This window comes from Cryptosporangium phraense (assembly GCF_006912135.1).
GTDB classification, from domain to species: domain Bacteria; phylum Actinomycetota; class Actinomycetes; order Mycobacteriales; family Cryptosporangiaceae; genus Cryptosporangium; species Cryptosporangium phraense.
The window spans coordinates 1-110846 of the sequence record NZ_VIRS01000021.1; the positions used below are offsets into that span (position 1 = coordinate 1).

The 110846-nt window shown below is 72.6% G+C and carries 115 protein-coding genes (1 of these 115 running past the window's edge); 60 read left to right on the forward strand and 55 right to left on the reverse strand.

Annotated features, from left to right (window positions below; all coding sequences use genetic code 11):
- Positions 1–46: 46 nt before the first annotated feature.
- Positions 47–517: a PPOX class F420-dependent oxidoreductase gene (locus tag FL583_RS26655; protein WP_142707582.1), complete on the forward strand. Its 471-nt coding sequence runs from the start codon at positions 47–49 to the stop codon at positions 515–517.
- Here FL583_RS26655 and FL583_RS26660 read toward each other — a convergent pair whose 3' ends face one another.
- Positions 518–1651 carry a glutathione-independent formaldehyde dehydrogenase gene (locus FL583_RS26660; protein WP_142707583.1) on the reverse strand — a complete coding sequence of 378 codons (1134 nt, stop codon included), beginning with the start codon at positions 1649–1651 and terminating at the stop codon, positions 518–520.
- 102 nt (positions 1652–1753) lie between these two features.
- On the opposite strand from FL583_RS26660, the gene FL583_RS26665 reads away from it, so the two are divergent.
- The 3 genes from FL583_RS26665 to FL583_RS42530 are packed head-to-tail and all read left to right on the forward strand — an operon-like array spanning position 1754 to position 2716.
- The gene (locus FL583_RS26665) at positions 1754–2230 is read left to right on the forward strand and encodes a hypothetical protein (protein WP_142707584.1); all 477 of its coding nucleotides are present in this window, start codon (positions 1754–1756) and stop codon (positions 2228–2230) included.
- A 31-nt stretch (positions 2231–2261) separates the two neighbouring features.
- Complete coding sequence (locus FL583_RS26670) at positions 2262–2597, forward strand: MarR family winged helix-turn-helix transcriptional regulator (RefSeq protein ID WP_142707585.1); 336 nt, start codon at positions 2262–2264, stop codon at positions 2595–2597.
- Complete coding sequence (locus FL583_RS42530) at positions 2594–2716, forward strand: hypothetical protein (RefSeq protein WP_276611641.1); 123 nt, start codon at positions 2594–2596, stop codon at positions 2714–2716. The genes FL583_RS26670 and FL583_RS42530 overlap by 4 nt, the downstream gene beginning before the upstream one ends.
- Here FL583_RS42530 and FL583_RS26675 read toward each other — a convergent pair.
- The 3 genes from FL583_RS26675 to FL583_RS26685 are packed head-to-tail and all read right to left on the reverse strand — an operon-like array spanning position 2706 to position 5173.
- Positions 2706–3473 (reverse strand): protein phosphatase 2C domain-containing protein, encoded by a 768-nt coding sequence (locus FL583_RS26675; RefSeq protein WP_142707586.1) that lies wholly within the window; start codon positions 3471–3473, stop codon positions 2706–2708. The genes FL583_RS42530 and FL583_RS26675 overlap by 11 nt on opposite strands.
- Positions 3474–4751: an MFS transporter gene (locus FL583_RS26680; protein WP_170323881.1), complete on the reverse strand. Its 1278-nt coding sequence runs from the start codon at positions 4749–4751 to the stop codon at positions 3474–3476. It abuts the gene before it with no gap.
- Positions 4748–5173, reverse strand: a complete 426-nt coding sequence (locus tag FL583_RS26685; RefSeq protein WP_170323882.1) for a MarR family winged helix-turn-helix transcriptional regulator — start codon at positions 5171–5173, stop codon at positions 4748–4750. The genes FL583_RS26680 and FL583_RS26685 overlap by 4 nt, the downstream gene beginning before the upstream one ends.
- A gap of 58 nt (positions 5174–5231) precedes the next feature.
- Here FL583_RS26685 and FL583_RS26690 point away from each other — a divergent pair, with 58 nt between their 5' ends.
- Positions 5232–5444: a hypothetical protein gene (locus FL583_RS26690; RefSeq protein ID WP_142707589.1), complete on the forward strand. Its 213-nt coding sequence runs from the start codon at positions 5232–5234 to the stop codon at positions 5442–5444.
- A 41-nt stretch (positions 5445–5485) separates the two neighbouring features.
- Here FL583_RS26690 and FL583_RS26695 read toward each other — a convergent pair whose 3' ends face one another.
- The gene (locus tag FL583_RS26695) at positions 5486–6034 is read right to left on the reverse strand and encodes a DUF4142 domain-containing protein (RefSeq protein ID WP_142707590.1); all 549 of its coding nucleotides are present in this window, start codon (positions 6032–6034) and stop codon (positions 5486–5488) included.
- Positions 6035–6201: 167 nt separating this feature from the next.
- The gene (locus FL583_RS26700; RefSeq protein WP_142707716.1) at positions 6202–7236 is read right to left on the reverse strand and encodes a glycerophosphodiester phosphodiesterase family protein; all 1035 of its coding nucleotides are present in this window, start codon (positions 7234–7236) and stop codon (positions 6202–6204) included.
- Positions 7237–7411: 175 nt separating this feature from the next.
- On the opposite strand from FL583_RS26700, the gene FL583_RS26705 reads away from it, so the two are divergent.
- On the forward strand, positions 7412–7723 hold the full coding sequence (locus tag FL583_RS26705) for a hypothetical protein (RefSeq protein ID WP_142707591.1): 312 nt from the start codon (positions 7412–7414) through the stop codon (positions 7721–7723).
- A gap of 19 nt (positions 7724–7742) precedes the next feature.
- Here the strand turns inward: FL583_RS26705 and FL583_RS26710 are convergent, their stop codons facing one another.
- Positions 7743–9173: an alkaline phosphatase PhoX gene (locus FL583_RS26710; protein WP_170323883.1), complete on the reverse strand. Its 1431-nt coding sequence runs from the start codon at positions 9171–9173 to the stop codon at positions 7743–7745.
- A gap of 131 nt (positions 9174–9304) precedes the next feature.
- On the opposite strand from FL583_RS26710, the gene FL583_RS26715 reads away from it, so the two are divergent.
- Positions 9305–10243: a lysophospholipid acyltransferase family protein gene (locus FL583_RS26715; protein ID WP_142707592.1), complete on the forward strand. Its 939-nt coding sequence runs from the start codon at positions 9305–9307 to the stop codon at positions 10241–10243.
- Positions 10244–10251: 8 nt separating this feature from the next.
- On the opposite strand, the gene FL583_RS26720 is transcribed toward FL583_RS26715, so the two are convergent.
- Positions 10252–10971 carry a PHP-associated domain-containing protein gene (locus FL583_RS26720; RefSeq protein ID WP_142707593.1) on the reverse strand — a complete coding sequence of 240 codons (720 nt, stop codon included), beginning with the start codon at positions 10969–10971 and terminating at the stop codon, positions 10252–10254.
- Positions 10972–11087: 116 nt separating this feature from the next.
- Here FL583_RS26720 and FL583_RS26725 point away from each other — a divergent pair, with 116 nt between their 5' ends.
- The 6 genes from FL583_RS26725 to FL583_RS26750 all read left to right on the forward strand — a co-directional run bounded on the left by FL583_RS26725 (position 11088) and on the right by FL583_RS26750 (position 17696).
- Positions 11088–12005, forward strand: coding sequence for an ABC transporter ATP-binding protein (locus FL583_RS26725; RefSeq protein ID WP_142707594.1), 918 nt, complete (start codon positions 11088–11090; stop codon positions 12003–12005).
- On the forward strand, positions 12002–12751 hold the full coding sequence (locus FL583_RS26730; protein WP_142707595.1) for an ABC transporter permease: 750 nt from the start codon (positions 12002–12004) through the stop codon (positions 12749–12751). Before FL583_RS26725 ends, FL583_RS26730 begins: the two co-directional genes overlap by 4 nt.
- An 8-nt stretch (positions 12752–12759) precedes the next feature.
- Positions 12760–13926 carry a sensor histidine kinase gene (locus tag FL583_RS42535; RefSeq protein ID WP_142707596.1) on the forward strand — a complete coding sequence of 389 codons (1167 nt, stop codon included), beginning with the start codon at positions 12760–12762 and terminating at the stop codon, positions 13924–13926.
- Complete coding sequence (locus tag FL583_RS26740; protein WP_142707597.1) at positions 13923–14528, forward strand: response regulator transcription factor; 606 nt, start codon at positions 13923–13925, stop codon at positions 14526–14528. The genes FL583_RS42535 and FL583_RS26740 overlap by 4 nt, the downstream gene beginning before the upstream one ends.
- 79 nt (positions 14529–14607) lie before the next feature.
- Positions 14608–15285: a hypothetical protein gene (locus FL583_RS26745; protein ID WP_142707598.1), complete on the forward strand. Its 678-nt coding sequence runs from the start codon at positions 14608–14610 to the stop codon at positions 15283–15285.
- On the forward strand, positions 15282–17696 hold the full coding sequence (locus FL583_RS26750; RefSeq protein ID WP_142707599.1) for an AAA family ATPase: 2415 nt from the start codon (positions 15282–15284) through the stop codon (positions 17694–17696). The genes FL583_RS26745 and FL583_RS26750 overlap by 4 nt, the downstream gene beginning before the upstream one ends.
- Before the next feature lie 225 nt (positions 17697–17921).
- On the opposite strand, the gene FL583_RS26755 is transcribed toward FL583_RS26750, so the two are convergent.
- The 3 genes from FL583_RS26755 to FL583_RS26765 all read right to left on the reverse strand — a co-directional run bounded on the left by FL583_RS26755 (position 17922) and on the right by FL583_RS26765 (position 19926).
- Entirely contained in the window at positions 17922–19109 is a 1188-nt protein-coding gene (locus tag FL583_RS26755) for an alpha/beta hydrolase family protein (protein WP_205752481.1), read from the reverse strand.
- A 71-nt stretch (positions 19110–19180) separates the two neighbouring features.
- Positions 19181–19486 (reverse strand): transcriptional regulator, encoded by a 306-nt coding sequence (locus FL583_RS26760; RefSeq protein ID WP_142707600.1) that lies wholly within the window; start codon positions 19484–19486, stop codon positions 19181–19183.
- A complete protein-coding gene (locus FL583_RS26765) occupies positions 19483–19926 on the reverse strand; it encodes a hypothetical protein (protein WP_142707601.1) in 444 nt (147 codons plus the stop codon). The genes FL583_RS26760 and FL583_RS26765 overlap by 4 nt, the downstream gene beginning before the upstream one ends.
- A 106-nt stretch (positions 19927–20032) precedes the next feature.
- On the opposite strand from FL583_RS26765, the gene FL583_RS26770 reads away from it, so the two are divergent.
- A complete protein-coding gene (locus FL583_RS26770) occupies positions 20033–20242 on the forward strand; it encodes a hypothetical protein (protein ID WP_142707602.1) in 210 nt (69 codons plus the stop codon).
- Positions 20243–20339: 97 nt separating this feature from the next.
- Positions 20340–21323 (forward strand): hypothetical protein, encoded by a 984-nt coding sequence (locus FL583_RS26775; protein ID WP_142707603.1) that lies wholly within the window; start codon positions 20340–20342, stop codon positions 21321–21323.
- Here FL583_RS26775 and FL583_RS26780 read toward each other — a convergent pair.
- From FL583_RS26780 to FL583_RS26790, 3 genes are read right to left on the reverse strand one after another with little or no spacing between them, the layout of a single operon-like run.
- On the reverse strand, positions 21302–22876 hold the full coding sequence (locus FL583_RS26780; RefSeq protein ID WP_142707604.1) for a class I adenylate-forming enzyme family protein: 1575 nt from the start codon (positions 22874–22876) through the stop codon (positions 21302–21304). The two genes, FL583_RS26775 and FL583_RS26780, sit on opposite strands and share 22 nt — an antisense overlap.
- Positions 22876–23679, reverse strand: a complete 804-nt coding sequence (locus FL583_RS26785) for a crotonase/enoyl-CoA hydratase family protein (protein WP_142707605.1) — start codon at positions 23677–23679, stop codon at positions 22876–22878. The genes FL583_RS26780 and FL583_RS26785 overlap by 1 nt, the downstream gene beginning before the upstream one ends.
- On the reverse strand, positions 23676–24449 hold the full coding sequence (locus tag FL583_RS26790; protein WP_142707606.1) for an enoyl-CoA hydratase/isomerase family protein: 774 nt from the start codon (positions 24447–24449) through the stop codon (positions 23676–23678). Before FL583_RS26790 ends, FL583_RS26785 begins: the two co-directional genes overlap by 4 nt.
- Positions 24450–24545: 96 nt before the next feature.
- Here FL583_RS26790 and FL583_RS26795 point away from each other — a divergent pair, with 96 nt between their 5' ends.
- From FL583_RS26795 to FL583_RS26810, 4 genes are read left to right on the forward strand one after another with little or no spacing between them, the layout of a single operon-like run.
- Positions 24546–25502 carry a Zn-ribbon domain-containing OB-fold protein gene (locus tag FL583_RS26795; RefSeq protein WP_205752482.1) on the forward strand — a complete coding sequence of 319 codons (957 nt, stop codon included), beginning with the start codon at positions 24546–24548 and terminating at the stop codon, positions 25500–25502.
- A complete protein-coding gene (locus FL583_RS26800) occupies positions 25502–26554 on the forward strand; it encodes a lipid-transfer protein (protein ID WP_142707607.1) in 1053 nt (350 codons plus the stop codon). The genes FL583_RS26795 and FL583_RS26800 overlap by 1 nt, the downstream gene beginning before the upstream one ends.
- On the forward strand, positions 26551–27717 hold the full coding sequence (locus tag FL583_RS26805; protein ID WP_142707608.1) for a thiolase domain-containing protein: 1167 nt from the start codon (positions 26551–26553) through the stop codon (positions 27715–27717). The genes FL583_RS26800 and FL583_RS26805 overlap by 4 nt, the downstream gene beginning before the upstream one ends.
- 8 nt (positions 27718–27725) lie before the next feature.
- Positions 27726–28301, forward strand: a complete 576-nt coding sequence (locus FL583_RS26810; protein WP_142707609.1) for a TetR/AcrR family transcriptional regulator — start codon at positions 27726–27728, stop codon at positions 28299–28301.
- 1 nt (position 28302) lies between these two features.
- Here the strand turns inward: FL583_RS26810 and FL583_RS26815 are convergent, their stop codons facing one another.
- The 3 genes from FL583_RS26815 to FL583_RS26825 form a co-directional block, all read right to left on the reverse strand.
- Positions 28303–29274 (reverse strand): hypothetical protein, encoded by a 972-nt coding sequence (locus FL583_RS26815; RefSeq protein ID WP_142707610.1) that lies wholly within the window; start codon positions 29272–29274, stop codon positions 28303–28305.
- A 259-nt stretch (positions 29275–29533) separates the two neighbouring features.
- Entirely contained in the window at positions 29534–30508 is a 975-nt protein-coding gene (locus tag FL583_RS26820; protein WP_142707611.1) for a lysylphosphatidylglycerol synthase transmembrane domain-containing protein, read from the reverse strand.
- A 108-nt stretch (positions 30509–30616) separates the two neighbouring features.
- Positions 30617–31849 carry a peroxidase family protein gene (locus FL583_RS26825; RefSeq protein ID WP_142707612.1) on the reverse strand — a complete coding sequence of 411 codons (1233 nt, stop codon included), beginning with the start codon at positions 31847–31849 and terminating at the stop codon, positions 30617–30619.
- 168 nt (positions 31850–32017) lie between these two features.
- Here FL583_RS26825 and FL583_RS26830 point away from each other — a divergent pair, with 168 nt between their 5' ends.
- Positions 32018–32392 carry a phytanoyl-CoA dioxygenase family protein gene (locus FL583_RS26830; RefSeq protein WP_142707613.1) on the forward strand — a complete coding sequence of 125 codons (375 nt, stop codon included), beginning with the start codon at positions 32018–32020 and terminating at the stop codon, positions 32390–32392.
- On the opposite strand, the gene FL583_RS26835 is transcribed toward FL583_RS26830, so the two are convergent.
- The 8 genes from FL583_RS26835 to FL583_RS26870 are packed head-to-tail and all read right to left on the reverse strand — an operon-like array spanning position 32389 to position 41017.
- Positions 32389–33180, reverse strand: a complete 792-nt coding sequence (locus tag FL583_RS26835) for an SAM-dependent methyltransferase (RefSeq protein WP_142707614.1) — start codon at positions 33178–33180, stop codon at positions 32389–32391. The two genes, FL583_RS26830 and FL583_RS26835, sit on opposite strands and share 4 nt — an antisense overlap.
- Before the next feature lie 35 nt (positions 33181–33215).
- Positions 33216–33971, reverse strand: coding sequence for an SDR family oxidoreductase (locus FL583_RS26840; RefSeq protein WP_142707615.1), 756 nt, complete (start codon positions 33969–33971; stop codon positions 33216–33218).
- Between the two features lie 9 nt (positions 33972–33980).
- On the reverse strand, positions 33981–34703 hold the full coding sequence (locus FL583_RS26845; protein ID WP_142707616.1) for an SDR family oxidoreductase: 723 nt from the start codon (positions 34701–34703) through the stop codon (positions 33981–33983).
- Complete coding sequence (locus tag FL583_RS26850) at positions 34700–36319, reverse strand: DHA2 family efflux MFS transporter permease subunit (RefSeq protein ID WP_142707617.1); 1620 nt, start codon at positions 36317–36319, stop codon at positions 34700–34702. The genes FL583_RS26845 and FL583_RS26850 overlap by 4 nt, the downstream gene beginning before the upstream one ends.
- Positions 36316–37641 (reverse strand): dihydrolipoyl dehydrogenase family protein, encoded by a 1326-nt coding sequence (locus FL583_RS26855; protein ID WP_142707618.1) that lies wholly within the window; start codon positions 37639–37641, stop codon positions 36316–36318. The genes FL583_RS26850 and FL583_RS26855 overlap by 4 nt, the downstream gene beginning before the upstream one ends.
- Positions 37638–37826, reverse strand: coding sequence for a bleomycin resistance protein (locus tag FL583_RS26860; RefSeq protein WP_142707619.1), 189 nt, complete (start codon positions 37824–37826; stop codon positions 37638–37640). Before FL583_RS26860 ends, FL583_RS26855 begins: the two co-directional genes overlap by 4 nt.
- Positions 37827–37831: 5 nt before the next feature.
- On the reverse strand, positions 37832–38269 hold the full coding sequence (locus FL583_RS26865) for a VOC family protein (RefSeq protein WP_142707620.1): 438 nt from the start codon (positions 38267–38269) through the stop codon (positions 37832–37834).
- Positions 38270–38329: 60 nt separating this feature from the next.
- The gene (locus FL583_RS26870) at positions 38330–41017 is read right to left on the reverse strand and encodes an ATP-binding protein (RefSeq protein WP_142707621.1); all 2688 of its coding nucleotides are present in this window, start codon (positions 41015–41017) and stop codon (positions 38330–38332) included.
- An 89-nt stretch (positions 41018–41106) separates the two neighbouring features.
- Between FL583_RS26870 and FL583_RS26875 the strand changes: the two genes are divergently transcribed.
- Genes FL583_RS26875 through FL583_RS26890 form a run of 4 tightly spaced genes read left to right on the forward strand, consistent with a single transcriptional unit; the run spans position 41107 to position 42972 of the window.
- The gene (locus FL583_RS26875) at positions 41107–41328 is read left to right on the forward strand and encodes a hypothetical protein (RefSeq protein ID WP_142707622.1); all 222 of its coding nucleotides are present in this window, start codon (positions 41107–41109) and stop codon (positions 41326–41328) included.
- A 2-nt stretch (positions 41329–41330) separates the two neighbouring features.
- Positions 41331–41891 carry a hypothetical protein gene (locus tag FL583_RS26880; RefSeq protein ID WP_142707623.1) on the forward strand — a complete coding sequence of 187 codons (561 nt, stop codon included), beginning with the start codon at positions 41331–41333 and terminating at the stop codon, positions 41889–41891.
- Positions 41888–42556 carry a nucleotidyltransferase domain-containing protein gene (locus FL583_RS26885; RefSeq protein ID WP_142707624.1) on the forward strand — a complete coding sequence of 223 codons (669 nt, stop codon included), beginning with the start codon at positions 41888–41890 and terminating at the stop codon, positions 42554–42556. Before FL583_RS26880 ends, FL583_RS26885 begins: the two co-directional genes overlap by 4 nt.
- Entirely contained in the window at positions 42553–42972 is a 420-nt protein-coding gene (locus FL583_RS26890) for a phosphatase domain-containing protein (RefSeq protein ID WP_205752484.1), read from the forward strand. The genes FL583_RS26885 and FL583_RS26890 overlap by 4 nt, the downstream gene beginning before the upstream one ends.
- Positions 42973–42982: 10 nt before the next feature.
- On the opposite strand, the gene FL583_RS26895 is transcribed toward FL583_RS26890, so the two are convergent.
- The 3 genes from FL583_RS26895 to garR are packed head-to-tail and all read right to left on the reverse strand — an operon-like array spanning position 42983 to position 46087.
- On the reverse strand, positions 42983–43930 hold the full coding sequence (locus FL583_RS26895; RefSeq protein WP_142707626.1) for a 2-hydroxyacid dehydrogenase: 948 nt from the start codon (positions 43928–43930) through the stop codon (positions 42983–42985).
- Positions 43891–45144 (reverse strand): enolase C-terminal domain-like protein, encoded by a 1254-nt coding sequence (locus tag FL583_RS26900; protein WP_142707719.1) that lies wholly within the window; start codon positions 45142–45144, stop codon positions 43891–43893. The genes FL583_RS26895 and FL583_RS26900 overlap by 40 nt, the downstream gene beginning before the upstream one ends.
- 55 nt (positions 45145–45199) lie before the next feature.
- Positions 45200–46087, reverse strand: a complete 888-nt coding sequence (gene garR / locus FL583_RS26905) for a 2-hydroxy-3-oxopropionate reductase (protein ID WP_142707627.1) — start codon at positions 46085–46087, stop codon at positions 45200–45202.
- 70 nt (positions 46088–46157) lie between these two features.
- On the opposite strand from garR, the gene FL583_RS26910 reads away from it, so the two are divergent.
- The 3 genes from FL583_RS26910 (at position 46158) to FL583_RS26920 (ending at position 52459) form a co-directional block, all read left to right on the forward strand.
- Positions 46158–47480, forward strand: coding sequence for an LLM class flavin-dependent oxidoreductase (locus FL583_RS26910; RefSeq protein WP_205752485.1), 1323 nt, complete (start codon positions 46158–46160; stop codon positions 47478–47480).
- A gap of 46 nt (positions 47481–47526) precedes the next feature.
- A complete protein-coding gene (locus FL583_RS26915; RefSeq protein ID WP_142707628.1) occupies positions 47527–50562 on the forward strand; it encodes an AfsR/SARP family transcriptional regulator in 3036 nt (1011 codons plus the stop codon).
- 187 nt (positions 50563–50749) lie between these two features.
- Entirely contained in the window at positions 50750–52459 is a 1710-nt protein-coding gene (locus FL583_RS26920) for a cholesterol oxidase substrate-binding domain-containing protein (RefSeq protein WP_142707629.1), read from the forward strand.
- On the opposite strand, the gene FL583_RS26925 is transcribed toward FL583_RS26920, so the two are convergent.
- The gene (locus FL583_RS26925) at positions 52425–53108 is read right to left on the reverse strand and encodes an MOSC domain-containing protein (protein WP_142707630.1); all 684 of its coding nucleotides are present in this window, start codon (positions 53106–53108) and stop codon (positions 52425–52427) included. The genes FL583_RS26920 and FL583_RS26925 overlap by 35 nt on opposite strands.
- Before the next feature lie 126 nt (positions 53109–53234).
- Between FL583_RS26925 and FL583_RS26930 the strand changes: the two genes are divergently transcribed.
- A complete protein-coding gene (locus FL583_RS26930) occupies positions 53235–54227 on the forward strand; it encodes a molybdopterin-dependent oxidoreductase (protein WP_142707631.1) in 993 nt (330 codons plus the stop codon).
- On the opposite strand, the gene FL583_RS26935 is transcribed toward FL583_RS26930, so the two are convergent.
- The 9 genes from FL583_RS26935 to FL583_RS26975 all read right to left on the reverse strand — a co-directional run bounded on the left by FL583_RS26935 (position 54166) and on the right by FL583_RS26975 (position 63490).
- On the reverse strand, positions 54166–55125 hold the full coding sequence (locus tag FL583_RS26935; protein ID WP_142707632.1) for an NAD(P)H-dependent flavin oxidoreductase: 960 nt from the start codon (positions 55123–55125) through the stop codon (positions 54166–54168). The two genes, FL583_RS26930 and FL583_RS26935, sit on opposite strands and share 62 nt — an antisense overlap.
- Positions 55115–56647 carry a class I adenylate-forming enzyme family protein gene (locus FL583_RS26940; protein ID WP_142707633.1) on the reverse strand — a complete coding sequence of 511 codons (1533 nt, stop codon included), beginning with the start codon at positions 56645–56647 and terminating at the stop codon, positions 55115–55117. Before FL583_RS26940 ends, FL583_RS26935 begins: the two co-directional genes overlap by 11 nt.
- On the reverse strand, positions 56631–57017 hold the full coding sequence (locus FL583_RS26945) for a nuclear transport factor 2 family protein (protein ID WP_142707634.1): 387 nt from the start codon (positions 57015–57017) through the stop codon (positions 56631–56633). The genes FL583_RS26940 and FL583_RS26945 overlap by 17 nt, the downstream gene beginning before the upstream one ends.
- Complete coding sequence (locus tag FL583_RS26950) at positions 57014–58708, reverse strand: class I adenylate-forming enzyme family protein (protein ID WP_142707635.1); 1695 nt, start codon at positions 58706–58708, stop codon at positions 57014–57016. Before FL583_RS26950 ends, FL583_RS26945 begins: the two co-directional genes overlap by 4 nt.
- Positions 58709–58732: 24 nt before the next feature.
- Positions 58733–60016: an ABC transporter substrate-binding protein gene (locus FL583_RS26955; RefSeq protein WP_142707636.1), complete on the reverse strand. Its 1284-nt coding sequence runs from the start codon at positions 60014–60016 to the stop codon at positions 58733–58735.
- A 77-nt stretch (positions 60017–60093) separates the two neighbouring features.
- Positions 60094–61164 carry a branched-chain amino acid ABC transporter permease gene (locus tag FL583_RS26960; RefSeq protein WP_142707637.1) on the reverse strand — a complete coding sequence of 357 codons (1071 nt, stop codon included), beginning with the start codon at positions 61162–61164 and terminating at the stop codon, positions 60094–60096.
- Positions 61161–62057 carry a branched-chain amino acid ABC transporter permease gene (locus FL583_RS26965; RefSeq protein WP_142707638.1) on the reverse strand — a complete coding sequence of 299 codons (897 nt, stop codon included), beginning with the start codon at positions 62055–62057 and terminating at the stop codon, positions 61161–61163. Before FL583_RS26965 ends, FL583_RS26960 begins: the two co-directional genes overlap by 4 nt.
- Positions 62058–62066: 9 nt before the next feature.
- A complete protein-coding gene (locus FL583_RS26970) occupies positions 62067–62765 on the reverse strand; it encodes an ABC transporter ATP-binding protein (protein WP_142707639.1) in 699 nt (232 codons plus the stop codon).
- Positions 62762–63490 carry an ABC transporter ATP-binding protein gene (locus FL583_RS26975; RefSeq protein ID WP_142707640.1) on the reverse strand — a complete coding sequence of 243 codons (729 nt, stop codon included), beginning with the start codon at positions 63488–63490 and terminating at the stop codon, positions 62762–62764. The genes FL583_RS26970 and FL583_RS26975 overlap by 4 nt, the downstream gene beginning before the upstream one ends.
- 94 nt (positions 63491–63584) lie before the next feature.
- Between FL583_RS26975 and FL583_RS26980 the strand changes: the two genes are divergently transcribed.
- From FL583_RS26980 to FL583_RS27000, 5 genes are read left to right on the forward strand one after another with little or no spacing between them, the layout of a single operon-like run.
- The gene (locus tag FL583_RS26980; protein ID WP_142707641.1) at positions 63585–64115 is read left to right on the forward strand and encodes a nuclear transport factor 2 family protein; all 531 of its coding nucleotides are present in this window, start codon (positions 63585–63587) and stop codon (positions 64113–64115) included.
- A complete protein-coding gene (locus tag FL583_RS26985) occupies positions 64112–64873 on the forward strand; it encodes an SDR family oxidoreductase (RefSeq protein ID WP_142707642.1) in 762 nt (253 codons plus the stop codon). Before FL583_RS26980 ends, FL583_RS26985 begins: the two co-directional genes overlap by 4 nt.
- A complete protein-coding gene (locus tag FL583_RS26990) occupies positions 64870–65985 on the forward strand; it encodes an NAD(P)H-dependent amine dehydrogenase family protein (protein WP_205752486.1) in 1116 nt (371 codons plus the stop codon). The genes FL583_RS26985 and FL583_RS26990 overlap by 4 nt, the downstream gene beginning before the upstream one ends.
- Positions 65982–67565: a long-chain-fatty-acid--CoA ligase gene (locus tag FL583_RS26995; protein WP_142707643.1), complete on the forward strand. Its 1584-nt coding sequence runs from the start codon at positions 65982–65984 to the stop codon at positions 67563–67565. The genes FL583_RS26990 and FL583_RS26995 overlap by 4 nt, the downstream gene beginning before the upstream one ends.
- A 20-nt stretch (positions 67566–67585) precedes the next feature.
- The gene (locus FL583_RS27000; RefSeq protein ID WP_142707644.1) at positions 67586–68197 is read left to right on the forward strand and encodes a carboxymuconolactone decarboxylase family protein; all 612 of its coding nucleotides are present in this window, start codon (positions 67586–67588) and stop codon (positions 68195–68197) included.
- 46 nt (positions 68198–68243) lie between these two features.
- Here FL583_RS27000 and FL583_RS41915 read toward each other — a convergent pair whose 3' ends face one another.
- Entirely contained in the window at positions 68244–68594 is a 351-nt protein-coding gene (locus FL583_RS41915; protein WP_142707645.1) for an SRPBCC family protein, read from the reverse strand.
- A 3-nt stretch (positions 68595–68597) separates the two neighbouring features.
- On the opposite strand from FL583_RS41915, the gene FL583_RS27010 reads away from it, so the two are divergent.
- Positions 68598–69059, forward strand: a complete 462-nt coding sequence (locus FL583_RS27010; RefSeq protein ID WP_142707646.1) for a TetR/AcrR family transcriptional regulator — start codon at positions 68598–68600, stop codon at positions 69057–69059.
- Positions 69060–69081: 22 nt separating this feature from the next.
- Positions 69082–69627 (forward strand): dihydrofolate reductase family protein, encoded by a 546-nt coding sequence (locus tag FL583_RS27015; protein ID WP_142707647.1) that lies wholly within the window; start codon positions 69082–69084, stop codon positions 69625–69627.
- Here the strand turns inward: FL583_RS27015 and FL583_RS27020 are convergent.
- The 5 genes from FL583_RS27020 to FL583_RS27040 are packed head-to-tail and all read right to left on the reverse strand — an operon-like array spanning position 69614 to position 75564.
- Positions 69614–70297: a VOC family protein gene (locus FL583_RS27020; protein WP_142707648.1), complete on the reverse strand. Its 684-nt coding sequence runs from the start codon at positions 70295–70297 to the stop codon at positions 69614–69616. The genes FL583_RS27015 and FL583_RS27020 overlap by 14 nt on opposite strands.
- A complete protein-coding gene (locus FL583_RS27025) occupies positions 70294–71862 on the reverse strand; it encodes a long-chain-fatty-acid--CoA ligase (RefSeq protein ID WP_142707649.1) in 1569 nt (522 codons plus the stop codon). The genes FL583_RS27020 and FL583_RS27025 overlap by 4 nt, the downstream gene beginning before the upstream one ends.
- 17 nt (positions 71863–71879) lie before the next feature.
- A complete protein-coding gene (locus FL583_RS27030; protein ID WP_142707650.1) occupies positions 71880–72815 on the reverse strand; it encodes a winged helix-turn-helix transcriptional regulator in 936 nt (311 codons plus the stop codon).
- A 20-nt stretch (positions 72816–72835) separates the two neighbouring features.
- Positions 72836–74347 (reverse strand): carotenoid oxygenase family protein, encoded by a 1512-nt coding sequence (locus tag FL583_RS27035; RefSeq protein ID WP_142707651.1) that lies wholly within the window; start codon positions 74345–74347, stop codon positions 72836–72838.
- Positions 74344–75564 carry an acetyl-CoA acetyltransferase gene (locus FL583_RS27040; protein ID WP_142707652.1) on the reverse strand — a complete coding sequence of 407 codons (1221 nt, stop codon included), beginning with the start codon at positions 75562–75564 and terminating at the stop codon, positions 74344–74346. Before FL583_RS27040 ends, FL583_RS27035 begins: the two co-directional genes overlap by 4 nt.
- 111 nt (positions 75565–75675) lie before the next feature.
- On the opposite strand from FL583_RS27040, the gene FL583_RS27045 reads away from it, so the two are divergent.
- The 4 genes from FL583_RS27045 to FL583_RS27060 are packed head-to-tail and all read left to right on the forward strand — an operon-like array spanning position 75676 to position 79380.
- A complete protein-coding gene (locus FL583_RS27045; RefSeq protein ID WP_142707653.1) occupies positions 75676–76890 on the forward strand; it encodes an acetyl-CoA C-acyltransferase in 1215 nt (404 codons plus the stop codon).
- Positions 76887–77768: an SDR family NAD(P)-dependent oxidoreductase gene (locus FL583_RS27050; protein WP_142707654.1), complete on the forward strand. Its 882-nt coding sequence runs from the start codon at positions 76887–76889 to the stop codon at positions 77766–77768. Before FL583_RS27045 ends, FL583_RS27050 begins: the two co-directional genes overlap by 4 nt.
- A complete protein-coding gene (locus FL583_RS27055) occupies positions 77765–78568 on the forward strand; it encodes a DUF1295 domain-containing protein (protein WP_205752487.1) in 804 nt (267 codons plus the stop codon). The genes FL583_RS27050 and FL583_RS27055 overlap by 4 nt, the downstream gene beginning before the upstream one ends.
- Entirely contained in the window at positions 78565–79380 is an 816-nt protein-coding gene (locus tag FL583_RS27060; RefSeq protein ID WP_142707655.1) for an acyl-CoA thioesterase, read from the forward strand. Before FL583_RS27055 ends, FL583_RS27060 begins: the two co-directional genes overlap by 4 nt.
- A 67-nt stretch (positions 79381–79447) precedes the next feature.
- Here FL583_RS27060 and FL583_RS27065 read toward each other — a convergent pair whose 3' ends face one another.
- A complete protein-coding gene (locus FL583_RS27065) occupies positions 79448–80617 on the reverse strand; it encodes an MFS transporter (RefSeq protein WP_142707656.1) in 1170 nt (389 codons plus the stop codon).
- Between the two features lie 77 nt (positions 80618–80694).
- Between FL583_RS27065 and FL583_RS27070 the strand changes: the two genes are divergently transcribed.
- From FL583_RS27070 to FL583_RS27080, 3 genes are all read left to right on the forward strand, one after another.
- Positions 80695–81240, forward strand: coding sequence for a glutathione peroxidase (locus FL583_RS27070; protein WP_142707657.1), 546 nt, complete (start codon positions 80695–80697; stop codon positions 81238–81240).
- A gap of 452 nt (positions 81241–81692) precedes the next feature.
- Complete coding sequence (locus FL583_RS27075; RefSeq protein ID WP_142707658.1) at positions 81693–82547, forward strand: DUF72 domain-containing protein; 855 nt, start codon at positions 81693–81695, stop codon at positions 82545–82547.
- A 189-nt stretch (positions 82548–82736) separates the two neighbouring features.
- Positions 82737–83147, forward strand: coding sequence for an STAS domain-containing protein (locus FL583_RS27080; protein WP_142707659.1), 411 nt, complete (start codon positions 82737–82739; stop codon positions 83145–83147).
- 9 nt (positions 83148–83156) lie between these two features.
- Here the strand turns inward: FL583_RS27080 and FL583_RS27085 are convergent, their stop codons facing one another.
- Positions 83157–83888 (reverse strand): ATP-binding protein, encoded by a 732-nt coding sequence (locus FL583_RS27085; RefSeq protein WP_142707660.1) that lies wholly within the window; start codon positions 83886–83888, stop codon positions 83157–83159.
- Between the two features lie 143 nt (positions 83889–84031).
- On the opposite strand from FL583_RS27085, the gene FL583_RS27090 reads away from it, so the two are divergent.
- Both FL583_RS27090 and FL583_RS40350 read left to right on the forward strand, forming a co-directional pair.
- The gene (locus tag FL583_RS27090) at positions 84032–84535 is read left to right on the forward strand and encodes a hypothetical protein (RefSeq protein WP_142707661.1); all 504 of its coding nucleotides are present in this window, start codon (positions 84032–84034) and stop codon (positions 84533–84535) included.
- Positions 84536–84578: 43 nt separating this feature from the next.
- The gene (locus tag FL583_RS40350) at positions 84579–84743 is read left to right on the forward strand and encodes a hypothetical protein (RefSeq protein WP_170323885.1); all 165 of its coding nucleotides are present in this window, start codon (positions 84579–84581) and stop codon (positions 84741–84743) included.
- A gap of 47 nt (positions 84744–84790) precedes the next feature.
- On the opposite strand, the gene katG is transcribed toward FL583_RS40350, so the two are convergent.
- Positions 84791–87058, reverse strand: a complete 2268-nt coding sequence (gene katG, locus FL583_RS27095) for a catalase/peroxidase HPI (RefSeq protein ID WP_142707662.1) — start codon at positions 87056–87058, stop codon at positions 84791–84793.
- Positions 87055–87501 carry a Fur family transcriptional regulator gene (locus tag FL583_RS27100; protein ID WP_142707663.1) on the reverse strand — a complete coding sequence of 149 codons (447 nt, stop codon included), beginning with the start codon at positions 87499–87501 and terminating at the stop codon, positions 87055–87057. Before FL583_RS27100 ends, katG begins: the two co-directional genes overlap by 4 nt.
- A gap of 115 nt (positions 87502–87616) precedes the next feature.
- Here FL583_RS27100 and FL583_RS27105 point away from each other — a divergent pair, with 115 nt between their 5' ends.
- Both FL583_RS27105 and FL583_RS27110 read left to right on the forward strand, forming a co-directional pair.
- A complete protein-coding gene (locus tag FL583_RS27105) occupies positions 87617–88723 on the forward strand; it encodes an SMP-30/gluconolactonase/LRE family protein (protein WP_142707664.1) in 1107 nt (368 codons plus the stop codon).
- 39 nt (positions 88724–88762) lie between these two features.
- Positions 88763–89620, forward strand: coding sequence for a helix-turn-helix domain-containing protein (locus FL583_RS27110; RefSeq protein WP_142707665.1), 858 nt, complete (start codon positions 88763–88765; stop codon positions 89618–89620).
- Between the two features lie 37 nt (positions 89621–89657).
- Here FL583_RS27110 and FL583_RS27115 read toward each other — a convergent pair whose 3' ends face one another.
- The 3 genes from FL583_RS27115 to FL583_RS27125 form a co-directional block, all read right to left on the reverse strand.
- Entirely contained in the window at positions 89658–90824 is a 1167-nt protein-coding gene (locus tag FL583_RS27115) for an MFS transporter (RefSeq protein ID WP_205752488.1), read from the reverse strand.
- A 62-nt stretch (positions 90825–90886) separates the two neighbouring features.
- Positions 90887–91684 carry a hypothetical protein gene (locus FL583_RS27120; RefSeq protein ID WP_142707667.1) on the reverse strand — a complete coding sequence of 266 codons (798 nt, stop codon included), beginning with the start codon at positions 91682–91684 and terminating at the stop codon, positions 90887–90889.
- Positions 91685–91941: 257 nt separating this feature from the next.
- Positions 91942–93213, reverse strand: coding sequence for an alpha/beta hydrolase (locus FL583_RS27125; RefSeq protein WP_142707668.1), 1272 nt, complete (start codon positions 93211–93213; stop codon positions 91942–91944).
- An 80-nt stretch (positions 93214–93293) separates the two neighbouring features.
- Here FL583_RS27125 and glgX point away from each other — a divergent pair, with 80 nt between their 5' ends.
- Positions 93294–95411 (forward strand): glycogen debranching protein GlgX, encoded by a 2118-nt coding sequence (gene glgX / locus FL583_RS27130; protein ID WP_142707669.1) that lies wholly within the window; start codon positions 93294–93296, stop codon positions 95409–95411.
- Between the two features lie 260 nt (positions 95412–95671).
- Here the strand turns inward: glgX and FL583_RS27135 are convergent, their stop codons facing one another.
- Positions 95672–96184, reverse strand: coding sequence for a hypothetical protein (locus FL583_RS27135; protein WP_142707670.1), 513 nt, complete (start codon positions 96182–96184; stop codon positions 95672–95674).
- A gap of 302 nt (positions 96185–96486) precedes the next feature.
- Here FL583_RS27135 and FL583_RS27140 point away from each other — a divergent pair, with 302 nt between their 5' ends.
- A complete protein-coding gene (locus tag FL583_RS27140) occupies positions 96487–96873 on the forward strand; it encodes a peptidoglycan-binding domain-containing protein (RefSeq protein WP_142707671.1) in 387 nt (128 codons plus the stop codon).
- A gap of 7 nt (positions 96874–96880) precedes the next feature.
- Here the strand turns inward: FL583_RS27140 and FL583_RS27145 are convergent, their stop codons facing one another.
- Positions 96881–97183, reverse strand: a complete 303-nt coding sequence (locus FL583_RS27145; protein ID WP_142707672.1) for a DUF1905 domain-containing protein — start codon at positions 97181–97183, stop codon at positions 96881–96883.
- Positions 97177–98025: a helix-turn-helix transcriptional regulator gene (locus FL583_RS27150; protein ID WP_142707673.1), complete on the reverse strand. Its 849-nt coding sequence runs from the start codon at positions 98023–98025 to the stop codon at positions 97177–97179. Before FL583_RS27150 ends, FL583_RS27145 begins: the two co-directional genes overlap by 7 nt.
- A 147-nt stretch (positions 98026–98172) precedes the next feature.
- Here FL583_RS27150 and FL583_RS27155 point away from each other — a divergent pair, with 147 nt between their 5' ends.
- Both FL583_RS27155 and FL583_RS27160 read left to right on the forward strand, forming a co-directional pair.
- A complete protein-coding gene (locus FL583_RS27155; protein WP_142707674.1) occupies positions 98173–99183 on the forward strand; it encodes an alcohol dehydrogenase catalytic domain-containing protein in 1011 nt (336 codons plus the stop codon).
- 4 nt (positions 99184–99187) lie between these two features.
- The gene (locus FL583_RS27160) at positions 99188–99568 is read left to right on the forward strand and encodes an ester cyclase (RefSeq protein ID WP_142707675.1); all 381 of its coding nucleotides are present in this window, start codon (positions 99188–99190) and stop codon (positions 99566–99568) included.
- Here FL583_RS27160 and FL583_RS27165 read toward each other — a convergent pair.
- Complete coding sequence (locus FL583_RS27165; RefSeq protein ID WP_142707676.1) at positions 99554–100711, reverse strand: FAD-dependent monooxygenase; 1158 nt, start codon at positions 100709–100711, stop codon at positions 99554–99556. The genes FL583_RS27160 and FL583_RS27165 overlap by 15 nt on opposite strands.
- 58 nt (positions 100712–100769) lie before the next feature.
- Between FL583_RS27165 and FL583_RS27170 the strand changes: the two genes are divergently transcribed.
- The 10 genes from FL583_RS27170 to FL583_RS27215 form a co-directional block, all read left to right on the forward strand.
- On the forward strand, positions 100770–101330 hold the full coding sequence (locus tag FL583_RS27170; protein WP_142707677.1) for a TetR/AcrR family transcriptional regulator: 561 nt from the start codon (positions 100770–100772) through the stop codon (positions 101328–101330).
- 249 nt (positions 101331–101579) lie between these two features.
- Positions 101580–103997, forward strand: a complete 2418-nt coding sequence (locus FL583_RS27175; RefSeq protein WP_142707678.1) for a sensor histidine kinase — start codon at positions 101580–101582, stop codon at positions 103995–103997.
- Positions 103994–104419 carry a roadblock/LC7 domain-containing protein gene (locus tag FL583_RS27180; protein ID WP_142707679.1) on the forward strand — a complete coding sequence of 142 codons (426 nt, stop codon included), beginning with the start codon at positions 103994–103996 and terminating at the stop codon, positions 104417–104419. Before FL583_RS27175 ends, FL583_RS27180 begins: the two co-directional genes overlap by 4 nt.
- Positions 104416–104760, forward strand: a complete 345-nt coding sequence (locus FL583_RS27185) for a DUF742 domain-containing protein (protein WP_142707680.1) — start codon at positions 104416–104418, stop codon at positions 104758–104760. Before FL583_RS27180 ends, FL583_RS27185 begins: the two co-directional genes overlap by 4 nt.
- Positions 104744–105343: a GTP-binding protein gene (locus tag FL583_RS27190; protein ID WP_142707681.1), complete on the forward strand. Its 600-nt coding sequence runs from the start codon at positions 104744–104746 to the stop codon at positions 105341–105343. Before FL583_RS27185 ends, FL583_RS27190 begins: the two co-directional genes overlap by 17 nt.
- The gene (locus FL583_RS27195; RefSeq protein WP_420843200.1) at positions 105340–106278 is read left to right on the forward strand and encodes an ABC transporter substrate-binding protein; all 939 of its coding nucleotides are present in this window, start codon (positions 105340–105342) and stop codon (positions 106276–106278) included. The genes FL583_RS27190 and FL583_RS27195 overlap by 4 nt, the downstream gene beginning before the upstream one ends.
- Positions 106279–106716: 438 nt before the next feature.
- Entirely contained in the window at positions 106717–108444 is a 1728-nt protein-coding gene (locus FL583_RS27200; protein WP_142707682.1) for a fibronectin type III domain-containing protein, read from the forward strand.
- Positions 108441–109481 (forward strand): AAA family ATPase, encoded by a 1041-nt coding sequence (locus FL583_RS27205; RefSeq protein ID WP_142707683.1) that lies wholly within the window; start codon positions 108441–108443, stop codon positions 109479–109481. Before FL583_RS27200 ends, FL583_RS27205 begins: the two co-directional genes overlap by 4 nt.
- Positions 109478–110635 (forward strand): DUF58 domain-containing protein, encoded by a 1158-nt coding sequence (locus FL583_RS27210; RefSeq protein ID WP_142707684.1) that lies wholly within the window; start codon positions 109478–109480, stop codon positions 110633–110635. Before FL583_RS27205 ends, FL583_RS27210 begins: the two co-directional genes overlap by 4 nt.
- Positions 110632–110846, forward strand: partial view of a transglutaminase TgpA family protein gene (locus tag FL583_RS27215; RefSeq protein WP_142707685.1) — the 5' portion only. The gene runs 1945 nt beyond the window's last position; only the first 215 of its 2160 coding nucleotides appear in the window; it begins with the start codon at positions 110632–110634; the stop codon falls past the right edge of the window. The genes FL583_RS27210 and FL583_RS27215 overlap by 4 nt, the downstream gene beginning before the upstream one ends.

Here is a 110846-nt window from a genome sequence, read left to right on the forward strand (position 1 = left end):
GGGGGATTACCGTGGCGGGGAGTACCGAGATCGGAGAACAGAAAAGATGAGCCCTCGCACCATCGCCACCAGCAAACGCGTCGGCCAGGAGGAACTGCTCGATTTCATCCGGACCCGCCACCAGGCGATCCTGCTGACCCACCGCGCCGACGGCTCCCCCCAGATGTCCCCGGTCACCGCCGGCGTCGACGACGCCGGCCGGATCGTGATCTCGACCTACCCCGAGCGCGCCAAGGCGACGAACGTCCGGCGCAACCCCGACGTCAGCGTGCTGTTCCTGTCCGACGGGTTCTCCGACCCGTGGGTGCAGGTCGACGGCGACGGCGAGGTGCTCGACCTGCCCGAGGCCCTGGAGGCGTTCGTCGAGTACTTCCGGAACATCTCCGGCGAGCACCCGGACTGGGACGAGTACAAGGAAGCGATGGTGGCCCAGGGCAAGTGCCTGATCCGCATCACGCCGAGGCGGTCCGGGCCGGTCGCGACCGGTGGCTTCCCGGCCCGCCTCGCGGAGCAGTGATCACGGCTTGAGCAGCACCTTCGTCCAGCCGTCGGCGCGCTTGTCGAAGTTGTCGTACGCGTAGGCGGCCTCGTCGAGCTTGAGCTCGTGGGAGACGATCACCGACGGGGTCGCGCGGCCGTGGATGATCAGGTCGCGCAGCTCCCGGTTGTACTTCTTGACCGGGCACTGACCGGACGCGATCGAGATCCCCTTGAAGAACGCCTCGCCGTAGTTGAACGCGATGCGGCCCTCCTTGGCGCTCTCGGTCGCGGCGTCCGGGTCGGACGGGTTGTAGACGCCGACGACGCCGATGTGGCCGGTCGCGCGGACGGCCTTGACCAGGTTGTCGAGCACCATCTCGGGGTGCTCCTCGCCGGCCGCGTCGTGCGCCTGGTAGCCGACGGCCTCCACGCCGCAGTCGACGCCGAATCCGTCGGTGGCGTCGAGGATCGCGTCGGCCGGGTCGACGTCGGCGAGGTTGATCGGGGTCGCGCCGAGCTGCTCGGCCAGCGTCAGCCGGTCGGTCTGCTTGTCGACGACGAACACCTGGTAGGCGCCCCGCAGCAACGCGCTGTAGGCGGCCATCAGGCCGACCGGACCGGCGCCGAAGACCGCGACCGACGTCCCCGGCCGGACCTGGGCCAGCTCGGTGCCGTGGTAGCCGGTGGGGAAGATGTCGGACAGCATCGTGAAGTCGTTCTCGAAGTCGCTGCCGGCCGGGAGCTCGAGCAGGTTGAAGTCCGCCCACGGCACGCGCAGGAGCTCGGCCTGGCCGCCCCAGTAGCCGCCCATGTTCGGGTAGCCGTAGCCCGCGCCCGGATCCCCGGACGGGTTCGCGCGCAGGCAGGCCGAGGTGAAGCCGTCGTTGCAGTTGCGGCAGGTGCCGCAGGCCAGGTTGAACGGCACCGAGACGCGGTCGCCGACCTTGATCCGGTTCACGCCGGGGCCGACCTCCTCGACGACGCCCATGTTCTCGTGGCCGAGGACCATGCCCGCCTCGAGCGGGGCGCGCCCTTCGTACGGGTGCAGGTCGGAGCCGCAGATGTTCGCGGTCGTGATCCGGACGATCGCGTCGAGCGGCGCCTCGATCGTCGGGTCGGGCACGTTCTCGACCGCGACGTCGTAGGGGCCTTTGAAGACGACGGCTTTCATGGACGTTCCTCTCGTCGGGTCCGGGGGCAGTACCCGGGCTGCCGCGCTCCACGCCGTGATCGAGGCCGCGGTTAGCGGGACCCTCGCCGGGTAGATGGAGGCATGCTGACTGCGCTCCTGCGCGGGGCGGCCGCGGGTGCGGCCGGTACCACCGCGCTGAATGCCGCCACCTACCTCGACATGTCCTGGCGGGGGCGGCCGTCGAGCAGCGCGCCCGAGGACACGGTCGAGAAGATCGCCGGCGACCTCGGCCACCCGGTGCCCGGCGACCCCGACACCCGAGGCAACCGGCTGACCGGCCTCGGTGCGCTCTCCGGGATCCTGACCGGCGTCGGGATCGGCGCGGTGGCCGGCGTGCTGCACCGGGCCGGGCTCCGGCGCCTGCCGGCCGCGCTCGGCGCGGTCGTGGTCGGTGGCGCGGCGATGGCGTCGACCGACGCGTCGATGGCCCGCCTGGGGATCAGCGACCCGCGGACCTGGTCGACCGCCGACTGGCTCAGCGACGCCCTCCCGCACCTCGCCTACGGCGCGGTGACCTGGGCCGTCCTCGACGCGCTCACCGAGGCCCATCGGGATTGACGATCGATCGGCCCGGCCGGATCGTGGTCGCGTGCAGATCGAAGCCGTCGAGTTCGAGGAGCTCTTCCAGGCCGTTTACCTGGCGTTCCACCGTCGGGACGGGAAGCGTTCGGAGATGTCCGGGGCGTCGCGGGCGGTCCTGACCCACCTCGCGATGAGTGGGCCGCTGACCGTCGGCGAGGCCGCGCTCCACCTCGACCGGGCCCAGTCGGTCGTCAGCGACATCGTCACCCAGCTGGAGGCCAAAGGCCTCCTGGAACGCGAACGCGACCCGTCCGATCGACGCCGGACGCTGGTCTGGCTGACGGGCACTGCACCGACGCGGACGGCGCCCTGCAGTCGTTCGACGAGCGGTTCGCCCGCATGACGGCCTGGCAGGAACGCCGTAACCCGGAGGCGCCGCGCGCGCAGATCGAGGCCGAGACGCTCGCGTACCTGGCGACGATGCCGGCCTGGCGCGACCACCCGCGAGTCGCTAGGGGATGACGACGGCGGCGGTGGCGTCGTCGTGGCCCTTGCGGCGGCGGCCGGACCGCTCGCGGGACTCGGGCGGGAGCTGCTCGCGCTCGGCCGTCCGCACGGCCCGGATCAGGCTGCCCGGTCCGTCGGTGCGCAGGTGCGCGAGCAGGTCACCCCAGGTGCCGAGGCCGAGCACGTCGGTGTAGCGGCTGGCCCCGTCGGTCAGCACGGCCGCGGACCGTACGTCGGGGCGGGGGACCGACCCGGTCAGCGCGTGCGCGGCCGCCTCCGGCACGGTCGAGGCGACCCAGAACCCGCCGTCGTGGTTCCGCGCTTTCCGCACGGTCGCGTTCGAGTAGTCCGGCAGGAACGCGCTGCGCTCGTCGTTGATCACGACCGGTTCCACCTCGCCGACGTCGACGAGCACCGGACTGTCGGCGAGGACGAGGTAGTCGTACGACGCTGCGCCGGCTCGCAGGATCGCCACGGTCGACGACGGGGAGTCCGGGCTGTCCAGGTCACACGCGTCGCCGTGCTCGTCTCGCGTCCGCAGGATGGCGTCGGCCAGAACGTCGGAGAGCCCGGCCTCGGGCCGGAGGACGAGCGCGCCGGAGAGCGCGGCGGCGAGCCGCCGGACCAGCCAGGGCACGCCGTGGGTGCACCCGGAGTCGACGCCCGCGGCCGGCGTGGCGCCGTCGAGCATCACGACCCAGTCGGGTCCGACGACGACGAAGTCCTCGTTGAGGTGACCGGGGGCGGGGTCGCTGGCGACGGTGATCTGCACTCACCCAGGTTGACGGGTTTCCGGGGCTTCCCGCGGACGGGAGACCCCGGGATCGCGTGAATTCGCGGCGACGCGGTCGATCGCGCGGAGCGCGGGGAGCGCGGCCAGGCCGATCAGGATCGTCGGGACGCCGCCGGCGATCAGCGACCAGCGGGCGCCGAACGTCTCGCCGATCCAGCCGACGATCGGCCCGCCGATCGGGGTGCTGCCGCCCCAGGCCAGGGTCCACAGCGCCATCACCCGGCCGCGCATCTCCGGTGCGGCCGCGAGCTGGAGCGCGGTCTTGGCGATCGCGTTGAACGAGATGCTGCCGTAGCCGACGAACAGCATCGCGACCAGCGCCAGCGGCAGGGTCGGCGCGACCGCGGCCGCGGTGATCGCGACGCCCCAGCCGATGGCCGCGGTGCTCAGCGTGCGGGCCCGGCCGGGGTTGCCGCGGTAGGCGGTGATCAGCCCGCCGACGACCGCCCCGACGCCCATCATCGACGCCATCCAGCCGTAGGTGCGGGCGTCGCCGCCGAACGTCTCGCGGGCGATCAGCGGGAGCGTGACCTGGAACTCCCAGGCCAGCGTGCCGATGACCGTGATCAGCACCAGCGGGACCAGCAGCTCCGGGGTGCCGGCCGCGTACCGGAGCCCGGCCCGGACCTGGCCGGGTTCCTTCCGGGCCGGCGGAGCGGGGTTCAGCCGGCTCGTCCGCATCAGCGCGAGCGTCAGCACGACCGCGGCGAACGAGGCCGCGTTGAGCGCGAAGCAGGTCGCGAACCCGAGCGCGGCGACGATCGCGCCGCCGGCGGCCGCGCCGAGCACGCGCGAAAAGTTGATCGAGACCGAGTTGAGCGTGACCGCGTTGGCCAGTTCCTCGCGCGGCACGACCTCGGGGATGAAGCTCTGCCGGGTCGGGTTGTCGAACGCGGTCAGGCAGCCCAGGGCCAGCGAGAGCAGGTAGACGCTCCACAGGCGGATCAGGCCGGTGGCGATCAGCAGCGCGAAGAGGCCGGCCAGCGCGCCCAGCAGGGTCTGGGTGAGGAAGATGAGGCGCCGCTTGTCGACCCGGTCGGCGACGACCCCGCCGAGCGGGCTGAGCAGCAGAACCGGCAGGAAGCGGATCGCGGTGGCCAGGCCGAGCTGGGTGCCGCTGCCGGTGAGGTGGAGGACCAGGAACGCGAGGGCGACGGCCTGCATCCAGGTGCCGGCCATCGAGATCAGCTGGCCGGTGAAGTAGAGGCGGTAGTTGCCGACGTGCAGTGAGCTGAAGATTCGGCTGGTGGGGGTCACGGGCGGTCGGCCAGGCGTTGGAGCAGGATGCCGGCGTGCTGGAGTTCGCGTTGTTCGTCGGGGGTGAGGGTGGCGTTGATCGCGTCGGCGAGCCAGGCGTCCTTGCCGCGGCGGTGTTCTTCGACGGCGTCTGCGCCGGTCGGGGTGGTGCGGAGGAGGATGCGGCGGCCGTCGCCGGTGTCGCGGTCGCGGGTGATGTAGTGGGCGGCGTCGAGTTCGCGGAGGGACGCGGCGACGTTGGAGCTGGTCATCTGGAGTTCGGTGGTGAGTTCGCCGGGGGTGATCGGGGCGTTGGCGCGGTGGATCGCGAAGAGTACCTGGCGGGCGGTGCGGGAGATGGGGCCGCCGCTGGTTTCGCGTCGCAACCGCCGCTGCAGCGCATTGACCTGCTGCCGCAATACGCGCACGTCGTCGTCGTTCACGCTCGCTATGCTACATAGCTATTTCGCATAGCGAATGACGCCGTCCGATCGTCTGAGGGTGAGCCCCGATCGGGTCGACTTGCCTCACCCTCAGCTGCAGGTCTACAAGGATTCGACGCCGGTGACGATCAGCATCACCTACGAGGTGACCGGCTCGGGCCGGGGTGACGGGGGGACGATCAGCTGCCGGATTCTTGCCGACGGCGTCGAGGTCGTGAAGAACACGGCCTCCGGGCCGTACTCGATCGTCACCTGTCAGGACCGGAACTGACGCCGGGCGGAACCGGCCGGGACCGGTTCCGCCCGGGGCCATCAGTGGCCGCCGAGGTGCTGGGCAGCCCGGTCCAGGAGCTCGCCGTGTTCGGCGATCACCGGGGCCGACGCCCGGGCCAGGGCCCTGACCGGCGCGGCCGAACCGCGCTCGAGCTCGGACTTTCCGAGCGCCATGGCCTTGTGGTGCGCGGTCATCTGGGTCGAGATCCACAGCCGGTCGAACGCCGGGCCGCAGGTCGCCCGGTAACGGGCGGCGAGCGCCCGCTGCTCGGCGTTCGGCCGGTCCGGCAAGGCGACGCCGAGGCGGCGCGCGACCGGGCGGAGCGAGGCGTCGAGGCGACTGTGGTCGCGGATCCAGCGGACGGCGAGCCGCTTCGTGACCGGCTGGGTCGCCTTCCGCAGCGCGATCCGGGCCGCGGTGATCTCGGCCAGGTTGGCCTGGTGCGCGCCCACCAGGAACGCCCGGTCCTGCGCGTTCACCGACGTGCCGGTCTGGGCGGCGGTGGCCGGGGCGCTGAAGCCGATCAGCGCGGCGACGAACGCCACCAGCAGTACCGCTAGCCGTCGACGTGCGGGTCGAGGGTGCATTGAGGACTCCTTGTGGTCGGGCTATGACCGCCCGCGATTGCCCGGCCATTGCGGTGCCACGCCCCGCTGCGTCGGTTGTGTTCGACCGCCGCACGGACGGCCCAGTCTTTGGCTGCTCGCCCGGCGACGGGCACGGACCTACGGGCGGTGGTTCGCCGGGCGGCGTGTCAATGACGGCGGTAGGGCCTCGGGAGGGGGAGGCCCCGGTCGGCGAGGACCGACCGGAGGCGGTCGGGGTAGTCGGTGATGAGGCCGTCGACGCCGGCGTCGATGAGCGCGTTCATCGTGGCCTCGTCGTCGACGGTCCACGGGATCACCTTCAGGCCGGCCGCGTGCGCGCGCCGGACCAGGTCGGGCGTCGTGTACGGCTGGTAGCCGGGGTCGGTGACCTTCCCGTTCTGGGGGTTGCCGTGCACCGGGGAGATCGCGGACGCGCCGAACGACCGGGCCGCGGCGACGAGGTCGCCGCCGAAGTCGTCGATGTCGAGGCCGCCGAGCCAGGGCGACGCGCCCGGCTGACCGACCTGCAGGAAGTCGCCGTTGGTGAGCGCGACCAGCGGGAGCCGGGGCTCGACCTGGCGCATCCGCATCAGCGAGCCCCAGTCGAAGCTCCGGATCGTGACCTGGCGCAGCATCCCCCAGGCCCGGACCTGCCGGGCGACGACCTGCACGAACTGCTCCCGGGGAGCCGTCTCGGACGGGGCGCCGGCCTCGACCTTCGTCTCGACGTTCAGCTTCACGCCGTGCGCATGGTACCGCTTGACCAGCGCGAAGACCTCGGTCAGCAGCGGCATCCGGGCGCCCGGCGAGGCCTGCTGACCGGGGAAATCGGGCAGGGTCTTCGACCCGCAGTCGACGGTCCGGACCTGCGCCAGGATCAGCGTGTTCACGTACTTGCCGACGTACGGGTACTCCGGGTCGCCCGGCTTCGCCGGTCCGGTGTCCGCGCACTTCGCCGCGCTGATCTGCCGGTCGTGGGTGACGACCGCGGCTCCGTCCTGGGTGATCTGGACGTCCAGCTCGAGCGTCGTGACGCCGAGCTCGAGGGCCCGGGTGAACGACGCGATCGTGCTCTCGACGGTGAGTCCGATGCCGCCCCGGTGGGCCTGCAGATCGAACGCCCGGGGCTTGGCCTCGGCGGGGGTACCAGCGGCGGCGACGACGGCCAGCACGGTGGCTACGAGAAGGATGCGGCGCACGATGTGGAGGGTTCCGTCGGGGATGGACGGTCCTCTGACGATTGGCCCAAGAATCGACAAAAATGCCGTGAATTAATCTTGCGCAACCTCGAATTTGTGATTCACAAATTCGAGCGGAGCATCCATACTCTGAAAAGCAAGTGAACGTGCCACCCCCCTTGCGTCGGGAGGACGGATCATGCCCCTTCGCTCGCTCTCCAACTTCGCGGACGTGACTGTCCCGAGTGTCCGGTTGCAGCAGGTCCTGCGGACGTACTGCCGCAACCTCGACCCGTCCGGCATCGCCGACCTGCGGCTGAGCCTGGCCGACGGACGCTACCGGTGGCTGCACGACGAGCTGGCGACGGCGCTGGCCAGCTCGGTGTCGGCGACGTCCTGGTGGCAGGAGTCCGTTTCGGACCCGACGGCCGAGGTCCGGTCGGTGCTCGACGAGCAGCGGTACCTGTGGCGGTCGCTGTTCCCGGGAGAGGCCGTCCCGCGCCGGGCCTGACCCGGCGCGGTGAACGGCCTCAGTGCCAGGGGCCGGTGATGATGCAGGTCACGCCCGGGTACTGGACGTTGATGAACAGGTGGCGGCCGTCCCGGGTGAAGGCCGCGCCGGCGAGTTCGCTGGCTCCGACCGGGCCGGGCTTCGGGAAGTCCTCGGGGTTCCAGTAGTGCAGGTCCAGGGGCGCGATGACCTTGGCCAGGTCGGCGATCGTCCCGGACGGCGTCAGCACGCGGAGCCAGTTGTCGCCGCCGGCCTCGTCCTCGCCGTCGCCGTCCTCGGCCAGCAGCACCGAGCCGTCGGGCGCGACCGTGATCGTGTCCGGCTGGTTGAGCGTCTCCGGGTCCTTCGACTCGTAGAGGAGCCTCAGCCGGCCGGTGTCGTGGCCGGTCGGCTCGTAGCGCCAGACCTGGCCCTGCTCGGCGTCGCCGGCCTCGCTGGCGACGAACGTGACGCCGCCGTGGGCCCAGGCCGACCCCTCCAGGCCGAGGAACCGGGCCCCGCCCTTCGCCCGGCCCTGGGCGTAGACCGCGCCCGGGCCGTCCTCGGCGTCCGACGGGTCGGGCTCGTCGATGTCGACCCAGTGGGTGGTGAGCACCTCGCCGACGCGTTGCTCGGTCGCCGTGTCGTAGGCGGGCTCGCCGGTGATCGCGAGCATCTGCAGCCGGCCGCCCGCGGCCAGGTGGCCGGGCTTGCGCGGGACGAAGCGGTAGAAGCCGTCGCCCGGGTCGCCGTTGTCCTCGGTCATGTACGCGATGCCGGTGCGCGGGTCGATCGGTGCGGTCTCGTGCTCGAACCGGCCCATCGCCTTGAGCGGAACCGGTTCGACCGGGCCTCTGGCGTGCGCAGGGACCTCGAAGACGTAGCCGTGCGGCTTCTCGTAGCCGGCCTTGACCCCGTCGGTGGTCTCCTCGCAGGACAGCCAGGAGCCCCACGGCGTCGCCGCGCCGCTGCAGTTCGACAGCGTCCCGTTGAGGACGAGGAAGCTCTCGCGGACGTGGCCGGTCTCGACGTCGACCAGCGACGACGTGCAGCCGGCCGGGGCCGCCCGGTCGTAGGCCCGCGCCGGGCCGAGAGCCTTCTTGGTGACGCCGGGGATGTCGAGGTCGAGCTCGTGATTGCGGATGACGCGGACGGATCCGTGGCCGGCCGGGAACAGTGCCTGGCCGTCGTGGGCGCGCGGGGTGGGGAGCCCGTCGCTCATCCGGGTGCCGGCGACGCCGAACTTCACGTAGGAGAACCCGCGGGGGAGCGCGAGCTCGGGCCCGGCGGCGCGGAGCGGACCGTAGCCCCCCGCCCCGGCCGGGGCGCCACCGGCTGGGGCGCCGCCGGCCGGAACACCCGCGCTGGCCGCGGCGTCGGCCGCGGCCGACGCGGTGAACGCGCCGCCCAGGGTTCCACCCACCAATCCCAGCCCGGACAGCGCCAGCATCGTGCGTCTGTCGATCGTCATGGCTAACCTCCCAGTCTCAGCCCTGAACGACACGCTCGTCCGTTCGAGCCGCCCCGGCGAGGGCGGATACCGAGGTTTCAGACGGCGTTCGCCCTTGATCTCCTTTGCTATCCGGACGTACCTGTTCAGATATGTCGGTGTCCTCGGCATACTGGGTCGTCCGGTCGGGCGTTGCTGTGGCCGGTAGAACGCCGCCTCGAGTGCGGCACGGTCTCGCGTCGGCGGTGACGTCGGCGAGTTACGCGGGATGGCGCTCCAAGCGCCGATTCACTCAAGAGAACATGGCGACGGTCCTGGGCCTGCCGCCCGACCATCCCCGGGTCCGGCGCACCGCGCTGCGCTCCTGGAGCAACTACGGACGCACGGCGGCCGGGCTGATCTGCCTGCCCTACGTCGACATGGCCGACGTCGATGCGCGCACCCACGACCTGACCGACGACCGGACCTGGCGGGAGAACCTGCAGGACGCGATGGCGCCCGGCCGTGGCGCGCTGATCGCGACCGGCCACTTCGGAAGCTGGGACCTGGCCGGGGCGATCGCCGCCCGGCACGTGCCGCTGTCCGCTATCGCCGACACGTTCTCCGACCCCGGGATCAACCGGCTGCTGCAGAGCCACCGGCGGGACAAGCAGGTCGAGATCATCCCGGTCGAGGGCGCAGTGCGGAAGGTGCTCCGTGAACTGAAGGAGGCGCGGGCGGTCGCGATCGTGATCGACCGGCCGGTCACCCGGGAGCGGGGCGTCGAGGTCACGTTCTTCGGGCGGCGGACGTACGTGCCGGCCGGGGCGGCCGCGATGGCGGTGAAGTCCGGGGCGGCGATCATGCCGGGGTACGTCTGGTACGCGGCGCGCGGCCATTACAACATCCGGGCGTTCCCGCCGATCTTCCCGCGTCCGGTGCACGGGGCCGAGGAGCGGGCCCAGGAGATCCAGCGGCTGACCCAGTACCTGTTCGACTGCCAGGAGGCGGTCGTGCGTCAGTGCCCGACGCAGTGGTTCATGTTCCGTCGCTTCTGGCCCGCCGGTTCGGACGCGTCCGCCGAGGGCGGCGCGGAGGTCCGAGCGGCCTGAGGCGGACGTCAGCCCGTCGCGCGTTCGGCGCGGCGGCGGCGGGCGATCCTCCGTGGGGGGTCGACGAACCAGCTCCAGGCGCACTGGGCCACGTACGCGCCCGGATTCAGCCGCTGCGGCGGACGCTCCTGGCCGCCGGCGGTGACCGTCCGCCCGAGGACGGCCGCCCGTAGGTCCTCGGGCGACGACCCGGCGAACGTCGTGTACCCGGCCCCGATGTGCTGCCAGAAGTGCGCGTCGCTCGACCCGATCTCGGCCAGCCCCCACTCCGCGTTCGCGGTCCGCACCACCGCCCGCTGGGCCGCGTTGGCCGGCGACGGGTTGTACAGCTCGAGCCCGTCGATCACGTAACCGGACGACAGCAGCGCCTCGATCTTCCGGCGCGACAGGCTCGGCACCAGCCGCCCGAGCGGGTGCGGCACGACCACCAGCCCGCCCTGGGCCTTGATCTCGTCGATGCTCTCCTCGACCGGGCGCATCGGCTTCGGCGCCCGCTCGACGAACAGCCCGATCAGGTGCCCGCTGCGCGTCGACACCTCGACGCCGGTGATCAGCGCCGGACCCCCGGGTTCGAGCAGCTCGGCGACCCGCTTCGCGCCTTCGAGGTGGTCGTGATCGGTCACCGCGATCACCGACAGCTCGCGCCGGATCGCCTCCCGGACCAGCCGGGCCGGGCTCGTCCACCCGTCGCCGAGGTTCGTGTGCAGGTGCAGGTCCGCGCGGCTCACCGCGGCAGCGTACGAGGTGCCCCGTGAGGTTCGTCATGGGTGTTCTGTGAACGACTCCCGAATCCTCGTGCGTTCACGCACGGGCGCGGGGCCCGGCCGGCCGAGAGCCTGGAGTCATGAACGCCATCGACGTGCGCGACCTGACGCGCACCTACAAATCCGGCGCGGAAGCGGTCCGGGGGATCAGCTTCTCGGTGCCGCCCGGGCAGGTATTCGGGCTGCTGGGCACCAACGGGGCGGGCAAGACCTCGACGATGGACGTGATCGCCGGGCTCGCCGCGCCGACCAGCGGCTCGGTCCGCGTGCTCGGTCACGACCCGATCCGCGAGCGCCGGGCGGTGCGGCACCGCACCGGCGTCGTCCTGCAGTCGGGCGGCTTACCCGGCGAGCTCACGGTCGCCGAGGCCGTCCGGATGTGGGCGGGCACGATGCGCCGGCCCCGGCCGGCGTCCGAATCGATCGACGCGGTGGACCTGACGGCCAAGGCCGGCGTCCCGATCAAGAGTCTGTCCGGCGGGGAGCGCCGGCGTCTGGACCTCGCCGTCGCCCTCCTGGGCCGGCCGGAACTCCTGATGCTCGACGAGCCCACCACCGGGCTGGACGCGGAGAGCAGGCGGTCGGTCTGGACGCTGGTCCGCGGCCTGGTCGACGGCGGGACCGCGGTGCTGCTCACCACCCACCACCTGGAGGAGGCTGAGGAGCTCTCGGACTCGCTGGCGATCCTGCACCGCGGCCGGATCGTCGCCGAGGGCACCCTCGACGAGGTCGTCGCGACCTACCGGGCCGAGATCCGCTTCGGCGCGTCGGCCGGCCGGCCGCCGGCCGGGGTCCTCGCCGACGGCGAGGCCGTCGAGATCGAGGGCCGCCACGTCGTCATCCGCACCGGCAGCCTGCAGCGGACGCTCGGCCGCGTCCTGTACTGGGCGGACGGCGCCGGGCTGGCCCTGCCCGAGCTGCGCGCGACGCCCGCCTCGCTGGAAACCGCGTTCCTGGCCCTGGCCCGGGGCACCGAGACTCTGGAGGCTGCATCATGACCGCTTTATCGAGGACCTGGTCGCTCGGGCGGGCGGAAGTGCTGCTGCTGCGCCGCAACAAGACGCTGCTGTTCACCGCGCTGCTGGTGCCGCTCGGGCTGATCGGGCTGCTGGCCGGCGTTCAGGACGGCGACCTGGACGACGAGGCGGCCCGGGGCATGGCGAGCATGTTCACCGGCACCGTGCTGCTGTTCGTCGTCTTCTACACGATCCTGAGCAGCTCGGTCGCCCGCCGGGAGGAGGGCGTGCTGCAACGCCTGCGGACCGGCGAGGCCGCCGACGCCGAGATCCTGACCTCGATGGCGCTGCCCGGGGTGGCCGTCGCACTCGTCCAGATCGTGCTGTTCGGCGTCGTCGGCGCCGCCGTGCTCGGCCTGCCGGTGCCGTCGAGCCCGGTCGTCGTGCTGGTCGCGGTGCTGCTCGGTGCGGTCGTGCTGGCGATGCTCGGGCTGCTCACCGCGATCATCTCCCGGACCGTGGAGTCCGTGCAGATCACCAGCCTGCCCGTGCTCGCGGTCTGCCTGGCCGGCGCCGGTCTGGTGGTGCCGCTGGACGCGATGCCCGACGCGCTCGAGCGGATCTGCGGGTTCACGCCGCTGGCCCCGGTGCTGACGCTGGTGCGGGACGGCTGGGTCGGGCCGCTGGACTGGGCCGGCGCGGCCGGTCAGGCCGGGATCCTGGTGGCCTGGGCCGTGGTCGGCGCGGTGGCGATCCGAGCATCGTTCCGCTGGTCACCAAGGGCATGATCGTCACCATGAACCCGATGCGGTGGTGGCGCAGCAGCGACGACCTCACCCGGGTCGTCGTGTACACCCGGACGTCGATGCTGCCGCTGGTCGCCGTCGGCCCGTTCATCCTGGTGGCGGCGGCCGGGACGCAGGTCGGCGAGATCTCGCCCGGGCCGCTGGTCGCGCTGGTCGCGGTCGTCGTCGCGGTGTCGCTGATCGTGCTCTACGTGCTCGACGGCCAGATCATGGGCCGGCCGCTGAGCCGGCGGGACGTCGGGCTCTGGGTCGGCTCGGTGGTGGTCGCGACCGTGGCGATCGTGGTGCTGCCGGCCGGCGACGTGCGCGGGCCCGGGCTGGTGATGATCGGGGCTTTCGCGATCGCACCGCTGGGCGGGTTCGGGGCCCGGTGGTACGTCCCGGCCGGGCTCGTCGTCGCGCTGGCGATCGCGCTGCAGTCGGACGTCCGGGACCAGCCGTCCCGGGTCGCGTCGCTGACGTTCCAGATGCTGTGGATCTTCCTCGCCGTCGCGTGGGCCGTGCAGGCGTCGCTCTGGCTGGTGAAGGTCGTCCGGCGGCTGGCCGACGCCGACCGGACGCGGGCCGAGCTGGCGGTCGCCGAGGAGCGGCTGCGATTCGCCCGGGACCTGCACGACATCGTCGGCCGAGACCTGTCGGCGATCGCGGTCACCAGCGACCTGGTCGCCGAGCTGGCCCGGCGCGGCCGGCCGGAGGCGGCCGAGCGGGCCGAGGAGGTCCGGACGATCGCCCAGGAATCGCTCCGGCAGGTGCGGGCCGCGGTGCGCGGGTACCGGGCGATCGACCTGCGGGTCGAGCTCGAGGGGTCGGCCGCGCTGCTGCGGTCGGCCGGGGTGACGAGCCGGGTCACCGCGCAGATCGGGGAGCTCCCGGACGACGTCCGGACCGCGGCCGCGTGGGTGGTCCGCGAGGGCGTGACGAACGTGGTGCGGCACTCGGCCGCGACCGTGTGCCGGATCGAGGTGCGGGAGGACGACGGCGTGGTGCGGGTCCGGATGGAGAACGACGGGGCCCGGGGGCCGATCGGCACCGGCTCGGGCCTGACCGGCCTCACCGAGCGCCTGCGGCCGCTCGGCGGCGCGCTGTCGTTCTCGCAGGCCGACGGCGTGTTCGTGCTCGAGGCCTCGGTGCCGGTGACGGTCGGGGTGCCGGCGTGATCCGGGTGCTGCTGGCCGACGACGAGAACCTGGTGCGGAGCGCGATCGCCGGGCTGCTGGAGCTGCAGGACGGGCTGGTGGTGGTGGCCCAGGCGGCGTCGGGCACCGAGGCGATCGCGATGGCAGCCAAGGAGCTCCCCGACGTCGCGGTCCTCGACCTGCAGATGCCCGGGGCCGACGGGCTGGCCGCCGCGGCCCGGATCCACGCCGACGTCCCGGGCTGCGCGACGATGGTGCTCACCAGCCACGGCCGCCCGGGCTACCTCAAACGGGCGCTCGAGATCGGGGTCCGCGGCTTCCTGCCCAAGACGTCGTCGGGCGCGGTCCTCGCGGCCGCGATCCGGACCGTCGCCGGCGGCGGCCGGTACGTCGACCCGGAGCTCGCCGCGGACGCGATCGCGGCCGGCGAGAGCCCGCTGACGCCCCGCGAGGCCGACGTGCTGGAGCTCGCCGCCGACGGCGCGACGATCGAGGAGATCGCGGTGCGGATCTCGCTCTCACCCGGGACCGTCCGGAATCACCTGTCGTCCGCGACCGGCAAATTGGGTGCGCAGAATCGGCACGAAGCGGTCGCTACCGCTCGGCGTTCCGGCTGGATCTAAGAGAAAGGCCACGATCACGTAACAATGTCGGTCCATACTGCGAGGACCGGACGGGGCGGCTTCAGGCGGTGGGTGCAGCATGCTGAATCGAGCAATCCACGTCGGAGCGGCGGTGATCGCGGCGTTAGCCCTGGTCCTCACCGGCGCCTGTGCCGAGCCGGAGTTCACCTACGTGAAGAACTCCGGCCAGAAGACCTACTTCAAGGTCCCGCACAACTGGCACGCGACCGCCACCAAGACGCTCGACGACGCGCTCAGCGGAACGAACACCGACTCGGCGGCGGCCGCGATGCGGCAGCAGTCCTGGTGGTCGGTCGCGTACGACGCGTCCGAGGACCCGGCCGCCGATCATCTGGTCACGCTGGGCCTCACCGACGAGCCGGTCGTCTACGCCCGGGTCGCGCCGCTGTCCGAGGAACAGCAGAGCAAGGTCTCGCTCGACCTGCTGCGCAACGCGTTCCTCCCGGTCACCGCCGACGCCCGCGAGGAAGCCGCGCAGACCCTCCCGCTCACCGGCTTCGAGCTGGTCCGCAACGAGGTGCTCACCCCGTCCGACGGGCTGCACGGCGTCCGCGTGGTCTTCGACTACGAGCTGGCCAACGGCGTCCTGCACACGTTCGACCAGACCGCGCTGGTCAACAACGCGGGAACCATGCTCTACCTGCTGATCATCCGGTGCTCGACCAGTTGCTATCGCGAGCGGTCGAGCGAGCTGGACACGATCGCGACGTCTTTCACGGTCAGGAGTAGCTCATGACGGACACCGTCGAAGGACTGCGGCCGCCGGAGGCGGGCCCCGGCGAGCGCGAGCGGATCACCCGCAAGCGGCTGCCGTTCTGGGACCGGATCAAGTTCCTGCTGCTGTTCGCGGTGGCGTGGTTCGCGCTGGTCTGGGCGGCGATGGCCGACAACCCGATCCTCCCGTTCCGCGACGCGCTCCTCGACGAGCTGCGCAGCGGGTTCGGGATCGCGCTCATGGTCCTGTTCGGGCTCGAGTTGCTGCGTCAGCTCCACTTCCTGGTCAGCGAGCACTGGTCGGGCTACCACCGGCTCTGGACCCGGGGGATCTTCGGCGGCACCGAGCGGCTGTCGCACCGGATGTTCTCGGACTGGACCCGGTTCCGGCTGATCCGGGTGTTCAAGTGGCTGCTGTTCATCGCGGTCGTCGCGGTGGTGCTCGCGTCGGTGCTCGACACCTCGCCGTTGATGGCGCTGTTCGCCATCCCGGCGATCCTGTGGCAAGCCGCGCCGATGTTCATCCAGGTCTTGTTCATCCTGTTCATCGCCGTCGGGCAGTTCGCGGCGATCTTCTGGTTCCTGTCCCGCGGTGGCGTCGAGGTCTATTACCCGGACGACGTCAAGACGCGCTTCGCCGACGTCTGGGGCCAGGACCACGTGCTCGAGCGGGTCAAGGAGAACATCGTCTACCTGGAGACCCCGGAGGCGATCGAGTCCAAGGGCGGCTACGTGCCCGGCGGCATCCTGCTGTGGGGGCCGCCCGGCACCGGCAAGACGCTGATGGCCGAGGCGGTCGCGGGCGAGACCGGCAAGCCGTACGTGTTCGTCGACCCGGGCGCGTTCATCAACATGTTCTTCGGCGTCGGGGTCCTGAAGGTGAAGGGGCTCTTCCGCAAGCTGCGCAAGCTCGCGCTCCGCTACGGCGGCGTCATCGTGTTCTTCGACGAGGCCGACTCGCTGGGCAACCGCGGTGCGCTGGCGCAGGGCGGCGGGTCGTTCCCGCGCGGCGGGATGACGCCTCCGGCGCCGTTCGCGGCGACCGGCTGTCACGGCTTCTCCTACTTGTCGGACGAGTCCCAGCTGCTGCTGACGCGTCAGGCGATGGCGGGTGGCCGACAGGACAAAGTGGTCATGGGCGGCGGCATGGGTGGCGGGGGCGGTGGCATGGGGACGCTCGAGGCGCTGCTCACCGAGCTGTCCGGGCTGAAGAAGCCGCGCGGATTCGTCAACCGGGTGGTCCGGCGGGCGCTGGGGATGCGGCCGAAGCCGCCGCCCAAGTACCGGATCCTGGTCATGATGGCGACGAACCTGCCCGAGGCGCTGGACGAGGCGCTGCTCCGGCCGGGCCGGATCGACCGGATCTACAAGGTCGGCTACCCGAGCAAGGCCGGCCGCGTGCGCACGTACATGGGCTATCTCGACAAGGTGAAGCACGAGCTGACCGAGGAGCAGGTCGACAAGCTCGCGACGATCACCCCGTACGCGACCGGCGCCACGATCAAGGACATGGTGAACGAGGCGCTGATCACTGCGGTCCGCGACGACCGCGACACGATCACCTGGCGGGACATCATCCGGGCCAAGCAGCTCAAGGAACTCGGGCCGGCCGAGAACGTCGAGTACATCGAGCGCGAGCGGCACGCCGTCGCGGTGCACGAGGCCTGTCACGCGGTGGTCGCGTACCGGACCCGGCACCACATGGAGATCGACATCGCGACGATCGAGAAGGGGTCTGGGTACCTGGGCATGGTCGCCTCGATCCCGCCCGAGGACCAGTTCACGACCTGGCGCAGCCACTACGAGTCCGACATCTACGTGTCGCTGGCGTCGCTGGCCGGCGAGCGGATGTTCTTCGACGGCGACAGCTCGTCGGGTGTCTCCGGCGACCTGGAGTCGGCGACCGCGGTGGCGACCAACATGGAGGGTGTCTGGGGGATGGGCACGACCGTGTCGTCCTACGGGTACTCCAGCCAGGTCGGCATCGGTTCGCCGGGCGGGCCGGGGAAGTCGGAGGACCTGAACGCGCGGAAGGCGCTGGCCGACCGGATCGAGGACAACCTCGCGCTCATGCTGGTGCGCACGGCCGAGATCCTGGAGGAGAACCGGCGCCAGGTGCTGTCGCTGGCGCACGCGCTGGAGACCCACAAGACGCTCACCGGCGAGGACGTCATCGCGGTGCTGGAGGGCCGGCCCGGGCCGCTGGTGGACGGATCGATCTACGGCAACACCGAGTTCACCGATCAGCTGGAGACGTACCACCGGGCGGCGCTCGACGCGCATCGCGGCCACGGCAAGCTCGCGGCGAGGATGCCGGACGCGTCGGGGCGGGAGCCGGTGAGCGTGGGGGCGGGAGACCAGGCGGCGGCGTCGGATTCGAGCATCTGGCGCCGACCGCCGTCGGCGAACGGCTCGGAGCCGGCGAAGGAGTAACCCGGCTCTTGTATCGGCGCCCCGCCGCCGGCCGGGCACTGCTGCGGACGGCGGTGCCGGGGTGGCGTCGACGCTGTTCCGGGCCGAGTTGAGGGAGGCCCTGAGGACCGGCCTCGCGCTCGAGCCTCGATTGCTGGTCGCGCGGGAGGCGCACGACGCGACGGCGTCGTGCGCCTCCCGGTCAGCGGGGCGAGATGAATCCGGCGCCCGATGCCCCGGCCGACGTCAGCGGGACTCGCTGAACCAGCGGACTATCCGGGCGGTGGCGCGGGCGTCGGACGTGATGTGGTCGGTCGGCCCCACCTCCACGATCGGGGCGTCCACCCCGCTCCTCGCCAGGTCCGCACGGCAACCCACCGTGTTCCCGTACGCTGCCTGCTCGTCGGTCGTCGTGGCGTACAGACGGATCGGGGCGCGGGGCGTCCAGTCGGCGCACGTCCCGTCGGCTACCCGCAGCGCGGCGGCGAAGCGGGCCGTCGGGTGCTCCAGCAGACGCACACCGCGGGGTGTCAGTAGCGCCCGGGGTGAGGCCGGCAGCGCGGGCAGGAGTTCCGGCCCCGGATGAGAATTGTCGAACAGCGGCGGCAGCGTCCGATCGTACGGAGCGCGGAACACCTCGGACGGCGACCCGTACAGGCCGTGCAGCCGGTTCCAGGAGATCAGCAGATACGACACATAGGCGGCGCTCCACTGCGGATGCAGCGTCCCCGCCAGCATGGCCGGGATCTCGGCGTCCCGCAGGTGATAGGCGCCGCTGATCGGGGCCACCGCGGCGAGCCGGAAGCCGGACCCCGGCGCCTGCAACTGCCGGGCCAGCCCCATCGCCGCCGACGCGCCCTGCGAGAAGCCGGTCACGTACACGTCCCGGGTCAGCGTGCGGCCGACCGTCGGGGCGAACCGCTCAGCCGCACGGAGCAGGTCCAGTGAGGCGGTGGTTTCTGACGGGACGTCCAAATAAGGGTGAAGGCCGGGGCCGACGCCGAGGCCCAGGTAATCCGGGGCGACGGCGGCGAAGCCGGCGGACGCGTAGGAGACCGGAGCGGCCGTGCCCCAGGGATCGTCGGTCACCGACGGAGCGTCGCCGCGGTAGACCTCGGTGCCGTGGGCGTAGGAGACGACCTTCAGGGCCCGCCGGGAGTCGGGGAGCACCACCAGGCCGCTGGCGGTCGTGCGCCGGCCGTTGGCGCCGACCGTGCGGTAGACCAGCCGGTAGAGCGTGACGCCGTGGCGCGTCTCGGCCGCGTCGAAACCGGCCGAGGTGAGCTCGGCCCTGGCTTGGGTCGCGGTGAGGGTGCGGAGTCTGGTCGCGGAGACGACGTCCCCGCGGTGCGCGGTAGGGGGACTCGCCGACGCCGGGGCGGCGACGAGTCCGAAGGAGACAACGGCGGCGAGGCAGAGCGTGCGGAGTGTCATGACCCGACGGTAGAAATTCCGGCGGTTCCGGTCGTCACCCTGCGGAGTCGCCCGCCGCTAGCTCGGGGGTACTAGCTGTGCCGCTCGGGTACCGGGTTCTCGAACAGCGCCCGGAGCGCGGTCACGTGCCGGCCGTAGGCCGCCTTGCCGGCCGGCGTGAGGCTGACCCAGGTCTTGACCCGGCCGCGCCCGGTGGGCTTCGCGATGTCGACGTAGCCGGCGTCCTGGAGCACCTTCAGGTGCTTGCTCAGGACGGAGTCGGCCACGCCGAGCAGGTCGCGCAGCACGCCGAACTCGGTGCTGCTGGTCGCGTCGAGGAACGCGCAGATACGCAGCCGGTTGGGGGCGTGGATCGTCTCGTCGAACGGCTCGGTCACCCGGCCGCCCGGAGCTGGGCCCGCAGCGCCGCGTCGAAGCGCCGGCCGAGGACGATCGTGGCCACGACGTCGACCGCGGCGATGAGCCAGGCCACCCAGCGCAGGTCGGTGTAGGACCCGAGGACCCAGGACGCGGCCAGGCTGACGCCGACCAGCGCGCCGAGCGCGCCCGCCCACCGGCCGGCCCGGCCGGCCTCGAAGCCGGAGACCCAGACGCCGGTCATCCGGCGGTAGGCGTTGGCCAGAACGACGCAGAGCGCGAGAAAGACGACGCACCCCACGCACATCAGCACGATGTTCCCGAAGCTCATCATGACGACGTCGAAGGCGACGAGCGCGCCGAGGGCCGGGTGGTACCACCAGGGGGTGACGAGCCGGTCGGCGACCGCGGCCCGGGCGTCGGCGATGGCGGTGAGCTGCTCCGCTGCGTTGCTTTCCATGCCGGAAAGTCAATCATTTTCCAGAACGGAAAGTCAAGAGGGGTTTCCCTTCCCGAGCGTCGCGGGTACCGCCCTGTCACCCGACACTCTCCACCCAGGAGGAACCATGGCCGACGACACCACGCACGCCCGCAGCGCCGTCACCGGCGAGTTCGTCACCGACGACACCGCCGCGAAGCACCCCGACACCACCGTCGTCGAGGGCTCGTCCCAGGACGGCGACTCCAAGCGCAATCGCAGCGCGGTCACCGGCGAGTTCGTCTCCGACGACACCGTCGACAAGCACCCCGACACCACGGTCGTCGAGAAGGGCTGAACCTTCTCCGGCGGGCTCGCGTGCACCTCGCTGAGCCCGCTGGACGACCGCCGCGTCCGGCTCTCCGCCGATCGAATCATCGACCCGAGGAGAAGTCGTGACCGTGCAAACCTCCCTCAAACCCACCCTCGCCCTCCTGGCCCTCGGCACCGCCTTCGTCGCCGGGGGAGTGCTGCTCCTGCACGCCGGCGCCCAGTACGCCTGGGACGGCTCCGCCCCGACCTGCGCCGGCGACGTCATGTCACCCGGCGACCAGTGCCTCTCCTGGGGCCGCCGCGGCAGCTACGACTACGACCAGGGCATCGTCGACGCGGTCGACAGCGGCCGCTTCCTGCGCGGGATCGGCGGCATCCTGGTCGGCGGCCTCGGCGCGACGCTCCTGTACGCCGCCGGGAGCTTCGCCCGGCGTCCGGCCGGTCGCATCTGCGCCGCGTCCGGCCTGCTCACGCTGTTCCTGGCGGCCCTCGGTCTGCTGACCGTCGGCTCCGGGTTCGCGCTCGTCGCGGCCGTCGGCGCGGCCGCCGCCGGCGTCGTGCTCAGCGTCGCGATCGGAGTGCCGGTCGGGCGGGTGGTGTACTACGCCGCCGGCGTCGGCCTGCTCGCCGGTGCGGCCGCGCTCGTCGCCTCCGGCTCCGCGTATGCCTTCGGTGGACGCCTGTCCGGCGCCGGCCCGTCCGATTCGCTGACGCTGTTCCTGGCCGACGCGTTCCGCGCGCACGGCGCCGAGTTGCGGTACGTGGGCGCGGTGGTGGCACTCGCCGTCGCCTGCCGGCTACTGCGCACCGCTCTGGACGGTCTCCCGCGCGAGTCGGTCGGGCCGGACTCCGCCACCGACCTCTCGGACGCCGAGCTCGAAGCGCGCCACCACCTGATCCTCACGCCGGTCACCCCGACGAGCCTGCGCGCCGGGCTGTGGTGCGCGGCCGGCGCGGTGGCCTGGGCGGGCGCCGCCTACCTGGCCACCCGGGCCACCGCGGCCGGGTCGGTCGGCGCGGTCGTGCTGGTGCTGCTCGGCCTGGCCGCGGCCGGACGTCTCGCCCCGCGCCGCCGCCCGGTCGCTCACCTGTCGGAGATCTCGTAGCTCCGGGCCAGGTCGCGGAGGACGTTCTTCGCGACCTTGTCGAGGGTGGCGCGGGGGAACTCGTCCACGAAGTAGACCGCGCGGGGGACCTTGAAGTCGGACAGCGTCTCCCGGCAGCGGTCGATCACGGTCGTTCCGAGCAGCACCTCGTCGGCGTCCGGGGCCTTGATGACGAACGCGACCGGGACCTCGTCCAACATCGGGTGCGCGGCGCCGACGACCGCGACGTCGGCGACGCCGGCGACGGTCCGGCAGACGTCCTCGACCTCGCGGGCCGAGACGTTCTCGCCGCCGACCTTGAGCAGGTCGGAGTCGCGCTCGCAGTAGACGAGGGCACCGTCCTCGCCGAGGCGGACGATGTCGCCGGTGCGGAACCAGCCGTCGTCGGTGAACGACTTCGCCATCGCGCCGGGGTCGTCGAGGTACTCGGCGAACAGCTGGATACCGCGGGTGCCGCGGATCCACAGTTCGCCGGGCCGGCCGTCGGCGCAGACCTCACCGGTGGCCGCGTCGACGACGAGGGCCTCGTAGCCGGGGGTGGGGGTGCCCATCGCCCGCGGTGGCGGGGAGAAGCCCGGGCCGGCCGTGATCGCCGGGGTGACGGTCTCGGTCATGCCGAACGCGGGCAGGATCGCGAAGCCGAGCGCGGCCTCGAGCTCGGGCACGACCGCGCCGAAGACCCCGGCCTTCAGCCGGTGCTCCGGGGCCGGGTGGCTGAGGATCGCCCTGATGACGAACGGGATCAGCGAGATGTGCGTGACCCGGTGCCGGGCGACGACGTCCCAGAACCGGGACGCCGAGAACCGGGGCTGGAGCACGACCGTGCCGCCCGCCCCGAGCGTCGTCCAGATCGACCAGCTCTGCGCGTTGACGTGGAAGAACGGCAGGTAGACGAGGTAGACGTCGTCGGCGGTCATGCGCAGGGTCGTCGGGGCGACGCGGGCGGCCCAGAGCGCGTTGGCGTGGGTGTGCACGACCGCCTTGGGCCGGGACGTCGTCCCGGACGTGAACAGGATCCCGGCCGGCGCCAGCGGCTCGGCCGCGCGCGGGGCGAGCGAGGCCGGGTCCCCGAACAACGCGTCGAACGCGAGGCCGCCGGTTCTGGGCCCGCCGTCGGCGCCGGCGGCGCCGTCGGTGACCGCGACCCACCGCAGACCGGGCGCGGCCTCGGCGATCAGCGCGGCGAACGCCGGTTGCGTCACCGCGGCGACGCAACCCGCCTTCTCCACGAAGTACGCGACCTCGGCGGCCGAGCTCCGCGTGTTCGTCGTGACCGTCACCGCGCCCAGCGTCGCGCAGGCGTACCAGGTCAGCACGCCCTCCGGGCAGTTCTCGGCGTGCAGCAGCACGGTGTCACCGGGTCCGATGCCCCGCCCGGCCAGGCCGGCCGCGACCCGGCGCACGTCGGTCCAGAACTCGGCGTACGTCCAGGTCCGGGGCTCGGCGTCGAACGGGGCCCAGATCAGGAACGGCTTGTCCGGCTGCCGGGCCGCCCACGACGCCAGCAGCCACGGGATGTCCTGCCCGGCGAACTGGAACTCGGCTGCGCTCATCACGCCCCCACGAAGTTCGGCGGGCGCTTCTCCAGGAACGCGGTCGGCCCCTCCACGGCGTCCTTCGAGGCCATCACCTCCCGGCCCAGCGCCTCCTCGATCCCGAACGCCTCGGCTTCCGGCAGGCACTCGGTCTCGCGCAGCGTCGCCAGGATCGCCCGCACTGCCAGCGGCCCGTTGGCCGCGATCCGATCGGCGATCTCGCGGGCCTTGGCCAGCGCGGACCCGTCCGGCACCACGTAGTTGATCAGCCCGAGCTCGCGGGCCCGCTGGGCCGGGATGTCGGCCCCGGTCAGCAGCATCTCGGCCGCCACCGCGTACCCCATCTGGCGACGCAGCCGCACCGCCGACCCGGCCATCGGGAACAGCCCGCGCTGCACCTCGGTGACCCCGAACACGGCCGACTCGCCGGCCACCCGGATGTCGGTGCCCTGCAGGATCTCGGTGCCGCCGGCCCGGGCCACGCCCTCCGCGGCCAGGATGATCGGCTTGGTCGGCCGGTAGGTCTTGAGGTAGGCCGCGAGCGAGATCCCGGGCTCGTCCTGGAGCCGGACGATCCACTCGTTGTCCTGGACCCCGGCCCGCAGGCGTCCGATCTCGGCCAGGTCCATGCCCGCGCAGAACACCGGGCCGCGTCCGGTGAGGATCGCGACCCGTAGCGTGTCGTCGGCGTCCAGGCGTTTCCAGGCGTCGAGCAGCCGGCAGAGGATCTCGGCGTTCGTCGCGTTGCGCTTCTCCGGCCGGTTGAGGGTCACGGTCAGCACCGGCCCGTCGGCCTCGACGAGTACGAGCGGCTCGGTCATCGGGTCCCTTTCTCGGCGGCGAGGTGGTGGCGGATCGCGTCGCCCATCGCCGGGCTCCGCAGGATGTCGGCGAAGGCCGCGCCCTCCCTCCGGCGGGCCTCGGCCACGGCCTCGCGACGGGACGCGGTGATCAGGGCCTTCGTCGCCCGGACGGACGCGTCGGGGTGGGCCGCGATCCTCGCGGCCAGGCCGATCGCGGCCGACAGCAGGTCGGCGGGGGCGTAGGCCCGGAGGGCCAGGCCGGAGTCGACCGCCTCGGCCGCCGAGATCCAGTCCGACGTGAGGAGAGCCTCGGTCGCCCGCTGGACGCCCATCCGGCGGGGGAGCAGGTAGCTGCCGGCGGCTTCGGGAACCACGCCCAGCTGGGTGAACGGCGCTTTCAGACGGGCGTTCTCGGAGACGAGCACCAGGTCGCAGTGCGCCAGCAGGGTCAGCCCGAGCCCGACGCCGGCGCCGTTCACCGCGGCCAGCAACGGTTTCCCGAACCCGACGACGGCGTCGAGAAAAGCGTCGAACGGGTGGCCCTCGTCGGCCGCACCGCCCTCCGCGGTGTCGGCCATTTCGGCCAGATCCGTGCCCGCGGTGAACGTCCGCCCGGCCCCGGTCAGCACCACGACGCCGACGGCGTCGTCCGTATCGGCCTCGGTGAGGGCGGCCGCCGCACGGCGGTACAGCGCCCGGTCGAAGGCGTTGGCCCGGGACGGGCGGTCGAACGTGAGCACGCGGACCCGACCGTGGTCCTCGGTCCGGACCCGACCTTCCTCAGCCAAACCGGCCTCCGGAGAACGTTGCGATAACAGCGGAATCACACTGTAATCTAGAACGCGTTCTTGCTTGGACGGAACTGCCCGAACGGAGGGCCGGATGTGACAACGTTCGTCGAGTCGACGGTGAGATTCCCCTACAAGCGCTCGTTAGGGTCGGTCATCGGGTACTTCATGACCGCGCTCACCGACCGGCGCATCGTCGGGATCCGCAACGGCGATCGAGTACTCGTTCCACCGCTGGAGTGGGACCCCGCGACGGCCGAGCAGCTCAATCCCGACTTCGTCGACGTCGGACCGGCGGGCACGGTCCGGTCCTGGACCTGGGTCGCCGCGCCGAGCGGACAGCACCCGCTCGACCACCCGTTCGCGTTCGCGCTGATCGAGCTCGACGGGGCCAGCACGACGCTGCTGCACGCGGTCGACGCCGGTGACATCTCGGCCATGGAGACCGGCCTGCGGGTCGCCCCGCGCTGGCGGGCCCAGCGGGTCGGGCACCTCACCGACATCGAGGCGTTCGTCCCGGGCGAGGAGCCCGTCACGCCGGAGGACGACGCCGGGCCGGCGGCCGAGCCGGTCACGATGATGAACTACGACGCCTCGATCTCCTACACGACGCCGGTCCCGGAGACCCAGCTGGTGTTCGGCAAGGCGTTCGCCGAGGGACGCCTGGTCGGGCTGGAGTGCCCGAACTGCCACCGCGTCTACACCGGGCTCCAGCAGGCCTGCCCGGTCTGCGCGATCCCGCTGAACGGCACGCACGAGGTCGAGTTGCCGCAGACCGGCACGCTCACCACGTTCACGATCATCACCCCGGTGCAGTACCCGGGCCAGACCGAGACCGAGCCGTTCGCCCGCGTGCACGTGCTGACCGACGACATCGACGCGGTGCTCGCCTACCAGCCGGTCGTGGACTTCCCGAACGCCGACGTGCACCCGGGCGTCCGCGTGAAGGCGGTCTGGACGACCGACGCGGACGGGAAGCAGGAGCTCGCGGGCTGGACCCCGACCGGGGAACCCGACGTCGATGACCCTTCGATCGTGAATCGGATCTTCTGATGGAGCCTGTGGCGATTGTGGGGTGGGCGCTCACCCCGATGGTCCGGCGGACCGACAAGTCCGAGGCCCGGCTGCTGTTCGACGTCGTGACCGGCGCGACCGAGGACGCCGGCATCACCCGCGCCGACGTCGACTTCTCCTGCGCCGGGTCGTGCGACTACGTGGCCGGGCAGGCGTTCTCGTTCGTCCAGAACATCGACGCGGTCGGCGCCTGGCCACCCAAGCGCGACTCGCACGTCGAGATGGACGGCGCCTGGGCGTTGTACGAGGCCTGGGTGCGGCTGCAGCTCGGCGACCTCGACGTTGCGATCGCGATGGGCTCCGGGCGGTCGTCGACCGCCGACCCGGCGACGATCTACCCGATGGAGATGGACCCCTACTACCTCGCTCCGCTCGGTGCCGACGCGGTCTCGCTGGCTGCGCTCCAGGCCCGCGTCCTGCTGGACGCCGGGCTGGTCACCGAACGGGACATGGCCGGCGTGGCCGCGCGGACTCGGGCCGACGCGGTCGGCAACCCGTACGCGCAGGTCTCCGGCGAGTACGACGTCGACGCGCTGCTCAAGGAGGACTACGTGCGGGCGCCGCTGCGCAAGCACGACCTCTCGCCGATCACCGACGGGGCGGCCGCGGTGATCATCGCCCGCGGCGACAAGGCCCGGGAGCTGAGCGACAACCCGGTCTGGATCACCGGCTTCGCGCACTCGGCCGAGCCGCACCAGCCGGGCGTCCGGGACCTGCGGGCGTCGACGTCGACGGCACGAGCGGCGAAGGCCGCCGGCGCCGACGGGCACTTCGACGTCGCCGAGCTGCAGGCCGCGTTCACTCACGAGGAACCGCTGCTCACCGCCGCACTCGGCCTCGGGCCCGACGTCGCCGTCAACCCGTCGGGCGGACCGCTGGCGGCCAACCCGGTGATGGCGACCGGGCTCGTCCGCGTCATTGAAGCGGCGCGCCAGATCCGGGACCGCGGGAAGCAGCGCACGCTGGCGCACGCGACGTCCGGCCCGTGCCTGCAGCAGAACCTCGTCTGCGTGCTGGAAGGAACGAAATGAGCAGCAACCCGTGCGCGATCGTCGGGATCGGGCAGACGAACCACAAGACCCGGCGGTGGGACGTGTCGCTGGGCGGGCTGGTCCGCGAAGCGGCCACCCGCGCGCTCGAGGACGCGCACATGACCTGGGCCGACATCGACGCGGTCGTGCTCGGCAAGGCGCCTGACCTGTTCGAGGGCGTCATGAAGCCGGAGCTGTACCTGACCGACGCGCTCGGCGCGGCCGGGAAGCCGATGTTCCGGGTGCACACAGCGGGCAGCGTCGGCGGGACGACCGGGATCGTCGGCTCGCACCTGGTCGAGGCCGGGATCCACCGCACGGTGCTGTCGCTGGCGTACCAGAAGCAGTCCGAGGGCAACGCGCAGTTCGCGCTCGGGTCCGGGCGGGGGGCGTCGCTCGGCGCGGGCGGGGCGTTCGCGCCGTACATGCGCTCGTACATCACCCAGACCGGCGCCCCGGCCGACGTCGGCCCGATGGTCGCGGTCAAGGACCGGCTGAACGCGCTGAAGAACCCGTACGCGCACCTGAAGTTGAAGGACATCACGGTCGAGAAGGTCAAAGAGTCGCCGATGATGTGGGAGCCGATCCGGTACCTGGAGTCGTGCCCGTCGTCCGACGGGGCCTGCGCGGTGATCTTCACCTCACTCGAAGGGGGGCAGGCCGCGGCGGCGGACGGGCGCCCTCCGGCCTGGGTGCTGGCCTCGTCGTACCGGTCGGAGCCGTCGTCGTTCCCCGGGCGGGACCCGGTCTGGTCGGCCGGGGCGGCCGACTGCGCGGCCGAGATCTACAAGTCGGCCGGGATCACCCGGCCGCGCGAGCAGATCGACTGCGCCGAGCTGTACGTGCCGTTCAGCTGGTACGAGCCGATGTGGCTGGAGGCACACGACCTGGCCGACCGGGGCGACGGCTGGAAGATGGTCGAGCGGGGCGACACCGCGCTCGACGGGTCGTTCCCGGTGAACATGTCCGGCGGCGTGCTGTCGTCGAACCCGATCGGCGCGTCCGGGCTGCTCCGCTTCGCCGAGGCCGCGATGCAGGTCCGCGGCACCGCGGGGGAGCACCAGGTCGACGGCGCGAAGGTGGCGCTGGCCCAGGCCTACGGGGCGTCGGCGCAGTACTTCAGCATGTGGCTGGTCGGCAGCTCGCTCGACGCGGTGGGCTGAGCCCGGCCATGGCGGGCGGGGCGGCGTTCGAGCTCAGCGCGGACGAGATCGTCCGCGCGGCCGTCGAGATCCTCTACGAGCAGGGTCTGGACGCCGTGAGCATGCGCACGGTCGCCGCCCGCCTCGGTGTTTCGCCGGTGCCCCTGTACAGCCGGGTCGGCAACAAGGAAGCGCTGCTCGACGCGGTGGCGGACACCGTGCTGGTGGACGTGGCCCCGGATCGTGCTCTCGGCGAGCGCTGGCCGGAGTACACCGCCCGGTGGGCATCGACGTTGCGGGACCGGCTGGTGACGATCCCCGACATCCGGCGGCTGCTGTCGCTGCGCCGCTCGCCGTTCGTCCCGGCCGCCACCGTGCTCGTCGCGATCCTGCGCGACGAGGGCGGGTTCGGCGGCCGGGCCGCGGTCGAGGCCGTGCAGTTGCTGTCGTGGGCGGTGATCGGGTACGCGGTGCTGGAGTCGGGCGCGGAACCCCGGCCGCGCCGGACGGCTCCGGATCCGACGTCGGTCAGCCGGGCCCAGGCGGACCATCTGTTCGAGCTGCACGTGCGGTATCTGGTGGAGGGCCTGGAACGGGATCGCTGAGTCACCGCGGAAGGCGCCGCAGCAGATATCCGCGGGCCGCGTCGACGTCGGCCCGGACGGACTGCTCGTCGGCGGAGTCCTCCGGCGACCGCCAGTCGAAGACGCGCCAGTCGCGGGTCGCCCGCGCGTCGACCGGATGCACGGGGCGGTGCTCCCCGGTCTCGAGCTGCCCGGCCAAGCTCTCGGCCAGAGCGGCGTGGACGTGGGTCGCGGCGATCAGCAGCCGCCAGAGGACCCGGTTCCGCGCGGGATGGAAGCCTTCGAACATCCGGACCGCATAGTCGAGCACGGTCTCCCGGCTGAGGACGTCGTCGCGGAACGCGCCCAGACCGACCAACGCCGGGTCGGCCGCACCGCCCCCGGTGAGCGCGGCGCTGATCTCCTCCAGAGTTCCGGACAGGAGGTACTGGCGCTCGTCCCAGGACTCGTCCCGGTGGGCCAGCACCGGAGGGCACGCGGCGAGATCGGGGCCGGCCGTCCAGACGTTCTGTACTTCCTTGACCAGGCGGTACTGCCAGCGCAGGCCCGGATCGACGGTCAGGTCGAGCCCGGTGAGTCGTTGCCGCTCGATCCGGATCACGCCGAGCGGCGCGAGCAGCTCCCACAGCGTGGTGACCAGGTGGAGAGGGTCGTCCTCCCAGCCCGGGCCGAGCCGGCCCCCGGTGCCGAGCCGGCCCCCGGTGCCGAGCCGGCCGTCCCGGGCACCGTCGACGAGATCGTGCAGCACCCGGCGCTGGGCCAGTTCCGACCGCTCGGCCAGGTCGAAGACGAGCGGTTGGAGCTCGGTGTAGAGCCGCTTGCGGGCTTCGTACTGGTAGTCGCGGAGGGCGTCGCGCTCCCGGCGGTCCCGGTCCTGCCGGTCCTGGAGGGCGGCGATCCGCTGCTGGCTACGGACCGTGCTGACGTACGACAGCAGCGCCGTCAGCGCGCTGAGAGCCAGCGACGCGAGGGCCGCGATCAGGGCCGTCGGCATGACGGGCCTCCCGGTCGTCTGACGTGGACCGAACGGAGCGAGCGTTCCGCGGGGGACGGTAGGAACCGCGGATCGACCGGAGCCTAGGGGTAACGCCGGGAGGCTGTCCCGGCGACGCCACGGGAGGATCCGCAGTGAAGCCGTACGACCATCCGCACTACTACCACCTGGAGACCGAAGCGCACCGGCGCGTCCGGCACCGGCATCCCCGGCCCGAGCGGGAGCCTCGCCGGGTCTCGTTCGGATTCGTGAAGGCGGTCTACCGAGGGGTTCGGCGGCGGGTGGTGGCCCACCAGGCGATCGTCAGGCCGCCGGCCGGGACCTCGGCGAGCAGCACGAACGCCCGGTAGAGGAGCAGGCCGGCGAGCGCGCCGGTCGGGTCCACCCGCAGAGCCACCAGCACGGTGATCGTCCCCGCCTCCACGAAGCCGACGCCGGCCGGGGTGATCGCCAGCAGCGCGAGCAACCGCAGGGCGACCAGCGTGGCGAACGTCGTCGGGAGCGGGAGGTGCAGGCCGACGGCGGTGAAGCAGAGCCAGAGCAGGACGCCCTGCAGCGCGAGGTATCCGCCCAGGCCGACGACCAACGCCACCCACCGCCGCCGGACGAGCCCCGCCGTCCGCTCCGCCACCCCCACCGCCCACGACCCGCCCACCCTCGGCGGAACGGCGCGAAGGACGCGCGAGGCGCGGCCGAGCAGCGCCAGCACCACGACCACCCCCACCGCCGCACCGGCCCCGGCCACCGCCAGCAACACCCACCCACCCCGCGCCGGCGACAGACCCCCCACCGCCAGCAGGCCCCCCACCGCCGGCAGCGGCAGCATCAGCTTCGCGACGAAGTCGCACGACTTCGACACCACCGCGAACCGTACGTAGTCCGCGCTCGAGTGCCCCCAGCCACGCACCATCCCGTAGTTCACCGCGGTCCCGGCCGCCCCGCCGAGCGGCAGCACGTTGGCCACCGCGTTCCCCGCCACGTTCAGGATCAGCGCGCGCCGCCGGGTCAGCCCGGGCAGAGCGGCCGTGAGCAGCACCGTGTGCACGGCCAGCCCGGCCACCCAGACCGCACCGAACACCGGCGGCCACCACCAGCTCAGCCCGCGCACCGCGGCCAGCGCCTCCGACCAGGACGCGCCGAACCGACCGGCCTGCGACAGCGCGAGGACGGCCAGGCCGGCCGCGCCCAGCGCGACGAGGACGCGGGCCCGCGACGGCGCCAGGGCGGTGGTCATTCATCGAGCGTGAGGGAACCCGGCAGCCACCGGGTGAACGCCGCTGCTGCGCAAAGCGATCGGCGCGCGTACTCGAGCGGGAGCTGCCGGTCGAGGCGGCCGGGCGACTCACGCGGTGAGCCCGAGCAGTTCCACCAGCCCACCGGCGAGGCCGGGCGTCCACTCCGGATCGGCGCTCAGGTAGCTCTGGCGGTCGGCCCGCAGCAGGCCGATCAGCACCTCGGCGACGATCCGGCCGCCGACCGGGCCGAGCCGGTCGCCGCCCGCGCGGTACTCGGCCTCCTTGAGCACGTAGTACCAGAGCGGCGTGCCGTGCGGCCAGTCCCGGTCGGCGTCGAGCGGGGCCTGGCCGAGCAGCGTCGCGACGTCCTCGCCGCTGGGCAGCTGGGTGCTCTCGCCCCGGAGCAGGTCCCGGACGGCCAGCGAGCGGTAGGCGGCGTCGTCGACCGCGCCGGTGACCTGCTCGGGCAGCCCGATCAGGCTCGCGGCCAGCCGCCCGTCGAGCCGCTTGGCCCGCTGCGCGGCCGGACGTCCGGGCACGTCGAAGATCTGGGCCAGGTCGAGGCGCCGGAGCGGAGAGCCGAACCCGACCAGGTCCGGGAAGAGCGGCACCGCCGGGCCACCCTCGACCAGCCGGTAGCTGTGCCGGATCTGGCCGTGCCCGTACCGGTAGGCCGCGTCGGCGAACTCGAGCGGGATGAACGCCTCGCCCGGCTTCGGGGCGAACCACCGCCCGCCCTCCCCGAGCACCTCCTCGACCAGGGCGCGCCCGACCAGCCGGGGCAGGAAGTCGTTGACCACGATCCACTGGTAGTGCCAGGTCAGCGCGGTCTGGGCCCGGGTGAAGACGTCGGCCCCGTCGTCCTCCGCCCGGAGCAGGTCGACGATCCGGTTGTGGGCGTGCAGCAGCGCGACGTGCAGCGTCAGTGAGAACAGGTGGACGTCGTTGCGCGGGTCGCCGATCAGCGCGACGCCCTGCCGGTTGCGCGGTACGTCGTGCCCGTCGTCGCTGAGTAGGAACTTCGCGGGATCGTCGACGTCGAACAGGAACGGGGAGCCGACCGGACCGTCGCCGTACACCGTCTCGAGGTTCAGGCGCGGGGCGCGCGCGTTGCGCAGCGTCGCGGTGTCGACGTCGGCACCGGTGAGCGCGGACCGGTCGGCGGTGATGTCGTGCGCGACGAGCTGACCGAAGAACGGCCAGCCGGCCGCCTCGGCGGCGTCGTCGCCGTCCGGGGCGAGCCGGTCGAGAACGGCGGCCGCGTCGCAGACGCCGCCGTCGCTCCCGGCCCGCATCAGCAGGTGCGGGTCGGTGCCCAGCGGGGACAGGGCCGGGAACATGCGGCCGTAGCGGGCCGCGCCGGTGGGCCGGTCGACGGCCCGGGCCGGGCTCAGACAGTGCGTGTTCAGAACGACCTCCTGGTGTCGGAGAGAATGACAGCTGCGCTGGCGAGTTCGTGACGATCGAACTCGGATGACGTGCCCGGCCGGAGTCCCGACACTGGAGGCGTGGACGAGATCGCGCGCTTCGAGCGGGACGGGTACCTCGTCGTGCGTTCCGCGTTCCCGGCCGACACGGCCGAGGCCTGCCGGAACGCGCTCTGGAACGCGCTCGGCGGGCACGGGGTGACCCGGGATCCGGCGACCTGGACCCGGCCGGTCGTCTCGGTGCCGTGCCCGGACGGCGAGCCGTTCGCGGCCGCCGGGTCGTCGCCCGCGCTGGCCGAGGCGTACGACGCGCTGATCGGCGCCGGGCGCTGGACCCCGCGCGGGGGAGTCGGCGGGATGGTGCCGGTGCGGTTCCCGTCCGGGTTCGCGGTCGACGGCACCGACCCGTCCCCGGTGGGCCGCTCGATCGCCGCCGCCCTGGCCACCGAGTCCTAGCGCTTCCAGCCGACCGCGCCGTAGTTGCCGCACCAGGCCGCGTCGCCCTCGACGTCGTCGGGCCAGTCCGGGCGCCAGCGGATCACCCAGGTCAGTCCCGGGTCCACCAGGTCCCAGCCGGCCAGCAGGCGCTCGAGCCGGTCCTTGGTCCGGAACGTCGTCGGGTTCGCGCTCCTGGCGTAGATCTCGGTCAGCCGGTCCATCTCGTCCGGCCGCCCGTCGAACGTCACGTGGGCCATCGACACCGCGCTGCCCACCGGCAGCGCGTCCCGGAACGTCCGCAGGATCCCGTCCGGGTCGTCGGACTCGGCGACGAAGTGCAGCACGGCCACCGTCAGCAGCCCGATCGGCCGGTCGAAGTCGAGCAGCCGCCGGGTGATCGGCGAGCTCAGCACCTCCTCGGGCCGCCGGACGTCCGCGTGCACGATCGCCGCCCGCTCGGTGCCGGCCAGGATCGCCTCGCTGTACGCGACCGCGACCGGATCCAGGTCGACGTACACGACGCTCGCCTCGGGCGCGGCCTCGTGCACGTTCCCGACCGTCGGGATGCCCGACCCGAGGTCGATGAACTGACGGATGCCCGCGTCGACGAGGTACCGCACGCTGCGGTGCAGGAACGCGCGGTTGGCCTGAGCCATCAGCGGTACGTCCGGCATCACCTCCAGCACCTTCGCGGCGGCCTCCCGGTCGGCGGCGAAGTTGTGCGACCCGCCCAGGTAGTAGTCGTACATACGGGCCGCGGCCGGCCTGCTGGTGTCGATGTCGGCCGCCTGATCCGGAGAATCCACGCGCGCGCTCCCGCCGGTCTCGATAGCTCGGGCCGTCACCAGGTCTGGTCGCCCGCCCGGACCAGCATCTCGTTGACCGCCACCCGCCGCTCCCTGGTCACGATGTACGCGATCGCGTCGGCGACGTCCTCCGGGCGCATCGCCTCGATCGACGACGTCTGCCGCTGCGCGGCCTCCCGGATCCCGTCGCCGAGGTGGTCGGTCAGCTCGGTGTCGACGGTGCCCGGCTCGACGACGCTGACCCGCACCCGCTGCCCGATCAATTCCTGCCGGACCGCGTCCGAGAACGCGACCAGGCCGGTCTTGGTCAGGTTGTAGACGCTGCTGCCCGGCCGGGCCACCCGGCCCGCCGTCGAGCTGATGTTGACCAGGTCGGCGACGCCTCGCGGCGAGTCCGCGGCCGCGCGCACCAGGTGCGGCAGCGCCGCCCGGGTGACGTAGAGCAGCCCCTGGACGTTGAGCGCGACCATCCGGTCCCAGTCGTCGAGCGACGCGTCGAGCGCCGGGCCGAGCAGCATGATCCCGGCGTTGTTGACGACCGTGTCGAGCCGTCCGAACCGCTCGATCGTGCGGTCGACCGCGCCGACCGCCTGGTCCCGGGCCGTAACGTCGGCCTGAACGACCAGCGCGGAGTCGCCGATCGTCGCGGCGAGCTCGTCGAGCCGGTCGCCGCGCCGGGCGACCAGCGCGACCGCCGCGCCCTCGGCGGCCAGCCGCCGGGCGGTGGCCGCGCCGATCCCGCTGCTCGCGCCGGTGACCAGCGCGACCGTGTTCTTCAGGGTTGCGTCCATGCCTCCCATTCAAGCGCGGACGAACTGCTGACCGCCGTCGACGTCGTACGTGGCGCCGGTGAGCGCGGTGTTCGTCATCAGGTGGACGGCCAGCGCGGCGACGTCCTCGGGGCCGACGACCCGGCCGATCGGCAGCGTGCGGCGGAGCTGGTCCCGGCGTTCGTCGAGGTCGTCGCCGAGGAGGCGGGCCGAGAGCGGGGTGTCGACGAACCCGGCCGCGATCACGTTGACCCGGACCGGGGCGAGCTCGATCGCCAGCCCGGCGGCCATGGCCGGGAGCGCGGCGGTCATCGCGGCGGCCAGGATGAGGCCGGGCGCCGGGCGGCGGGCTCCGGTGCCGCCGACGTACAGGATCGTTCCCGACGGGCGGATCCGGGGCGCGGCCGCCTTGGCCAGGTGCAGCTGGGCCCAGAGGTGCTCGTCGACGTTGCGCCTGGCCTCGGCGAAGTCCAGGTCGGCCAGCGGGGCGTAGTAGGCGCCTCCGGCGGTGGTGAGCACGTGGTCGATCGGGTCGGGCAGGTCGTCGAAGAAGCGGTGGAGGCCGTCCGGGTCGGCCGCGTCGAACGTCGCGGTGCGGGTCGCGCCGACGTCGGCCGCGGCCGCGGCCAGGCGCTCGGCCGACCGTCCGACGAGCACGACGTCGGCGCCTTCGGCGCGCGCCGCCCGGGCGGTCTCGAGCCCGATCCCCGAGCTTCCTCCGATGAGGACGACGGTCTGGCCGGTGAGCTTCACGAAGAACTCCCTTCGGACGCCGGCGCGACGGCCGGATCGGTGGCGGGCGGGTTGCCGTCGCGCGGGGCCTCCGCGGGGGCGTCCGCGGACGGGGCTTCCGCGGGGGCTTCCGCGGACGGGGCTCCCGCCGGCGCCGCGGCGGCGGCCGTGGCCGTGGCCGTGGCCGTCGGAGGGGCGCAGCCGTGGTGGGGGCCGGGTGGCACGACGGCCGGCACCGGCGACGCCGGCCGGGCGTCGCTGACGAACAGCGCGGTCACCAGCGCAGCGGCCACCGCCACCCCGGCCAGCACGAGCATCGCCGGCCGGTAGCCGGAGCCGAGCGCGGTGGCCAGCCCGTCGCCGCCGGTGGCCCCGGCCAGGATCGGCACCGCGGCGACCGCGAACAACCCGCCGAGCCGCGACGCGGCGTCGTTGACCGCCGACGCCTCGCCGAGGTCGGCGTCGGGCACGGCCGCGAGCACCGCCGCGGTCAGCGGAGCCACCGCCAGCCCGATCCCCAGCCCCCACAGCAACGCCGACGGCAGGATCACCGCCCCGTACGACGACCCCGGCTGCGCGAACGAGAGCCACCCGAACGACACCGCGGCGACCAGGATCCCGGCCACCATCAACCAGCGCGGCCCGAGCCGGGCCACGAGCACCCCGCTCCACGGCGACACGGCCAGGAACACCACCGACGAGGGGATCAGCGCCGCCCCGGCCGCGGCCGCCGAGTACCCCAGCCGCAGCTCGCACTGGAGCACCAGCAGATACCCGGCCGCGGCCAGCGCCCCGTAGAACAGCACGGTCGCCACGTTGATCGCGTCGAACTGACGCGAGCCGAACAGCGAGAGGCGCAGCATCGGCGCCCGGATCCGCCGCTCGGCCGGCACCAGCGCGGCCAGCGCGACGACCCCGATCACCACCGGCACCCACACCGACGCGCTGCCCCAGCCCGACCCGGACGCGGTGTTCAGCCCGTAGATCACCCCGCCCAGCCCCACGACCGTGAGGACCGCCCCGACCGCGTCCAGCGACAGCGCCCGCCGGGCCTCCGGCGACTCCGGCACGAACCGCAGGACGATCAGCCCGGCCACGATCAGCGGCACGTTCAGCAGGAACACCGACCGCCAGGACGCGTGGTCGACGAACCAGCCGCCCGCGTACGGGCCGAGCGTGGTCCCGATCGTCGCGATCGCGGCCCAGATCCCGATTCCGCGGGCCCGGTCCGGCACCCGCAGCGCCCCGTTGAGCAGCGCCAGGCTCGTCGGCACGACCAGCGCCGACCCGGCGCCCTGCACGACCCGGGCCGCGATCAGCGTCCCCACCGACGGGGCCAGCGCGCACAGGATCGAGGCCACGAGCATGACCGCCAGCCCGATCTCCAGCACCCGGCGGCGTCCGAACCGGTCGGCCAGCGCGCCGGAGAGCAGCAGCAGCGCGGCCACCGAGAGCAGGTAACCGGTGAGCGCCCACTGCAGGCCGGCCAGGCCGGCGCCGAGGTCCCGGCCGATGGCCGGGATCGCCACGTTGACGACGTTGGCGTCGAGGAAGCTCACCATCGAGGCCAGCACGGTCGCCGCGATCAGCGCGACCCCGGCCGGGCTGCGCAGCGTGATCAGGCCCGGCGCGCTCATGCCCCGATCGCCTTCCGCAGCGCGAGCAGCGCCCCCACGTAGATCTCGGAGAACGTCGGGAACGGCTGGATCGTGTCGCGCAGGACGTCGAGCGGCACCCGGGCCCGGATCGCCAGCGTGGCCTGCTGCAGCCACTCGCCGGCCTCCGGGCCGAGCGCGTACGCCCCGGTCAGCCGGGTCCCGTCGGACAGCAGGGTCAGGAACCCGTTCGACTCGGCGTAGGCCCGGGTGTACGTCTCGGTCTTCGCGATCTCGCTCAGCGGCACGGTCGCCTCGTACGTCGCCGAGGTCGCCCCGACGGCGGCCGCCGCCGGATCCGTGTAGACCACCCGCGGGACCGCGTCGTAGTTCGCCTCCCGGGGCTCGCCGAGCAGGTTCGCCGCCACCACGTCCCCCTGGTACTTGCCGACGTGGGTGAGCAGGAACGCGCCCGTGGCGTCCCCCACGACCCAGACGCGCTCGGCGGCGCGCAGGTGGGCGTCGACCGGAATGCCGGAACCGTCGGCCGAGATCCCGACGGTCTCCAGACCGAGGCCCTCGGTGCGCGGCCGCCGGCCGGTCGCGACCAGCAGACGGTCACCGCTGACCTCCCGGCCGTCGTCGAGAACCAGGACGGAGGACTCGCCGTCGCGGCGCGCCGCCGTCGCCCGGGGACCGAGGACGACCTCGACACCGTCGCGACGCAGGACCTCGGCCAGCGCCGCGCCGAGCGGCGCGGCCTCGCGGGCCAGCAGTCGGTCGCCCGCGACCAGCACCACCTCGCCGCCGAGGCGGCGCACCGCCTGGGCCATCTCGACGCCGACCGGGCCGCCGCCGAGCACCACCAGCCGGCGCGGGACCTCCTTCATGCCGGTGACCTCGCGGTTCGTCCACACGCCGGGCAGGTCGCGGAGGCCGGGGATCGGCGGGATCACCGGGTCGGCGCCGGTGGCCAGCACGACATCGCCGGCGGTGTAGCGCACGCCGCCGACCTCGACCACGCCCGGCCCGGCCAGCCGCCCGAGGCCGCGGATCAGGTCGATGCCCTTGGACGCGAGCCAGCGCTCCTGACCGGCGTCGGAGTAGTCCGACACCATGAAGTCGCGCCAGGCCAGCGCGGCCGCGACGTCGACCTCGGCGGTGGCCTGGGCCTCGCGGGCGGCGTGCACGGCCTCGCCCGGACGGAGCAGGGTCTTCGACGGGATGCAGGCGTAGTACGAGCACTCGCCGCCGACCAGCTCGCGTTCGACCAGCGCCACCCGCAGGCCCCCGTCGGCGAGCGCGCCCGCGGTGTGCTCGCCGGGCGACCCGCCGCCGACGACGATGACGTCGTAGTCGGTCACGAGAGGATCGATTCCATGTGCCGCCCGGCGTCGGCGACGGCCTGCTCGGACGGGTGGCCGTCGGCCCGGGACACGATGTAGGCCGCGTACCAGTCCCACCAGTGGTGCGGCGGTGCGACCGCCTCGTAGGCGCCGTGGTGGTCCTCGGCCTCCTCCAGGAGCCCGGCCAGCGTGCCCACGTCCACGGCGTTCACCGGCCCGGGAGGCGGGTCGTGATCTCCTGCAGGAACCACTCGTTGCCGTCCGGGTCCGCGAACGAGGCGAACGACCCGTAGCTGCGGGGCGCCGGACCGGTGACCCGCCCGGTGGTCCCGGCGTGGTGGAACACGCCCCCCTCGTCGTGGAAGACGTCGCTGATGCCGACGCCGTGTGCGGCGATCTCCGCCCGCGCGGCCGCGATGTCGTCGACCACGAGCTGCAGCCCCTGCACGGACCCGGGCGTCGCCGTCGTCAACCCGGCGCCGAAGATGACCGACGCGGGGGAGCCCGGCGGGGTGACCTGGACGACCCGGAACGCGTCACCGGTGGCGAGATCGGCGTCGAGCCGCCAGCCGAGGCCGGTGTAGAAGTCCTTGGCCTTGTCGACGTCGGACACCGGGATGACGACGACTTCGAGTTTGAAATCCATGGGCTCAGCGTGGACCGGCCGGCCGTACCCCGACCCAGGGAGACTCCCTGGTTCGGCCCCCTAGGGCAGGTCGATCTTGCGGAGTTGGCGGCGGGACGTGATGCCGAGCTTGCCGAACACCTTGCGCAGGTGCCACTCGACCGTGCGGGCGGAGAGGAACAGGTGGGCGCCGATCTCCGGATTGGACAGGCCGTCCTGGGCCAGCCGGGCGATCTGAGCCTCCTGGACGGTCAGCTCGGTGGACGTCTGCGGGTCGCTGCGCTTGCGCACGGCGGCGCCGACGGCCAGCAGCTCCCGCCGGGCCCGCTCGGCGAACGCGGCCATCCCGAACTGGGCGAACATCTCGAACGCGGTCGTGAGCTGCTGCTTGGCGTCGGCCCGGCGGCTCTCCCGGCGGAGCCACTCGCCGTAGACCAGGTGCGCCCGGGCGAGATCCGCGCGGGCCCGCGTCCGCCCGAGGTACGTGAGCGCGGCGGTGAACGACGCTTCGTCGCCGGTGACCAGCGCGCGACAGCGCGCCTCGACGCCCAGCGCGCGGTCGGTGCCGCTGGCCAGGGTCCGCTCGGACAGGCGGGCCAGCGCACGGACCGCGACGTCGGCCGAGCCGTGCCGGGTGGCGGCCTCGACGAGCTCGGGCAGCGCCCAGGCCGGGATCGTGACCTCGTGTGCGTTCTCGGTGCTGCGGACCGCCGCCGCGAGTGCCTCGTCGTACTGGCCCAGGCCGTTGCAGAGCAGCGCGTGCCAGCACTCGGCCAGCGCGATGCCGGTGCCCTCGTCGGTGGCCTCGGCCGCGCTGATCGCCTCGGCGATCAGCCGGCGGGCGAGCGGCTCGTCGCCCCGGGCCGCGGCGACGCAGACCGCGCCGTACGCGGCGGTGGGGATACCGGTCGCCTCGTTGATCGCGTAGTTCTCCTCGGCCAGCGCCCAGGCGGCCGAGAGCTCGCCCCGGTACATCAGCAGCGGCGCGCGGCCGCCCAGCATGAACGGCAGCTCCTGCAGCGCGCCGACCCGCCGGGCCGCCCGCAGATGACGCTCGGAGAGGACGTCCCAGCTCTCGTCGTCCCAGAGCTCGATCGCCAGCATCGTGCCCTCCCACAGCCGGCGCAGATGGCTCTCGGGAGCGTCGTCGTCGCGCAGCACGGCCAGCGCGGCCCGGCAGGCCGGGACGGCGTCGGCGAAATCGCCGGTGAGCGCGATGAACGCGTCGAGCAGGAAGTCGACCGGGGTCTCGGTCGGCGCGCGCGGGACCGCCTCGGCCACCGTGGCCGGGTCGACGTCGCTGAGGCGCGAGCCCAGCCAGGCGGTGACCATCGCGTCGAGATAGGTCTCGCGGGCGAGCGGCGGATCGAGCGGCTCCAGCCGGCGGGCCGCGGCCAGCAGCAGCGGGGTCGCGCCCCGGCCGCGGCTGGTGACGAACGCGAGCTGGGCCCGCAGCAGGTCGGTGCGGGCCTGCTGCCGCTCGTCGAGCGGGCCGGCCGCGGCCGTCGCGAGCAGGGTCCGGGCGCTGTCGACGGCGCCCGCCGCGACGCCCGCGAACGCGGCGTCGACCGCGCGCCGGACGCGGACGCGCCGGTCGGGCGTCAGCTCGGCGGCCCGGGTGCGGAACGCGGCCGCGGCCGCGAGACCACCCCGGGACTGCGCGCGTCCGGCCGACCGCTCGAGCTCGGCGGCGACGTCCTCGTCCGGGCCGGCCGCCGCCTGGGCGCGGTGCCAGGCCCGCCGGTCGGGGTCGGGGTGCGCCTCGGCCAGCGCCCGGTGGGCCCGCCGCCGGTCGGAGACGCTCGCGACGCGGTAGGCCGCCGAGCGGACCAGCGGGTGTGCGAACCGGACGCTGCCGCCGATCTCGAGCAGCCCGGCGTCGACGGCCGGGGTGGCCGCGGCCAGGTCGAGGCCGAGCGCGTCGCTCGCCGCGTGCAGCAGGACGACGTCGCCGAGCGGCTCGACCGCGGCGACGAGCACGAGCAGCTGGGTGTCGGCCGGGAGCGTGGTGATGCGCCGGGTGTAGCTCTGCTCGATCCGCCCGGCCACCGGCTCGATCCGCCCGGTGCCCGGGAAGCCGTAACCACCGGCCTGTTGCCAGGTACGGGGCAGCTCGATGAGCGCCAGGGGGTTGCCGTGGCTCTCGGCGATGATCTGGTCGCGGACGGCCGGATCGAGCCCGCCGGGGACGCTGCGGCGCAGCAGCGTCCGGGCGTCGACGTCGCCGAGGCCGTGGATCGTCGTGTCGGGGAGCCCGGGCAGGACGTCGGTGCGCGTCGCGCACACGATCGCGATCCGCTCGGCCAGCAGCCGGCGGCCGACGAACGCGACGACCTGGGCGCTGGCCCGGTCGAGCCAGTGGGCGTCGTCGACGACGCAGACGACCGGGGTCCGCTCGGCGCCCTCGGCGAGCAGGCTGAGCGTGGCCAGCCCGACCAGGAACGGATCGGGCGCGGGCCCGTCCTCCAGGCCGAACACCGTGGCCAGCGCGGTGCGTTGCGGGGCGGGCAGGTGATCGAGGTGGTGCAGGAGCGGCGCGCAGAGCTGGTGCAGGCCGCTGTAGGCCATCTCGATCTCGGACTGGACGCCGGTGACCGAGATGCGGCAGTACGAATCGGACTTCGCGAGCAGGTGCTCGAGGAGCGCGCTCTTGCCGACCCCGGCGTCGCCGCGCAGGATCAGGACTCGGCTCGTGCCACCGGCCACATCGGCCACGAGCCGATCGAGCTGCTCGCATTCGGCAGCGCGTCCGAGCAGTTGCGTCCCCATGTTCGCGCGAACACTGTCGCACGATCCGGACTCCATTTCCGACGATTTTCACGGTGTGAGATGGGGGTCGGTGCGGGTACCGGAACAGCATGGTGATCGTGCTGATTCTGGTGATCGTGGCGTTCGGCGCCGTGGCGGCCCGGCGATGGCAGATCGCGGCCCGTGGACAGCGTCTCGAAGACCCGCATCCGGCGAACGAGAGCCGGCTGCCGTTGAGCCCCCGCGCGCAGACCGATCGGGCGATGCGCGCGGCCGGCACGTACGTGCAGCCGGAACACACCCTGCGGCCGGGGGACGGCTCTACCCTCTGAGGGTGCGCGTAGGGATCGCTCATCACTTCGGGTGGGCCGTGGCGGTGGTGGCGTCGTCGTCGGAGCAGGTCGTCGACCGGCGGCGGATCGACCTGGTCGAGCCCGGGGTGCCGGTGGCCCCGGTCCACGGCCTGAGCCACTCCTCGGCGGTGCTGTCCGACGACGAGGTGGTGGCGCTGGTCGCGCGCGTGCGCGCGTCGTCCGCGCGGGCCGTGGCCTCGGCTCTGGACGACCTGCCCGGGCCGATCGTGTCGATGTCACTGCGGGCCTGGCCGCCGGACTTCCCGGCCGACGTCGCGACGCAGCGCAAGGTGCCGTACGAGGCGCGGGCCGACTCGGTGATGTACCGGCAGGTGCTGGCCGAGGCTGCGCGGGAGCGCGGCTGGGAGGTGCACCTGTTCGAGGCCCGGGACGTGCAGAGCCGGGCCGTCGCGCTGGCCGGGAACGTGCTCGACGCCCCCCGCGCGGTGTTCGGGGCGCCGTGGGGCAAGGACCACCGAATGGCGTTCGCGGCGACGATCCTCGCAAACCGCTTGGCCACCCCCGGACAATCATCCGGGTGAACACCCTGCTCCTCGGCGTCGTCGGCTCGAACGCCTACGGGCTCGCCCACGCCGACTCGGACGTCGATCGCCTGGGCGTGTTCGCGGCCCCGGCGGTCGCGTTCCACGGCCTGCGGCTCCCGATCGACCGCGCCGCGACGGTCGTCGAGCACGATCCGGACGTGACGATGCACGAGGCCCGCAAGCTCGCGATGCTGTGCCTGTCGTCGAACCCGACCGCGACCGAGCTGCTGTGGTTGCCGTCGTACGAGGTCGGTTCTCCGCTGGGCGAGGAGCTCGTGGGCATCCGGGGTGCGTTCGCCTCGGCCGACGGGGTGAGGAACGCGTACTTCGGCTACGCGACCAGCCAGTTCAAGCGCCTGCTGACGACCGGGCAGTTCCAGTCGAAGATGCGCAGTCGTCGGTCGAAGCACGCCCGGCACCTGCTGCGGCTGCTCGACCAGGGCTACGAGTACTACGCGACCGGGCGGCTGACGCTGCGGCTGGCCGACCCGGAGCGCTACCGGGAGTTCGGCGAGCGCGTCGCCGCGGACCCGTCGGTGGCCCGGGCCGCGCTGGCCGCGGCCGAGGAACGGTTCGCGGCCACCCGCTCGCCGCTGCCCGCGGAGCCGGACACCCCGGTGGTGGAGGCGTGGCTGCTGCGCGTCCGGGAGGCGTACCGGTGAAGCCGTCGACGGTGCTGGTCGACGTCGACGGGACGCTGGCCGCACGGGTCACCGACCGATCGCCCTACGACTGGCACCGCGTGGGCGAGGACGTCCCGGTCGCCGCGGTCGTGACCGCGGTACGGGCGCTGTCGGCGGCCGGCCACGCGATCGTCGTCCTCTCCGGCCGCGACGAGTCGTGCCGCCGGCAGACCGAGTCGTGGCTCACGCACCACCTCGACGTGCCGTACCGCGAGCTGCACATGCGCCGGGCGAAGGACAACCGGCGGGACGACGTGGTGAAGAGGGAGATCTACGAGCGGTACGTCCGGGACCGGTACGAGGTGGCGTTCGTCCTCGACGACCGCAACCAGGTCGTGCGGATGTGGCGCCGCCTCGGCCTGGTCTGTTTCCAGGTAGCCGACGGCAACTTCTGACCCACCTCGGCTACCCGCTCACGTCGTAGGGCGTCACCAGCGTTCCATCCCGGAAGAACTGCGCGACGTTCGCCAGCACCAGATCGGCCATCGCCTGGCGCGTCTCCACGGTCGCACTCCCCACGTGCGGCAGCACCACGACGTTGTCCAGGGCCAGCAGCGCCGTCGGCACGTGCGGCTCGTCCCGGACGACGCCCAGGCCCGCGCCCGCCAGCCGCCCCTCCACCAGGGCCGACACCAGCGCGTCCTCGTCCACCACCGTCCCGCGCGACACGTTGACCAGGTACCCGCCCGGGCCGAGCGCGTCGATCACCTCGGCGGTCACCAGGCCGCGGGTACCGGGGCCGCCCGCGGCGGTCACGACCAGCACGTCCGCCCACGCGGCCAGCTCCGGCACCGACCCGACGTGGGGGTACGGCACGTCCGGGCGCGGCCGCCGGTTGTGGTAGGCCAGCGACACCCCGAACGTCTCGAGCCGGCGCGCGACCGCCAGCCCGATCCGGCCCAGGCCGAGGATGCCGACCTTCGACCCGCTCACCCGCCGGGTCAGCGGGTACGAGCCGCCGGCGGCCCAGTTCCCGGCCCGCACCCAGCGGTCGTTCGCGCTGAACCCGCGCAGCACGTTCAGGAGCAGCGCGACCGCCGTGTCGGCCGTGTCGTCGGTGAGCACGCCGGGGGTGTTCGACAGCAGGAGCCCGCGCCGCCGGACCGCGTCCAGGTCGGTGCCGTCCACGCCGACGCCGAACGTGACGATCGCCCGCAGGGACGGCATCGCGTCGATCAGCGCCGCGGTCATCCCGCCCTTGCCCGACGTCACGGCCAGCACCGCGTCGGGCCCGTCGGAGTAGCGGACCGCACCGTACTCGGCGGCCAGTTTCGCCGACAGGCCCGCCCCCAGCGGCCCCACCTGCACGACCTTCACCGCACCAGCGCCGGCTTCTTCGGATCGAACGTCCATCCCGGTATCAAAGCCTGCATGCCGGCCGCGTCGTCCCGCGCCCCCAGGTCCAGCGACCGGTACAGGTCGTGGGCGGCCTCCAGCCGCGGCCGATCGAGCGTGATCCCGAGCCCGCCGCCGGCCGGCACGTCCACCGCCCCGTCCCGGATCTCCGGCGGTGAGACGGTCAGCCGCTCCCGCCCCTCCTGCCAGATCCAGTGCGTGTCCAGCGGGGTGTACGTCCCCACCGCGGCCGCCCCGACGTGCACGAACATGGCCAGCGATATGTCGAAGTGGTTGTTCGAGTGCGAGCCCCAGACCAGGCTCGCGTCGGCGCACACCTGGGACACCCGCACCGAGCCCTGCATCGTCCAGAAATGCGGGTCGGCGAGCGGGATGTCGACGCTGCCCAGCGCGATCGCGTGTCGCAGCTGACGCCAGTCGGTCGCGATCATGTTCGTCGCGGTCGGCAGACCGGTGGCGCGCCGGAACTCGGCCATGATCTCCCGCCCGGAGTACCCGTCCTCGGCCCCGCACGGGTCCTCGGCGTACGCGAGCACGTCCCCGAGCTCCCGGCCCAGCTCGATCGCCGACGCCAGCGACCAGGCCCCGTTCGGGTCGAGCGTGATCCGGGCGTCGGGGAACCGCTCCTTGAGCGCCCGCACCGCGGCCGCCTCCTCCGTACCCGGCAGCACCCCGCCCTTCAGCTTGAAGTCCCGGAACCCGTACCGCGAGGCCGCGGCCGACGCCTGGGCCACGATCGCCGACGGCGTCAGCGCCTCCTCGTGCCGCACCCGGTACCAGGGCACGTCGGTCACCGGTGCGGACTCACGCGGGCCCACGTAGAACAGATACCCGAGCATCCGGACCGACTCCCGCTGCTGCCCCTCCGGCCCCAGCAGCGCCGCCACCGGCAGCTCCAGGAACTGCCCGAGCAGGTCCAGCAGCGCCGACTCGACCGCGGTCACCACGTGGATCGTCGTCCGCAGGTCGAACGTCTGCGTGCCGCGACCGGCCGCGTCCCGGTCGGCGAACGTCGTCCGGATCCGCGACAGCACCGACCGGTAGTCGGCCACCGACGCGCCGACGACCAGCGGCGCGCACTCCCGCAACGTCGCCGTGATCGACGGGCCACCCGGCACCTCGCCGAGCCCGATCCGGCCGGAGGAGTCCTCCACCACGACGACGTTGCGGGTGAAGTACGGCGCGTGAGCGCCGCTCAGGTTCAGCAGCATGCTGTCCCGCCCGGCCACCGGGAACACCTGGAGGTCCACGACCCGCGGCGGCACGTCAGCCCTTCCGGAGCTCGACGCCGGACAGGGCCTCGAAATACCGGACGAGCCCGCTGTGGTCCTCCCCGCCGTGCCCGGTCGCCTGCAGGCTCGTCACGGCCTCCAGCACGGCGGCGGTCAGCGGGAGCGCGGCCCCGTGCTCGTGCCCGGTGTCGAGCGCGTTGAGCAGGTCCTTCGCATGCAGGTCGAGGCGGAAACCGGGCGTGAAGTTCCGGTCGAGCATCATCGGGGCCTTCGCGTCGAGGACCGCGCTGCCGGCCAGCCCGCCGCGGATCGCCGCGACGACCGCCTCCGGCTCGACCCCGGCCTTCTGCGCGAGGACCAGCGCCTCGCCGACCGCGGCGATGTTCAGCGCGACCACGACCTGGTTGGCCAGCTTCGCGACGTTTCCCGCCCCGAGGTCACCGACCCGGACGACCGACGCCCCCATCACGTCCAGAACCGGTTTGACCTGGTCGAACGTGGCGGCGTCGCCGCCCACCATGAACGAGAGCGTCCCGTCGATCGCCTTCGGCTCCCCGCCGCTGACCGGCGCGTCGAGCATCCGGACGCCGCTCCGGCCCAGCTCCGCGCCCACGCGCCGGGCGACGCCCGGCGCGATCGAACTCATGTCGACGTGGACGAGCCCGGCGTGGGCCCCGTGGACGATGCCGTCCGGGCCCAGGGCGACGTCCTGGACGTGCGGGGAGTTCGGCAGCATGGTCAGGACCAAGTCGACCTGTTCGGCGATCTGTTTCGGGGTCTTCGCGGTGCGGGCCCCGGCGGCGGCGAGCTCCTCGGCGGCCGCCGCGTTGTGCTCGCTGACGACGAGGTCGTGGCCCGCGGCGAGCAGGTTGCGGCTCATGGGTCTGCCCATGATGCCGAGTCCGATGAATCCGATTTGCATATCCGTGCACGCTAGGGCCCGCCTACGGACGGAGCAAGCCATCGGCGAAGAGGCTCCGTAGAGTGGGGCCGTGACGGAGAGATCCCTGATCCTGGGCGCGATGATCTTCTATCCGGGCGGCGAGCACCTGGCGAGCTGGCGGCTCCCCGGTGCCCAGCCCGAGCGCTACCTCGACGTCGGCTACTACCGCGATTTCGCCCGCACCGCCGAGCGCGGCGGCTTCGCGACGCTCTTCATCGCCGACGAGCTCTACGTCTGGGACCGCTACCGCTCCGGCATCGACCACGTCGTGAACATCCGCACCGAGCCGTTCACGCTGCTCGGCGCGCTGTCCCAGGTCACCGAGCAGATCGGGCTGGCCGCGACGGTCTCCACCACGTACAACGAGCCCTACCACGTCGCCCGCAAGCTGGCCTCGCTCGACTTCCTGTCGTCCGGCCGGGCCGGCTGGAACGTCGTCACCAGCGCCAGCGACGAGGAGGCTTGGAACTTCGGCCGGGACGCCAACCTCGACCACACGGTCCGCTACCGCCGGGCCCAGGAGTTCATCGACGTCGTCGAGGGCTTGTGGGACTCCTGGGACGACGACGCGTTCCGGTACGACAAGGAGTCGGGCTACTTCGCCGATGCGTCCAAGCTCCACCGGCTCGACCACCGGGGCGAGTTCTTCACGGTCCGTGGCCCGCTGAACATCGCCCGCCCGCCGCAGGGCCGCCCGGTGCTGTTTCAGGCCGGGGCGTCGGAGGCCGGCCGGGCGCTGGCCGGGGCCACCGCCGAGGCGGTCTTCACGCTCGACCCGGGCGGCCACAAGGCCGCCCAGGCCCTCTACGACGACTACAAGGCCCGGGCCAGGGCCAACGGCCGCGACCCCGACCACCTCAAGGTGCTGCCCGCGCTCTCCCCGATCATCGGCGAGACGACGAAGCAGGCCGAGGAGTACCTCGACCTGGTCGAGGAGCTCACCCCCGACCGGCTGAGCCTCGACTGGCTCTCGCACTACCTGCAGTTCGACGTCAGCAGCCACCCGATGGACGAGGTGTTCCAGCCCGACCTGTCGGCGCCGACCAACCAGGTCCAGTCGGTGCACGCGCAGATCAAGCGGCTGGTCGGGGTGGGGCGGTTCACGCTGCGTCAGATCAACCGGGCGATGCTGCGCAGCCGGTTCCTGGTCGGCACGCCGGACACGATCGCCGACTTCATCGAGAAGCGCTTCACCGGCGGGGCGGCCGACGGCTTCATGCTGGCGTTCTCGTCGATCCCGGTCGGCGTCGAGCAGTTCGTCGAGCTGGTCGTGCCCGAGCTGAAGAAGCGTGGGGTGTACACGGGGGAGTACCGGGGCACCACCCACCGTGAGAATCTCGGGTTGCCGGTGCCCCGCAGCCGGTATGGCTGACGCCTTGTAGTCTCATGTAGACAAAAGCGTTCCCGGAGGACTCTTGGTGGCGTTCCGCCTGCTCGGCGACCTCGAGGTCCAGGCGGCCGACGGTCGCCCGGTCGCCGCGGGGCGCCGGAAACAGCGCGTGTTGCTCGTGATGCTGCTGCTCCGGGCCGGTTCGGTGATCCGGGCCGACGAGATCATCGACGCGCTCTGGGACGGCTATCCGCCCTCCTCGGCCCGGGCGAACCTGCACTCCTACGTGTTCGGGGTCCGGCACGTCCTCGACCAGGTGGCGCCGGGCGGATCGTCCCGGCTGGTCACGTCGTCGGCCGGCTACCGGCTGGACGTCGACGGCGCGCAGTGTGACGTCGACGTGTTCGACGCGCTCGCGGCCGACGGCCGGCGGGCGCTCGACCGCGGACGCCACCGCGAGGCGCTCGACCACCTGACGCGGGCCCTCGGCCTGTGGCGGGGACCGTTCCTGCCCGACCTGGCCGACCTGGGCTGGCTCGTGCCGCATGCGGCCCGGCTGGCCGAGAGCCGGCTGACCGCGGTGGAAGACCGGGCCGAGGCCTGCCTCGCGCTCGGCGAGCACGCCGGCCTGGTGGCCGAGCTGGCCGCCGCGGCCGCCGAGAACCGCCTGCGCGAGCGGTTATGGGTCGCGTACATCCGCGCGCTGCAGGCGACCGGCCAGCGGACCGAGGCGCTGGCCGCCTACGAGACGATCCGGGCCGCGCTCGCCGACGAGCTCGGCGTCGACCCCGGCCGGGCGCTGCAGGGGCTGTACGCGCAGCTGCTCGACGAGCCCGCGCCGCCCGAGCACCGGCCCCCGGCGCTGCTCCCGCCCGCGGTCGCCGACTTCACCGGGCGCACCGAGGAGGTGCGCCGGCTGCGCAAGGCGCTGTCCCCGCACACGCCGCCGGCCGGGCTGACCGTGCTGGGCATCACCGGCATGGCCGGCGTCGGCAAGACCACGCTCGCGGTGCACGTCGCGCACTCGGCCGCGCCGGCCTACCCGGACGGGCGGCTGTTCGCGAACCTGGCCGGGGCCGGTCCGAACCCGGTGCCGGCCGCCGACGTGCTGGCCCGCTTCCTCCGCGCGCTGGGCGTCCCGAGCCCGGCCGTGCCGCCCGACCCGGACGAGCGGGCCGAGCTCTACCGCACGCTGCTCGACGGCCGCCGGGTGCTGGTCGTGCTCGACAACGCGGCATCGGAGGCGCAGGTCCGGCCGCTGCTGCCGGGCACCGCCGGCTGCACGGTGCTGCTCACCAGCCGGGTCCGGCTGTCCGGGCTGGAGGGCGCCCGCTGGTCCGAGCTGGACGTCCTCGGCGAGGAGGACGGCGTCCACATGCTGGCGCGGATCGTGAACGACGCCCGCGTCGACGACGACGGCACCGCCAACACCGAGGCTGCCGACGTCGTGCACCTGTGCGGCGGCCTGCCGCTGGCCGTCCGGATCGCGGGCGCGCGGCTGACCTCCCGGCCCAGCTGGACGCTGGCCCGGCTGGTCGCGCTGCTGCGCGACGAGAAGCGTCGCCTGGACCGGTTGGACATCGGCGACCTGCAGGTCCGCGCGTCGCTCGCGCTCAGCGAGGACGCGCTGCGTCCGTCCGCGCGGAGGCTCTTCCGGGCGCTGGCCACCGTCGACGGGCCGGACCTCCCGGGGTGGCTCGCCACCGTCCTGTCGGACGAGTCGCCCGAGCGCGCCTCCCGCGATCTCGACGACCTCGTGGACGCCCACGTGCTGACCGCCGTCGGGACGGACGCGGCCGGGCCGGCGCGGTACCGGTTCCACGATCTGGTCCGGCTCTACGCACGGGACGCCGGCACCGCCGACTCGGCCGACACGGTGCTGCGGACCGCGGCCGGAGGCTGGCTGGCGGTCGCCGAGCAGTTGGAACCGGGGCTGCCAGGGCCGTGCTACGCGCCGCTTCCGGGGCCCGCCTACCGGCCGGACGTGTCGGCGGTGCTGGACGACCTGGCCGGTATCGAGCCGCTCGACTGGTTCGACGCCGAGCAGGCCGGCGCCCGCGCGGTGATCCGGCAGGCCTGCGCGGCCGGGCTGCACGAGGTCGCGTTCGACCTGGCCCAGCGGCTGGAGAAGTACTTCGACGTCCGCGGCATGTACGCGGAGTGGGCGGCGACGAACCGGCTGGTGCTGGCCGCGTGCCGGCGGGCGGGCAACCGGCGCGGGGAGGCCGTGATGTTGCGCGGGCTCGTCGACGTCGAGACGTGGATCGCGGAGGACCAGAGCCGCGAGGCGATGGCCGGCTCGCTGGCCGACGCGTTGGCGCTGCAGGAGAAGTTCGTCGCGCTGGGCGAGCTCGGCGGCGCGGCCGACGCGGCCGGGATGTACTCGTGGGGCCTGACCGCGGCCGGACGGCGGGACGAGGGGATCGCCGCCGCCGAACAGGCGCTGGCCTGGGCGACCGAGGTGGGTCACCTGGGCGGACAGGCCCGGGCGCACGTTGCGCTGGCGCTCGCGTACCGGGAGTCGGTCCAGCTGGCCGAGGCCGTCGACCATCTGCAGCGCGCGCTCGAGCGGGCCCGGGAGCTGGGGAACCCGCGCTGGATCGCCACCGTGCTGCAGTTCCTGGGCATCGGGTACAGCGAGTACGGCCTGCTCGACGAGGGCGAGGCGTTCCTGACCGAGTCGCTGGCGATCTCCGAGCGGCACCAGGACTCGTACACGTCGGCGCTGACCCGGATCGGCCTGGCCCGGCTGCACCTGCGCCGGGGCGACGCCGAGGCGCGCCCGTCGGCCGAGGCCGCGCTGGCGCTGGCCCGCGAGCACCGGATGACCCACCACATGGCCGACGCGCTGGGGATCCTCGGCGAGATCGCGCTGAACGAGGGGCGCCCGGCCGAGGCGGCCGAGTACCTGCGCGAGTCGGTCGCGCTGTGGCGGACGCGGGGCTGGCCGCGCTTCCAGGCCGCCGCGCTGGTGCTCCTCGGCCGGGCCCTGAACGATCCGGCGCTGAATGAACCGGCGGCCGCCGCCGAGGCCTGGCGGGAAGCGCATGCGTTGTTCGTCACGGCCGGGGACGCCGAGGGTGCCGCCACCGCGGCGCAGTTGCTGGAATCATCGGAAGCCTGACTCGAGACGGGGGGCGGGTGCGGGCCGCCACCCGCACCCGCCCCCCGTTTCGAGTCCCCCCTCCGGGCCCCGGGCGCACCCGGGTGGCCCAGCGTCACACCCGCCTCTATACGCGACCTACACATCTCCGGTACGGTGTGCGGCCCCAAGCAATTGCTTGGTCATTTACTGACCCCGAGGAGGGGCAATGGGAGCCGCACATCCCGTTCGCCGGCGGACCGTCCTCAAAGGTGCCGCGGCGGCCATCGCCGCCGGTCTGGTGGCCGGAGAATCCTTCGCACTACCCGCCGGGGCGGCCACGATCGCCGCGCCGCCGGACTTCCCGTCCGGAATCGAGCTGTACCAGGAGGGATACAAGAACTGGTCGGGTGAGATCGACCTGGCCGACGTCTGGACCTGCGCGCCGGCCTCGGCCGACGCGGTGGTCGCGGTGGCCAACTGGGCCCGGGCCCACGGGTACCGGGTGCGCCCGAAGGGCATGGGCCACGGCTGGTCGCCGACGTTGCTGCCGGCCGGCGCTGACGTGTCGGCGGTGGTGCTGGTGGACCTGACCAAGCACCTGGCCGGGATCTCGGTCGGCAGCGGGAGCGTGACCGTCCAGGCCGGGGCCACGGTCGACCAGCTGACGGTCGCGCTCGAGAACGCCGGGTACGGGCTGGCCGCGCTGACCGCACCGGGGAACCTGACGATCGGCGGCGTGCTGGCGATCGGGGCACACGGCTCGGCCGTGCCGGCGACCGGCGAGACCCGGGTCCCGGGGACGAGCTACGGGACGCTGAGCAACGCGGTGCTGTCGCTGACGGTCGTGGCCTGGAACGGCTCGGCCTACGTGTTGAGGACGCTGACCCGGACCCAGCCGGAGATCTCGGCGTTCCTGGTGCACCTGGGGCGGGCGTTCGTGGTCAGCGCGACGCTGCAGGTCGGGGCGAACAAGCGGCTGCGCTGCCAGAGCTTCTACGACATCCCGACCGCGACGCTGTTCGCCGCGCCGGGGACGTCGGGGCGGACGCTGTCCTCGTACGTGAACTCCAGCGGGCGGGTGGAGGCGATCTGGTTCCCGTTCACGGATCGGCCGTGGCTCAAGGTGTGGACTCTCGCGCCGTCGAAGCCGCTGCTGTCGAAGTCGGTGTCGGCGCCGTACTCGTACACGTTCGCGAACTTCCTCTCGCCGGAGGCCAGTGACTTCCTGTCGTCGGTGGTGCGGGGGGACACCAGCGGAACCGTCGCGTTCGAGAACTTCCAGATCTCGGTCGTCGGGTCGGGGCTGATCGTCACCGGGACGTGGGACATCTGGGGCTGGTCGAAGAACCTGCTGCTGTACGTGCAGCCGACGACGCTGCGGATCGTCGAGGCCGGGTACGCGGTGCTGTGTGCGCGTTCGAACGTGCAGCGGGTCGTGCACGAGTTCTACGTCGAGTACCAGGAGCGGATCACCGCGTACCAGGCCCAGAACAAGTTCCCGATGAACGGCCCGGTGGAGATCCGGGTGACCGGCGTGGACAAGCCGTCGGAGGTGACCGGCGGCGGGGTCAGCCCGCAGCTCTCGGCGGCCCGGCCGCGCCCGGACCACCCGGAGTGGGACACGGTCGTGTGGCTCGACATGGGGACGATCCCGGGGACGCCGGACTGCGACGCGTTCTACGCCGAGATGGAGGCCTGGATCGTCGGCAATTACTCGGGGAACTACGCGACCGTGCGGCCGGAGTGGTCGAAGGCCTGGGCGGTCACTCCGTCCGGAGCCTGGACGGACACGGCCGCGCTGACCGGGCGGATTCCGCAGAGTCTGCGGGCCGGGCAGGCGGCGGGCGACAACTGGGACACCGCGAGGGCGACGCTGAACGCCGCCGACCCCCACCGCGTCTTCAGCAACACGTTCCTGGACGTGCTGCTGCCGTGACCGGGTCACCGATCGCCAGCCGGCCCGGGAGTTCGACGGAGCCGTAGACACCGAACGTGTTCCCCCGCCGGGTGGCGATCGCGCGGAGGGTCTGCGGGGTGCGGCGGCCGGTGGACGGGTCGACGTTCACGACCACGCAGCGCCGGTCGCGGCGGTCGGCCCGGACCCGGACCTCGCCCAGCGTGACCGAACCCCCGACCCAGGCCTCCTCCGGCTCGTCGGTCTCGATGACGACGTTCGGGCGGAACCGTAGCGGGTCGGGCGTTTCGCCCACCAGGGCGGCCAGGTCGCGGAGAGCGCGAGTGGTGAGGAGCGAGATCGGGGCACTGTCGAACGTGCCCCGGTCGAGCTTCATCGGGATTCCGCCGAGCTCCCGGGCCAGCTCGGGATCGAGGACGTCGTACGACGTCCCGGAGGGCGTGCGCACGACCACCCCCGGATCGGCCAGCCGCGGCACGTACCGGGCCAGATCGTTGCGCTCGCGCAGCGTCAGCCACGGGAACCCCGACATGTTCCCCGGCCGGACGAACCCCCAGCGCCGGTCACCGGCCAGCCCGTGCCACGAGACCTCGATGGCGTCCACCGGCTCGGCGGCCATCGACTTCACCGGGTACCGGTAGAGAGCGGCCACCCGTCCGACCGTGATCATCGTGCCTCCCGCAGGAGGCGCCCTTCGGTCGAGGAAGGCGCCGGATCGAGCGTGGCAGACGTTCCGAGCCTGCTGCAGCGCCTCTCGACCGGCCCACCGACGTTATCACCGAGCTAGCGTGCAGACGTGCGCGTAAGGGCCCGGCAGGGCGGTCGTCGGGTGGACCTCGTCCTCGGCCTGCTCCTCGTCGCCGGGGTGATCACCGGCCTGTCGGCCAACACGATCGGGGTGAACTGGCCGCTCGACCTGATCCAGCTGCACGCCGCCGGGGCGCTGGCGATCCTGCTCCTCGCGCCCTGGAAGTCCGTCGTGATCCGGCGCGGGCTGCGTAACCCGCGCCAGAAGCGGCCGACCAAGGCGCTGTCGATCGCGCTGCTGGTCCTCGTCCTGGTCACGATCGGCAGCGGGCTGCTGCACTCCACCGGCCGGGTCGAGGACGTCGGCCCGCTGACGCTGATGCAGATCCACGTCGGTTCGGCCATCGGCGCAGTCGCCGCGGTGGTGGCCCACTTCGCCGGGCATTGGGTGCGCCCCCGCCGGTCCGACGCCGACCGCCGGGCGTTCCTCCGGCTGGCCGTCCTCGGTGCCGGGGCGGCGGTGGCCACGGCCGCCTGGGACACGTTCGCGGCCACCGGCCGGCGCTTCACCGGCTCGGTCCCCAAGCCGGAACTCGAGGTCACGTCCTGGATCAACGACGGCATCCAGCGGGTCGATCCCGGGGCCTGGCGCCTGAGGATCGGCGAGAGAACACTCGACCTGGCCGAGCTCGACGCGCTCCCGCACGAGCACTTCACTGCGATCCTCGACTGCACCAGCGGTTGGTACAGCCGCCAGGACTGGGACGGCGTCCGCCTCAGCACCCTGTTCGAGGGCCTCGACCCGCAGCGCAGCGTCGAGGTGCGCTCGGTCACCGGCTACGCCCGCTGGTTCGGCTCCGACACGCTCGACGACGTCTGGCTGGTCACCGCGGTCGGCGGCCGCCCGCTCACCCCCGGCCACGGCTTCCCGGCCCGGATCGTGGCCCCGGGCCGGCGCGGGTTCTGGTGGGTCAAGTGGGTCACGTCGATCCAGCCGTCGAACCGGCCACCGTGGGCCCAGTCGGTGTTCCCGCTGAGCTGACGAACCGGGCGACCGCCGCGTGGAACTCGGCCTCCAGCCGGTCGACCACGTCGGCCGTCGGCGCGACCTCGGTGATCGCGCCCAGCCCCTGGCCGGCCGCCCACAGGTCCTTCCAGCGGGACGCCGGGGCCGCGCTGTCGTAGGCGCGCGCCACCGACGCGGCCGGGTCGATGCCGTGCCGCTCCAGGCTCGGACGCAGCCAGGACGCCGGCGTGCCGGTGACGGCCGCGCTGATCACCAGGTCGTCGGGGCCGTGGTCCACGACCATCTGCTTGTACTCCGGCACCGCCCGGCTCTCCGCGGTGGCCAGGAACCGTGTGCCGACCGACACCAGGTCGGCCCCGGTCGCCAGCCCCCCGGCGATGCCGAACCCGTCCGCGACCCCGCCGCCGACCACGAGGAACCCGTCGAAGAACGACCGCACCGCGGGCACGAACGCCAGCGGCGACAAATGCCCGGTGTGCCCACCGGACCCGGCCGACACCAGCCCCAGCCCGTCGACCCCGGCGGCCGCGGCCTTCCGGGCCAGCCGGAGGTCGATCACGTCCGCGATCACCAGCCCGCCGTACCCGTGCACGATCTCGACGGCGGGCGCCGGCGAGCCGAGCGCGGTGATCACGATCGGCGGCCGGTGCTCGGCGACCAGCCGCAGGTCGTCGGCGAGCCGGGAGTTCGTCCGGTGCGTGACCAGGTTGAGCGCCCAGGGCGCGTCGCCCACCCCGGCCCGGATCGTCGTGAGCCACTCGTCCAGCTCGGCCGCCGTCCGGCAGTTCGGCGCCGGGAACGACCCGAGCACCCCGGCCCGCGACGCGGCGATCACCAGCTCCGGCCCCGACACCAGGAACATCGGGGCGCAAAGGACGGGTAGCCGCAGGCGGCTGAGAACCTCAGGAAGCATCGAACCTCTTCCGCAGCTCGTCCTTCTGCACCTTCAGGCTGGCCGTCCGCGGCAGCGACTCGACGACGTGGATCGCGGTCGGCTTCTTGTACGACGCCAACCGGCTCCGGACCAGCGTCTCCAGCGCGGACGGGTCGACGACGGCGCCCGGCCGCGGGACGACCGCGGCGGTCACGGTCTCGCCCCAGCGCGGGTGCGACACCCCGAACACCGCCACTTCCGCGACCCCGTCGCCGAGCGCCAGCACCTGCTCCACCTCCGCCGGGTACACGTTCATGCCCCCGGTGACGATCATGTCCTTCAGGCGTCCGCGCACGTAGAGGTACCCGGCGTCGTCGAGCGCCCCCAGGTCCCCGGTGCGCAGCGCCCCGTCGGGCAACGCCTCCGCCGTCGCGCCCGGATCGCCGAGGTACCCCTCGAACAACGTCTCACTGCGGACGACGATCTCGCCGGTCTCTCCGCTGGGGACGCTCGCCCCGTCGCGCCCGACGACGGTCACCGAGGCGATCGGGACGGGACGCCCGGCCGACGCGTACGGGTCGTCGGCGCCGCTGCCGGGGCGCCAGTCGTCCGGCACGGTGGCGGTGACCGGGGCGCCGGTCTCGGTCATCCCGTACGTCTCGACGTACCGCGGGCCGATCGCGTCGACCAGGTCGGCGACCGTGTCCCGGTCGGCCAGCGATCCCGAGTGGAGCACGCCGTCCAGCTGCTCGAGGACGGCCGGGCGGCGGCGCACCTCGGCCGCGAACGCGCGCATCAGCGGCGTCGGGGCGTAGGTGAAGTTCGTGCGCTCGCGGATCATCGCGTCGACCCAGCGCTCGGGGTCGAGCCCGGCCAGGAACGAGATCTCCCCGCCGACGTAGAGGTGGGGGAGCACGACGCCCCAGACGCCGGCCACGAACGCCAGCGTCCCGGTGAACCCGCACCGGCTGCCCCAGCGCAGCCCGTCGTGGGCCGGCATGTGCCGCACGATCCGGGCCAGGTTCCGGTGGGTGTGCACCACGCCCTTGGGCGTGCCGGTCGTCCCGGACGTGAACCCGACGATCCCCGGCCGGTCGGGCTCGGCGAGCGCGTCCGGCACCATGGTCGACCCGCTCGCGGCGAGGTCCTCGGAGGAGGGCAGGCCGAGCGCGATCAGCGGGGTGCCCGAGCCCCGGAGCAGGTCGGCGACCCGCTCCAGGTGCCCGGCGGTCGCGCAGACCACCGACGCGTCGGCGCGGTCGAGGATCCCGGCGATCTCCGGACCGGCCAGCCGGTCGTTGACGTGGACCGCGGTCGCGCCGGTGAGCCCGACCCCCAGGTACGCCTCGACCGCGTCGGCCCGGTCCTCGACGACCAGCGCCACCCGCGACCCGGGCCCGACCCCCCGGGCCGTCAGCGCGTGCGCGAACCGCACCGCCCGGTCCCGCGACTCGCCGTGGGTGCGCACGACGCCGTGCCCCCGGAACGCGACGTCGGACCGCCGCCGCTCCATCGAGGCCACGACGAGGTGCGCCCACGACGAGTCACTCGGCGAAGTCACTGCCCAGGCCCATTCCCCGCAGCAGCGTCGCCCGGTCGTAGTACTCGAGCCACTCGGTGACCAGCCCGTCGGCGATCCGCAGGATGCCCACGACCGGCACCTCACCCAGGTGCCCGTTGAACGTGAACCGGTCGACCCGCTCCACGAACACCCGCCCGTCGATGATCCCGAGGGCCTTGATGTCGAGGTGGATCCAGGTCGCTCCCGACGCCAGCTGCCGGAGCCGCCCGGCGATGGCCTCCTTCCCGACCAGAGGCTCCTGCATGACGCTGTGCAGCACGGCGTCGTCGGCGAACAGGTCGATCGCGGTGTCCCAGTCGAGGTCGTCCCAGGCCCGGAACATCCGCCGCGCCACGTCCACGTCGGTCATGCCGATGCTCCCGTCCGCCGAAGTTCGCGCTTGAGGACCTTGCCGACCGGGTTGCGCGGCAGCGCCTCCTGGATCTCGAGGCGTTCCGGCAGCTTGTACGAGGCGATCTTCTGATCGCGCAGGTACGCGACCAGCTCGTCGAGGGTCAGCGACGCCCCCGGCGCGAGCACGACGATCGCGGCCACCTTCTCGCCGAGCACCTCGTCCGGGTCGCCGACCACCGCGACGTCGGCGACCGCCGGGTGCGCCCCGATCAGTCCCTCGAGCTCGGCCGGGGCGATGTTCATCCCGCCCCGGATGACCAGGTCCTTGGCCCGGTCGAGGAACCGCAGGAACTGGTTCTCGGCGCCGGCGATCTCGAAGATGTCCCCGGTCTTCAGCATCCCGTCCTCGTCGAACGGCGCGCCGCCGTTCAGGTATCCCGCGAAGACGGTCGGCCCGCCCAGATGGAGCTCACCCGGCTTGCCCGGGTCGGTGATGACCTCGCCGGTCTCGACGTCGACGAGCTTGATCGACACCCACTCCGAGATCCGCGACGACCAGGTGACGCCGGGGGCGCCGTAGCGCGGGAAGAACTGGGCGCGGTCGGCCGGGTCGGGGAAGTCCTCCGGGCTGGAGAGCAGCCCGATGCCCTCGTTCGACCCGAAGAAGTTGATGACGCTGATCCCGAACCGTTCCTGCCAGCCGCGGACCATGTCCGGCTGGAGCGGCACCGACCCCGATCCTATTCGGGTGAGCGTGGAGAGGTCCGCCTGTGCCCGCAGACGGGAATCCGAGAGCAGCAGCCAGAGCATGGCGGGCGGCGCCACCGTGTAGGTGACCCGCTCCTCCGCGATCTGGCGCAGGAACACCCCGAGGTCGAACGGGTGGTGCTGCACCAGCAGGCAGCCGGTTCGGATCCAGGGCAGGAACATGCCGTTGATGCCGGCCATGTTCACCATCGGGAACGGGTTGAGCAGCACGTCGTCGGCGACCATCCGGGGCGCGTCGACGGTCGCCCAGCAGATCGCCAGCCAGTCCAGATGGCACCGGGGCACCCCCTTGGGCACGCTCTCCGTCCCCGAGGTCCAGCAGATCGTCAACGCGTCGTTGGCGTCGTTCGGGTCCGCCGCCCGATGCGCCTCGACCCGCTCCCGGTCGTCCGCCGACGCGGGAGTCGGACTCCACCCCGCACCCTCGGCGGGTAAGCCGAACGTCACGACCGCCTCCAGCGAGGGGAGCCGGTCGCGGACCGACTCCACCTCGGCCGCGGGCGACCGGCCGCCGAACGCGGCCGCGGTCACGAACGCGCGGAAGGACGCCTGCCGCGCCATCTCGACGACCTCGCGCTCCCGGTACTGCATCGGCAGCGGCGACACGACGACGCCGAGCGTCCACGCGGCCAGGTACACCTCGGCGAGCTCGATCGTGTTCGGCAGCTGCACCCCGAGCACGTCACCCCGGCGCAGCCCGAGGTCGAGCAGCCGGGCCGCCAGCCAGGTCACCTCGGCCTCGAGCTCCGCCCAGGTCAGGCGACGCGGCTCCCCACCCAGCAACGCCACCCGGTTGGCCGGGTCGGCGATCGCCGGGTGGTCGGCCCGCGCCCCGACCGTGTCGCGGAAGATCTGATCGACGGTTTCCGAGCTCCACCAGCCCCGCGCGACGTAATCCGCGACCTTGGACGCTGGGTGGAGACCACGACTGACTGCCACGGCTAGCTCTCCTTCGAGCGAGGATCAGGCGGCGTTCAGAACGTCACCGGACGCGAGGAACCGCTTCTGGTCGGCGTGCCACGTGAACGGCTGGAACGCCTGGATACCCAGCGACTTCTCCTGCGTCATAGTGAACTTGATCCCGTCGATGAACATCGGCGGCTGGTAATCCTGGGTCCGCGCGGCCTCCATGATCGAGAGCCGGGACAGGCCGTCCTTCGCCTTGGCCGCGGACTTGAAGACGTCGATCATCAGGTCGGCGATCGCCCAGCCGTTGAGCGTGTAGGTGTTCGTCGGCGAGTCGGCCCCGTTCGCGGCGACCTTCTGCAGGTAGTCCTTCACCGCCGGGTCGTCGGCGAAGGCCGCGTCGGCCGGGTCCTTGAGCCAGCGCATGATCTGCTGCCCGTCGGCCGCGGCCCCGGCCGGCGCGTAGAGCGTCGCGCCGTCGGCGCAGTTCGACGGCTGGATCACGGTCTCCGGCTTCCAGCCGACCCGGCCGATGGCCTGGGTCAGCGCCAGGCAGTCGGTGGTGACCCCGGCGTCGACCAGGATCGGCGCTCCGGACGCCTTCAGCGCGGACGCGGCGGTGTTCGGGTCGGTCAGCGGAGCTTCCTTGGCGATCGTGAAGTTCGTGCCCTCGATCGCGTTCTTGAATCCGTTCGCGTAACCCTGACCCGACTCGGTCTGGTTCGCGGCCAGCGCGACCTTCGCCCCCTGCGGGTACTTCTTCTTCAGCCCCTCGACGACGGCCTTCATCTCGACGTCGGCCGACGGCAGGTACTCGGTGGTCCACGGGAACTTCGTCGCGTCGCGGTAGGCCGGCACGCTGGCCTGGCCGAACAGCAGCGGGACGCAGGCGTCGTTCTGGGCGTCGGACATCGCGTCGAGCTGACCGGAGCCGAACGTGTCGAGCACGTCGACCTTCTCCTTCTCGATCAGCTCGCCGACGTTGGTGCGGGCCCGCTCCGGGTTGAACGCGTCGTCCTTCACGACGACCGCGAGCTTGACGCCGCCGACGCCGCCGGCCGCGTTCTCGACCGCGAACCGGGCTTCCATGCCCTCGATGACGTTGCCGACCGCGTCGGCCAGCGGCCCGGACGTGGCGGCCGACCAGCCGACCTTGAGCGTGCCGGTGATCTTCCTGGTGGCCGCGTCCGGATCGGCGCAGTTCTCGACGTCGATGGAGCCTTTCTGGGCCGACGCGGCGTCGGCCGGATCGTCGCCGGCGGAACTGTTGCTGCCGCAGGCAGCGAGCGTGCCTGCGGTCACCGCCGCGAGCACGAACGAGGTGAGGAGTCTGCGCGTCATTGCGTTCCTTCCGGGGTGGGGGTGCAGCACGCGGGCCGCGCCGGGCGGGGCCCGGGCGGGGAGAGGGGAGAGACGGGTCAGCGTGGGGGCGCCGGATGGTCCTTCGGCACGACGGTCACGACCCGCCGGATCAGGAGCCCGAGCCGGCCGGCGATGCCCTCGGGCATGAGGAAGCACAGCGCGATCAGCACCGCGCCGAACAGGACCCCGGACAGCGGGCCGGTCGTGAACGACGCCGTGTAGTAGGGCAGGAAGACGACGGCGAGCGCGCCGATGAGCGGCCCGAGCTGGGTCGCGACGCCGCCCAGCACCAGGCCGGTGACCAGCTCGATCGCCTTCAGCAGCGTGAACGAGCCGTCCGGCGACAGCGCGCCGATGTACATCGTGAACAGCGCGCCGGCCAGACCGGTGATCGCGCCCGAGATGCCGAACACCAGGATCTTCGTCCGGGCGATCCCGACGCCGTTCGCGGCCGCGGCGATCTCGTGGTCGCGGACCGTGCGCATCATCAGCCCGAACCGGCTCCGGATCAGCGATCGGCTGAGGATCATGACCAGGACCAGCACGAACGCCGAGAGCCAGAACATCCAGATGCCACGCTGGGCCCGGACCAGCCCGGTCCACTCCGGAGGAGCCAGGTACCGGGACCGGACGACCATGCCGGCCGCGCCGCCGGTCAGCGACTCCAGCTTCCGGACGATCTCCGGGAACGCGACCGCGACGGCCAGCGTGACCAGGGCCAGGTACAACCCGTGAATGCGCAGCGACGGCAGCCCGACGAGCAGCCCGAGGACGAACGTCAGCGCCATCGCGATCGGGATCGTGGCCAGCGGCGCGAACTCCAGCTTCACGATCAGCACGCCGGTCGTGTACGCGCCCAGCCCGAAGAACGCCGAGTGCCCGATCGAGAGCAGCCCGGTGTAGCCGGTCACCAGGTTCAGCCCGATGATCGCGATCGCCATGATGAAGACGGTCGTGAACTGGCCCACCCGGAACGGCGCGAGCTGCGAGGCCCAGAGGACGCCCAGCGCGGCGACCGCGATGCACGCGGCCCGGATCGCGTGATGAACCGGCGAGTTCTCGACGATGACGTACTTCGTTCGCGGGGCGGCGGCCTGGGGCCGCGCCGCCGGGGCCAGGACAGTCATACGCGCACCGTCCGCTTCGAGCCGAACAGGCCGTTCGGGCGGATGAACAGGATCGCGACGATGATCAGCAGCGCCGAGGTCTGCTGCAGCTCACCGCCGATGAACGAGACGTAGCCGGAGAGCAGGGCCTCGAGGACGCCGATCGTCAGGCCACCGACGACCGCGCCGGGCAGGCTGTCGAGGCCGCCGAACAGGGCCGCGGCCGAGGCGGCGATGAAGATGTGGAACATCGTCGTCAGGCCCAGTTGCTCAGGCGCCAGCGGCGTGACCAGGACGCCGGCCAGCGCGCCGATCGCCCCGGACAGCCCCCAGCCGACCATCAGGATCCGGCCGGTGCGCACCCCGGCCAGCGCGGCCGACTCGGGGTTGGCCGCGACCGCACGCATGTGCAGGCCGATCCGCGTCCGCCGGAACAGCAGCGTCATCAGCCCGAGCAGGACGATCAGCGCCGCCCAGACGCCCAGCGCGTCGCCGTACAGGCGGGCCCCGAACACGCTGACGTAGTCGTCGAGCCCGTTCGGGAACGGCGACGGCATGATCTTGGTCTCCGAGCCCCACAACAGACCGGCCAGCGAATTCAGCCCGGTGAACAGGCCGAGCGCGACGATCAGCACGGCCATGTCGTTCTTGCGCTGGACCGGCCGGATCAGCAGCCGCTCGATCGCCGCGCCGAGCACGAACCCGACGATCAGCGCGGCGACGATCGCCACCCACACCGGCGCGTCCAGCGTGGTGAGCCACCAGGCGACGAACGTCGTGAACAGCGCGAGCTCGCCCTGGGCGAAGTTGAGCGTCCCGGTGGCCCGGTAGACGACGACCAGCGCCAGCGCCAGCAGCGCGTACACGGACCCGTTGGTCAGGCCGGCCAAGAGGCGTTCGACGAAGAGCTCCATGGAGGCCTCCTAGTAACCGAGGTAGGCGCCGCGGACGGTGTCGTCCTCGCGGAACCGCTCGACCGGGCCCTCGGCGGCGATCGTGCCGACCTCGAGCAGATAGACCGTGTCGGCGATGTCCATCGCCAGCTCGGCGTTCTGCTCGACGATCAGCAGCGCGGTGCCGTCGGTGCGGTTGATGTCGGCGAGCGTCGCGAACAGCTCCTGGACGACGATCGGAGCCAGGCCGAGGCTGGGCTCGTCGCAGAGCAGCAGGCGCGGGCGGCTCATCAGCGCGCGGGCGACCGCGAGCATCTGCTGCTCACCGCCGGAGAGCGTGCCGGCCCGCTGGTTGGCCCGGCGTCCCAGGGCCGGGAACGTGGTGATCCACCGTTCGATGTCCTCGTCGACCGAGTCCTTGCGGACCGCGGCCCCGACCCGGAGGTTGTCGAGGACCGAGATGTCGAGCGTGCCGCGGCCCTGGGGGACCAGGCTGACGCCCTGGCGGACGATCTCGTCGGGACGGCGGCCGAGCGGGGCGCCGTCGATCGTCACGTCGCCGCGGTGGGAGATCAGGCCGGCCAGCGCGCGCATCGTCGTGGTCTTGCCGGCCCCGTTGGCGCCGAGCACGACGACGACCTGACCGGCGTCGACCTGCATGTCGAGCCCGTGCAGCACGTCCCGTCCGCCGTAGCCGGCCCGGAGACCGGTCACCTCGAGCAGGCTCATCGGGCCTCCCGCGCACCGGTTTTCGGACGGCCGAGGTAGGCCGCGACCACGGCGTCGTCCTCGCGGACGCCCGCGGGCGTGCCCTCGTAGATCTTCTGGCCGAAGTCGAGCGCGACGACGTGGTCGCTGATGCCGAGGACCAGTCCCATGTGGTGCTCGACCAGCAGCGCGGCGAAGCCGTAGTCGTCGCGCAGCGAGACGAGCAGCCGACCGAGATCGTCGACCTCGCTGTGGGTGAGCCCGCCGGCCGGCTCGTCGAGCAGCAGTAAGCGGGGGCGGGCCATCAGCGCCCGAGCCAGTTCGACCCGCTTGAGCGTGCCGAACGGGAGCCCGGCCGCGGGCTCGAGGGCCACGTCGACCAGGTCGAGCCGCTCCAGGATCTCCCAGGCCCGCGACCGCAGGCCCCGGTTCTTCTGCGAGACGCCCCCGGCCATCGTGTTCTCGAAGACGCTGAGCGTCGAGAACAGCGCCAGGTTCTGGAACGTCCGGGTGATGCCCTTCTTCGCCAGCCGGTGGGGGGCGATCGTCAGTAGGTCCTCGCCGTCGAACCGGAGCGTCCCGGCGGTCGGCCGGTAGATCCGGGTGATGCAGTTGAACAGCGTGGTCTTGCCGGCGCCGTTGGGCCCGATCAGGCCGAGGATCTGGCCCGGCTCCACGCCGAACGTGACCCCGTCGAGGGCGCGCACACCCCCGAAGTGGATGGCGACATCCGTGACGTCGAGCAAGTCGCCTCCCTGGTGACGGTGACACTTCAGTTAACGGTGTGATACGGATTACTACAGGAAGCAGAGCAACTCGTCAACGACTCGGAGGCGGCCCGTGGATCCCACCGCGCTCGATACTTTGCTGGCGAAGCAGGACATCTCTGACCTGCTCGTTCGGTACCTCCGGGCGATCGACCGGGGTGATGTCGCGGCCCTCGAGGCCTGCTATCTGCCCGGGGCGACCGAGGACCACGGCGGCCTGTTCGAGGGGTCGGCGGCCGACTACGTCGCCTCGATCGCCCGGACGATCACCCACCCCAGGGGCGTCTCCACGCACGCGGTCACCAACGTCCTGATCGACGTCGACGGCGACCGGGCCCGGGCCGAGTCGTACGTGCTCGCGTTCGCGCGGGTGCGCCGCCCGGACAAGCAGATCGGTGACACGCTGACCTCGGCGCGGATGATCGACGACCTCGAGCGGGTCGACGGTCGCTGGGGCATCCGGCACCGGGCGCTGCGCTGGGACTGGAACCACGACATGGAGCCGGCCGAGACCTGGGTCTTCGGAATGCTCGGCGAGGCGGCGGCGATGAAGCACAGCGCGAAGTACCCGGAGGACGTCGTGTACGCGGAGAGCGGGAAATGAAGGGCGTTCCGGTCGCCGGCGCCCGGGTCGTGGTCACCGGGGCGAACCGGGGGATCGGGCTGGCGTTCGTCCAGGAGGCGCTGGCCCAGGGCGCGGCCACCGTCTACGCCGGGGTGCGCGACCCGTCGTCGGTGCCCGAGGAGCTGCTGGCGACCGGGGCGGTGCCGGTGCGCCTCGACGTCACCTCGGACGCCGACGTGGCGGCGGCCGCCGAGACCTGCGCCGACGCGACGATCGTCGTCAACAACGCGGGGCTGCACGCCGGTGACCGGCTGATCGAGGCCACGGACCCGGACGCGGCCCGGGCCGAGATGGAGGTCAACTACTTCGGCCCGCTGCGGATGATCCGGGCGTTCGCGCCGGTGCTGGCCCGGGCCGGGCACGGCTCGTTCGTCAACGTGCTGTCGGTGGCGGCGATCGCGCCGACCGCGTTCATGGGCGGGTACTCGCCGTCGAAGGCCGCCGCGCTGTACCTCGGCGGCATCGCCCGGGGCGAGCTCGAGCGGTACGGGACGACGGTGACGTCGCTGATCGTCGGCTCGGTCGACACGCGGATGGCCGCGCACGTCGACGGCCACAAGGAGGACCCGCGGGAGATCGCCCGGACCGGGCTGGCCGCGATGGCCCGCGGGGAGTGGACCTGCGACACCGACCTGATGGCGGTGGAGTCGCGGGCGCGCCTGGCCCGCGACCCGATCCGCTACGAGAAGGGCCTCTCCAAGCTGCTCTTCGTGTCGTCGTTGAAGACCGGCAAATGAGCATTCGCGTCGCCCAGTGGGCGACCGGCGCGGTCGGCAAGACGATCCTGCGCGGGATCATCGACCGGCCCGACCTGGAGCTGGTCGCGTTACGCGTCTACGGCGACCGGAAGGTCGGCCGGGACGCCGGTGACATCGCCCGGCGCCCGCCGACCGGGGTGCTCGCCACCACCGACATCGCCGCCGTCATCGCGGCCCGGCCCGACGTCGTCGTCCACTCACCCCGTCTGCAGGTCCCGTACGAGACCCACGACGCGGACCTCGTCCGCCTGCTGTCGGCCGGCATCAACGTGGTGACGACCGCCGGTCAGCACTTCCCGCGGGCCCACGGCCCGGAGCGGTCCGACCTGTTCGAGGACGCCTGCCGACGGGGCAACTCGACGTTGTTCGGGGTCGGCATCAGCCCCGGAGTGGTCGGGGAGCGGCTCGCGCTGGCGTTGACCGGCGCCAGCGTCACCCTCGACCGGATCACGATCGACGAGGTGCTGGACGCACGCTCGATGCCCGACCCGGACTTTATGTTCACGGTGATGGGGATGGGGTCGGATCCGGCGTCGCTGGACGGCACCGGGCCGCTGCCGACGCTGTACGGGCTGCTCTACCGGGAGACGATCGCGTTCCTGTGCGACCGGCTGGGCGTCGTGCCCGACGACATCGTCCCGGATCACCGGATCGTCCCGGCGCTGACCGATCTGACCGTGGCCGCCGGGTCGATCGCAGCCGGCACCGTGGGGACGACCGAGTGGCGGTGGCACGCGCTCGTCGACGGGAAGCCGTTCCTGACGCTGGCGATCATCTGGACGTGCGAGCCCGACCGTCCCGAGTACGCGGGCCGGGACCACTGGCGCATCCACCTCGAGGGCAAGCCCGAGATGGTCCTCACGCTCAACCTGGTCGAGCCGTCCGAGCCGGGCGTGCGCACGACCGCGGCCCAGTACGTGACCGCCGGCCCGGCGCTGCGGGCGATCGAGCACGTGGTGGCCGCTCCGCCCGGGGTCTTCACCGCGCCGGTGTTCGGCCCCTGGAACGCGTCCCGATCGCCGCGGGTGGCGCCGGGGGCCGCCGCCACTGCAGCCGCTGCGGCCGCCGCCTCGGCGGAGGTGGCGCGATGACCGCGGTCCTGCTGCCGACCCCGCCCGAGTACGTCGATCCGCACTACGCGCTGCACGCCGACGGGACGCGCGTCGAACGGCTGGAAGACATTCCGCGCCGGCGGGCGGCGGCCACGCCGGAGGCGTCCGCCGTCGTGACGACGACCTCCACCACGACGTACGCCGAGCTCGACCGCGAGGCCAGCCGAGTGGCGAACGCGCTGCTGGCCGCGGGCGTGCGGCCCGGCGACCGGGTCGCCTACCTGGGCGAGAACTCGGCGCAGTTCCTGGCGACGCTCTACGGCGCGAGCAAGGCCGGCGCGATCCCGACCGCGCTGAACTTCCGGCTGGCGCCCCCGGAGGTGGAGTACATCCTCCGCGACGCGGAGCCGTTCGCGCTCGTTCTCGGAGCGGGGCACTCCGCGCTGGCCGGCGTCGCCCGGCAGGCGGGGGTGCGGTGCGTCGTGGAGGCGGACGGGTTCGACGCCTGGGTCGCCGGGGTGACCGACGCGGACGCCGGGTTCGCCCGGGACCCGGGCGAGACCGCGCTGATGTTCTACACGTCGGGCACGACCGGCCACCCCAAGGGCATCGAGCTGACCGGCGCGAACCTCGGCCAGGCCGTGGCCGCGATGCACTACGTGATGGAGCTCGACACGACGTCGGTCGCGCTGGCGCCGGTGCCGTTCTTCCACGTGTCCGGGCTGGGCCTGGCGCTGGTCGCGGCGATCAACGGGTCCTCGCTGCTGCTGCGTAACCCCACGTCGCCGGCCGAGCTGTGCCGGATCCTGCAGGAGCACCGGGTGTCACACGCGGTCGCGGTGCCGACCGTGATCCAGTTCCTGCTCGGGCTGCCGGACGTGCGGGACGGCGACTGGAGCGCGCTGAAGTACCTGGTCTACGGCGCGTCGCCGATGCCGGAGCCGGTGCTGCGCGAGGCGACCGCGGTGTTCGGGTGCAAGTTCCTGCAGTCGTACGGGCTGACCGAGTCGACCGGCGGCGTGACGATGCTGAGCCCGGCGGACCATTTGGCGGCCACCCGGCTGCGGTCGGTGGGCCGGCCGATGCCGAACGTGCCGGTGCGGGTCGTGGACCCGGTGACCCTGCGCGACCTCCCGGCCGGGGAGCGCGGCGAGGTGCTGATCGGCGGCGGCCACGTGATGCGGAGGTACTGGCGGAACCCGTCCGCGACCGAGGCCGCGATCACCCCGGACGGCTGGCTGCGCACCGGCGACGGCGGCTCGTTCGACTCCGAGGGCTATCTCTACCTGCACGACAGGCTCAAGGACATGATCGTCTCGGGCGGTGAGAACGTGTACCCGGCCGAGGTCGAGAGCGTCCTGACCGGGCATCCGGCGGTGGCTCAGGTGGCGGTCATCGGGGTGCCGTCGGCGCGGTGGGGCGAGACGCCGCTGGCCGTCGTCGTCCCGGTGGCCGGGCAGACGATCGACGGCGGCGAGCTGATCGCCTGGGCGCGGGAGCGGATGGCGCACTACAAGTGCCCGACCGCGGTCGAGGTGGTCGACGCGTTGCCGCTGACCGCCAGCGGGAAGGTACTGAAGACGTCTCTCCGTGGTGAGTACGGAGGCTTTTCGGGCTAGCGGTTGCGACGATCGGTCGCATGATCGGTTATCTCGCCGAGCCGGCGCCGACGGCGGAGAGCGAAGCGCTCTTCGCCGAGGACGTCGCCGAGGTCGGCTACGTGATGAATCTGACCAGGCTGTGGGCCTATCGGCCGGAGACGCTGACGGGGTTGTTCGCGTTGGCGCCGTCGTTGTCGTTCCGGCAGAAGGCGATCCTGGTGTCGGCGACCGCCTCGGCGTTCGGTGATCCGTACTGCGCGCTGGCCTGGGGGACGAGGCTGGCCGGGGTCGTCGGCGCGGAGGCGGCGGCGGGGGTGCTGACCGATGCCGGGGCGGCCCCGGACGGCGGCGGCCACGGCGCCGGCGGCGGCGGCCACGGCGCCGACGGCGGCCTCACCGCGGGCGAGCGGGCGATGGCGGGTTGGGCCCGGACGGTCGCGCGTAACCCGTTCGGCACGATGGCCGACGACGTCGACCCGCTGCGGGCGGCCGGGTTCGCCGACAGCGAGATCTTCGCGATGACGGTGTTCGTGGCGCTGCGGATGGCGTTCTCGATCGTCAACAACGCGCTGGGCGCGACCCCGGACGAGCAGCTGCGGCAGGATGCCCCGGTAGCCGTCCGGGAGGCGGTGGAGGCGGTGCGCCGGTAGCCGGCGTGGATCGACCCCGGGCCCGTCGCGGTCGTCCGCCGAGGAGTCAGCGGGCCTCGGCGGCGGCTCGGAAGCCCTCGGCCTCCCGCTCGAGATACCGCCGCACCTTTCGCCCGTACAGGAGGCCCACCAGGCCGGCCAGTCGGCCCGACTGGCGGATCCGTAACTCCAGCCGTGACCCGCCGCTCCTCGGCGACACGACGTGCGAGCCGATCGATGTCACGCCGGACGTCGTCGACTGCCAGACGAGCGCCCGGCCGGGCGTGAGCTCGGTGACCCGCCAGCGCGCCGGGCGCAGCCCGGGCTGGCGCACGTCGGCCTCGCTGCCGACCTGCAACGGGAGGTCGTCGAGCCGCGGAGCCTGCGAACGATCGCCGAGCGGGTCGGCTCCAGCCACCGGATGCTCATCCACCACTTCGGCTCGCGCGACGGGCTGCTCACCGCCGTCGTCCGGGCCGTCGAGGACCGTCAGCGGGCGCTTCTGGCCGACCGCGACGACGACGGGTCGCCGGCGGACGCGGCCGCCGCGTTCTGGCGGCACCTCCGCTCGCCCGAGCTCGCCCCCCAGGAGCGGCTGTTCTTCGAGGTCTACGGCCAGACCCTCCAGGGCCGGAAGTGGGCCGAGCCGATGCTCGAGGGAGTGGTCAGCGACTGGCTCGGTCCGCTGACCGGGCTCCTCGCGGCCGGTGGCATCGACAACCCCGGCCCCCATGCCCGCCTCGCGCTCGCGGTTACCCGCGGCCTGCTCCTGGACCTCCTCGCTACCGGCGAGACCGCCGAGGTCGACGCAGCGATGGAACTTTTCGCCCGGCTCCTGCTCGGTCCGGTCGAGAACGGCGGATCGGCTCCGACCAGTACCTGACACCACCGCCGAGGAGGCACGAATGGGTACGGTCATCTACTGGGTCCACGCGTCGGTCGACGGCTTCATCGACGGGCCCAGGGGCGAGTTCGACTGGCCGGTCATGGGCCCCGAGCTCTCGGCCTACTCCGAGGCCCTCGACGACCGCACCACCACGCTGCTCTACGGCCGGCCGGTCTGGGAGATGATGGTCGGCTTCTGGCCCGACGCCGACCGACTCGGCAACGACCCGCACACGCGAGCCTTCGCGCCGTTCTGGCGGGCCACCCCCAAGCTCGTCGTGTCCTCCGACTACCCCGGCGACAACTGGACCGACCGGGTCATCCGGCCGGACGACGTCCGCGACCTGGACGGAACGATCCTGCTCACCGGCGGCTCCGGCCTCGCCGCCGCGCTCACCGAACGCGGCCTCATCGACGAGTACCACGTCGCCACCCACCCGGTCGTGCTCGGTGGCGGCAAACCCCTGTTCGCCGCCACCGACACCCGCCGCACCCTGGACCTGCGCAGCTCGAGGGTCCTCGATCAGAACATCGTCGTGAACGTCTACACGCTCAGCCGGCCGTGAACCGCACCCCGCCAAGGTCGAGCGGCGACCAGCCAGAAGCACCCACCGCCCGCAACGACACCGCCGACAGCATCTTCCGCGGCCCGGCCGCGAACGACACCGTCCGCGACCCCAGCGCCAGCGTCCCCCCGGACGTGTCCGCGCCGAACACCCCGCCCCAGAGCCGCGCCTGCGCCACCGGATCCGGCGACGACACGGTCACCCCGAGCACGTCGTCCACCAGCGGCGCCGGTGGCGCGACCCGCGGGATCGAGTCCCAGAACCACACCGACGGGTCCGCGATCTCGTCCAGCTCGATCAGCAACCCCATGTCCCCGGGGTGAAGCTGCACGATCCGGTGCCCGTACACCTCCATGTCGGCCGCGATCCGGACGCCCAGCTCCACGGCCCGGTCCACGTACTCCTGCACCGACGACACCTGGATCGACAGCCCGTACCCTCCGCCGCTGCCCCCCTTCCGGATCCAGGCCGCGATCGACGTGTCCTCGCGCAACGGCCCGACGACCTCCAGGTGCGCTTCCTCGCCGACCCGGATCGTCTCGTCGGCCATGCCGATGTCCTCGAGGATCGGGTCGGCGAACCCCGGGGCCAGGCCGAACGTCTCCCGGAGCTGTTTCCCGGTCACCTCGACGTCCGACGCGCCGAGCACCACCTGTCGCAGAATGATCATGAGATCGCCCTCTCCCGCCCGGCCCAGTACGGCTCGCGCAACGTCCGCTTCAGCACCTTCCCCGACGGGTTCCGGGGCAGAGCCGCCACGATCTCCACCGCCGTCGGGCACTTGTAATGCGCCAGCCGCTCCCGGCAGTGCGCGATGATCGCGTCCGAATCGAGAGAAGCCCCGGGCCGCGGCACCACCACCGCCAGCGGCGTCTCGCCCCACTTCTCCGACGGCACGCCGATGATCGCGGTCTCCAGCACGTCGGGGTGGGACATGATCGCGTTCTCGACCTCGGCCGGGTACACGTTCTCGCCGCCGGACGAGATCATGTCCTTGATCCGGTCCTTCAGGAACAAATAGCCGTCCGCGTCCAGGTAGCCGGCGTCGCCGGTCCGGAACCACCCGCCCGGCCAGTACGAGTCCGTCGCCTCGGACGGCCGCTGCCAGTACCCCCGCGTCACGTTCGGCCCGCGCGTCACCACCTCGCCGACCTCGCCCGCCGGCAGGACACTCCCGTCGGCCGGGGACACGACCGCGACCTCGACCCCCGGCACCGCCCGCCCGGCCGACCGCAGCTTGCTCCCGGGGCCCACGACGTGATCGGAGGCCCCGAGCAGCGTCGTCACGCCGATCGTCTCGGTCAGCCCGTAGCTCTGCGCCAGCTCGGCCCCGAAGACCCGCTGCGCGCCGACCATCACCGACTCCGAGATCGGCGACCCGCCGTACACCACCCACTCCACCGACGAGTAGTCCGCCGCCGAGGCCTCGGGCGAGGAGATGAACAGCTGCATCACGGTCGGTACCATGATCACGTGGGTCGCCCGGTGCCCGACGATCGCGCTGATCATCCCGGCCGGCGTGACCTCGGTGAACTGCACGATCCGCCCGCCGGCGGCCAGCGCGATCAGCGACCAGCCCCCGGCCGCGATGTGGTAGTACGGCGTCGGCACCAGGCTCACCGACGCGGCCGACACGTCGAACTGCCGGCCGAACGCGTCCACCGCCCAGAGGAACGCGCCCACGGTCGTGGTGACGCCCTTCGGGCGTCCGGTCGTGCCCGACGAGTACATCAGGCAGAACAGGTCGTCCCCGGTGCCGTCCCGGTGCGGGTCACCGTCCGGCGCGGACGCCAGGAAGTCCTCGTAGGACCCGCCCATCACGAGCACCGGTCCGGGCACCGCGCCCGCCGGCACCAGCGAGACGAGTGACGGTTCGACGACGAGCGCGGCCGGCGCCGCGTCCGCCAGCACCCATTCGACCTCGGGACCGGCCAGCCGGAAGTTGAGCGGAACCACGACGAGGCCGGACTTCGCGCAGGCGAATAACAGCTCCCAGTACTCGGTCGCGTTCCGGGCCAGGTAGGCGACGCGGTCGCCGGGCTGCAGCCCGGCCGCCACCAGTCCGGCGGCGAGCGCGCTCGACCGCTGGTCGAGCTCGCCGTGGGTGACGTTCCGCCCGTCGCCGACGACGGCGGGCGAGCCGGGGGTCTCCGCGGCGGTACGACGAATCAGGTCGGCCAGGCTCGACGCCCGGGCGACGGCATCAGCAACTGTGGAGGGACTCGTTGCGCTCATAGTCTCTCCCTTGAGACTCAGAGGGGGACGATCCGGATGTCACGGCGGTGGACGACGACGTTGCACTGATCGCACCGGAACTGCGGCTCGAACGGCGCACCGCACTGCTGGTGCGTCTCGATCAGTGCCGGGCCCTCGGGGGAGCGGAACCAGTGCTGGCTCCACGCCAGGGCGGTGGCGACGACCGGGAAGAACGCCCGGCCCTTCTCGGTGAGGCGGTATTCGACCCAGTCGGGTCGCTTGTCGTTCTGCATCGCGACCAGGACGTCGATCGCGACGAACGCGCGGATCCGGTCGGCGACGAGCGTCGGCGGGGCGCCGAGCGCCTTCTCGAAGTCGGTGAACCGGGTGACGCCCCGGAACGCGGCGCCCATCAGCGCCGACGCCCAGCGGTTGCCCAGGATCGTCATCGTGTCGGGGAACATACCGGCCGCGCCGCTGACCTGCTCGGAGTCCCAGCGCCGCCGGGTCGACGCGGCCGGCACCGACCGCTCCCAGCTGCCGCTCGGGCCCCACTCCACGCCGATCTCGCGCGCGGCCGCCGGCTTGTCGCAGGACGAGCACGACAGCACCGGGTGGAACTCCCGCTCGCAGACGGTGTGCACCATCTGCGGCAGCTCGTGCGCCGGGACCCAGCGCCGCTCCCACTCCCAGATCGCGATCATGAACGGCCAGAGCGACCGGCTGCGGGGCGTCGTCAGGTACTCGGCCCGCAGCGGGTTCGACTGGTAGACGTTCCGCTCCAGCAGGCCCTGCTCGGTCAGCAGGTTCAGCCGCGCGGTCAGCACCGCGTTGCTGATCGGCAGCGCGGCCTTGAACTGCCCGTACCGGGTGACGCCCTGCAGCGCCTGCTGGATCAGCAGCAACGTCCACTCGTCGCCGAGCAGCCCGAGCATCTTCCCGACGGCGTTGGTGCCGCCGGGCTCGAGTTCGGTGGGCTGCTCGTCGCTCATGGTTTGCTCGTTTCTGACGGTTAAAGGCCGATACTGGCCGCGGCGGACTCTGCATTGTGCCAGCGCCGCAACTCCGACCCGGCGGCCCACGTCGAATGGGTGCCCGACGAGATCCGCTCCGGCAGCTTGAGCTTGCAGACCGGCCCGTCGGCGATCCGGGCCGCGTCCAGCACCAGGCAGTACGACGCGTCCTCGACCATGTCGGTGGTCAGCGTGATCAGGTAGCCGTCGTCCTCGCCGGTCGAGCCGGTCCGTGGGGCCATCGCGGTCTCCGAGCCGTAGACCCCGTCACCGAACGAGAGGTGCTCCTCGGCGCCGGTCAGCAGGTCGTGCCGGACCAGCCCGTCGAACAGGAACCACGACGGCTTCCCGGTCGCGGCCCAGGCGTAGCGGTAGTCGCGCCCCAGGAAATCGCCGTTGATCATGCCGAACTCGGTCACCCGGTCCGAGAGTTGCTCCTCGCGCACCGCCCCGGTCACCAGGTTCAGCCGCCAGCGGTGCAGCCGGGACTGCATGCGGTCGAGCGCGAGGAACCGGAACGCGCGCTGCCACTTGTCGCCCATGCCGTTGTCGGCCGGCTCCGGGTCGCCCTGGAAGAACCCGTCGAGGACGATCTCGTCCCCGTCCTCGTAGGCGTTGGTGAAGTGCAGAACGTACGTGGGTTCGGCCTCGAACCACCGGATGGCGCCTCCGCGCCGAGGGATCACGGCGAAGCGGGACGGAACGTCCCGGTGGAAGCGGGGCGCGTGGACCCCGCGCTCCAGCGCGGTCGCGTCCCAGAACAGCGGGAAGTCGTTGAGGATCGCGTAGTTCTCGGTGAACGCCATGTCGTGCGGCAGCCGCGGCCCGGGCAGCGGCACGTCCACGTAGTGCACCAGCGTGTTGTCCGCGTCCACCACGCCGTAGTGCATGAACGGCGCTTCCTTGCTGTAGTTGAAGAACAGCAGCTCGCCGGTGCGGTCGTCGACCTTCGGGTGCGCGGAGACGCCCCACTCGAACGGGAACCGGCCGCCCCAGTCCTCCTTACCCCGGGTGTCGCCGCTGTACGGGTCGACCCGGTACAGGTCGCCGCACTGGTAGAAGCTGGTCAGCGCCATCCCGCGGTGCACGATGACGTCGGTGCTCGACGCGTCCTTCATCCGGCCGCGGGCGCCCCAGCCGTCGTCGCGGCGGGCCAGCGCCGGGTTCTCCGAGATCCCGGCCCACAGGGACTGCGAAGCCTCGCTCTCGGCCAGCAGCCCGTCGGTCCGGACGAACCGGTTGCGGTAGAACGTCTTCCCGTCCCGGAACCCGACGACGTGCACCATCCCGTCCCCGTCGAACGGGTGGTAGTTCTTCAGCGACGGGTGCAGCGGGTTCTCGGTGTTCCGGAGGTAGACCCCGTCCAGGTCGGCCGGCACCTCGCCCTCGACGACCTCCAGGTCGTCCGCGCTCCACTCGGTGGTCTGCGGACGCCACGGGCCGGTGCGGTACGGGTGGTCGTCGTCCTCCGGCAGCGTCGACAGCATCCGGCCCACGATCTCGACGCTCATGCCGATGCTCCTTGCCCGACGACGAAGCTGACGGTGGTGGCGGTGCTCCCGCCGAAGTTGAGCGTGCCGAACGTCGACGCGCCCTCGACCTGGTACTCGCCCGCGTTGCCCGACACCTGGCGGGACGCGTCGAGCAGCATCCGCACGCCGGACGCGCCGACCGGGTGGCCGCCGCCGATCAGCCCGCCGCTGGGGTTGATCGGTAACCGGCCGCCGATCGCGATGTCGCCGTTCTCCACGGCCTTCCACGACTCACCGGGGTCGGTGAGGCCGATGTGGTCGATCGCGAGGTACTCGCTCGGCGTGAAGCAGTCGTGCGTCTCCAGGCCGTCGAGCTGGTCGAGCTCGATCCCGGCCCGGCCGAACGCGTCCTGCACGGCCCGGCGGAGGTGGGGGAGAACGTACGGGTTCCCCTCGGACTTGTCGAGCTTCTGCTGGAGCGGCAGGCCGACCGTCCGGTGTCCCCACCCGAGGATCCGCGCCCACGGGCGCAGGTGCGGGTTCCGGCGCAGGTAGTCGTCGGTCACCAGGACGACGCCGGCCCCGCCGTCGGTGATCTGGCTGCAGTCGAACCGCCGGACGCGCCCCTCGACGGGTGGGTTCGTGGAATCGTCGTCGGTCAGCGACGGCACCTCCCACCCGCGGGTCTGGGCGTTCGGGTTGCGTCGCGCGTTCTCGAAGTTCAGCGCCGCGATCGCCCGCAGGTGCTGCTCGTCCAGGCCGTAGCGGTCGGCGTACTCGTCGGCGACCAGGCTGAACATGTGCGGCCACATGAACTTGACGCCGTCGCCCTCGTGGCCGGTCCAGGCCGCGGTGCCCAGGTGCTGGGCCGCGGTGTCGCCGGGCACGGTCTTCTCGAGCTCGACGCCGACGACCAGCGCGCTGTCGTAGTTGCCGGCCCGCAGGTCGGCCATGGCCGCGAGCGTGGCGATGCTGCCCGACGCGCAGGCCGCCTCGTGCCGGGACGCCGGGGTCTCCCACAGGTCGTCGCGGACCGTGGCCGGCATCGCGCCGAGGTGACCCTGGTTCGCGAACAGCTCCCCGAACGCGTTGCCGACGTGCACGACGCCGATCTGTTCGCCGGAGAGCCCGGCGGCGTCCAGCGTGCCGTCGACGACCTCGCGGGTCAGGTCGGCCAGATCGCCGCCCTCCCGCTTGAGGTTCCGGGCGAAGTCGGACTGGTAGCCGCCCAGGACCCAGATGTCGGTGCTGCTCATGGTCGCTCCTTCGCGTCCGACGCACTCAACCCTTGCGCATACGCTACAACTAGCAGAGTATCTCCCGCTGTTGAAGCCTTAACATTTCCTCGTCGATGAGGAGACACCCGTATGTCCAGTAACGCACTGGTGCTCGACTACGTCAGGACCCCGCGCGGAAAAGCGTCGGCCAAGGGCTCGTTGCACGGCACGTCGGCCGTCGACCTCGTCGTCGGTCTGCAGCGCGAGCTGGCCCGGCGCACCGGCCTCGACGTCGAACAGGTCGAGGACGTCGTCCTCGGCTGCGCGTCCCAGGTCGACGAGCAGGGCGCGGACCTCGCCCGGACCGCCACCCTCCTCGCCGGGTGGGGTGACCGGGTGCCCGGCGCGACGATCAACCGGTTCTGCGCGTCCGGCATCGACGCGGTCGGGCAGACCGCGGCCCGGGTCCGGGCCGGTGACCTCGGGCTGGGCGTCGCCGGCGGGGTCGAGAGCGTGTCCCGGGTGCCGATGTTCGCCGACCGCGGGCCGCTCTGGACCGACGCCGAGACGATCCGGCGCGTCGGGTCGGTGCACATGGGGATCGCCGCCGACCTGAACGCGACGATCGAGGGGATGGGCCGGGAGGAGCTCGACGCCTACGGGCTCGAGACCCAGCAGAAGGCGGCCGCGGCCCGGGAACGCGGTGCGTTCGCGCGGTCGCTGGTGCCGGTCGCGCCGTCGGACCACGGATCGGGCCTCGACCACGACGAGCTCGTGCGGCCCGGCACCACGCTGGAGACGCTGGCCGGGTTACCGCCGGCGTTCGCCGGGCTCGGCGAGGGCGGCCAGGATGCGATCGCACTCGGCGCCTACTCGGGCGTCGACCGGATCGACCACCTGCACACGGTCGGGACGTCCCCGGCCATGGCCGACGCGTCCGCACTGCTGCTGATCGGGAACGAGACGGCCGCGGAGCGGGCCGGGCTGCGGCCGCGGGCCCGGATCGTCGCGGCCGCGACCACGTCGGTGAACCCGGTCGTGATGCTGACCGCCGGGCAGAGCGCGGTGGAGGCGGTGATCGCCCGCGCCGGGCTGCGCCCGGCCGACATCGACGTGTTCGAGTTCGCCGAGGCGTTCTCCGCGCTCTGCCTGCGCTTCCGCCGTGATCTGGACGCCGGGCCGGACCGGCTGAACCCCAACGGAGGGACGATGGCGATGGGGCACGCGTTCGGCGCGACCGGGGCGATCCTGGTCGGGAGCTGCGTCGAGGCGCTCGAGGACCGCGACGGCCGGTACGGGGTCGCGGCGGTGTCGGGCGCGGCCGGGCTGGGTGTGGCCGTGCTGATCGAGCGGATCCCTTCGTGACCGGCCTCGACGGGCGGGTCGTGATCGTCACCGGGGCCGGCAAGGGGCTCGGGCGGGCGTTCGCGCTGGACCTGGCCGCGCGCGGCGCGCGGGTCGTCGTCAACAACCGGAACCGGGTGGTGGACGACGCCGGCCTCGGGCCGGCCGACCACGTCGTGCGCGAGATCGAAGCCGGCGGCGGGGAGGCCGTGGCCGACCACGGCGCGGTCGAGGACCCGGCCACCGCGCAGCGGCTGGTCGCGACCGCGCTCGACCGCTGGGGACGCCTCGACGGGCTGGTGACCAGCGCGGCGGTCAGCCGGCCGCAGATCCTGCACAACACGACCCCGGAGAACCTCCAGGAGGTGCTGGCCGTCAACGTGATCGGCACCGCGCTGGTCGCCGCGGCCGCGTCCAAGGCCATGCGGGTAGCCGGGTACGGGCGGATCGTGCTGGTCGCGTCCACCGCGGGCCTGCACGGCGAGCCGACCGTCTCCGCCTACGCGGCCAGCAAGGGTGCGGTGATCGCCCTCGGGCGGACCGCGGCCGTCGAGGGCGCGCGGCGGGGCGTCCTCACGAACGTCGTCCTGCCGTACGCGACGACGCAGATGACGTCGGACGGAATGGACCCGCGGTACGCGGGCCTGATGCGCGCGGAGGCGGTCGCGCCGCTGGTGAGCGCGCTGCTCGAGCCGGGGTCGGAGGTCAACGGCCAGGTGGTCGTGGCCGCGGCCGGCGGCCTGCGGGCCGCGGACTCGGTCGAGGGCGGGACCGTGCGGCTGGCCGACTTCCCGGACCTGTCGTCCGCGCTCGCGGCCAGCCGCGAGGGGAAGCAGCACACGTACCCGGAGGCGCAGGCCGCGTTCCAGGACTTCGCGGCCGAGCTGGTGATCCCGTGAACTGGGGCGGGTTCGGGCTGAACGTGCTGCTGTCGATCGTCACGATCGTGGTGTTCTTCGGCGTGCTGATGGCGGTCGCGATCCGGATCCGGAACCAGTCGATCATCGACATCTTCTGGGGGCCGGGGTTCGTGGCGGTGGCGGTCGTGAGCTACCTGGCCTCCTTCGGCTCCGGGAACGATCTCCGGCGGGCGATCGTGCTGGCGCTGACCGCGATCTGGGGGCTGCGGCTGGGGGTGTACATCGGCAACCGGAACCGCGGCCACGGCGAGGACAAGCGGTACACGGCGCTGATGCGGCACCGGACCGGGTCGCTGGTCGGGTTCCTGATCCGGAAGATCTACGGGCTGCAGGGTGTGCTGCTGCTGGTCGTGTCGCTGCCGGTGCAGCTGGCGATGTACCAGACCGCGTCGCTCGGCGTGCTGGGCTGGCTCGGGGTCGCAATCTGGCTGATCGGGTTCCTGTTCGAGGCGGTCGGCGACGCGCAGCTCGCCGCGTTCAAGAAGGACCCGGCGAACGCCGGCCGGATCATGGACCGCGGCCTGTGGGCCTGGACCCGGCACCCGAACTACTTCGGGGACGCGTGTGTCTGGGTCGGGCTGTGGCTGCTCGCGCTCGGGCACGTCGTCGGGGCCGTCGCGGTGGTCTCGCCGATCGTGATGACGTTCCTGTTGACCCGGTACAGCGGGAAGGCGCTGCTGGAGCGGCGGATGCGCCGTCACCGGGGCGCCGAGTACGAGTCGTATCTCTCCCGGACCAGCGGATTCTTCCCCCGGCCGCCGCGGAAGACGCCGGCGTGATCGTGCTCGGGCTGACGCCGCTCGGCGATCGGCGCTTCCGCGGCGAGAGCGACGGCGTCCCGCTGCCGCAGCCGTTCGGCGGCCAGCTCGTCGGGCAATCGGTCGTCGCGGCCGGGCGTCTGCTGCCCGGCGACCGGGCCGTGCACTCGGTGCGTACCACGTTCCTGCGGGCCGGCGTCACCGGACGGCCGGTGACGCTCGAGGTCACCCCGCTGCGGGACGGGCGCCGGGTGTCGGTGCTCGAGGTCAGCGTCCGGCAGGACGACCGGGAGCTCTGCCGGTCGATCGTGTCGGCCGCCGTCGACCAACCGGACGGCGTGCGTCACGCGACCGCGCCGCCGCCGGTCCCCGGACCGGACGCGAGCGTCCCGCTCGCCGACCTGGCCGCCGACGACGGCGGGCTGGGCCCGCTGTGGGACGGCTTCTCCCAGGTGGACGTCCGGGTGGCCGGCGCCTGCGCGGACGGCACCGTGCACCTGTGGATGCGGTGCGCGCCGCTGCCCGACGACCCGCTGCTGCACCGGGGCGCGCTCGCCTACGCCAGCGACCTCATGCTGATGGCGACGGTGCTGGCCCGGCACGGCGTCCCGGTGGGGCACGAACGGACGCTGGCCCGGGACTGGAACGCGGTGTCGCTCGACCACGGGGTCGTGTTCGGCGGCGAGGCGCGGGCCGACGAGTGGCAGCTGTTCTCGCAGTTCTCGCCGAGCGCGGCCGGGGGCCGGGCGGTCGTGCGGGCGTCGGTGACCGACGAGGCGGGACGGCCGGTGGGCGAGGTGGAGCAGCTCGCTCTGGTGTGGCCGGGCGCTTAGTCCTTGCACTTAGGATGGTGGGCGCGACGGTGGGAGGTGAGTACCGTGCGTAACAAGAACTGGTAGGTCACGACAGGCGCTTCCAGGCCACCGCGCCGACGGCGGCGCAGGCCGCACCGATCCCGCCGGCAGCCGCCACTGCCTGCGGCGGCGACATCAGGTCGGCGAGGACGCCCCCGGCGAGCACGGTCACTCCCTGGGCGGCGAGAAGGCCCGAGGCCGCGAAGCCGATCGCCCGGCCGCGTTCGGCGTCGGGAGTCGCGCGGACGAACGTCGCCTGGGTCTTGAGTAGGTAGGCGGTGCTCGCGGACCCGGACAGGGCCCAGAGGGCCAGCGTGGCCGGGAGACCGGGCGCGACGAGGCAGAGGATCAGCGGAACGCCGGCGGCGACGGCGAGCGGGCCGATCAGCCGGTCGCGGACGGGAGCCGGGACGAAGCGGACGAGGGCCCAGGCGCCGAGGACGCTGCCGAGCGGGTCGGCGGCCATCAGCAGCCCGACGGCGGCCGGGCCGGATCCCAGGGCGGCGGCGTAGGGCGCGGCCAGCGCCTCGGGCACCACGAACCACCCGACGTTCCAGGCCAGCAGGAGCAGCACCCGCCGCCGGGGATCTGCGAAGACGTGGGCGATCGCGGCGTTGCCGGAGGCGCGCGTGGTCGGTCGGGGCTTCGGCCGGTCGGTGAGGCCGAGGCGCAGGATCAGGGCGGAGAGGCCGAATGTCGCCGCGTCGGCGCCCAGGGCCACCGACGGGCTGGCCGCGGCGAGCAGGCCCCCGGCGCCGAAACCCACCAGCTGCACGGTCTGGCTCGTCACCTGCCGGACGGCGAGCCCCCGCTGGTAGAGCTCACCCGGCAGCACCTCGGGCAGCAGCGCACCCTGCGCGGCCGTGAACGGGGCCCCGGCCAGCACGACCCCGGTCAGCAGCACGCAGAGCACCCACAGCGGGACCCCCGGGAGCGCCATACCCGCCACCAGCCCGGCCCGGACGACGTCGGCCACCACCAGGACGGTCCGGCGCCGGTACCGGTCGGCCGGCCACGACAGCACCACCCCGCCGACGACCGCGGGCAGGAACGTCAGCGCGTAGGCGAACGCGGCCCAGCCCGCCGATCCGGTCCGCCCGAATACCAGGACCGCGACCGCCACCCGGGCCAGCTGGTCACCGGCCAGCGAGAGCAGTTCCGCGCCCCACAGCGCGCGGAACTCCCCGACCCTGAGCGAGGATGTGAGCGACGCCACGAGGCAACACCCTGCCTTATCGATACGCTTCCAGTAAGGGGCGCGGAGGCCCCTCTCGATCACCGGGCGAGGCTGAGTTGAGCGCTATCCAGGACATTCCGCTGCAGACGATCACCGGCGAAGAGACCACGCTGGGGGCCTACTCGGGCCAGGTTCTCCTGGTCGTCAACGTCGCCTCGAAATGCGGGCTCACCCCGCAGTACGCGGGCCTCGAGAAGCTCCACGAGCAGTTCCGCGACCGGGGCTTCTCGGTGCTCGGGTTCCCGGCCAACGACTTCCTGGGGCAGGAGCCGGGCACCGACGAGGAGATCGCCGAGTTCTGCCAGAGCACCTATGCCGTCCAGTTCCCGATGTTCTCCAAGATCGCCGTCACCGGCGACGACAAGCACGAGCTCTACCGCGAGCTGACCGCTGCGGTGCCCCACGCGGACGGCGAGCCCGAGAAGCAGCGGGAGCGGTTACAGGGGTTCGGCATTCCGACGACCGAGGAGCCCGAGGTGCTCTGGAACTTCGAGAAGTTCCTGGTCTCGCGGGCGGGCGAGGTGGTCGGGAGGTTCGCGCCGAACCTGGAGCCGGGCGACGAGCGCTTGGCGGCCGCCGTGGAGCGGGAACTGGCCGGCTGAGTTCGCTGTCCGGATCCGTGGGCCTGGACGGCCAGGGGTCGCGCTGGCCGGGCGGGCGCGTCGGCGATGAGTGAGCCGAAAGTGTCGTGGGGGGATGGTGGCGCGGATTTCGCGCCGGCGCGCCGACGCTCGGCCGCTGCCGGATCTCACCAGTGGCTAGCCATCACGGATGCGGCGCTTGACCACCCGGCTTCGTCGGCGGCAGCCGGTGGCCTGCTGATCGCGGCGTTCCGGGGTCGTCGTGATGATGCGGCGGCGGAGATGCCGCGGAACGCGCGGCTGGAGTAGCGCTGTCCGCGAGGACTCGCGTCGGGTGGGTCGGGGTCCGCCCCGGGAAGCGACGCGCCCGCCGCGGGAACGGCCGATGGCACGATCGCCCGGCTCGGTCTGCCCCGCCGGCACGCCCTCGGGCCGGGGCCGGGCCCGGCCCGCGCCGCGATTAGGATCTCAGCGTGTATCTGGCCGTGGGGTGTGCGATGTGGACGCACAAAGCATGGCCCTGGCACTCCCTCCCCTCCGCGGAGCGCCTGCGCGCGTACTCCTCCTGGTGCACCGCCGTCGAGGGCAACACCACGTTCTACGCGACCCCACCCCTCGCCACGGCCCGCTCCTGGGCCGCCCAGACCTCCCCGGACTTCCGCTTCATCCCCAAATTCCCACGCACCGTCACCCACGAGCGCCGGTTCACCGGCGTCGAGGCCGACGTCCGCGCGTTCCTCGACGCGGTCGAACCCCTCGGCCGGCGTGCCTCCGCGCTGTGGGTGCAGCTGCCGAGCGCGTTCGCGCCCGCCGACGTCCCCGCGCTCGCCACGTTCCTCCGCCGGCTGCCGCGCTCCTTCCGGTACGCGGTCGAGGTCCGTCACCCGGCCTTCTTCGCGGACGCGACGACCGCGGGCGCCCTGGAGCAGGTGCTCGCCGCGGCCGGCGCGGAGTGGCTCCCGTTCGACACGACCGAGTTCTTCCGGACGCCCCCCAGCAGCGACGACGAGCGCGACGCCTGGACGAAGAAGCCGCGGGTGGCCCGGCGAGACACCGCGCTCACCGACCGGCCGATCGTGCGCTACCTCGGCCGCGACGACCCGGCCCGCACCGTGGAGGGCTGGCGGCCCTGGGTCGAGACCGTGGCCGGCTGGCTCCGCGAGGGCCGCTCGCCGACCGTCTTCCTCCACACCCCGGACAACGCCGCCGCCCCGCAGTTGGCCCGCCGTTTCCACGACGACGTCCGGGCCGCGGTCCCGGCGCTCGAACCGCTCCCCGAACCCGCTCCGATCGACGCGAGCCCGGCCGAACCGCTCACGCTCTTCTGACGCGAGCCGGGATCTGAGCCGATCCACACGCTACCGGACGCCAACGGGGCAGTGCCGCAGGCAACACACTCGTTAGAGTGATTCCAGCAATGACGGACGGTAAGCGGAATCCCCGGTCGGTAGCCCAGCGACGAGGCTGACCAGCCCGGCGCTCGGGACCCGCCAGGCTCGCGGGGCAGGAGGCAGACCGTGGGATTGGGGAGCACCCAGCGCGGGAGCACCCAGCGCTCGACCGTGACCGCGGACGACATCGTCTTCCGGGACGGCACCGTGCTCAGCGTCCGCCGCACGCTGCGCTACCACTGCGCGCGGTTCGTCGTGCGGGGCGCGATCGAGAACCGCAACGCCGAGTGGCTCAGCGACGTGCTGGTCCGCCCGTGCACCGACCCGGCGATCGACGTCATCAGCGTCGACCTGGCCGGCGTGACGTTCTTCGGCGCCGGCGGGCTGCACAGCCTGAACCGGGCGGCCGAACGCGCGAGCGAACGGGGGCGATGGTTCTCGGTCTGGGACCCGCCGCCGTTCGTCCGCCGGGTGCTGGACGCGGGCGGGGTGACGTCGGCCATGCTGATCGAACCACCGACGCACGGGCGCGCCTGACGACGGGCCTCAGCCGGCCCGGACGACCGCCCAGGTGGTCTTGCCGTCGACGACCGGGAGCGTGCCCCAGCCGGTCGCGAACTCGTCGACCAGCAGGAGGCCCTTGCCGGGCGGGCCGTCGGCGGTGGCCGCGCGCCGCAGGCGGGCGGGCTCGTGGGCGCGGTCGCGGACCGCGAGGTGCAACATCGGCGCCCGGTAGGTCACGGTGACCGTGAACTCCGTTCGCGCGTGCCGGGCCGCGTTGTCGGCCAGCTCGGTCGCGATCACCATCGCCTCGTTGCGGATGCCGTCCAGGCCCCAGGCCGTGCAGGCGTCCTCGACCAGGGCCCGTGCCTGCCCGGACGCCGCGTCGGTCGGCCGCAGGTGGAGGCGGACGCGAGGCATCGGGTGACCACCGCGGACGGCGTCGACCGCCGACTCGACCGTGGGGTGGACCGGGATCAGGGCCGGCACCGACGTGCGCGCCAGCGCCGCCGCGGCCGACGCGCTCGGCGCGGCGAGCACCACCGGGACGGCCGGCCAGTCCGCGGTGCGCCCGAGGACGGCGGGGAAGACCGTCAGGAGCGTCGCCTGGCTCACCTCGAGCCCGGACAGGTCGACGACGACCCCGGCCGGGCACTCGGCAAGGCATTTCAGCAGCACACCGCGGACGGCGGGCACGCCGGCGAGCCCGAGCGAGCCGGACAGGCCGACCAGCGTGACCGCACCGGTCTCGCCGACCTCCCACCGCAGTTCCCCCATGCTGCTAATAGGACTCCGGAAAGCCGCGCCGGGCAAGCCCCCGGCGCATCGGGCCGAACCGAGGAGGCACCGTGGCCGACGTCGCGGCCGCGCTTCCGGGGTCCGGCTTTAGAGCTGATCGTCAGTGGGGTAGAAGCAGTCTCATGACTGAACTGCCTCTCTACGCCACCTGGGGCTTTACCGACAGCGAATGGGGGCTGCTGGTCGGGCTGCCGCAGTCCGTGCTGGTCGCGGCCAGCGCGGCGACGCCCGACAGCACCCGCAAGACCCGCGCCGAGGCCGAGGCGGGCGTCGTCGCGATCTCCGACGGGCGGGGCTCGGCCAGCGCGCTGGTGGCCGAGGTCGCGAACCAGATCGTCGCCCGGGCCGGTGACCCCGAGCTGGGCGAGGACCCGCCGGTGATCGCGCCGTCGGACCCGGTCGCCTACGCGGCCGACGTCGTGAGCCGGGCCGCCGAGGCGAACGCGCTGCTGGTCACCAAGGCCGAGCAGGCCGACGCCGAGACGTACAAGCACTGGCTGGTCGAGATCGCCGAGAGCGTCGTCGGCGCGGCCTCGACCGGCGGAGTGCTCGGCATCGGCGGCGAGACCGTCACCGACGCCGAGCGGGCGTTCCGCGACGACCTGGCCGAGGCCCTGGCCGACTGACCGGCCCGGCCCGGCCCGGTCGGGATGGGGTACCTTGCCCGGCATGAGCGAACCCGAGACCGACGACGAGCGGGCCCGGCTGGACGATCTGTCCAGCGAACTCGGCGAGGTCCTGCCGGACGACCTCGACGCGGCCGGGGCCGAGAAGCTGATCGCCGAGCTCCAGGACCGTGAGGACCACGGCGAGTCGACGTACACGTCCGAATAGACGGGAGCGGGCCCGGCCGGGATCGGCCGGGCCCGCCCCGGACGGACTCAGACCAGGTCGTACCGGTCGAGCTCCATGACCTTCGTCCACGCGGCCACGAAGTCCGCGACGAACTTGTCGCGGGCGTCGTCGCTGGCGTAGACCTCGGAGAGCGCCCGCAGCTGGGAGTTCGAGCCGAAGACGAGGTCGACCGCGGTCGCGGTCCACTTCACGTCGCCGGTCGAGACGTCCCGGATCTCGTAGACGTTCTCCTCCGACTCCGACGTCTTCCAGACCGTGCCCGGCGAGAGCAGGTTCGCGAAGAAGTCGCCGGTGAGCACACCCGGCCGGTCGGTGAGCACGCCGTGCGCGCTGCCGCCGACGTTGTTGCCGAGCGCGCGCAGACCACCGACGAGCACGGTCGTCTCCGGCGCGGTCAGGTTCAGCAGGTACGCGCGGTCGAGCAGCAGCTCCTCCGGCCGGAGCTTCGAGCCCGGCTGCAGGTAGTTGCGGAACCCGTCGGCCCGCGGCTCGAGCACCGCGAACGACTCGACGTCGGTCTGCTCCTGGGTGGCGTCGGTGCGGCCCGGGTGGAACGGCACGGTCACGTCGACCCCGCCGTCCTTGGCGGCCTTCTCGACGGCCGCGTTGCCGGCCAGCACGATCAGGTCGGCCAGCGAGATCTGCGCGCCGCCGGCCGCGTTGAACTCGCTGCGGATGCCCTCGAGCTTCTCGAGCACCGCACCGGTGCCCGCGTTCACGTCCCAGCTGCGCTGCGGCTCGAGCCGGAGCCGGGCCCCGTTCGCGCCACCGCGCTTGTCGGTGGAGCGGAAGCTCGCGGCCGACGCCCAGGCCGTCTGCACCAGCTCGGAGACCGACAGGCCGGACTCCAGCACCTTCGCCTTCAGCGACGCGACGTCCGCGTCGCCGACGAGCGTGCCCTCGACGGCCGGGACCGGGTCCTGCCAGAGCTGCGGCTCGGCGACCCACGGGCCGAGGAAGCGGCTGACCGGGCCCATGTCACGGTGCAGCAGCTTGTACCAGGCCTTGGCGAACGCGAGCGCGAACTCGTCGGGGTGGTCGAGCCAGCGACGGGTGATCTCGCCGTAGGCCGGGTCGAAGCGCAGCGCCAGGTCGGTCGTCAGCATCGTCGGCTTGGACTTCTTCGACGGGTCGAACGGGTCCGGGATGATGTCCGGCGCGTCGACGGCCACCCACTGCTTGGCGCCACCGGGGCTGGTCGACGGCTCCCACTCGAAGCCGTACAGGATCTCGAGGAAGCGGTTGCTCCACTCGGTCGGCTTGTCGGTCCAGGTGACCTCGAGGCCGCTGGTGATCGTGTCCTTGCCCTTGCCGCTGCCGTAGGTGCTCAGCCAGCCCAGGCCCTGGTCTTCCAGGCGGGCGCCCTCCGGCTCCGGGCCCACGTGGTCGTCGGCGATGCCGGCGCCGTGGGTCTTGCCGAACGTGTGGCCACCGGCGATGAGGGCGGCGGTCTCCTCGTCGTTCATCGCCATCCGGCCGAACGTCTCACGGATGAAGTGCGCCGCGGCCAGGTAGTCGCCGCTGCCCCGCGGGCCCTCGGGGTTGACGTAGATGAGGCCCATCTCGGTCGCGCCGACGTCCGGGACCATCTCGGAGTCGGACACGTACCGCTCGTCGCCCAGCCAGGCGTCCTCGGGACCCCAGAAGATCTCCTCCGGCTCCCAGGTGTCGACGCGGCCGAAGCCGAAGCCGAACGTCTTGAAGCCCATCGACTCCAGCGCGACGTTGCCGGCCAGCACCAGGAGGTCGGCCCAGGAGATCTTCTGGCCGTACTTCTGCTTGACCGGCCAGAGCAGGCGGCGGGCCTTGTCGAGGTTCGCGTTGTCGGGCCAGCTGTTCAGCGGCGCGAAGCGCTGGCCGCCGTCACCGGCGCCACCGCGGCCGTCGCCGATGCGGTAGGTGCCCGCGGCGTGCCAGCTCAGGCGGATCATCAGGCCGCCGTAGTGCCCGAAGTCGGCCGGCCACCAGTCCTGCGAGGTGGTGAGGACCTGGACGATGTCGGCCTTCAGCGCGTCGACGTCGAGCTTCTTGAACTCCTCGGCGTAGCTGAAGTCCTCGCCGAGCGGGTTGCCCTTCGACGAGTGCGCGTGCAGCACCGAGAGGTCGAGCTGGTTGGGCCACCAGTCGCGGTTGCTGTGCGGGCGGCCGCCGGTCTTCGGAGTCGGCGAATCGATCGCCGGGTTCTCGCTCTCGCTGCCGTGGGAGGTCACGGAGTCGTGCGCGACCGGGCAGCCCTCGGCCGCCTTCTGGTCCACACCCTGCGCGCTGGAGGGAGTGTTTTCTGGGGAGCTCATCCTCTTCCTTCCGGATCACGGGCAATGCGATGCGTCGCGCAGTCGGGGCACAGGCCCCAGTAGGCGACTTCCGCCTCGTCAACCACGTAGCCGTGGTCGTTCGAGGCGGTCAGACAGGGCGCGTCGCCGACGGCACAGTCGACGTCTTCGATCGCACCGCACGAGCGGCAGACGACGTGGTGGTGGTTGTCTCCGACCCGGGTCTCGTACCGGGCGGTGGCACCGGCCGGTTGGATGCGCCGCACCAGGCCGGTGTCGGTCAACACGCGGAGCACGTCGTAGACCGCCTGGTGCGAGATCGTCGGATGCTCCGCCCGGGCCAGCTCGATCACCGTATCGGTGTCGACGTGCGGGTGGTCGCGCAGCGCCGCGAGCACAGCCAGCCTGGGCCTGGTCACGCGCAGCGAGGCCGCCCGCAGCTGAACTGCGAAGTCGGACGTCACGGCATGAACATAGACCGCTTTTCTTGAACAGATCAAGTCTTGGTGCGAGTTTCGGTCCGGGTTCTGAGGTTAGTTTCCCGGCGTGGGGCGCGGCGGGGCGGGTATGCCGGGGCGCATGTCGACTCCGAGCTCGAACCTGGCCACCGACGAATCGATCGGCCCGCTGGAGGTCGTCCACCTCTTCGACGGCGCGATGCCGACCGGCGTCAGCGTGTCCCACCGGGGCCGGATCTTCGTCTGCTTCCCCAAGTGGGGCGACGACGTCGAGTTCACGGTCGCCGAGGTCCGCGACGGGAAGCTGCACGCGTTCCCCGACCAGCGCTGGAACGACAACGACGGGAACGCCGATCCGGACGCGCTGGTCTCGGTGCAGAGCATCGTCGTCGACCCGGCCGACCGGCTCTGGCTGCTCGACACCGGCAGCCCGATGTTCGAGCCGACGTCTCCGGGCGGACCGAAGCTGGTCTGCGTCGACCTGGAGACCGATCAGGTCGTGCAGACGATCACGTTCCCCGCGGACGTGGCCCTGCCGACCACCTACCTCAACGACGTCCGGTTCGACCTCCGGCGGGGCGCGGCCGGGACCGCGTTCATCACCGACTCGTCCGACCAGGGCCCGAACGGGATCATCGTCGTCGACCTCGCCACCGGTCAGAGCAAGCGACGGCTGCACGACCACCCGAGCACCAAGGCCGAGACCGGCCTGCGCCTGATCGTCGAAGGGCTGGAGTTCCTGGAGCGCTCGCCGGACGGCGGGACCTCCCCGGTCACGATGGGCGCGGACGGGATCGCGATCGCCGCCGACGGCAGCCGGCTCTTCTACTGCTGCCTGGTCAGCCGCGTCTGGTGGAGCGTCGACGTCGACGCTCTGGTCGACCCGACCTACGCGGACGAGGAGGTCGCGGCGACCGTCCGCCACGAGGGCGACAAGGGCGGGGCCGGTGACGGGATGGAGACCGACGCGGACGGCCGGCTGTACGTGACCGACGGCGAGCACAACGCGATCCACCGGCGGCACCCCGACGGGTCCTGGGAGACCGTCGTGCACGACGAGCGGCTGCTCTGGCCGGACACGATGTCGGTCGCGGCCGACGGGAACCTGTACGTGACCGCGAATCAGCTCTACCGCCAGGACAAATACCGCGGTGGCGAGGACCAGCGGCGCAAGCCGTACGTCCTGTTCCGCACGCCGATCGGCTCGGGCCCGGTCGCGCTGCGCTGAGGCCGGAATGCGGGGAACCCGGCCGGACTTGGTCCGGTCATGGAGTGGTGCGCGCCCGCCGTGCCGGGTGACCCGGTCTCGAGCCTGCTGAACGGTCTGCGCTGGACGGCCACCGGCTACACCCGGCACGAGCTCGGGCCGGGCTCCGACCGGCGCTTCGCCGGTCGGGAGGCCCGCCTCCACGCGGTCGTCAGCGGGACCGCGACCGTCCGCGATCCCGCGGCCGCGGTCCGGCTCCGGACGGACGACGTCCTGCTGACGTTGCGGGGCGGCGACTACGCGGTGCGGGCCGAGACCGACACCGTGCTGGTCAGCGCGGCGCTCGAGCCCGACACCGGACGGGACGCCCAGCTGGCGGCGCTGCCGGCCTGGCTGCTGAGCTGCGAGTTCAGTGCGAAGGAGCCGCTGGCCTCGGTGTTGCTGGCCCGGATCGAGGCCGAGGTGGCGTCGGGGCGGCCGGGGGTCGCTCCGGTGGTGACCCAGCTGGCGAACGTGGTGGCGGCGATCGCGCTGCGAACGTGGGTCGAGGGCGGGTGCGACGTCGAGAACCGGCACTTCGCGGCGGCCGACCCGGACATCGCCCGGGTGCTGGAGGCGGTCCGGGAGCGGCCCGGGGACCCGTGGACGGTCGCCGACCTGGCCCGGGTGGCGCACGCTTCGCGGTCGGCGTTCGCCGAGCGGTTCCGGGCGACGCTGGGGGAGTCGCCGGCCCGGTACGTGCTGCGGGTCCGGATGGAGCGGGCCAAGCGGATGCTGGCCGACGAGGGGGTGTCGGTGGCGCGGGCCGCGGTCGCGCTCGGGTACACGTCGGAGGCCGCGTTCAGCCGGGCGTTCCGCCGGGTCCACGGCACGTCCCCGGGAACCTGGAGCCGATCCACCCGCCGCCCACCTAGTTAGACCCCGCCGCCGTGCGGGGCGGCGGGGTGGTGGGGGGTCAGCGGCGGCGGAGGGTGGCCAGGGTGGCGCCGCCGAGGACGGCGGACAGGCCTCCGGCCAGTAGTGCGGCGCGGACGCCCGCGTGGTCGACGAGGAGGCCGCCGGCGAATGCCCCGGCCGCGATCGCCGCCTGGAACACCGCGATCATCAGGCCGCTCGCGCTCTCCAGACGGTCGGGCTCGGTGCGGGCGACCCAGGTCTGGAACGTCGTCGGCACCGCCCCGAACCCGACGCCCCAGGCGAACACGGCGACGAACACCAGCGCGAGCGATCCCGAGCCGGCTGCGAACCCCCAGGTCGACGCCCCGATCAGCAGCGGCACCCCGAGCACGAGCAGCGTCAGCCGCCGGTCGGCCAGCGGCCCCGCGACCAGGTTCCCGACGACGTTCGCCACCCCGTACACCAGCAGCAACGCGGCCAGCACCCCGGCCGACAGCCCCGGCACCAGCGCCGCGGCCGGCCGCAGGTACGTGAACGCGGCGAAGTGCCCGCCCGCGACCAGCGCGATCGCCACCAGCCCGACCGCCAGCACCGGCCGGCGCAGCGTCCCGAACAACGTCGACAGGCCCGGGAAACCGGACGGAGGCACCGCGGGCAGCCAGCGGACCTGGGCGAGCACGGCCGCGCCGCCGGCCGCGGCGGCGAGCCAGAACACCCCGCGCCACCCCCACACCTCACCCAGGTACGCGCCGAGCGGCACCGCCGCGACGGTCGCGACCGTCGTCCCGGTGTTGACGACGGTCAGCGCGCGGCCGAGCCGGTCCGGCGGGACGAGGTGCGAGGTGACCGCGATCGCGAACGCCCACGACCCGGCGATCGCCGCGCCGAGCAGCAGGCGCGCGGCCAGCAGCCCCCAGAAGCTCGGCGCCACCGCCACCAGGACGTTCGACACGACCGCGAGCGTGGTCAGCCCGATCAGCACCTTCCGCCGGTCGGCCCGGGGCAGCAGGACCGCGATGGTCGGCGCGGTCAGGGCGCCGACCAGCGCGGTCGCGGTGACGGCCTGGCCCGCGGTGCCCTCGCTGACCCCGAGGTCGGCGGCGATTCTCGGGAGCGTGCTGGCCGGCAGGAACTCGCTCGCCACCAGCGTGAACAGCCCGAGCCCGACGGAGCTGACCGCGGGCCAGTCGGCTCGCACCGCCGGGGTGAGATCGGTTGTGGTCACGTTCTGTGCTCCTCGGATCGGCCGGATGATGCCGATTCGAGGCTGCTGCGCCATGGGGCCCGCTACTTGATCGAACGTCCGGGGAAAGCGCCCGATCGTCCGGACCTGGATCGCCGGTACGACGCCGCGCGCATCGAGGCCAGCGGCTCCGGGAGCACCAGGCCTGGAATCGGGTTGCGGACCGGGTCGAACGAGAGGTCGTCGGCGAGATCGGCGGTGAGCTCGAGCCGCCCGAACCTCCGCCAGGCGCCTCGTGGGGCGGCCACGACCAGGTCGAACGCCGGCGGCGCGGGCAGCGCGGCGACCATGACCAGCCCGGCCGGGGCTCGGTACGGCGTGACGCTGGTGTAGACCGCGCGGTGCGGGTCGCGGCGGAAGCGCAGGACGTGCCGCGACACCGGGGCCCGGCCCGCGGTGGACAGGAGCAGGTCGGCGGGGTTCCCGTCCACCTCGGTGCGGAGGGCCAGCCCGAGGACGTCGGGAAGGGCGGACGGGAACCCGCCGGCGCGGGAGAGCCGGACGACGACCTCGTCGGTGCCAGGGGTGTCGAGCCAGCCGACGCCGGTCGGGTCGGTCAGGCCGGAGCGATGGACCCGGCCGCGGTGCAGCGATCCCGTCGGGTGCAGCGCCTTCGCGCCCCGCACCCGCGCCACCAGGCCGAACGCGGCTCCGACGACGCGCGCGAGGCCCGCGACCGCGGCCGACGGCCGCTCGCCGGGCCGCGCGGCGGGTCGCGCGCCGGGCCGGTCGCCGGGCCGGTCGCTGGGCCGGTCGCTAGGCCGGTCGCCGGGCTGCTCGCCCGGCCGCTCGGCGAGCGCGCCGGGGGCCGAGACGGGCGACGGCGGGGTGTCGGTAGGCATAGCCGCGGACTACCCGCTGACGCGCCACCCTCACCTGTCCGCCCGACCGCGCCCGCCCGCGCGCCCCACCGCGCCCGCCCGCGCGCGCGACCGCGCGGCCGGGCGGGCCGAGCCGAGCCGAGTCGAGCCGAGCCGAGCCGAGCCGGGCCTAGCCGAAGCCGGGCCGAGCCGGGCCGAGCCGAGCCGGGCCGGGCCCAGCCGGGCCGGGCCGAGCCGGGCCGGGTCGGGCGGAACCGGGCCGGGTCGGGCGGAACCGGTTACGCCGAGGCGGTCTCCTCGGGGGCTCGGTGGGCGCCGTAGACCAGGCCGAGGAAGCGTTCGACCGCCTCGGCGCAGGCGTGGGCCCGGGGCGAGCTGAAGATCTCGAACGCGTGCTGCGCACCCGGGAACTCCGCGTACGCGACCGGCGACGCCGAGACTCCGCGCAGCTCGGCCGCGAACTCCCGCGCGGTCCGCACCGGCACCAGCGAGTCGTTCGTCCCGTGCAGGACGAAGAACGGCGGCGCGTCCGACCGGATCGCGAACCGCGGCGAGGCGGCCCGGAACAGCTCGGGCGCCTCGGCCAGGCTCTGCTTGATCACCGAACGCTCGATCAGCCGCACCAGCCCGACGTCGTCCTCGTCGGTCCAGTCGTAGACGCCGTAGAACGGCACCGCCGCCACCACCGACGTGTCGACGTCCTCGAAGCCCGGCTGCCAGCGCCGATCCGGCGCGGTCAGCGCGTGCAGGGCGGTCAGGTGACCCCCGGCCGACCCGCCGGTGATCGCCACGAACGACGGATCGCCCCCGTAGGACGCGATGTTCTCCTTCACCCAGGCCACCGCCCGTTTGACGTCGACGATCATGTCCGGCCAGGTCGCCCGCGGGCCGAGCCGGTAGTTGACCGAGACGCACACCCAGCCCCGCTCGGTCAGGTGGGCCAGCAGCGGTAACGCCTGCTCACGCTTGTTCCCGACCGTCCACGCCCCGCCGTGCACCTGTACCAGCACCGGCGCTTTCCCGTCCCGGGGCAGGTCCGGGCGTCGCCAGACGTCCAAATGATTGCGGAGGCCGGCCGGGCCGTAGGGGATGTCGACGTCGAGCGCGTAGCGCCGCCGGACCTGGAACGTACGGACGACGCCGGGGCGCGGGCCGAGCGGGGCGTCCGGGTCGGGGCGGGCCGGATGCCGGACGTGGCGGCGGTAGTCGAGGCCGAACGCGCCGGTGAGCGCGTCGTCGAGGATCGCGGGCGCCTCGTCGGAGGCGCGGGCGACGCTCACCAGACCGGCCGCGGCGGCCAGCGAGAGGGCCAGGCCGACCTGGCCGGTGCGGGTCCGCAGGCCGCCGGCCGCGGCCAGGCCGAGCTGCGGCAGCAGCGTCGCGGCCGCGGCGGCGACCGGGAGCTCGGAGGTGAGGGCCCCGGCGGCGAACGACGGGATCGAGGCGCGCCCGGGCCCGGTGTACGAGCGGAGCGCGTTGGCCGTGTTCAGCGCGGACGTGACGCCGTGCAGCAGTCCGGCCGCACCGGCCACGGTGGTTCGGAGGGACATGACGCTCCTCTCAGCCCGGTACCGAAGAGTACCGAAGGTCGGGCGATTAATTCCCGGAGTTCTCGGGAAGCGCTTCCCGCGTGACGATCTGGCCCGGTTCTCCATATCCACTTGGCGCTTCGTACGACGGGGGAGGTACCAACTTCGCGTTGTTCTCGGAAGCCGCGGAGCGTGTCGAGCTCTGCCTGTTCGATGACGACGGGACCGAGACCCGGATCGACCTGCCCGAACGCGAGGCGCTGGTCTGGCACGGGTACCTGCCCCGGGTGGTCCCCGGGCAGAAGTACGGCTACCGGGTGCACGGTCCGTACGACCCGGCCGCGGGGCTGCGCTGCAACCCGAACAAACTGCTGCTCGACCCGTACGCGAAGGCCATCGACGGCGACTACCGCTGGGGCCAGGAGCTGTTCTCGTACGACTTCGGCGACCCGATGTCGTACAACGACTCCGACTCGGCCGCCGCGGCGATGCGCTCGGTGGTGATCAACCCGTTCTTCGACTGGGCCAACGACCGGCCGCTGCGGATCCCGTACCACGAGACCGTGATCTACGAGGCCCACGTCAAGGGCATGACCGCCCAGCACCCCGGGATCCCTGCCGACGTCCAAGGGACGTATTCCGGGCTGGCGCACCCGGTGATGATCGAGTACCTGCGCGGCCTGGGCGTGACCGCGGTCGAGCTGATGCCGATCCACCAGTTCGTGCACGACAGCGGGCTGTTGGAGCGCGGGCTCTCGAACTACTGGGGCTACAACACGATCGGGTTCTTCGCCCCGCACAACGGCTACGCCTCGTTCAGCGGCCACGGCGGCCAGGTGCAGGAATTCAAGTCGATGGTGAAGGCGCTGCACCGGGCCGGCATCGAGGTCATCCTCGACGTCGTCTACAACCACACCGCCGAGGGCAACCACCTGGGTCCGACGCTCAGCTTCAAGGGCATCGACAACGCGGCCTACTACCGCCTGGTGGACGACGACCGGCAGCACTACTACGACACGACCGGCACCGGGAACAGCCTCAACGTGCGGCACCACGAGTCGCTGCGGCTGATCATGGACTCGCTGCGGTACTGGGTCACCGAGATGCACGTGGACGGGTTCCGGTTCGACCTGGCGTCGGCGCTGGCCCGGGAGTTCCACTCGGTGGACCGGCTGGCCGCGTTCTTCGACCTGGTCAACCAGGACCCGATCGTCAGCCAGGTGAAGCTGATCGCCGAGCCCTGGGACGTCGGCGACGGCGGGTACCAGGTCGGCGGGTTCCCGCCGTTGTGGACCGAGTGGAACGGCAAGTACCGGGACACGGTCCGGGACTTCTGGCGCGGCGAGCCCGGCACGCTGGGCGAGTTCGCGTCCCGGTTCGCCGGGTCGTCCGACCTCTACGAGATCGACGGGCGGCGGCCGATCGCGTCGATCAACTTCGTCACCGCCCACGACGGGTTCACGCTGACCGACCTCGTCTCGTACGACGAGAAGCACAACGAGGCCAACGGCGAGGACAACAACGACGGCGAGAGCCACAACCGGTCGTGGAACGGCGGGGTCGAGGGTCCGACCGACGACCCGGAGATCGTGGGGCTGCGCGAACAGCAGAAGCGCAACTTCCTGGCGACGCTGCTGCTCTCCCAGGGCGTGCCGATGATCGCCCACGGCGACGAGCTGGGACGCACCCAGCAGGGCAACAACAACGTCTACTGCCAGGACAGCGAGTTGTCGTGGGTGGACTGGGTCGCGGCCCGCGAGAACGAGGTGCTGACCCGGTTCACCACGTCGCTGATCCGGCTGCGGGCCGAGCACCCGCTGTTCCGGCGGCGGCGGTTCTTCTCCGGGCAGCCGGTGGGCGACAGTGGCGTCGAGGACATCGTCTGGCTGCGGCCGGACGGCGACCCGATGGCGCCGGACGACTGGGTCGCCGAGGGGGCGCAGGCGATCGTCGTGTACCTCAATGGTCAGGGGATCCACGAGTCGGACGCGCTGGGTGAGCCGATCGTGGACGACTCGTTCCTGCTGCTGTTCAACCCGTCGGGGGAGGAGTTGACGTGCACGTTGCCGGGCGAGCAGTACGGGCATGCGTGGGAGATCGTGGCCGATACGGCGGATCCTCTGCTGGCGACGGCTCCGGATCTGGCTTCTGATCTGAAGGCGGGGGGCCAGACGGCGCTGCCGGCCCACAGCATGGCGGTGCTGCGCTGTAAGTATTAGGAGTGCGGGGCGGGAGCTCTCCGGCTCGGCTGAGGAATCGTTCCGCCGACCGGGGGGCTTTCGCGTCGAGCCGATGGCCGCTGCCGTGGTTCAGCGGAGGCAGGCGGCCTCCCTGCCTCCGGCGGCAGGATCGAGCGCGGGCCACCCAGCTTCGCCGGCGGCGACCCGCAACGAAGGCTTGCCACTCCGCATCTCTCGAGCCGGGGCTTCGCGACTTCGCGGCGGCCAGGGTTTGAACTCGTGCCGGTGGGACGCGGCGGTTACGAGAGTTTGATGGGGACTCCGGCGGTGCCTGGGGCGGCGTGTAAGTGGAGCTCGGTCGCGCGGAAGCCGGCCGGGACGGTGAAGACCAGGGCGACGGTCGCGGCCTCGTGGGGTTCCAGCGACGTCAGCGAGACCTGGCCGGCCACCGTCCGGTTCTCCGAGCTGACGAGTTCCTGGCTCTCCCCGTAGAACGAGACGAAGGCGGCCGTGCGGTTCTGGACCGTCACGGTCGCGGTGAGGGTCCGCGGGCCGGTCGACTGCAGCGAGCGCAGCTGCATCTGGAGGTCGCCGTCGGTGACCGGACGGGTGGTGCCCACGGTGGGCTGGCCGGTCTTCGCGGGGTTGCCGGCCCGGTCGCCGGCGTCGCCGTGGTCGCTGCCCAGGAACCGGACCGCGCCGGTGGTGATCGCCCAGATCGCGAAGATCACCACGACGAGGATCGCCGCGATCACCAGCACGCGATTCCAGGCCGGCGGTCGGCGATGCGACGGTTCACCAAGGCGCGCCACGGCAGGTCCCTTCTCGCCAGTTCAAGCCGGAATACCCGGCCGCACCCACCGGCAACCGACGGCCACGCCCACCGACGCCCGCCCACCGGCGCCCGCCGGCCGCGCCCGCCCACAGGCGTCCGCCGGCCGCGCCCGACGGGCGCACAACCGCCGCCCCACAGTGGATCATGGCCGCGCGGTGAATACCCGGTTACCGGGAATCTTCGCAGGTCAGCGTGGCCAGGAGAACAAGTTTCGCGCAAGGATCCCGCCAGCCGGGCCAGGGACGCTGAGCCGGCCAGTCTCCGACCGAAAGGCCGCACATGTCTCTCCGTACGATCCTGGCCCGCGGACGCCGCGTCTCGACCGCCGCCGCTCTCGGCGTCGCCCTCTCGATCGGCGCCGTCGGTGGCGCGACCGTCCTCGCGAACCCGGCGTCCGCCTCCCCGGGCGACCACGCCTGGTGCGACGACTACAAGTTCTCGATGGCCCGCAACTCGTCCGGCGCCTGCGTCGAGCTCATCCAGGTCTACCTGTACCAGTACGGCTTCGGCAGCTACCTCGACGGCCACGGCGGCGTCGACGGCGACTTCGGTCAGGCCACCGACAAGGCCGTGCGGGCGTTCCAGACCAAGTACAAGAAGGACGTCAAGTACGTCGACGGCGAGGTCGGCCCGCTGACCTGGGCCGAGTTCGGCAAGCTCGCGTAGCTCGGCGTCAGAACCCGAGGACCTCGACGGTGACGGCCGCGGTGTCGCCGGCGTCGAGGTCCTCGGCCTTCCGGACCGCCTTCTTGATCGGCAGCACGTACGCGCCGCGTCCCTTGTCGGGGAAGATCGACGTCGTCCAGGTCGTCAGGCCGATCCGGACGCGTACCCGCACGGCGCCGAACCCGGCCCGGAGCCCGGCGAACCGCGCGCGGATCTCCTCCGACGGCTCCTCGGGCAGGCTCACGAACGTCCACGTCTCGTCCCGGCGGGCGTCCCAGATCCACAGTTGCGCGTCGAACGTGATCACCACTCGGTCAGCCTGACACCCGGGTCCGACAGTTCCAGCAGCCTCAGCGCGTTCTGGGCCGGGGACCCGGGGGCGGCGGTGTACGCGAACAACGTCTGGTCGGGATCCTCGGGCAGCGTCAGGGCCTGATACGTGAGCGTCAGGCCACCAACCACCGGATGGTGGTACCGCTTCGTGCCCGACGTCCGGGCCAGCACCCGGTGGTCGCCCCACCAGCGCACGAACTCCTCGCTCTTCACCGACAGCTCGCCGACCAGCGCCGACAGGTCCGGGTCGTCGGGATACCGGCCCGCGTCCACCCGCAGCACCGCGACCGTGTCGGCCGCCACCTGAGCCCAATCCGGGTGCAGTGCGCGGGCGTTCTCGTCCAGGAACACGAACCGGGCGTAGTTGCGGTCGCGGGCGGCCAGCGCCGGGAAGTCCGCGATCAGCGCGCGGGCGATCCGGTTCGCGGCCAGCACGTCCATCCGTCGGCCGAGGACGAGCGCCGGGCTCGCCGTCGCGTCGAGCGTCTCGAGCAGTTGGAAGGTCGCGACCGAGACGCGCTGCGCGCGGCGCGGCGGTCGCCGGCGGCGGGCCGCCGGCGGTCGGGCGAGGTCGGAGAGGTGCGCGCGCTCGACGTCGTCGAGCTCCAGGGCGCGGGCGAGCGCGTCGAGGACCGCGTCCGACGGGTTGAGGTTCCGTCCCTGCTCCAGACGGACGTAGTAGTCGACGCTGACGCCCGCGAGCGCGGCCAGCTCCTCGCGCCGCAGGCCGGGAACCCGGCGGCCCGGCCCGGCCACCGACGGCTGGACGCGGGCGCGGCGGGACCGGAGGAACTCGCGCAGCTCGGCGTTGTGCACCACGACCCCAGTATCCGACGAGGTCGCCCCGGGGAGCCCGGCCCGGGTAGGAACGCTGGTCCTAGGGTGGAGAGGGCTCGCCCGAGGCCCCTGAGCAGGCGTTCCGGCCGCTGGAATGGCATCGCAACCGCTTCTCGGGAGGTCGACGCGATGTCCAGAATTCGATCCGCTCAGATCGACGAGCCCGGCGGGCCGTTCCGTCTCGTCGAGCGGGAACGGCCGGAGCCCGGCCCCGGCCAGGTCCGGGTCACGGTGGAGGCCTGCGGGGTCTGCCGGACCGACTCGGCGTTCGTCGACGGCGTGTTCCCGGTGTCGTTCCCGCTGGTCACGGGCCACGAGATCGCCGGCCGGATCGACGCCGTCGGGGACGGCGCCGACGGGTGGGAGGTCGGTGACCGGGTGGCGGTCGGCTGGTTCGGCGGCCACTGCGGGGTGTGCGACCCGTGCCGGGAGGGCGACTTCATCCACTGCGCGCGTCTGCAGGTCCCGGGCTGGGCGTATCCCGGTGGCTACTCGGAGGCGGTCGTCGTGCCGGCCACCGCGCCGGCCCGGATTCCCGACGCGCTGACCGCGGTCGAGGCCGCGCCGATGGGCTGCGCCGGGGTGGCGGTGTTCAACGCGCTGCGGCGCAGCAGCGCGCGGGCCGGTGACCTCGTCGCGGTGCTCGGCCTCGGCGGCCTCGGCCACCTCGGCGTCCAGTTCGCCCGGGCGATGGGCTTCGAGGTCGTCGCGGTGACCCGTGCGCCGGAGAGTGCGGCGGCCGAGCTCGGTGCCCACCACCACGTCGACGCCTCCCGGGGCGACGTCGCCGACCGGCTGCTGGGGCTGGGCGGGGCCCGGGTCGTGCTGGCCACCGCGGCCAGCTCCGACGCGATGACCGCGACGATCGACGGGCTGCGTCACGACGGGCAGCTCGTCGTGGTCGGCGCCGACCCGGAGCCGATCCGGGTCAGCCCCTTCCAGCTCATCTCGACCAGCCGGACCGTGCACGGCCACCCGTCCGGCACGGCCCGGGACGTCGAGGAGACCCTGCGTTTCGCGGCGCTCAGCGGCGTCCGTCCGAAGACCGAAACGGTGGGGCTGGACGACGTGGCGGATGCGTACGACCGCATGCTGGCGGGCAAAGCCCGCTACCGGATGGTGCTGACGACCGGAAGGTAGACCGATGAGGGCGCACTACCTCGACTACATCGCCGCGCTGAACGCGCGCCGGTTCGACGACCTCGGCGCGTACGTGGCCGACCGGCTGACCTACAACGAGCGGCCGCTGACGCTCGCCGAGTACCGGGCGTTGCTGGTCGAGGACGTGCGCCGGATCCCGGACCTGCACTACGACGTCCGGCAGCTGGTCGTGGAGGGGGAGACGGTCGCGAGCCGGATCCGGTTCGCCTGCACCCCGCGGGAGCCGTTCCACGGCCTGGAGCCGACCGGCCGTCCGGTCGTGTTCGACGAGCACGTGTTCTACCGGTTCGCGTCCGGCCGGATCGCCGAGGTCTGGTCGCTGCTCGATCTGGACGGGCTCAGACGGCAACTAGCTGCTCGCTGAGCGTGCCGCCCCGTACTCCGGCAGGTCGATCGCGTTCGCGGCCTTGTGCAGCGGCGCCATCGCCGCGGCCAGCAGGCGATCCTTGAACGGCAGGTGGTCCATCACCGCGAGCATCCGCATCGAGGCGCGGACCTGGCGCTCCGTGCTCAGCACCATCCGCTTGACGTTCGCCGGCCCGAGCTTCTGGTTCCGCTCGGCGAACGGACGCATCCGCCGCTCGTACCCGGCGAACCCACCCCCGGTCGCCAGCTCCCCGGCCAGCACGTACGCCCCCACCAGCGCGAGGCTCGTGCCCTGCCCGGACGCCGGCGAGGCGCACCAGGCCGCGTCGCCCACCAGCGCCACCGGCCCGGCCGACCAGCGGTCCATCCTCACCTGCGTCATCACGTCGGCATACAGATCGGGCGCGGAGCCGGCCGCCTCCAGCAGCGCGGGCACCTCCCAGCCCGAGCCCGCGTAGACGTCGCGGAGCGACGGCTCCGCCCCGGCGTACAGGAACATCGCCTTCGCGTCGGACGACCCCGCGGTGCTGTAGACGAGCGCGGTCCGGCCCGGACCGACGTAGGTGACCTCCTCGCGGTCGAGCCCCAGGTGGTTGGGTACCGAGCAGATCGCGATCCGGTAGCCGAGGTCGTGCCGGAACCGCTCCTCGGGCCCGAACGCGAGCGCGCGGGTCGTCGAGTGGACGCCGTCGGCGCCGATGATCAGGTCGTAGGACGCGGAGGACCCGCTCGCGAACCCGACCCGGTTCCCGTCGAGCGCGGTGATCGCCTCGCCGAAGCGGTACTCGACGTCGTTCCCGGTCAGGTCGTAGAGGACCCGGGTCAGGTCCCCGCGCAGCAGCTCGGCGTCACCGTGGGTCCGGCCGCCGAACGTGTCGCCGTCCATGCTCGCCACCCGCTTGCCCGAGCCGTCGACGACCGTGCCGGCCCGCACCTCGGTCCGTAACGACCGCAGCGTGTCCAGGATGCCCATCCGGGAGACGACGTCGATCGCGGCGCCGCGGATGTCCACCTTGTACCCGCCGTCGCGCAGGGCCGCGGCCCGCTCGACGACCGTGACCGCGAAACCGTGCCGGTGCAGCCAGTAGGCCAGCGAGGTACCGGCGATGCTGCCACCCACGATGAGAACCGAAGAAGTCATACGCAGACAGTACGACCGTCTAAGACGATCGTGCAAGACGTTCGTGTAAGGTCGGGGCATGGGAAATCGGGAGGACCTGCTCGACGCGGCCACGCGCTGCCTCGAGAGCAAGGGGTACGTGCGCACCAGCGCCCGGGACGTCGCCACCGCCGCGAACGTCAGCCTGGCCGCGATCGGCTACCACTACGGCTCCAAGGACGCGCTGCTCCAGGCCGCCCTCCGGCAGGCGCTCGAGCGCTGGGGCGACGAGCTCGCCCGCTCGCTCGCGGCCACTCCGCTCGACGACGACCCGGTCGCGCGCTTCACCGCGCTCTGGGACGCGATCGTCGCGTCGTTCGCCGCCAACCCGTCGCTCTGGCGGGTCCAGTTCGAGGTCCTGGCCCAGCCCGACCTGCCGGACGAGCTCCGCGGGCTGTTCCGGGACGCCCACCGGCAGGCCCGGCTGGGCCTGGTCGAGTTGTTCGGCGGCGCCCCGGACGGCGAGGCCCCGCGGGTCGGCGCTGTCTATCAGGCGCTGCTCGGCGGGCTGGCCGCGATCTGGCTCGCCGACCCGGCCGGGCCGCCGTCCGGAGACGACCTGCTCGCGGCAATTCGCGCGGTCGCATCCACATTGCACTAAACGCTGTTCGCCGTACCGGCCTTTCCCTGAAAATCCGGCAACGACGGGTATGAGCAGCGCAAACACAAAACATTGCCCCGCGGTAAATCCTGAGAGGAGGGTGTTGACTGAGGGTCGAAAAGAGGCCAATGTTCGGCGAGCGATACGCGTGAGCCGTTTTCAATTCGCAGCGGTATGCCTACGCGCGTTTCCGCTCATCACCATCGGCGGAACCAGCCTCAGACGACGGCCTCCTAAGGAGCTGATCGCGTGCGCAGGGCCGACTCACCCCAGCGATCCGGCTCCACGATCGGACGGCGGATCGTGCGGACGCTCGCGCTGCCGGTCGTCGCCGCGCTGGTGCTGCTGATCGTCATCGCGGGGATCCAGGTCGGCAACTACACCGCGGCCGCGGCCACCGCCCGCGCGGTCACGCTGGACCTCGCGGTCCAGGACCTCGTCCAGGAGCTCCAGACCGAGCGCGGCGTCACCGCCGGCCTGCTCGGCGGCAACGCCGGGTTCCGCGCCGAGCTCGCCCGCGTCCGCGACCGGGTCGACGACGAGCGCACCGCCGTCGAGAGGCTGGTCGAGGACGGCGGCGCGGTCGAGGACCGGGTCGCGGACGCCCTGCGCGACCTCGAGGGGCTCGCCGGAGTGCGGGCCGGCGCCGACACCGGCGGCGCCGCCCGGGCGGCCACGTTCACGTTCTACACGGCCCGGATCGCCCAGCTCAGCAACGTCGACTTCGGTCTGGACAGCTCGACCGACGGACAGCTGCGCAGCAGCGTCACCGCCCTCCAGGCGCTGGCCGACGTCAAGGAGGCCACCGCCCAGGAGCGGGCGTTCCTCAACGGCGTGTTCTCGGCCAGTGGATTCGGGAAGGGCGAGTTCCTGCAGTTCGTCACCATGCGGTCGGCCAAGGACGCGGCGCTGCAGACGTTCACCCGGTACGCGCCCGAGGACGCCCGCGCCTCGATGAGCTACGTCCTCGACACCGGGGCGGCCCGCGAAGCCACCTACTTCGAGACCGTCGCCCTCAACGCCGGCGACGGACGGCCGCTGCAGGTCAACCCGCAGTCCTGGTGGTCGGCGCTGACCACGGTCCTCGACGACATGCTCAGCCTGCAGCAGCACGTGGGCTCGGTGATCCGGGCCCGGGCCGAGACGCTCCAGAACGGCGCGACCGTCCGCGTCGCCGTGCTGCTCGCGGCCGTCCTGCTGTCGGTCGTCGGATCGATCTACCTCGCGTTCCGCGCGTCGCGGTCGATCGCGCGGCCGCTGGCCGCGCTGGCCGGGGAGGCCAACCGCCTGGCCGGACGGGCGCTTCCGGACGCGGTCCGCCGCGCGTCGGCCGGCGACGACGCCCCGCCACCACCGCCGGTCCTGGTCTCCAGCGGGTCGACCGAAGAGGTCCGGCAGGTCGCCGACGCGTTCGACCGGGTCCAGGCCACCGCCTACGCGCTGGCCACCGAGCAGGCCCGGCTGCGCCGCAGCAGCGCCGAGTCGCTGGCCAACCTCGGGCGGCGCAATCAGAACCTGCTCCGCCGCCAGCTCGGGTTCATCACCCGGCTCGAGCGCGAGGAGTCCGACCCGACCGGCCTGGCCAACCTGTTCGAGCTCGACCACCTCGCCACCCGCATGCGACGCAACGCCGAGAGCCTGCTGGTGCTGGTCGGCGCGGCCAGCCCCCGGCAGTGGTCGCAACCGCTGCCGGTCGCCGACGTGATCCGGGCCGCCGTGTCCGAGGTCGAGGAGTACCGCCGGGTGACGCTGCGCCGGGTCGACGACATCCAGGTCGCCGGGTCGGTGGTCAGCGGCATCGCGCACATGCTGGCCGAGCTGATCGAGAACGGGCTGTCGTTCTCGCCGCCCGACGAGCACGTCGAGATCCACGGGCGGCGGCTCGGCGACGGCTACCTGATCGCGGTGTTCGACCAGGGCATCGGCCTCAACCCGGCCGAGATCGAGCGGGCCAACCAGCGGCTGCGGGGCGAGGGCGACTTCATCACCGCGCCCGCGCGGTTCCTCGGCCACTACGTGGTCGGCCGCCTGGCGGCCGACATGGGCATCAGCGTCCAGCTCGCGCCGTCGCCGGTGACCGGGGTGACGGCCCGGATCACGCTCCCGCCGTCGATGCTGTCCGAGCCTCCGGCGGTGGAGGTCCCCGGCCCGGCCGAGCCGACCCTCGGCCGCCGTCTCCAACTGCACCAGGCCATTGCCGACGGGACGGGAGCGCGCCGATTCCCCGCCGCGGTGCCCGAACCGCGGTGGGCTCCACCGGTGAGTCCGGCGCCGATGGGTGCCGGGCCGGTCGGTGCGCCGCTCACCGTCGAATCGGTCGTCGTGGCCGGGCCGCTGCCGGTGCCGTCGCAGCGGCCGGGCAGCCCCGAGGTTCCGGCCTACAGCACGCTCAAGGCGCCGTCGTCGCTGGGCGTCGACCTGTACACGGTCGAGCCGGTCGACGACGCGGTCGAGCGCACCACGAACGGCCTGCGCAAGCGGACGCCGCGGGCCCGGCGGGCGACCACGACGACCGGGGCGCACCCGACCATCACCGCGCCGCCCGCGGGCGAACGCCCGGCGCTGCTCAACGAGTCGCCGGACGCGCTGCGGGCCCGGCTGGCCGCGTTCCGCGACGGCGTCCACCGCGGCACCAGCTCGACCTCCGACGAAGGAAGCCTTTCGTGAGCGTTGACACCTCCGCCGACCGGCACCAGTTCAACTGGCTGCTGGGCAACTTCGTGCACCAGACCGACGGGGTGCGGGACGCGGTCGCGGTGTCGTCGGACGGCCTGCTGATCGCCGCGTCCGACGGGCTCACCCGGGCCTCGGCCGACCAACTGGCGGCGATCGTCTCGAGCCTGGCCAGCATCGCCCGCAGCGCGTCCCGGCGCTACGACTTCGACGGGCTGAAGCTGATCATGATCGAGATGCGCCGGGGGTTCCTGCTGGTCTCGGTCATCGCCGGCGGGAGCTGCCTGGGCGTCGTGGCCGGGGGAGACAGCGACCTGGGGCTCGTCGGCTACGAGATCTCGCTGCTCGCCGACCGGTTCGGCGCGCTGCTCACCCCGGCGCTCATCGCGGAATCACGGCAGCACTTACCCCGATGACGCCCACCGAGCCGGAGGAGGATCCGGTCGTCAGACCGTTCATGCTCACCGGTGGGCGCACGCGACCCCAGCACGACGGCTTGCGGATCGAGACCCAGCTGCACGCCATCCCCGGGGCGCTCTCCGCGCCGCTGCGGTTCGAATCGCGGCGGATCGTCGAGCTCTGCCAGGCCCCGCGGAGCATCGCGGACCTCTCCGCGGCGCTCCGGGCACCGCTCGCCGTCGTGCGGGTGATCGTCGCCGATCTGGTCACCGACGGATACCTGCGGATCGACGAGCCGATCTCCGACTTCACGCCGGAGTTGATCGAAAGGATCAGGGACCGTGTTCGGGCGCTCTAGTGAGCCGATCGCACCGCCGATCGCCGTCAAGATCGTCGTCGGCGGCGGGTTCGGCGTCGGGAAGACGACGTTCGTCAGCGCGATCTCCGAGATCGAGCCGCTGATCACCGAGGCCGAGATGACCGAGCGGTCCATCGGGATCGACGACCTGTCCGGGGTCGCGGGCAAGACGACGACGACCGTCGCGCTCGACTTCGGCCGGATCACGCTCGACCAGTCGCTGCTCCTCTACCTGTTCGGCACACCCGGTCAGGACCGCTTCGCGTTCCTCTGGGACGACCTGGTCGACGGGGCCCTGGGCGCGATCGTGCTGGTCGACACCCGGCGGGTGGAGGACTGCTTCACCACGATCGACTACTTCGAGGAGCGCGACATCCCGTTCGTCATCGGCGTCAACGTCTTCGACTCCCGGAGCCGGTTCGAGCTGGAGGAGGTGCGCGAGGCACTCGGCGTCGAGCCCGACGTCCGGCTCGTCGAGTGCGACGCGCGGTACCGCGAGTCGGTGAAGAACGTGCTGGTGGCGCTCACCGAGGAAGTGCTGATGCAGCGGTTGACCAAGCAGCGGGCGGGGTCGTCGTGGTGACGCGGGTGGTGGCCCTGTTGACGATCCTGGTGCTGGCCGGGTGCGGCGCCCAGACCGCGATCGCCCCGCCGCCCGGCGTCCCCGAAGGCCGGTGCGGGACCGTGAACGTCGCGGTCAACCCCTGGGTGGGGTACGCGGCGAACGCCGCGGTCGTGAGCTACCTGCTCAAGGAGCAGCTCGGCTGCACGGTCGTGCGGAAGGACCTGACCGAGGCCGCGTCCTGGGAGGGTCTGGCCAACGGCGGGGTCGACGTGATCCTGGAGACGTGGGGTCACGACGCCGAGAAGAAGCGGTACATCGACGACACGAAGGTCGCGGTCGAGCTCGGGTTGACCGGCAACAAGGGCGTGATCGGCTGGTACGTGCCGCCGTGGATGGCGACGCAGTACCCGGACATCACCGACTGGAAGAACCTCGACAAGTACGCGGACCTGTTCCGGACCGAGCAGTCGGGCGGTAAGGGCCAGTTCCTCGACGGGGATCCGTCGTTCGTGACCAACGACGCGGCGCTGATCCGGAACCTGAAGCTCGACTACACGGTCGTCTACGCCGGGAGCGAGGACAAGCTGATCGCCGCGTTCCGCGCCGCGCAGACCGACCGCACCCCGCTGATCGGCTACTTCTACGCGCCGCAGTGGTTGCTGTCGGAGATCAAGCTGGTCCACATCGCCCTGCCGACGTACAAGCCGGGCTGTGACGCCGACCCGAAGACGGTGGCCTGTGACTATCAGCCCTACGACCTCGACAAGGTGGGGCGGAAGAAGTTCGTCGACTCGGGTAGCCCGGCGGCGACGCTGATCAAGAACTTCACCTGGACCGACGAGGACCAGAACGCCGTGGCCAGGGATCTGACGGTGGGGAAGATGTCGCCGGACGCGGCGGCGAAGAAGTGGCTCGACGCCCACCGGGCGGTGTGGCAGGAGTGGATGCCTTAGCCGGGGAGCTGACCCGGTTCGAGACCATCCGGCGGTGACGCCCATCCGTTCGTGCAGCCGATCAGCTATGTCGGATGACGTTGCCGTCCACTTGGGGTGACTTATTCCGGCGCGAGTTTTCCTGATGTGTTTCCCGTGCTATCTATTCCACGGGGAAATGGCTGCGGGTGGCGGCCGACTGATGGGGGACTCATGGGGGAGCGGCAGCGCGCCTTCGGGCGCCGGCGGATCGCGATAGCGGTCACCGCTATTCTGACAATACTCGTCGGAATAGCGGTGACGCAGATACTCCATTCCGCACCGCGGGCCGACCGCCTTCGATTCGCAGATGATTCCGCTTGGCTCGCAAGTACGGCCGCTGGTTCGTTATCGCACGTCATGGCTACTGCCAGGACAGCTGACGCCACTGTCGACGTTGGAGCGTCGGGTGCCGATCTCGTGGTGGGTCGCACCGATCGCTCGGCCATCGTGCTGGATCGCGGCGCGCGAACCGTGTCGCGCATCGACGGCGCGCATCTCTCTGTGGCGCGTGCGAAAGAACTTTCGTGGAGTCCGGATACGATTCTGTCGCGGACTACCAGTGCGTACCTAGTTGACGTCTCTGCAGGCCAAGTCAGTTATATCGACCCTAACAGCCTTGATGAGCTGAAAGTCCCGATTCGGCTCGGGGTTGCGGTGGGAACGCCGATACTGACCGGTGACGGCTCTCTATGGATCCCTGTGCCCTCGACCGGGGAGATCATTCCGATTCGAAAGGGCCTCAGGGAATCAGCTGTCCGTGTCTCGCCTGACACGGCGGTGACCGAGATCGACGGCACGGTGTATGCCGTCGACGTCTTGCGTCGGGAACTGGTTCCGGTGCGGGGCGGCAAGCGAATCGGAGTCGCACTGACGGGATTGCCGCCCGATCCCGAGTTCATGGTCCCGGACGGACCGTCGGTTCGATTCGTCGCGGTGGAACAGCGATCTGCCGTACTCCACGTCGCGAATGCCGATGGTGAAGGCTATCGAGCGGTGAGCCTGCCTGTTCCGGGCGGTGGGGGCGGCGAGGTTCATTACGGAAAGCCTCTGACGGTGGGCGATTACGTCTACGTTCCCGATAACTCGACTGGTTCTCTGCTGAGCTACAACGTCCGGACCAGGCAGTTGTTGTCGTTGCCCATCACCGGTAGGCCGACGGAGCTCGAGGCCTTCCGGCAGGACGATCGAATCTGGGTGAACGATCCGGCCGGGCCGGCGGCCGCAGTCGTCACGGGTCAATCGGTCCATCGCGTCACCAAGTACCAGACGGTTGCGAAGCCGAGTCCGAGTCCGAGTCCTAGCCCGACGGCGAATTCACCGACATCGGCGACGCCGGACGACGTGTTGGCTGCGCCGGCCGGCAACGACGCCGGCGGAGCGATGACAACATCCGGACGGCCCTCGCCGCCCACGGACCGGGCGTTGGCGTCTCCGTCGCTGGGTACCGGGTCGTCGGCGGAGTCCCGACCCGCGGCGGGTCCGGCGGAGTTGCCGCCGGTGCCGGGGACCCAGCCGACGGGCGGTGCGCCGCTCGACGGCCCGGCCGCCGAGGAGCCTGCGCCATCGAGCCCGGGCACGGTCCCGGCGCCGGAGGAACCCGGTCCCGATCGAACTCCGGGACCGGATCCCGCTCCTGATGGCTCACCCGCGACGGAAGCCCCGTCGCCCGGCCCGGGCACCCCGTCCGGCACCCCGGAACCGACCACTCCGGGTCCTTCCGATTCTTCAGCGACGCCCGGACCTGAACCTTCTCCGACGACCGCCGAGCCCAGCCCGTCCTCGACGTCGGCCGAGCCGGATCCGACGTCCGAGCAGCCGCAGCCCGAGCCGTCGTCCGAGTCGCCCAGTCCGGAGCCGCCTCCGGTTTCGCCGCCCGGCGCAGTCTCCGTCTCGGTCTCGTCCGGACCCGGCTACATCGATGTCTCCTGGTCCCCTCCGAGCGACGGCGGCCCGACAGTGTTCTACATCGTCGCCTGGCTCGACACGACCGACGGCAGCTCGGGTGGCGTCCCGGTCTTCGACCCCGGAGCCACCAGCTACCGGATCACCGGTCTCAAGGCCGGTGACCAGGTACTCGTCGGTGTCGCGGCCGGCAATGAGTCGGGCCAGGGCCCGAACTCCTTCGTAGAAGCCACCGTTCAATGACCTCGACCTCACAGGAGCACCCGATCGTGTCCACCGCCTTCCACCGGGCCGAGAGCGCCGTGCCGCCGCACGACCAGATCGTCGCGTTCGCCACGTCCTTCCGGGACGTCGTCCGGAACGTCGAACAGGCCGTGCACGGGAAGACCGCCACGGTCGAGCTGGCCCTGATCTGCGTCTTCGCGCAACAACACATTCTGATCGAGGACGTGCCTGGCGTCGGCAAGACGCTGCTGGCCCGTTCGCTGGCCGGATCACTGGACCTGCCCTGCCGTCGCATCCAGTTCACCCCGGACCTGCTTCCGGCCGACGTGACCGGCTCGATCATCTACGACCAGCGAAATCATGCCTTCGACTTCCGGCCGGGGCCCGTCTTCACCAACGTGCTGATCGCTGACGAGATCAACCGCGCTTCTCCGCGCACGCAGTCGGCGTTGCTGGAAGCCATGGAGGAGGGCCAGGTCACCGTCGACGTGGAGTCCCGGCCGCTACCCTCTCCGTTTCTCGTCGTCGCCACCGAGAACCCGATCGAGATGCAGGGCACCTATCCGTTGCCGGAGGCTCAACTCGACCGGTTCCTCATTCGGGCCCGGCTCGACTACCCGGACGCCGAGGCGGAGGGCGCGATCCTTCGGGACGCTCGGACCGGTAGCCGTTTCCCGACCGTGTCGAAGGTGCTGACCGGCAGCGACGTCCTCGATCTGGTGGAGATCGCCCGTCGTGTGGAGGTCTCCCCGGCGATCGATGCCTACGTGATGCGGCTCGTGGCCGCGACCCGGTCGAGGCCGCAGGTCCGGCTGGGCGCCGGCCCCCGGGGAAGCATCGGGTTGATGCGGGCATCTCAGGTCCGGGCCGCTTCCCTGGGCCGGACCTTCGTCGATCCGGACGACGTGAAGGCATTGGCCGTCCCGGTGCTCGCCCATCGGCTCCTGCTGTCCGGTGACGCCGAGCGACGGGCGACCTCCGCCGAGGAGGTGATCCGGGAGATCGTCGACGAGCTGCCGGTGCCTCGGGCGCTCGGTCTCCACGGGCGCCCATGAGCAGGCAGACACCGACCGGCGACGGTCGGATCGCTACGGCTCCTACCGCGGACGGGTACGGAGTGGGGGTTGCCGTCGCCGTCCTCGCGGTGGCCGCCATCGGCCTGGGTTATCCGCAGTTCCTGCTGCTCGTGCTCGGAGGAGTGGCGGCCGGCGTATTCGCCGTGGCGTGCACCTGGCGTCCGCCCGGCGTCGACGTCGTCCTCAGGGTGAAGCCGGATCACATCTCCCGCGGCGAGCATGCGGACGCGGCGATCGAGCTGACGAATCGCGCGACGCGGTCGTCGCCGCCGTTCCAGATACTCGTGCCGGTCGGCGATACGTCGGTCTCGATCGCCGCGGGCGCCGTCCCGGCCGGGTCGCGGGTGGAGGTGCAGGTTCCGCTGACCGGCCGGCGTCGCGGTCCCTTGGACGTCGGCCCGGTCGTGCTGCGGCGGACCGATCCGCTCGGTCTGCTCAGCCGCCGGTGGTCGACGCATGCCGCCGCCACGCTGCTCGTGCTGCCGGTCCGGCGCGATGTGCCGATCCGGGACCTCGCCGAAGCCGATACCGGGTCGGCACTGTCCGGCGGCCGGGCGTACTCGGGTGGCGTCACGTTCCAAGGGATCCGCAAGTACGTGGCCGGGGACGATCTCCGCCGCATCCACTGGCGTTCGTTCGCGAAGACCGGTGAGCTGATGGTCCGGGAGGAAGCCGCACACGGGGACCCCGCAGCGATCGTCCTGCTGGACGCCCGCGCGGCCTCCTACGGGTCGCCCGCGGAGCGCGCCGACCGATTCGAGCTCGCCACCGACGTCGCGGCCTCGATCGTCCTCGCCGCGTCGGCTCATGGCTACCGGGCCCGGCTGAGCGTCTACCCCGAGGACACGGACGGCCTCCACCTTCCGTCGGTCAACCGGCTGCTGGCGACTCTGTGCACGGCCCGGCTGAGTGAGGAACCGGCCGCTCGCGAGTTGCCCTTCGCCCGGATCGTCATCTCCGGGACGTCGGCGGACCTCGACATCTCGTCCACCGGGCGCTTCCGCGGGGCCACGATCGTCCAGGTCGGTCCGGCCGGGGCGTTGCCGTCGACGGGTGGTGACACCGACGTCGTGTCGGCGCCCGACCTCGATCAGTTCGTAGCCGCCTGGTCGGATCGGGCGGTTCGTCGATGAGCGTCCCTATCCGTCCACTGACGATCTGCGGCCTGCTCGCGGGCATTGCCGGGCTCAGCTTTCACCGCGGGTTCGAGCTCGGGTCGCTGATCGCTCCGGTGCTCCTGGCCGCGGTCCTCCCGGTCGTCGCGGTCGGCGTTCAGTGCGTCCGGGGCCGGCCCGGACTCGTCGTCGGTGTGGTCGTCTCGGCGGCGCTGTGGCTGGTCGTCGT

What these genes read in the sequence shown, in the direction of transcription:
- FL583_RS26655 (WP_142707582.1), top strand. Translation starts at nt 47, where the DNA reads ATGAGCCCTCGCACCATCGCCACCAGCAAACGCGTCGGCCAGGAGGAA.
- FL583_RS26660 (WP_142707583.1), bottom strand. Translation starts at nt 1,651, where the DNA reads ATGAAAGCCGTCGTCTTCAAAGGCCCCTACGACGTCGCGGTCGAGAAC.
- FL583_RS26665 (WP_142707584.1), top strand. Translation starts at nt 1,754, where the DNA reads ATGCTGACTGCGCTCCTGCGCGGGGCGGCCGCGGGTGCGGCCGGTACC.
- FL583_RS42530 (WP_276611641.1), top strand. Translation starts at nt 2,594, where the DNA reads ATGACGGCCTGGCAGGAACGCCGTAACCCGGAGGCGCCGCGCGCGCAG.
- FL583_RS26695 (WP_142707590.1), bottom strand. Translation starts at nt 6,034, where the DNA reads ATGCACCCTCGACCCGCACGTCGACGGCTAGCGGTACTGCTGGTGGCG.
- FL583_RS26705 (WP_142707591.1), top strand. Translation starts at nt 7,412, where the DNA reads ATGCCCCTTCGCTCGCTCTCCAACTTCGCGGACGTGACTGTCCCGAGT.
- FL583_RS26710 (WP_170323883.1), bottom strand. Translation starts at nt 9,173, where the DNA reads ATGACGATCGACAGACGCACGATGCTGGCGCTGTCCGGGCTGGGATTG.
- FL583_RS26715 (WP_142707592.1), top strand. Translation starts at nt 9,305, where the DNA reads ATGTCGGTGTCCTCGGCATACTGGGTCGTCCGGTCGGGCGTTGCTGTG.
- FL583_RS26725 (WP_142707594.1), top strand. Translation starts at nt 11,088, where the DNA reads ATGAACGCCATCGACGTGCGCGACCTGACGCGCACCTACAAATCCGGC.
- FL583_RS26730 (WP_142707595.1), top strand. Translation starts at nt 12,002, where the DNA reads ATGACCGCTTTATCGAGGACCTGGTCGCTCGGGCGGGCGGAAGTGCTG.
- FL583_RS42535 (WP_142707596.1), top strand. Translation starts at nt 12,760, where the DNA reads ATGAACCCGATGCGGTGGTGGCGCAGCAGCGACGACCTCACCCGGGTC.
- FL583_RS26745 (WP_142707598.1), top strand. Translation starts at nt 14,608, where the DNA reads ATGCTGAATCGAGCAATCCACGTCGGAGCGGCGGTGATCGCGGCGTTA.
- FL583_RS26750 (WP_142707599.1), top strand. Translation starts at nt 15,282, where the DNA reads ATGACGGACACCGTCGAAGGACTGCGGCCGCCGGAGGCGGGCCCCGGC.
- FL583_RS26755 (WP_205752481.1), bottom strand. Translation starts at nt 19,109, where the DNA reads ATGACACTCCGCACGCTCTGCCTCGCCGCCGTTGTCTCCTTCGGACTC.
- FL583_RS26765 (WP_142707601.1), bottom strand. Translation starts at nt 19,926, where the DNA reads ATGGAAAGCAACGCAGCGGAGCAGCTCACCGCCATCGCCGACGCCCGG.
- FL583_RS26770 (WP_142707602.1), top strand. Translation starts at nt 20,033, where the DNA reads ATGGCCGACGACACCACGCACGCCCGCAGCGCCGTCACCGGCGAGTTC.
- FL583_RS26780 (WP_142707604.1), bottom strand. Translation starts at nt 22,876, where the DNA reads ATGAGCGCAGCCGAGTTCCAGTTCGCCGGGCAGGACATCCCGTGGCTG.
- FL583_RS26785 (WP_142707605.1), bottom strand. Translation starts at nt 23,679, where the DNA reads ATGACCGAGCCGCTCGTACTCGTCGAGGCCGACGGGCCGGTGCTGACC.
- FL583_RS26800 (WP_142707607.1), top strand. Translation starts at nt 25,502, where the DNA reads ATGGAGCCTGTGGCGATTGTGGGGTGGGCGCTCACCCCGATGGTCCGG.
- FL583_RS26805 (WP_142707608.1), top strand. Translation starts at nt 26,551, where the DNA reads ATGAGCAGCAACCCGTGCGCGATCGTCGGGATCGGGCAGACGAACCAC.
- FL583_RS26810 (WP_142707609.1), top strand. Translation starts at nt 27,726, where the DNA reads ATGGCGGGCGGGGCGGCGTTCGAGCTCAGCGCGGACGAGATCGTCCGC.
- FL583_RS26815 (WP_142707610.1), bottom strand. Translation starts at nt 29,274, where the DNA reads ATGCCGACGGCCCTGATCGCGGCCCTCGCGTCGCTGGCTCTCAGCGCG.
- FL583_RS26820 (WP_142707611.1), bottom strand. Translation starts at nt 30,508, where the DNA reads ATGACCACCGCCCTGGCGCCGTCGCGGGCCCGCGTCCTCGTCGCGCTG.
- FL583_RS26825 (WP_142707612.1), bottom strand. Translation starts at nt 31,849, where the DNA reads ATGTTCCCGGCCCTGTCCCCGCTGGGCACCGACCCGCACCTGCTGATG.
- FL583_RS26840 (WP_142707615.1), bottom strand. Translation starts at nt 33,971, where the DNA reads ATGGACGCAACCCTGAAGAACACGGTCGCGCTGGTCACCGGCGCGAGC.
- FL583_RS26850 (WP_142707617.1), bottom strand. Translation starts at nt 36,319, where the DNA reads ATGAGCGCGCCGGGCCTGATCACGCTGCGCAGCCCGGCCGGGGTCGCG.
- FL583_RS26865 (WP_142707620.1), bottom strand. Translation starts at nt 38,269, where the DNA reads ATGGATTTCAAACTCGAAGTCGTCGTCATCCCGGTGTCCGACGTCGAC.
- FL583_RS26870 (WP_142707621.1), bottom strand. Translation starts at nt 41,017, where the DNA reads ATGGGGACGCAACTGCTCGGACGCGCTGCCGAATGCGAGCAGCTCGAT.
- FL583_RS26875 (WP_142707622.1), top strand. Translation starts at nt 41,107, where the DNA reads ATGGTGATCGTGCTGATTCTGGTGATCGTGGCGTTCGGCGCCGTGGCG.
- FL583_RS26895 (WP_142707626.1), bottom strand. Translation starts at nt 43,930, where the DNA reads ATGGACGTTCGATCCGAAGAAGCCGGCGCTGGTGCGGTGAAGGTCGTG.
- FL583_RS26900 (WP_142707719.1), bottom strand. Translation starts at nt 45,144, where the DNA reads ATGCTGCTGAACCTGAGCGGCGCTCACGCGCCGTACTTCACCCGCAAC.
- garR (WP_142707627.1), bottom strand. Translation starts at nt 46,087, where the DNA reads ATGCAAATCGGATTCATCGGACTCGGCATCATGGGCAGACCCATGAGC.
- FL583_RS26920 (WP_142707629.1), top strand. Translation starts at nt 50,750, where the DNA reads ATGGGAGCCGCACATCCCGTTCGCCGGCGGACCGTCCTCAAAGGTGCC.
- FL583_RS26925 (WP_142707630.1), bottom strand. Translation starts at nt 53,108, where the DNA reads ATGATCACGGTCGGACGGGTGGCCGCTCTCTACCGGTACCCGGTGAAG.
- FL583_RS26935 (WP_142707632.1), bottom strand. Translation starts at nt 55,125, where the DNA reads ATGCTTCCTGAGGTTCTCAGCCGCCTGCGGCTACCCGTCCTTTGCGCC.
- FL583_RS26945 (WP_142707634.1), bottom strand. Translation starts at nt 57,017, where the DNA reads ATGACCGACGTGGACGTGGCGCGGCGGATGTTCCGGGCCTGGGACGAC.
- FL583_RS26955 (WP_142707636.1), bottom strand. Translation starts at nt 60,016, where the DNA reads ATGACGCGCAGACTCCTCACCTCGTTCGTGCTCGCGGCGGTGACCGCA.
- FL583_RS26960 (WP_142707637.1), bottom strand. Translation starts at nt 61,164, where the DNA reads ATGACTGTCCTGGCCCCGGCGGCGCGGCCCCAGGCCGCCGCCCCGCGA.
- FL583_RS26965 (WP_142707638.1), bottom strand. Translation starts at nt 62,057, where the DNA reads ATGGAGCTCTTCGTCGAACGCCTCTTGGCCGGCCTGACCAACGGGTCC.
- FL583_RS26970 (WP_142707639.1), bottom strand. Translation starts at nt 62,765, where the DNA reads ATGAGCCTGCTCGAGGTGACCGGTCTCCGGGCCGGCTACGGCGGACGG.
- FL583_RS26985 (WP_142707642.1), top strand. Translation starts at nt 64,112, where the DNA reads ATGAAGGGCGTTCCGGTCGCCGGCGCCCGGGTCGTGGTCACCGGGGCG.
- FL583_RS26990 (WP_205752486.1), top strand. Translation starts at nt 64,870, where the DNA reads ATGAGCATTCGCGTCGCCCAGTGGGCGACCGGCGCGGTCGGCAAGACG.
- FL583_RS26995 (WP_142707643.1), top strand. Translation starts at nt 65,982, where the DNA reads ATGACCGCGGTCCTGCTGCCGACCCCGCCCGAGTACGTCGATCCGCAC.
- FL583_RS27000 (WP_142707644.1), top strand. Translation starts at nt 67,586, where the DNA reads ATGATCGGTTATCTCGCCGAGCCGGCGCCGACGGCGGAGAGCGAAGCG.
- FL583_RS27010 (WP_142707646.1), top strand. Translation starts at nt 68,598, where the DNA reads ATGCTCATCCACCACTTCGGCTCGCGCGACGGGCTGCTCACCGCCGTC.
- FL583_RS27015 (WP_142707647.1), top strand. Translation starts at nt 69,082, where the DNA reads ATGGGTACGGTCATCTACTGGGTCCACGCGTCGGTCGACGGCTTCATC.
- FL583_RS27020 (WP_142707648.1), bottom strand. Translation starts at nt 70,297, where the DNA reads ATGATCATTCTGCGACAGGTGGTGCTCGGCGCGTCGGACGTCGAGGTG.
- FL583_RS27025 (WP_142707649.1), bottom strand. Translation starts at nt 71,862, where the DNA reads ATGAGCGCAACGAGTCCCTCCACAGTTGCTGATGCCGTCGCCCGGGCG.
- FL583_RS27030 (WP_142707650.1), bottom strand. Translation starts at nt 72,815, where the DNA reads ATGAGCGACGAGCAGCCCACCGAACTCGAGCCCGGCGGCACCAACGCC.
- FL583_RS27035 (WP_142707651.1), bottom strand. Translation starts at nt 74,347, where the DNA reads ATGAGCGTCGAGATCGTGGGCCGGATGCTGTCGACGCTGCCGGAGGAC.
- FL583_RS27040 (WP_142707652.1), bottom strand. Translation starts at nt 75,564, where the DNA reads ATGAGCAGCACCGACATCTGGGTCCTGGGCGGCTACCAGTCCGACTTC.
- FL583_RS27045 (WP_142707653.1), top strand. Translation starts at nt 75,676, where the DNA reads ATGTCCAGTAACGCACTGGTGCTCGACTACGTCAGGACCCCGCGCGGA.
- FL583_RS27085 (WP_142707660.1), bottom strand. Translation starts at nt 83,888, where the DNA reads ATGGGGGAACTGCGGTGGGAGGTCGGCGAGACCGGTGCGGTCACGCTG.
- FL583_RS27090 (WP_142707661.1), top strand. Translation starts at nt 84,032, where the DNA reads ATGACTGAACTGCCTCTCTACGCCACCTGGGGCTTTACCGACAGCGAA.
- FL583_RS40350 (WP_170323885.1), top strand. Translation starts at nt 84,579, where the DNA reads ATGAGCGAACCCGAGACCGACGACGAGCGGGCCCGGCTGGACGATCTG.
- katG (WP_142707662.1), bottom strand. Translation starts at nt 87,058, where the DNA reads ATGAGCTCCCCAGAAAACACTCCCTCCAGCGCGCAGGGTGTGGACCAG.
- FL583_RS27105 (WP_142707664.1), top strand. Translation starts at nt 87,617, where the DNA reads ATGTCGACTCCGAGCTCGAACCTGGCCACCGACGAATCGATCGGCCCG.
- FL583_RS27110 (WP_142707665.1), top strand. Translation starts at nt 88,763, where the DNA reads ATGGAGTGGTGCGCGCCCGCCGTGCCGGGTGACCCGGTCTCGAGCCTG.
- FL583_RS27120 (WP_142707667.1), bottom strand. Translation starts at nt 91,684, where the DNA reads ATGCCTACCGACACCCCGCCGTCGCCCGTCTCGGCCCCCGGCGCGCTC.
- FL583_RS27125 (WP_142707668.1), bottom strand. Translation starts at nt 93,213, where the DNA reads ATGTCCCTCCGAACCACCGTGGCCGGTGCGGCCGGACTGCTGCACGGC.
- FL583_RS27140 (WP_142707671.1), top strand. Translation starts at nt 96,487, where the DNA reads ATGTCTCTCCGTACGATCCTGGCCCGCGGACGCCGCGTCTCGACCGCC.
- FL583_RS27155 (WP_142707674.1), top strand. Translation starts at nt 98,173, where the DNA reads ATGTCCAGAATTCGATCCGCTCAGATCGACGAGCCCGGCGGGCCGTTC.
- FL583_RS27160 (WP_142707675.1), top strand. Translation starts at nt 99,188, where the DNA reads ATGAGGGCGCACTACCTCGACTACATCGCCGCGCTGAACGCGCGCCGG.
- FL583_RS27165 (WP_142707676.1), bottom strand. Translation starts at nt 100,711, where the DNA reads ATGACTTCTTCGGTTCTCATCGTGGGTGGCAGCATCGCCGGTACCTCG.
- FL583_RS27170 (WP_142707677.1), top strand. Translation starts at nt 100,770, where the DNA reads ATGGGAAATCGGGAGGACCTGCTCGACGCGGCCACGCGCTGCCTCGAG.
- FL583_RS27185 (WP_142707680.1), top strand. Translation starts at nt 104,416, where the DNA reads ATGACGCCCACCGAGCCGGAGGAGGATCCGGTCGTCAGACCGTTCATG.
- FL583_RS27205 (WP_142707683.1), top strand. Translation starts at nt 108,441, where the DNA reads ATGACCTCGACCTCACAGGAGCACCCGATCGTGTCCACCGCCTTCCAC.
- FL583_RS27210 (WP_142707684.1), top strand. Translation starts at nt 109,478, where the DNA reads ATGAGCAGGCAGACACCGACCGGCGACGGTCGGATCGCTACGGCTCCT.